Annotated in this window: 107 protein-coding genes and 1 tRNA gene (1 of these 108 running past the window's edge); 60 read left to right on the top strand and 48 right to left on the bottom strand. The window is 43.9% G+C overall.

Annotation, left to right across the window (positions count from 1 at the left end):
• Nucleotides 1-155 precede the first annotated feature (155 nt).
• From ACKI5J_RS12995 to ACKI5J_RS13015, 5 genes are all read right to left on the bottom strand, one after another.
• Nucleotides 156-947: a TIGR00266 family protein gene (locus tag ACKI5J_RS12995; RefSeq protein WP_407429912.1), complete on the bottom strand. Its 792-nt coding sequence runs from the start codon at nt 945-947 to the stop codon at nt 156-158.
• A gap of 146 nt (nt 948-1,093) precedes the next feature.
• The gene (locus ACKI5J_RS13000; RefSeq protein WP_407429913.1) at nt 1,094-1,393 is read right to left on the bottom strand and encodes a hypothetical protein; all 300 of its coding nucleotides are present in this window, start codon (nt 1,391-1,393) and stop codon (nt 1,094-1,096) included.
• 229 nt (nt 1,394-1,622) lie between these two features.
• Nucleotides 1,623-1,696 (bottom strand) — tRNA-Asp (locus ACKI5J_RS13005).
• Between the two features lie 116 nt (nt 1,697-1,812).
• Nucleotides 1,813-2,886: a peptide chain release factor 1 gene (gene prfA, locus ACKI5J_RS13010; protein WP_407429914.1), complete on the bottom strand. Its 1,074-nt coding sequence runs from the start codon at nt 2,884-2,886 to the stop codon at nt 1,813-1,815.
• A 135-nt stretch (nt 2,887-3,021) separates the two neighbouring features.
• A complete protein-coding gene (locus tag ACKI5J_RS13015; RefSeq protein WP_407429915.1) occupies nt 3,022-3,777 on the bottom strand; it encodes a UDP-2,3-diacylglucosamine diphosphatase in 756 nt (251 codons plus the stop codon).
• Between the two features lie 102 nt (nt 3,778-3,879).
• Between ACKI5J_RS13015 and ACKI5J_RS13020 the strand changes: the two genes are divergently transcribed.
• From ACKI5J_RS13020 to ACKI5J_RS13035, 4 genes are all read left to right on the top strand, one after another.
• On the top strand, nt 3,880-5,997 hold the full coding sequence (locus ACKI5J_RS13020; protein WP_407429916.1) for a prolyl oligopeptidase family serine peptidase: 2,118 nt from the start codon (nt 3,880-3,882) through the stop codon (nt 5,995-5,997).
• A 6-nt stretch (nt 5,998-6,003) separates the two neighbouring features.
• Entirely contained in the window at nt 6,004-7,242 is a 1,239-nt protein-coding gene (locus tag ACKI5J_RS13025; protein ID WP_407429917.1) for a sensor histidine kinase, read from the top strand.
• Between the two features lie 150 nt (nt 7,243-7,392).
• Nucleotides 7,393-8,388 (top strand): pyruvate dehydrogenase (acetyl-transferring) E1 component subunit alpha, encoded by a 996-nt coding sequence (pdhA, locus tag ACKI5J_RS13030; RefSeq protein ID WP_106292554.1) that lies wholly within the window; start codon nt 7,393-7,395, stop codon nt 8,386-8,388.
• 32 nt (nt 8,389-8,420) lie between these two features.
• On the top strand, nt 8,421-10,061 hold the full coding sequence (locus ACKI5J_RS13035) for a pyruvate dehydrogenase complex dihydrolipoamide acetyltransferase (protein ID WP_407429918.1): 1,641 nt from the start codon (nt 8,421-8,423) through the stop codon (nt 10,059-10,061).
• 70 nt (nt 10,062-10,131) lie between these two features.
• On the opposite strand, the gene ACKI5J_RS13040 is transcribed toward ACKI5J_RS13035, so the two are convergent.
• The 3 genes from ACKI5J_RS13040 to ACKI5J_RS13050 are packed head-to-tail and all read right to left on the bottom strand — an operon-like array spanning nt 10,132 to nt 12,046.
• A complete protein-coding gene (locus ACKI5J_RS13040) occupies nt 10,132-10,581 on the bottom strand; it encodes a pyridoxamine 5'-phosphate oxidase family protein (RefSeq protein WP_407429919.1) in 450 nt (149 codons plus the stop codon).
• A complete protein-coding gene (locus ACKI5J_RS13045) occupies nt 10,581-10,808 on the bottom strand; it encodes a ferredoxin (RefSeq protein WP_407429920.1) in 228 nt (75 codons plus the stop codon). Before ACKI5J_RS13045 ends, ACKI5J_RS13040 begins: the two co-directional genes overlap by 1 nt.
• A complete protein-coding gene (locus ACKI5J_RS13050; RefSeq protein ID WP_407429921.1) occupies nt 10,808-12,046 on the bottom strand; it encodes a peptidase U32 family protein in 1,239 nt (412 codons plus the stop codon). The genes ACKI5J_RS13045 and ACKI5J_RS13050 overlap by 1 nt, the downstream gene beginning before the upstream one ends.
• A 121-nt stretch (nt 12,047-12,167) precedes the next feature.
• Between ACKI5J_RS13050 and ACKI5J_RS13055 the strand changes: the two genes are divergently transcribed.
• Both ACKI5J_RS13055 and ACKI5J_RS13060 read left to right on the top strand, forming a co-directional pair.
• Complete coding sequence (locus ACKI5J_RS13055; RefSeq protein ID WP_407429922.1) at nt 12,168-12,941, top strand: threonine/serine exporter ThrE family protein; 774 nt, start codon at nt 12,168-12,170, stop codon at nt 12,939-12,941.
• Nucleotide 12,942: 1 nt separating this feature from the next.
• Nucleotides 12,943-13,434 (top strand): threonine/serine exporter family protein, encoded by a 492-nt coding sequence (locus ACKI5J_RS13060; protein WP_407429923.1) that lies wholly within the window; start codon nt 12,943-12,945, stop codon nt 13,432-13,434.
• Nucleotides 13,435-13,443: 9 nt separating this feature from the next.
• On the opposite strand, the gene glgP is transcribed toward ACKI5J_RS13060, so the two are convergent.
• The 5 genes from glgP to ACKI5J_RS13085 form a co-directional block, all read right to left on the bottom strand.
• A complete protein-coding gene (glgP, locus tag ACKI5J_RS13065) occupies nt 13,444-15,096 on the bottom strand; it encodes an alpha-glucan family phosphorylase (protein WP_407429924.1) in 1,653 nt (550 codons plus the stop codon).
• A 69-nt stretch (nt 15,097-15,165) separates the two neighbouring features.
• The gene (locus ACKI5J_RS13070; protein WP_407429925.1) at nt 15,166-16,467 is read right to left on the bottom strand and encodes a class II aldolase/adducin family protein; all 1,302 of its coding nucleotides are present in this window, start codon (nt 16,465-16,467) and stop codon (nt 15,166-15,168) included.
• An 88-nt stretch (nt 16,468-16,555) separates the two neighbouring features.
• Entirely contained in the window at nt 16,556-17,794 is a 1,239-nt protein-coding gene (locus ACKI5J_RS13075; protein ID WP_407429926.1) for an FAD-dependent oxidoreductase, read from the bottom strand.
• A gap of 289 nt (nt 17,795-18,083) precedes the next feature.
• Complete coding sequence (locus ACKI5J_RS13080) at nt 18,084-18,446, bottom strand: helix-turn-helix domain-containing protein (RefSeq protein WP_407429927.1); 363 nt, start codon at nt 18,444-18,446, stop codon at nt 18,084-18,086.
• A 210-nt stretch (nt 18,447-18,656) separates the two neighbouring features.
• On the bottom strand, nt 18,657-19,328 hold the full coding sequence (locus ACKI5J_RS13085; protein ID WP_407429928.1) for an OmpA family protein: 672 nt from the start codon (nt 19,326-19,328) through the stop codon (nt 18,657-18,659).
• Between the two features lie 256 nt (nt 19,329-19,584).
• Between ACKI5J_RS13085 and ACKI5J_RS13090 the strand changes: the two genes are divergently transcribed.
• Entirely contained in the window at nt 19,585-20,310 is a 726-nt protein-coding gene (locus ACKI5J_RS13090) for a CPBP family intramembrane glutamic endopeptidase (RefSeq protein WP_407429929.1), read from the top strand.
• Here the strand turns inward: ACKI5J_RS13090 and ACKI5J_RS13095 are convergent.
• From ACKI5J_RS13095 to ACKI5J_RS13110, 4 genes are read right to left on the bottom strand one after another with little or no spacing between them, the layout of a single operon-like run.
• Nucleotides 20,297-21,514 carry an AGE family epimerase/isomerase gene (locus ACKI5J_RS13095; protein WP_407429930.1) on the bottom strand — a complete coding sequence of 406 codons (1,218 nt, stop codon included), beginning with the start codon at nt 21,512-21,514 and terminating at the stop codon, nt 20,297-20,299. The genes ACKI5J_RS13090 and ACKI5J_RS13095 overlap by 14 nt on opposite strands.
• Entirely contained in the window at nt 21,489-22,685 is a 1,197-nt protein-coding gene (locus ACKI5J_RS13100; RefSeq protein ID WP_407429931.1) for a glycosidase, read from the bottom strand. Before ACKI5J_RS13100 ends, ACKI5J_RS13095 begins: the two co-directional genes overlap by 26 nt.
• A 23-nt stretch (nt 22,686-22,708) precedes the next feature.
• The gene (locus tag ACKI5J_RS13105) at nt 22,709-23,842 is read right to left on the bottom strand and encodes a glycoside hydrolase family 26 protein (RefSeq protein ID WP_407429932.1); all 1,134 of its coding nucleotides are present in this window, start codon (nt 23,840-23,842) and stop codon (nt 22,709-22,711) included.
• On the bottom strand, nt 23,839-25,245 hold the full coding sequence (locus ACKI5J_RS13110) for an MFS transporter (RefSeq protein WP_407429933.1): 1,407 nt from the start codon (nt 25,243-25,245) through the stop codon (nt 23,839-23,841). Before ACKI5J_RS13110 ends, ACKI5J_RS13105 begins: the two co-directional genes overlap by 4 nt.
• A 205-nt stretch (nt 25,246-25,450) precedes the next feature.
• Between ACKI5J_RS13110 and ACKI5J_RS13115 the strand changes: the two genes are divergently transcribed.
• Nucleotides 25,451-26,323, top strand: coding sequence for an AraC family transcriptional regulator (locus ACKI5J_RS13115; protein ID WP_407429934.1), 873 nt, complete (start codon nt 25,451-25,453; stop codon nt 26,321-26,323).
• Nucleotides 26,324-26,336: 13 nt separating this feature from the next.
• Here the strand turns inward: ACKI5J_RS13115 and ACKI5J_RS13120 are convergent, their stop codons facing one another.
• From ACKI5J_RS13120 to ACKI5J_RS13165, 10 genes are all read right to left on the bottom strand, one after another.
• Nucleotides 26,337-27,572: a glycoside hydrolase family 27 protein gene (locus tag ACKI5J_RS13120; RefSeq protein ID WP_407429935.1), complete on the bottom strand. Its 1,236-nt coding sequence runs from the start codon at nt 27,570-27,572 to the stop codon at nt 26,337-26,339.
• A 164-nt stretch (nt 27,573-27,736) separates the two neighbouring features.
• Nucleotides 27,737-29,872: a glycoside hydrolase family 3 N-terminal domain-containing protein gene (locus ACKI5J_RS13125; RefSeq protein ID WP_407429936.1), complete on the bottom strand. Its 2,136-nt coding sequence runs from the start codon at nt 29,870-29,872 to the stop codon at nt 27,737-27,739.
• Nucleotides 29,873-29,982: 110 nt separating this feature from the next.
• Nucleotides 29,983-31,299 carry a cellulase family glycosylhydrolase gene (locus tag ACKI5J_RS13130; RefSeq protein ID WP_407429937.1) on the bottom strand — a complete coding sequence of 439 codons (1,317 nt, stop codon included), beginning with the start codon at nt 31,297-31,299 and terminating at the stop codon, nt 29,983-29,985.
• Between the two features lie 53 nt (nt 31,300-31,352).
• The gene (locus tag ACKI5J_RS13135; RefSeq protein ID WP_407429938.1) at nt 31,353-32,420 is read right to left on the bottom strand and encodes a cell shape determination protein CcmA; all 1,068 of its coding nucleotides are present in this window, start codon (nt 32,418-32,420) and stop codon (nt 31,353-31,355) included.
• A gap of 30 nt (nt 32,421-32,450) precedes the next feature.
• Nucleotides 32,451-34,031, bottom strand: coding sequence for a RagB/SusD family nutrient uptake outer membrane protein (locus tag ACKI5J_RS13140; RefSeq protein ID WP_407429939.1), 1,581 nt, complete (start codon nt 34,029-34,031; stop codon nt 32,451-32,453).
• 17 nt (nt 34,032-34,048) lie between these two features.
• The gene (locus ACKI5J_RS13145) at nt 34,049-37,243 is read right to left on the bottom strand and encodes a SusC/RagA family TonB-linked outer membrane protein (RefSeq protein WP_407429940.1); all 3,195 of its coding nucleotides are present in this window, start codon (nt 37,241-37,243) and stop codon (nt 34,049-34,051) included.
• 150 nt (nt 37,244-37,393) lie between these two features.
• Nucleotides 37,394-38,125 (bottom strand): ABC transporter ATP-binding protein, encoded by a 732-nt coding sequence (locus tag ACKI5J_RS13150; RefSeq protein ID WP_407429941.1) that lies wholly within the window; start codon nt 38,123-38,125, stop codon nt 37,394-37,396.
• Between the two features lie 6 nt (nt 38,126-38,131).
• Nucleotides 38,132-39,610 carry a DUF5687 family protein gene (locus tag ACKI5J_RS13155; protein WP_407429942.1) on the bottom strand — a complete coding sequence of 493 codons (1,479 nt, stop codon included), beginning with the start codon at nt 39,608-39,610 and terminating at the stop codon, nt 38,132-38,134.
• A gap of 21 nt (nt 39,611-39,631) precedes the next feature.
• Nucleotides 39,632-40,912 carry a replication-associated recombination protein A gene (locus tag ACKI5J_RS13160; RefSeq protein WP_407429943.1) on the bottom strand — a complete coding sequence of 427 codons (1,281 nt, stop codon included), beginning with the start codon at nt 40,910-40,912 and terminating at the stop codon, nt 39,632-39,634.
• The gene (locus ACKI5J_RS13165) at nt 40,913-42,583 is read right to left on the bottom strand and encodes a glutamine--tRNA ligase/YqeY domain fusion protein (RefSeq protein ID WP_407429944.1); all 1,671 of its coding nucleotides are present in this window, start codon (nt 42,581-42,583) and stop codon (nt 40,913-40,915) included.
• A gap of 214 nt (nt 42,584-42,797) precedes the next feature.
• On the opposite strand from ACKI5J_RS13165, the gene ACKI5J_RS13170 reads away from it, so the two are divergent.
• The 11 genes from ACKI5J_RS13170 to ACKI5J_RS13220 all read left to right on the top strand — a co-directional run bounded on the left by ACKI5J_RS13170 (nt 42,798) and on the right by ACKI5J_RS13220 (nt 53,625).
• Nucleotides 42,798-44,198, top strand: coding sequence for a sigma-54-dependent transcriptional regulator (locus ACKI5J_RS13170; RefSeq protein WP_407429945.1), 1,401 nt, complete (start codon nt 42,798-42,800; stop codon nt 44,196-44,198).
• 171 nt (nt 44,199-44,369) lie between these two features.
• Nucleotides 44,370-45,362, top strand: coding sequence for a PAS domain S-box protein (locus ACKI5J_RS13175; protein ID WP_407429946.1), 993 nt, complete (start codon nt 44,370-44,372; stop codon nt 45,360-45,362).
• A gap of 76 nt (nt 45,363-45,438) precedes the next feature.
• Nucleotides 45,439-45,717, top strand: coding sequence for a YtxH domain-containing protein (locus ACKI5J_RS13180; RefSeq protein WP_407429947.1), 279 nt, complete (start codon nt 45,439-45,441; stop codon nt 45,715-45,717).
• A 30-nt stretch (nt 45,718-45,747) separates the two neighbouring features.
• Nucleotides 45,748-46,107 carry a phage holin family protein gene (locus ACKI5J_RS13185; RefSeq protein WP_407429948.1) on the top strand — a complete coding sequence of 120 codons (360 nt, stop codon included), beginning with the start codon at nt 45,748-45,750 and terminating at the stop codon, nt 46,105-46,107.
• The gene (locus tag ACKI5J_RS13190) at nt 46,107-46,547 is read left to right on the top strand and encodes a hypothetical protein (RefSeq protein ID WP_407429949.1); all 441 of its coding nucleotides are present in this window, start codon (nt 46,107-46,109) and stop codon (nt 46,545-46,547) included. Before ACKI5J_RS13185 ends, ACKI5J_RS13190 begins: the two co-directional genes overlap by 1 nt.
• A gap of 97 nt (nt 46,548-46,644) precedes the next feature.
• Nucleotides 46,645-47,295, top strand: coding sequence for a tRNA (guanosine(46)-N7)-methyltransferase TrmB (gene trmB, locus ACKI5J_RS13195; protein ID WP_407429950.1), 651 nt, complete (start codon nt 46,645-46,647; stop codon nt 47,293-47,295).
• Nucleotides 47,295-47,618 carry an MGMT family protein gene (locus ACKI5J_RS13200; RefSeq protein ID WP_407429951.1) on the top strand — a complete coding sequence of 108 codons (324 nt, stop codon included), beginning with the start codon at nt 47,295-47,297 and terminating at the stop codon, nt 47,616-47,618. Before trmB ends, ACKI5J_RS13200 begins: the two co-directional genes overlap by 1 nt.
• Before the next feature lie 5 nt (nt 47,619-47,623).
• Nucleotides 47,624-47,983, top strand: coding sequence for a carboxymuconolactone decarboxylase family protein (locus tag ACKI5J_RS13205; RefSeq protein ID WP_407429952.1), 360 nt, complete (start codon nt 47,624-47,626; stop codon nt 47,981-47,983).
• Nucleotides 47,984-50,782: a DNA polymerase I gene (polA, locus tag ACKI5J_RS13210; protein WP_407429953.1), complete on the top strand. Its 2,799-nt coding sequence runs from the start codon at nt 47,984-47,986 to the stop codon at nt 50,780-50,782.
• Nucleotides 50,783-50,943: 161 nt separating this feature from the next.
• A complete protein-coding gene (locus ACKI5J_RS13215) occupies nt 50,944-52,359 on the top strand; it encodes a glycogen synthase (RefSeq protein WP_407429954.1) in 1,416 nt (471 codons plus the stop codon).
• 3 nt (nt 52,360-52,362) lie between these two features.
• On the top strand, nt 52,363-53,625 hold the full coding sequence (locus ACKI5J_RS13220; RefSeq protein WP_407430038.1) for a glucose-1-phosphate adenylyltransferase: 1,263 nt from the start codon (nt 52,363-52,365) through the stop codon (nt 53,623-53,625).
• 57 nt (nt 53,626-53,682) lie between these two features.
• Here the strand turns inward: ACKI5J_RS13220 and ACKI5J_RS13225 are convergent, their stop codons facing one another.
• The 4 genes from ACKI5J_RS13225 to ACKI5J_RS13240 all read right to left on the bottom strand — a co-directional run bounded on the left by ACKI5J_RS13225 (nt 53,683) and on the right by ACKI5J_RS13240 (nt 56,413).
• On the bottom strand, nt 53,683-54,363 hold the full coding sequence (locus ACKI5J_RS13225; protein ID WP_407429955.1) for a metal-dependent hydrolase: 681 nt from the start codon (nt 54,361-54,363) through the stop codon (nt 53,683-53,685).
• 9 nt (nt 54,364-54,372) lie between these two features.
• Nucleotides 54,373-54,678, bottom strand: a complete 306-nt coding sequence (locus tag ACKI5J_RS13230; RefSeq protein ID WP_407429956.1) for a YbaB/EbfC family nucleoid-associated protein — start codon at nt 54,676-54,678, stop codon at nt 54,373-54,375.
• Nucleotides 54,679-54,722: 44 nt separating this feature from the next.
• Nucleotides 54,723-55,103: a response regulator gene (locus ACKI5J_RS13235; RefSeq protein ID WP_407429957.1), complete on the bottom strand. Its 381-nt coding sequence runs from the start codon at nt 55,101-55,103 to the stop codon at nt 54,723-54,725.
• Nucleotides 55,104-55,213: 110 nt separating this feature from the next.
• Nucleotides 55,214-56,413: a serine hydrolase domain-containing protein gene (locus tag ACKI5J_RS13240; RefSeq protein WP_407429958.1), complete on the bottom strand. Its 1,200-nt coding sequence runs from the start codon at nt 56,411-56,413 to the stop codon at nt 55,214-55,216.
• Between the two features lie 140 nt (nt 56,414-56,553).
• On the opposite strand from ACKI5J_RS13240, the gene fumC reads away from it, so the two are divergent.
• From fumC to ACKI5J_RS13265, 5 genes are all read left to right on the top strand, one after another.
• Nucleotides 56,554-57,951 (top strand): class II fumarate hydratase, encoded by a 1,398-nt coding sequence (gene fumC, locus ACKI5J_RS13245; RefSeq protein WP_407429959.1) that lies wholly within the window; start codon nt 56,554-56,556, stop codon nt 57,949-57,951.
• 46 nt (nt 57,952-57,997) lie between these two features.
• Complete coding sequence (locus tag ACKI5J_RS13250) at nt 57,998-58,501, top strand: fumarate hydratase (RefSeq protein WP_407429960.1); 504 nt, start codon at nt 57,998-58,000, stop codon at nt 58,499-58,501.
• A 2-nt stretch (nt 58,502-58,503) separates the two neighbouring features.
• Nucleotides 58,504-59,298, top strand: a complete 795-nt coding sequence (locus ACKI5J_RS13255) for a S1/P1 nuclease (RefSeq protein ID WP_407429961.1) — start codon at nt 58,504-58,506, stop codon at nt 59,296-59,298.
• Between the two features lie 110 nt (nt 59,299-59,408).
• A complete protein-coding gene (gene hisS / locus ACKI5J_RS13260; RefSeq protein WP_407429962.1) occupies nt 59,409-60,809 on the top strand; it encodes a histidine--tRNA ligase in 1,401 nt (466 codons plus the stop codon).
• A gap of 35 nt (nt 60,810-60,844) precedes the next feature.
• Nucleotides 60,845-61,123 (top strand): hypothetical protein, encoded by a 279-nt coding sequence (locus ACKI5J_RS13265; protein ID WP_407429963.1) that lies wholly within the window; start codon nt 60,845-60,847, stop codon nt 61,121-61,123.
• A gap of 53 nt (nt 61,124-61,176) precedes the next feature.
• Here ACKI5J_RS13265 and ACKI5J_RS13270 read toward each other — a convergent pair whose 3' ends face one another.
• Nucleotides 61,177-62,355 carry a class I SAM-dependent RNA methyltransferase gene (locus tag ACKI5J_RS13270; RefSeq protein WP_407429964.1) on the bottom strand — a complete coding sequence of 393 codons (1,179 nt, stop codon included), beginning with the start codon at nt 62,353-62,355 and terminating at the stop codon, nt 61,177-61,179.
• A gap of 67 nt (nt 62,356-62,422) precedes the next feature.
• Between ACKI5J_RS13270 and ACKI5J_RS13275 the strand changes: the two genes are divergently transcribed.
• The 9 genes from ACKI5J_RS13275 to ACKI5J_RS13315 all read left to right on the top strand — a co-directional run bounded on the left by ACKI5J_RS13275 (nt 62,423) and on the right by ACKI5J_RS13315 (nt 71,218).
• The gene (locus ACKI5J_RS13275) at nt 62,423-62,788 is read left to right on the top strand and encodes a DUF3127 domain-containing protein (RefSeq protein WP_407429965.1); all 366 of its coding nucleotides are present in this window, start codon (nt 62,423-62,425) and stop codon (nt 62,786-62,788) included.
• Nucleotides 62,789-63,016: 228 nt separating this feature from the next.
• Nucleotides 63,017-64,888: a sensor histidine kinase gene (locus ACKI5J_RS13280; RefSeq protein ID WP_407429966.1), complete on the top strand. Its 1,872-nt coding sequence runs from the start codon at nt 63,017-63,019 to the stop codon at nt 64,886-64,888.
• 58 nt (nt 64,889-64,946) lie between these two features.
• Complete coding sequence (locus ACKI5J_RS13285; protein ID WP_407429967.1) at nt 64,947-65,639, top strand: response regulator transcription factor; 693 nt, start codon at nt 64,947-64,949, stop codon at nt 65,637-65,639.
• 52 nt (nt 65,640-65,691) lie between these two features.
• Nucleotides 65,692-66,777, top strand: coding sequence for a polysaccharide deacetylase family protein (locus tag ACKI5J_RS13290; RefSeq protein WP_407429968.1), 1,086 nt, complete (start codon nt 65,692-65,694; stop codon nt 66,775-66,777).
• 1 nt (nt 66,778) lies between these two features.
• Nucleotides 66,779-67,756 carry an alpha/beta fold hydrolase gene (locus ACKI5J_RS13295; protein ID WP_407429969.1) on the top strand — a complete coding sequence of 326 codons (978 nt, stop codon included), beginning with the start codon at nt 66,779-66,781 and terminating at the stop codon, nt 67,754-67,756.
• 17 nt (nt 67,757-67,773) lie between these two features.
• A complete protein-coding gene (locus ACKI5J_RS13300; RefSeq protein ID WP_407429970.1) occupies nt 67,774-68,424 on the top strand; it encodes an HD domain-containing protein in 651 nt (216 codons plus the stop codon).
• 12 nt (nt 68,425-68,436) lie between these two features.
• A complete protein-coding gene (locus ACKI5J_RS13305) occupies nt 68,437-69,462 on the top strand; it encodes a sensor histidine kinase (RefSeq protein WP_407429971.1) in 1,026 nt (341 codons plus the stop codon).
• 80 nt (nt 69,463-69,542) lie between these two features.
• Nucleotides 69,543-70,190 (top strand): DUF47 domain-containing protein, encoded by a 648-nt coding sequence (locus tag ACKI5J_RS13310; RefSeq protein WP_407429972.1) that lies wholly within the window; start codon nt 69,543-69,545, stop codon nt 70,188-70,190.
• 17 nt (nt 70,191-70,207) lie between these two features.
• Complete coding sequence (locus ACKI5J_RS13315; RefSeq protein ID WP_407429973.1) at nt 70,208-71,218, top strand: inorganic phosphate transporter; 1,011 nt, start codon at nt 70,208-70,210, stop codon at nt 71,216-71,218.
• Here the strand turns inward: ACKI5J_RS13315 and ACKI5J_RS13320 are convergent.
• From ACKI5J_RS13320 to ACKI5J_RS13330, 3 genes are read right to left on the bottom strand one after another with little or no spacing between them, the layout of a single operon-like run.
• Nucleotides 71,215-73,068 (bottom strand): M1 family metallopeptidase, encoded by a 1,854-nt coding sequence (locus ACKI5J_RS13320; RefSeq protein WP_407429974.1) that lies wholly within the window; start codon nt 73,066-73,068, stop codon nt 71,215-71,217. The genes ACKI5J_RS13315 and ACKI5J_RS13320 overlap by 4 nt on opposite strands.
• 10 nt (nt 73,069-73,078) lie before the next feature.
• Nucleotides 73,079-74,173, bottom strand: a complete 1,095-nt coding sequence (locus tag ACKI5J_RS13325; RefSeq protein ID WP_407429975.1) for a hypothetical protein — start codon at nt 74,171-74,173, stop codon at nt 73,079-73,081.
• Nucleotides 74,157-74,738 carry an RNA polymerase sigma factor gene (locus ACKI5J_RS13330; RefSeq protein ID WP_407429976.1) on the bottom strand — a complete coding sequence of 194 codons (582 nt, stop codon included), beginning with the start codon at nt 74,736-74,738 and terminating at the stop codon, nt 74,157-74,159. Before ACKI5J_RS13330 ends, ACKI5J_RS13325 begins: the two co-directional genes overlap by 17 nt.
• An 85-nt stretch (nt 74,739-74,823) precedes the next feature.
• Between ACKI5J_RS13330 and ACKI5J_RS13335 the strand changes: the two genes are divergently transcribed.
• Together ACKI5J_RS13335 and ACKI5J_RS13340 are read left to right on the top strand one after the other, a co-directional pair.
• The gene (locus ACKI5J_RS13335; RefSeq protein WP_407429977.1) at nt 74,824-76,659 is read left to right on the top strand and encodes a von Willebrand factor type A domain-containing protein; all 1,836 of its coding nucleotides are present in this window, start codon (nt 74,824-74,826) and stop codon (nt 76,657-76,659) included.
• Between the two features lie 3 nt (nt 76,660-76,662).
• Nucleotides 76,663-77,388 (top strand): DUF4197 domain-containing protein, encoded by a 726-nt coding sequence (locus ACKI5J_RS13340; protein ID WP_407429978.1) that lies wholly within the window; start codon nt 76,663-76,665, stop codon nt 77,386-77,388.
• Between the two features lie 16 nt (nt 77,389-77,404).
• On the opposite strand, the gene ACKI5J_RS13345 is transcribed toward ACKI5J_RS13340, so the two are convergent.
• The 5 genes from ACKI5J_RS13345 to ACKI5J_RS13365 are packed head-to-tail and all read right to left on the bottom strand — an operon-like array spanning nt 77,405 to nt 83,522.
• Complete coding sequence (locus ACKI5J_RS13345) at nt 77,405-79,189, bottom strand: DUF885 domain-containing protein (RefSeq protein WP_407429979.1); 1,785 nt, start codon at nt 79,187-79,189, stop codon at nt 77,405-77,407.
• 49 nt (nt 79,190-79,238) lie between these two features.
• A complete protein-coding gene (locus ACKI5J_RS13350) occupies nt 79,239-80,216 on the bottom strand; it encodes a YihY/virulence factor BrkB family protein (RefSeq protein ID WP_407429980.1) in 978 nt (325 codons plus the stop codon).
• Between the two features lie 57 nt (nt 80,217-80,273).
• Complete coding sequence (locus ACKI5J_RS13355; RefSeq protein WP_407430039.1) at nt 80,274-81,485, bottom strand: alanine dehydrogenase; 1,212 nt, start codon at nt 81,483-81,485, stop codon at nt 80,274-80,276.
• 54 nt (nt 81,486-81,539) lie between these two features.
• A complete protein-coding gene (gene tsaE, locus ACKI5J_RS13360) occupies nt 81,540-81,965 on the bottom strand; it encodes a tRNA (adenosine(37)-N6)-threonylcarbamoyltransferase complex ATPase subunit type 1 TsaE (RefSeq protein ID WP_407429981.1) in 426 nt (141 codons plus the stop codon).
• A 3-nt stretch (nt 81,966-81,968) separates the two neighbouring features.
• On the bottom strand, nt 81,969-83,522 hold the full coding sequence (locus ACKI5J_RS13365; RefSeq protein ID WP_407429982.1) for a PglZ domain-containing protein: 1,554 nt from the start codon (nt 83,520-83,522) through the stop codon (nt 81,969-81,971).
• A 107-nt stretch (nt 83,523-83,629) separates the two neighbouring features.
• On the opposite strand from ACKI5J_RS13365, the gene ACKI5J_RS13370 reads away from it, so the two are divergent.
• From ACKI5J_RS13370 to ACKI5J_RS13400, 7 genes are all read left to right on the top strand, one after another.
• The gene (locus ACKI5J_RS13370; RefSeq protein WP_407430040.1) at nt 83,630-84,865 is read left to right on the top strand and encodes an HD domain-containing protein; all 1,236 of its coding nucleotides are present in this window, start codon (nt 83,630-83,632) and stop codon (nt 84,863-84,865) included.
• Nucleotides 84,866-84,937: 72 nt separating this feature from the next.
• A complete protein-coding gene (lpxD, locus tag ACKI5J_RS13375) occupies nt 84,938-85,972 on the top strand; it encodes a UDP-3-O-(3-hydroxymyristoyl)glucosamine N-acyltransferase (protein WP_407429983.1) in 1,035 nt (344 codons plus the stop codon).
• A 24-nt stretch (nt 85,973-85,996) separates the two neighbouring features.
• Nucleotides 85,997-87,406 (top strand): bifunctional UDP-3-O-[3-hydroxymyristoyl] N-acetylglucosamine deacetylase/3-hydroxyacyl-ACP dehydratase, encoded by a 1,410-nt coding sequence (locus ACKI5J_RS13380; protein ID WP_407429984.1) that lies wholly within the window; start codon nt 85,997-85,999, stop codon nt 87,404-87,406.
• Nucleotides 87,403-88,185 (top strand): acyl-ACP--UDP-N-acetylglucosamine O-acyltransferase, encoded by a 783-nt coding sequence (gene lpxA, locus ACKI5J_RS13385; protein ID WP_407429985.1) that lies wholly within the window; start codon nt 87,403-87,405, stop codon nt 88,183-88,185. Before ACKI5J_RS13380 ends, lpxA begins: the two co-directional genes overlap by 4 nt.
• A 25-nt stretch (nt 88,186-88,210) precedes the next feature.
• Complete coding sequence (locus ACKI5J_RS13390; protein ID WP_407429986.1) at nt 88,211-88,837, top strand: ATP-binding cassette domain-containing protein; 627 nt, start codon at nt 88,211-88,213, stop codon at nt 88,835-88,837.
• A gap of 80 nt (nt 88,838-88,917) precedes the next feature.
• A complete protein-coding gene (gene efp, locus ACKI5J_RS13395) occupies nt 88,918-89,478 on the top strand; it encodes an elongation factor P (RefSeq protein WP_407429987.1) in 561 nt (186 codons plus the stop codon).
• A 57-nt stretch (nt 89,479-89,535) separates the two neighbouring features.
• Nucleotides 89,536-90,150 (top strand): 5-formyltetrahydrofolate cyclo-ligase, encoded by a 615-nt coding sequence (locus tag ACKI5J_RS13400; protein ID WP_407429988.1) that lies wholly within the window; start codon nt 89,536-89,538, stop codon nt 90,148-90,150.
• On the opposite strand, the gene ACKI5J_RS13405 is transcribed toward ACKI5J_RS13400, so the two are convergent.
• Genes ACKI5J_RS13405 through ACKI5J_RS13415 form a run of 3 tightly spaced genes read right to left on the bottom strand, consistent with a single transcriptional unit; the run spans nt 90,104 to nt 92,000 of the window.
• Nucleotides 90,104-90,874 carry an exodeoxyribonuclease III gene (locus tag ACKI5J_RS13405; RefSeq protein WP_407429989.1) on the bottom strand — a complete coding sequence of 257 codons (771 nt, stop codon included), beginning with the start codon at nt 90,872-90,874 and terminating at the stop codon, nt 90,104-90,106. The two genes, ACKI5J_RS13400 and ACKI5J_RS13405, sit on opposite strands and share 47 nt — an antisense overlap.
• A gap of 2 nt (nt 90,875-90,876) precedes the next feature.
• Complete coding sequence (locus tag ACKI5J_RS13410; RefSeq protein WP_407429990.1) at nt 90,877-91,665, bottom strand: peptidylprolyl isomerase; 789 nt, start codon at nt 91,663-91,665, stop codon at nt 90,877-90,879.
• Nucleotides 91,665-92,000 carry a hypothetical protein gene (locus ACKI5J_RS13415; RefSeq protein WP_407429991.1) on the bottom strand — a complete coding sequence of 112 codons (336 nt, stop codon included), beginning with the start codon at nt 91,998-92,000 and terminating at the stop codon, nt 91,665-91,667. The genes ACKI5J_RS13410 and ACKI5J_RS13415 overlap by 1 nt, the downstream gene beginning before the upstream one ends.
• A gap of 337 nt (nt 92,001-92,337) precedes the next feature.
• Here ACKI5J_RS13415 and ACKI5J_RS13420 point away from each other — a divergent pair, with 337 nt between their 5' ends.
• The 6 genes from ACKI5J_RS13420 (at nt 92,338) to ACKI5J_RS13445 (ending at nt 97,855) form a co-directional block, all read left to right on the top strand.
• Nucleotides 92,338-93,741, top strand: coding sequence for a tetratricopeptide repeat protein (locus tag ACKI5J_RS13420; protein WP_407429992.1), 1,404 nt, complete (start codon nt 92,338-92,340; stop codon nt 93,739-93,741).
• 76 nt (nt 93,742-93,817) lie between these two features.
• Entirely contained in the window at nt 93,818-94,585 is a 768-nt protein-coding gene (locus tag ACKI5J_RS13425) for a phosphosulfolactate synthase (RefSeq protein WP_407429993.1), read from the top strand.
• 15 nt (nt 94,586-94,600) lie between these two features.
• Nucleotides 94,601-95,380 (top strand): shikimate dehydrogenase family protein, encoded by a 780-nt coding sequence (locus tag ACKI5J_RS13430; RefSeq protein WP_407429994.1) that lies wholly within the window; start codon nt 94,601-94,603, stop codon nt 95,378-95,380.
• Between the two features lies 1 nt (nt 95,381).
• A complete protein-coding gene (gene gldD, locus ACKI5J_RS13435) occupies nt 95,382-95,966 on the top strand; it encodes a gliding motility lipoprotein GldD (RefSeq protein WP_407429995.1) in 585 nt (194 codons plus the stop codon).
• Nucleotides 95,967-95,985: 19 nt separating this feature from the next.
• Complete coding sequence (locus tag ACKI5J_RS13440; protein WP_407429996.1) at nt 95,986-96,624, top strand: MBL fold metallo-hydrolase; 639 nt, start codon at nt 95,986-95,988, stop codon at nt 96,622-96,624.
• Nucleotides 96,625-96,628: 4 nt separating this feature from the next.
• Nucleotides 96,629-97,855, top strand: coding sequence for an FtsX-like permease family protein (locus ACKI5J_RS13445; RefSeq protein ID WP_407429997.1), 1,227 nt, complete (start codon nt 96,629-96,631; stop codon nt 97,853-97,855).
• Here the strand turns inward: ACKI5J_RS13445 and rfaD are convergent.
• Genes rfaD through mqnB form a run of 3 tightly spaced genes read right to left on the bottom strand, consistent with a single transcriptional unit; the run spans nt 97,850 to nt 100,309 of the window.
• Complete coding sequence (rfaD, locus tag ACKI5J_RS13450) at nt 97,850-98,815, bottom strand: ADP-glyceromanno-heptose 6-epimerase (RefSeq protein WP_407429998.1); 966 nt, start codon at nt 98,813-98,815, stop codon at nt 97,850-97,852. The two genes, ACKI5J_RS13445 and rfaD, sit on opposite strands and share 6 nt — an antisense overlap.
• 16 nt (nt 98,816-98,831) lie before the next feature.
• Nucleotides 98,832-99,668: a 1,4-dihydroxy-6-naphthoate synthase gene (locus ACKI5J_RS13455; protein ID WP_407429999.1), complete on the bottom strand. Its 837-nt coding sequence runs from the start codon at nt 99,666-99,668 to the stop codon at nt 98,832-98,834.
• Nucleotides 99,665-100,309, bottom strand: a complete 645-nt coding sequence (mqnB, locus tag ACKI5J_RS13460) for a futalosine hydrolase (protein ID WP_407430000.1) — start codon at nt 100,307-100,309, stop codon at nt 99,665-99,667. The genes ACKI5J_RS13455 and mqnB overlap by 4 nt, the downstream gene beginning before the upstream one ends.
• An 81-nt stretch (nt 100,310-100,390) precedes the next feature.
• Here mqnB and ACKI5J_RS13465 point away from each other — a divergent pair, with 81 nt between their 5' ends.
• The 4 genes from ACKI5J_RS13465 (at nt 100,391) to ACKI5J_RS13480 (ending at nt 106,164) form a co-directional block, all read left to right on the top strand.
• Nucleotides 100,391-100,804, top strand: coding sequence for a 6-pyruvoyl trahydropterin synthase family protein (locus tag ACKI5J_RS13465; protein WP_407430001.1), 414 nt, complete (start codon nt 100,391-100,393; stop codon nt 100,802-100,804).
• 15 nt (nt 100,805-100,819) lie between these two features.
• A complete protein-coding gene (gene folE, locus ACKI5J_RS13470; RefSeq protein WP_407430002.1) occupies nt 100,820-101,458 on the top strand; it encodes a GTP cyclohydrolase I FolE in 639 nt (212 codons plus the stop codon).
• A gap of 22 nt (nt 101,459-101,480) precedes the next feature.
• Entirely contained in the window at nt 101,481-102,359 is an 879-nt protein-coding gene (gene fabD, locus ACKI5J_RS13475; RefSeq protein WP_407430003.1) for an ACP S-malonyltransferase, read from the top strand.
• A 103-nt stretch (nt 102,360-102,462) separates the two neighbouring features.
• The gene (locus tag ACKI5J_RS13480; protein WP_407430004.1) at nt 102,463-106,164 is read left to right on the top strand and encodes an ATP-binding protein; all 3,702 of its coding nucleotides are present in this window, start codon (nt 102,463-102,465) and stop codon (nt 106,162-106,164) included.
• Between the two features lie 2 nt (nt 106,165-106,166).
• Here the strand turns inward: ACKI5J_RS13480 and ACKI5J_RS13485 are convergent, their stop codons facing one another.
• Nucleotides 106,167-107,090: a hypothetical protein gene (locus ACKI5J_RS13485; RefSeq protein ID WP_407430005.1), complete on the bottom strand. Its 924-nt coding sequence runs from the start codon at nt 107,088-107,090 to the stop codon at nt 106,167-106,169.
• A gap of 228 nt (nt 107,091-107,318) precedes the next feature.
• Here ACKI5J_RS13485 and ACKI5J_RS13490 point away from each other — a divergent pair, with 228 nt between their 5' ends.
• Together ACKI5J_RS13490 and ACKI5J_RS13495 are read left to right on the top strand one after the other, a co-directional pair.
• Entirely contained in the window at nt 107,319-108,869 is a 1,551-nt protein-coding gene (locus ACKI5J_RS13490) for a glycoside hydrolase family 10 protein (protein WP_407430006.1), read from the top strand.
• Nucleotides 108,870-108,875: 6 nt separating this feature from the next.
• On the top strand, nt 108,876-110,063 hold the full coding sequence (locus ACKI5J_RS13495) for an anhydro-N-acetylmuramic acid kinase (protein WP_407430007.1): 1,188 nt from the start codon (nt 108,876-108,878) through the stop codon (nt 110,061-110,063).
• Nucleotides 110,064-110,130: 67 nt separating this feature from the next.
• Here ACKI5J_RS13495 and ACKI5J_RS13500 read toward each other — a convergent pair whose 3' ends face one another.
• Nucleotides 110,131-110,727 (bottom strand): porin family protein, encoded by a 597-nt coding sequence (locus tag ACKI5J_RS13500; RefSeq protein WP_407430008.1) that lies wholly within the window; start codon nt 110,725-110,727, stop codon nt 110,131-110,133.
• Between the two features lie 124 nt (nt 110,728-110,851).
• Between ACKI5J_RS13500 and ACKI5J_RS13505 the strand changes: the two genes are divergently transcribed.
• From ACKI5J_RS13505 to ACKI5J_RS13530, 6 genes are all read left to right on the top strand, one after another.
• The gene (locus ACKI5J_RS13505; RefSeq protein WP_407430009.1) at nt 110,852-111,067 is read left to right on the top strand and encodes a hypothetical protein; all 216 of its coding nucleotides are present in this window, start codon (nt 110,852-110,854) and stop codon (nt 111,065-111,067) included.
• Between the two features lie 104 nt (nt 111,068-111,171).
• The gene (locus tag ACKI5J_RS13510; RefSeq protein ID WP_407430010.1) at nt 111,172-112,890 is read left to right on the top strand and encodes a S41 family peptidase; all 1,719 of its coding nucleotides are present in this window, start codon (nt 111,172-111,174) and stop codon (nt 112,888-112,890) included.
• A 7-nt stretch (nt 112,891-112,897) separates the two neighbouring features.
• Nucleotides 112,898-113,239, top strand: a complete 342-nt coding sequence (locus ACKI5J_RS13515) for an MmcQ/YjbR family DNA-binding protein (protein WP_407430041.1) — start codon at nt 112,898-112,900, stop codon at nt 113,237-113,239.
• A gap of 45 nt (nt 113,240-113,284) precedes the next feature.
• Nucleotides 113,285-113,821: a lipocalin family protein gene (locus tag ACKI5J_RS13520; protein WP_407430011.1), complete on the top strand. Its 537-nt coding sequence runs from the start codon at nt 113,285-113,287 to the stop codon at nt 113,819-113,821.
• A 36-nt stretch (nt 113,822-113,857) separates the two neighbouring features.
• On the top strand, nt 113,858-114,805 hold the full coding sequence (locus tag ACKI5J_RS13525) for a hypothetical protein (RefSeq protein WP_407430012.1): 948 nt from the start codon (nt 113,858-113,860) through the stop codon (nt 114,803-114,805).
• Nucleotides 114,806-114,981: 176 nt separating this feature from the next.
• On the top strand, nt 114,982-115,343 hold the 5' portion of the coding sequence (locus tag ACKI5J_RS13530; protein ID WP_407430013.1) for a C40 family peptidase. 172 nt of this gene lie beyond the right edge of the window; the window shows 362 of its 534 coding nt (coding positions 1-362); the start codon lies at nt 114,982-114,984; its stop codon lies beyond the right edge, outside the window.

The raw sequence follows: 115,343 nt of genomic DNA on the forward strand, positions 1-115,343 counted from the left end.
CTTTTTCCGTAAAAATCGGGTCCTGAGCCTTTCCTTTTGTCGGTTACAATGGGGGCTTATAGCGAAGCTGATGCACCCCATATCAATCTGACGCTCGAAGCGGAATGACCTAGGGGCAACAGGAAAATAAGAGGATAGCCGGAGGAAACGTTGCTTTAGCGGCCGTCGCCGTCAAGCAAGTTGCCCAGCCCACCGAGAATACTTCCCTCCTCCTTACGACCAGAATTGGCGAACTGCATGATGCGGCCTGCCAATCTGCTGATCGGAATGGTCTGGATCCATACCTTTCCGGGGCCTCTCAGGGTAGCAAAGAACACTCCTTCACCACCGAAGATGGTGTTTTTGATCCCGCCGACGAACTGAATATCATAGTTTACGCCAGACGTAAAGCCGACAAGGCAACCGGTATCCACCTTTAAAAGCTCTCCGGGCTGAAGGTTCCGCTCCAGAACATGTCCGCCGGCATGCATGAAAGCCATTCCATCACCTTCGATCTTTTGCATGATAAAGCCCTCGCCTCCAAAAAGACCTGTGCCTAATTTCCTCTGGAATTCAATGCCCACGCTGACGCCTTTAGCGGCACACAGGAAGGCATCCTTCTGACAGATGATACGGCCACCAAGCTGATAAAGATCGAGAGGAATAATCTTGCCCGGATAGGGAGATGCGAAACTTACCCTTTTCTTTCCGTAGGCGGTATTGGTGAATGCTGTCATAAAGAGACTCTCTCCGGTAAGGAGACGCTTTCCGGCGCTGAAGAGCTTCCCCATGAGGCCGCCCGACTGCTGACTTCCGTCGCCGAAGATGGTCTGCATCTGAATACCATCGTCCATCATCATAAAAGCTCCCGGTTCTGCGACGGCGGTTTCATTCGGGTCGAGTTCTACTTCGACATATTGCATTTCTTCTCCATAAATATGGTAGTCTATTTCGTGATTTCTGATCATATTGGATTTGGTTTAATCAGGGATTAAAATACGAATATTCTGTCTCAGATCGAAAATTCAGAATCGTTGGAAATCGAATCTGGAGCGCTTGGTCCATCGATAGCAAAACGACCATCTGCTCCGACACAAGCGAATCGGTTCCAAGCTTATGCGATGAAGTTGAGCGAAATCAGCAGGATAACAACCAGAATCCCCAGAAGGGAAAGCACAAAAAGATAATCGGCTATGGTCTCCAGTGTTCGCTCCCTTCCGGATCGGGTAGTTCGTATAGACGCAAAAGAAAACAGACAAGAGCAAGTCAGCAATATGGCAATCAGAGAGGTGAATTCATCGATCATGTGCGTCTCTGTCAGATTGGTTATATGCAGGGAGGTCATAACAAAAAGACAAAAGCCCAAAAGATTGGCGGCGGTATTTAGAATATGCTGAGAAGTGGTGTTTGCCATGTGATAAATCTATAGTCATCAAACAGGGAAATCTAATCAGAGCCAAAACTAAAATACGCTTATAATCAGGTAAAAGCAACAAACTTATTACCCGAATAGATTAAATTAGAGCAAGATTAACACTATAAATATAAGTGACGATAACCTGATAAGCAGAAGCAGAGCTGGAAATTTTGGGCATAAAAAAAGGAGGCTTTAAACCTCCTTTTTTATTTGACTTGCTTTTCAGCGGTCCGGACGGGACTCGAACCCGCGACCCCATGCGTGACAGGCATGTATTCTAACCAGCTGAACTACCGGACCATCTTTCCCGTTTGGGTGTGCAAATATAGCTCGAATCTCTAACTTTACAACATAAATTTACAATTATTTAAAAGAACACTGATAATCAGGGAAATAATTTTCAATTTAATTTTTCTTTAGGTTGTTGCTCCCTCTTTCATCTTCTCGGCGTTCTCTGCAAATTGTAGCGCATCGATGATTTCCTGAATGTCGCCATCCATAATTGCCGGAAGATTATACATCGTCAAACCTATCCTATGCTCCGTAACGCGCCCCTGAGGATAGTTATAGGTCCTGATCTTTGCAGATCGGTCGCCTGTAGATACCATAGTCTTTCTTTTAGCCGCGATATCTCCGGTCTGCTTCTGTACTTCAAGATCGTATAACCTGCTACGGAGCATTTCCATCGCGCGTTCGCGGTTACCTAGCTGAGAACGCTCGATCTGGCAGACAACTACCATACCTGAAGGCTTATGGGTTAACTGCACCTTTGTTTCCACCTTATTTACGTTCTGACCACCAGCACCACCCGAACGGGAGGTTTGCATTTCCACATCGGCCGGGTTCAGATAGAAATCGACCTCCTCCACTTCAGGCAAAACAGCTACTGACGCAGCAGAAGTATGTACCCTTCCCTGAGTTTCAGTATCAGGCACACGCTGCACCCGGTGAACACCCGACTCGTATTTCAGCTGCCCGTATACATCTTCGCCTGTAACTTTCAGAATAACCTCCTTATAGCCTCCGGCTGTTCCTTCGGTAACGTCCATCGTCTCTACGCGCCAACCTTTCTTCTCGAAGAAGCGTGTATACATTCTATAGAGATCACCGGCAAACAGAGCCGCCTCATCACCTCCCGTACCACCTCTGATTTCAATTACTGCGTTCTTAGCATCTTCCGGATCTTTAGGAATGAGCATGAGACGAATCTGGCTCTCCATCTCATCTTTCTTAACAAGAAGTTCATCAAGCTCCATCTTAGCCATCTCACGTAGCTCTTCATCCTTTTCGATTGCTAACATTTCGCGGTTTGCGTCGATGTTCGATACAACGTTCTTGTATATTTTATATTCGTCAACGATCTTTCCGAGATCTTTGTAATCCTTGTTTAGCTGAGCATAACGTTTCATGTCGCTCATGGTTGCCGGGTCACTCAATTCCCGTTCTACTTCTTCCCAGCGAAGTTTGATAGCTTCTAATTTATCTAGCATGATCTAATTTAAAAACAGCGTCAATTATGAATGAATAGGTGCTGTATATCGTATTTGGTAAACAACAGAACGATGTGCCTGTGTTTAATTTTCAAAAATAAGCCTTTTTAAATAAAAAAGTAAAACCGCCGCGGATTATGCATTTTTTTCAAAGTAACAGAGGGAAAGATCGTTACCATCGAACACTGCATAGGTATTATAGTTGATCCATTCTCCGAGATTGACGTAACGACTTGAAGGGCTCAATGTTATATCCAGAGGAAGATGACGGTGGCCGAACACAAAATAATCGAAGTGCCCTTTTTGAAGCATTTCCTTGCTATACTGCACCAGCCACTCATGCTGTTCATGAAGGAAAGTCTCCTTTTTAGAGCCGGCAATCCGACTGTGCCCCGACCAGGCTCTTGCTATGCCGATACCCAGATTGGGATGAATCCTGGCGAATAACCATTGACAGAGACCGCTCCTGAATATTTTCTTAAGCATCTTGTACTTGGCATCGCCGGGACCGAGACCATCTCCATGATGAATATAGAAACGTTTCCCGCTTCTGTTGATCACCAGTTCGTCGGATATGATTGTAACTCCGATCTCTTCCTGGAGATAGCCAAACATCCACATGTCGTGGTTGCCTTTGAACATGGTTATTTTAACTCCATTGTCTGAAAGCTCCGCCAGCTTGCCGAGAAACCGAATGTAGCCTCTCGGAACTGCATGTTTGTATTCGAACCAGAAGTCGAAAATGTCTCCTACGAGGTAGAGCTCAGCAGCGTCACCTTTTATAGAGTCAAGCCAGCGAACTATTCTATCCTCTCTATCCCTGCTTTGTGCGTAATTGGCGGTTCCAAGATGAAAATCAGAGGCGAAATAGATTTTACTGCGTAAAGACATGGGATAAAGGTAGTATTATGCCAAATAAGATCAATAGTTTCAATGAAAAGACTATTTCATACATTTGACGTTATAGTAATTTCCATACACAAAGAACGCTAGATGAAAAGGCTTTTCACATTAATCCTTGTTTCCGGGATTTCATATTCCGGATTCGCACAAAATACTCATCCTAAAATGCTCAACTACCCTAAGACCAAGAAAGACAATACAAAAGACACGTATTTCAATACTGTTGTTGAGGATCCTTACCGTTGGCTGGAAAATGACCGGGCAGACGATACGAAAGCCTGGGTAACTGAACAAAACAAGGTTACACAAGGATATTTGTCGAAGATTGACTTTAGAGACAAGATAAAAAGCAGGCTGGAGACACTCTGGAATTATGAACGGATAAGTGCGCCGACTAAAGAGGGTGACTATATCTATTTTTCAAAAAACGACGGACTTCAGAACCAGTCGGTAGTTTACCGCCAGAAAAAAGACGGAGTACCGGAAGTGTTTCTGGATCCAAATAAATTTTCGACAGATGGAACGACATCACTGGCAGGACTGGACTTCACTAAGGACGGCAGCCTTGCTGCGTATCAAGTCTCTGAAGGGGGCTCTGACTGGCGCAAGGTGATTGTGCTGAAAACCGCAGACAAAAGCATCATCGGCGATACACTGATTGACGTGAAGTTTAGCGGAATTGCATGGAAGGGTAATGATGGTTTTTATTACAGCAGCTACGAAAAACCCAAGGGAAGTGAGCTCTCGGCAATGACGCAGCATCATCGATTATATTACCATAAGCTCGGTACGCCGCAAAGTGAAGATGTGCTGGTTTTCGGAGGAGAAAATACACCGAGGAGATATATCGGTGCATCTATAACAGAAGACGAGCGGTTTTTGGTAATTTCGGCGGCGAACTCAACATCGGGTAACGAATTATACATTCAGGATCTGAAAAACCCTTCGGGAAAGATCGTTAATGTGGTCTCGGATATGACCAATGAACATCAGGTTCTGGACGCCATCGGCAACACGATTTATCTGGAAACGAACCTCAATGCACCAAATAACAAAGTTGTTAAGTTCGACTTCGCTGAGCCGTCTCCTAAAAACTGGATCGACGTAATTCCTGAAACGGAAAATGTGCTTAGTGTACGCACCGGCGGCGGCAAGCTGTTCGCAAACTACCTGAAGGATGCCACGTCTATGGTCATGCAGTATGACATGGAAGGAAACCTAGAACGTACTATTAACCTGCCTGGTGTGGGTACCGCTTCGGGATTTGGTAGTAAAAAGACAGAAACCGAGTTATACTTTACATTTACCTCGTATGTATATCCTGCGACTATATTCAAGTATACTATCGCTGATGGCAAGTCTGAGCTTTATAAAAAGTCGGGCGTTAAGTTCGACCCCTCGCTTTATGAATCAAAGCAGGTTTTCTACAACTCAAAGGATGGCACCAGAGTACCGATGATTATCACTTACAAAAAGGGGATTAAACTGGATGGTACCAACCCGACTATGCTATATGGTTATGGCGGTTTTAACATTAGCCTGACTCCTGCCTTCAGCACCTCTAACATTATTTTGCTGGAACAGGGGGGAATTTATGCTGTGGCGAATTTACGCGGCGGCGGGGAGTACGGTGAGAAGTGGCACATTGCCGGAACCAAACTGCAAAAGCAGAATGTATTTGACGATTTCCTGGCAGCTGCTCAATATTTGATTGACAATAAGTACACATCAAGTGCCCGCCTTGCTATTGCGGGTGGCTCCAACGGCGGACTTCTTGTGGGTGCGGCGATGACCCAACGCCCTGATTTATTCAAGGTGGCGTTCCCTGCAGTGGGAGTTCTCGACATGCTGCGTTACAACAAGTTTACGGCAGGTGCTGGCTGGGGATACGATTACGGAACTGCGGAGGATTCTAAAGAGATGTTTGAATATCTGCTGAACTATTCTCCTTATCATGCGCTGAAAACAGGTGTAGCTTATCCGGCGACACTCGTTACAACTGCTGATCATGATGACCGGGTTGTACCGGCGCATTCATTCAAGTTCGCCGCACGGCTTCAGGAGTATCATACTGGGACCAATCCGGTATTGATTAGAATCGAAACAAAAGCTGGTCACGGCGCCGGAAAGTCCACAGCTCAGGTAATTGCTGAACAAGCTGACAAATGGGCTTTCATGTTTTATAACATGGGTCTTACTGTAAAATAGCCCCTGATGAATCCGTACGAACAGAAACGACGCTGGAAATTCCTGCTGCTGGCTTTCGCGCTTGTTATCGCGTCGGCCTCGCTTTGGTATACCAATTACCTGGTGAAGAACATCGCCGTTTCGGAACGTACGCGTGCGGAGGTATGGGCGATGAGTTTTAAGAAAATCATCGAAATTGAGGACATCAACGACGAGTATCTTACCGTCATCTTTTCTATTCGCGACAGCTTGTCTATGCCGACTATCGTTACCGACGAACGGGACAGCATTATTTACTGGAGAAGTCTTGATAGCACGAAGACGAATTTCCAGGTGGAGGAAAACGGAAGAGAGTCGGCTATATTTACCAGAAAGATCCATGATCCGGGGTATTTCAAAGCGCAGTTAGCGGAAATGAAACGGCAGCATATTCCCATTGTTATCATAAAAGAGGATGGCGAAAAGTGGTTTGTGTACTATAAAGACTCCCAGTTATTGACCCAGCTGAAGGTTTTCCCTTATATTCAACTGATGGTTATTGGCCTGTTTCTAATGGTTGCCTATACTGTTTTCAGCTCTTCCAGGCGATCGGAGCAAAACCTGGTATGGGTAGGTATGGCCAAGGAAACGGCGCACCAGTTAGGTACACCTATATCTTCCCTCATGGCCTGGATTGAGCTGCTCAAATCAAAGTTTGATGCAGAAGAGGATCCGCTTATACTCGAAATGGAAAATGATGTTCATCGCCTGGAAATGGTTGCCGATCGTTTTTCAAAGATTGGCTCTACACCTAATTTACACAGCCATCCGGTTTTTGCGGCAATTAAGGAGTATGTTGATTATTTCCAGGTACGCACGAGCGACAAAATTAGGTTGAGCGTTACCGGCGACCATGAAGTAGAAGCACTAATGAATATTCCTCTCTTTGAATGGGTAATTGAGAATCTCCTGAAGAACGCAGTAAATGCTATTGAGGGCGAAGGTTCTATAGAGGTGAAAGTGATCGAAAACCTGGTTAAAGAGCAGGTGTTCATCGATGTGACCGATACCGGAAAAGGCATCCCGAGGCTGAAATTCGAAACGATTTTCCAACCGGGCTATACGACCAGAAGGAGAGGCTGGGGACTGGGGCTGTCGTTGACCAAACGGATAATTGAAAACTACCATAAGGGATTGATTTTTGTGAAAGATTCGGAACCTGGACATGGCACCACCATCCGGATTGTGCTAAAAAGCAGTACGCGGTACGAACCTGCCACCGATTAATCTGGCAGAACAAAATGTATTAATTTCAAAACAATAACAGAACATAAACTTTATTAAACGATATTTAGCGCAAACACGTAAATCGGCGATGCATCTTCTTTTTTTGGGAAACTATAATTAGATTTGCGTTCCAAAAAACACATTATAACAATGAGTTCAGTAGAAATTACTAAAGACACCTATCTGCACTGGTACGAATCGATGTTGCTTATGCGCAAATTCGAGGAGAAGACCGGACAATTATATGGACAGCAGAAAATCAGAGGTTTTTGTCATTTATATATCGGACAGGAAGCTGTTGTAGCAGGTACCATGTCTGTGTTAAAACCCGAAGATTCATTGATCACTGCATACAGGGATCACGCACACGCAATTGCTAAAGGGGTTTCTCCAAACGCTGTAATGGCCGAAATGTATGGAAAGGCTACCGGAAGCTCTAAAGGAAAAGGTGGATCTATGCATATTTTCAGCAAGGAACATAAATTTTTCGGCGGACACGGAATTGTCGGTGGCCAGATACCTTTAGGTGCAGGAATTGCTTTTGCTGAGCAATACAATGGCACTGATAGTGTTTGTGTTTGTTATATGGGAGATGGAGCTGTAAGGCAGGGTGCATTGAACGAAACCTTCAATATGGCGATGATCTGGAAGCTACCCGTAATCTTTGTTTGTGAGAACAATGGCTATGCGATGGGAACTTCAGTTGCGCGTACGACAAATATGGAAGATATCTACAAGATAGGACTTGGTTTTGATATGCCTTGTGCCCCTGTAGATGGAATGGATCCGGTAGCGATGCACAATGCCATGGACGAGGCTGTTCAGCGCGCCCGTGCAGGTGAAGGCCCTACTTTCCTCGAAGCCCGTACTTACCGTTATAAAGGTCACTCTATGTCTGACCCTGCAAAATACAGGACTAAAGAGGAGCTTGAAAACTACAAAGCTAAGGATCCTATCGGCGTTGTTAAATTAGCTATTGTTGAAAACGAATATGCTGATGATGCCTGGTTTGAAGAAATCGATAAAAAAATAAAAGCTATTGTTGAGGAATCGGTGAAGTTCGCTGAAGAGTCTCCTTGGCCTGATCCTTCTGAGACTTATACTGATGTATATGTTCAGGAAGATTATCCTTTTATCAGAAACTAGTTAATTGTCAGACAAACAAACCGTACGAAAACATGGCTGAAGTAGTTAAAATGCCTAAAATGAGCGACACCATGACTGAAGGTGTTATCGCTAAATGGCATAAAAAAGTTGGTGACAAAGTGAGCACAGGTGACCTGATTGCTGAGGTTGAAACCGACAAAGCAACAATGGATTTTGAATCCTATCAGGAAGGTACTCTTTTATATATCGGAGCTGAAGAAGGTTCAACGGTACCTGTTGATTCTGTAATTGCAGTATTGGGTGCAGAAGGCGAAGATTACAAATCTGCGTTGGAAGGAAGCTCAAATGGAGATACTACAAAAGCTGATTCAACTGCCGATGCAGGTGATAAACCTGAAAGTGACGATTCTGAGCCCGAAACAGCTTCTTCAGATGAGGGCGTAGACCCTGAGTCTGTGGGTGCGACAGTAATTCGCATGCCTTTGCTGAGCGATACGATGACCGAAGGTGTTATCGCCGAATGGCATAAAAAAGTTGGCGACGAAATTAAAAGTGATGATACTCTAGCTGATGTTGAAACCGATAAGGCCACAATGGAAGTTACTGCATATGCAGAAGGCACATTGCTTTACATCGGCGTTGAGAAAGGCCAGGCGGCTAAAGTAAATGATGTGATCGCTATCGTGGGTAAGGAAGGTACGGATGTACAATCTTTATTAAAGGGTGGCTCTAAACCTAAGGCTTCAGAAGCAAAAGCCGAAGAGCCTAAGGCTGAATCGAAGAAAGAGGAAGCTGCAGTTAGTTCATCAGCTGATGCTGACTCGAGAGTTAAGGCGTCTCCTCTGGCTAAAAAAATCGCCAAAGATAAAGGCATTGACCTGTCTCAGGTTAAGGGAAGCGCTGAAGGTGGTCGTATTGTAAAGAAAGACATTGAAAGCTTCAGTCCTGCTGCGAAAGCACCGGCTGCTGCTCAGGCTCCTGCTCAGGAATCTAAACCTGCTGCTCCTTCAATTCCTCAGTTCATAGGTGAGGAGAAATATACCGAGAAGCCGGTTACTCAAATGAGAAAGACTATCGGCAAGAGATTGTCTGACAGCCTTTTCACGGCTCCTCACTTCTACGTGACCATGTCTATAGATATGGATAGTGCTATCGCTGCACGTGCGAAGATGAATGAATTTGCCCCGGTTAAGATTTCCTTTAATGATATTGTGATCAAGGCTGTGGCTGTTGCGTTGAAGCAACATCCTAACTTGAACTCTTCATGGAGAGGTGACAAGATCCGCTATAATGAGCACGTAAATATCGGAGTTGCCGTTGCAGTGGATGAAGGTCTGCTGGTTCCTGTGGTTCGCTTTGCGGATGGAAAGTCCCTTTCTCATATCTCTGCTGAAGTAAAAGACTTTGCTCAGAAAGCGAAGAACAAAAAGCTTCAACCAGCAGATTGGGAAGGATCTACCTTCACGATCTCTAACCTGGGAATGTTTGGTGTAGATGAATTTACAGCTATCATCAATTCTCCAGATGCATGTATCCTCGCTATCGGTGGTATTGCGCAGGTTCCTGTGGTTAAAAATGGTGCGGTAGTTCCGGGTAATGTGATGAAGGTTACGCTTAGCTGCGATCACAGAGTGGTGGATGGTGCACAAGGCGCTGCATTCCTTCAGACACTTAAGGCTCTGATCGAAGAACCAGTAAGATTGTTAGTCTAATACGACGAGGTTTAGACAACCTCTCTATAATACCAAAAGAGCGATCATCAACTGATCGCTCTTTTTTGCGTTATGTACGTTCCCACTTTATCTTCTTCCCAAAGCCGAGTGTGTTATCGGTGAATTTTATCCAGCTGAGTTCGATAGTCCATATATCTCCGCTCATGGCAAGAGCGAACGGATATTTGGTGTAGTACGTCTTCTTTAAGTCTGAAAGACACTGATTTTCGGGTTCAACCAGTTTGCCTTTGAACTGGATACCTTTTATCTTGCCTGTCTGCAGCTTATCAGGTAACACCGAACCTCCTACGAGATTGTTCAAAAGAGCTTGCTGGATATGATCCGTCTGCGTGGATGACTTAAACACCAACATGTTATGTTCTTCGCTATACGCATAAAAGCAGGTGGAGCAGTGAGGCTGATCTCCTGAGCTTGTAGCCAGTGTGAAGACTGTTTGAGCTTTGAAAAAGCTGGCGATCAGTTGATCTGGTCTCTCGGACTTAGATGATGGTTGTTCCATTATATCAATTCTACTTTTATGCAATCTACAGGGCAATGTGCCGCTGCTCTCAAGTTATCATCCAACTCATCGGTCATTACCCGGATACTGAAGATACCTTTTTTCTCTACGCCCTGAACGAGCGTAACCTTTCCATCCTTTCTCGAAATGCGCCACCGGTACACTGCCGCTTCTACGCAGGCGTTGCAGCCAATGCACTTTGTACGATACTGCGTAATCCGTACCATCAGACTTCCTCCAGCTTATATAACTTATCTGAAGGCCTGACTTTCTTTTCCAATGGAATAGAGAAGATCTCTCCTCTTTTTACTGATTCTCTAGGCTCATTGTCTACTCTGATCTCCTCCACTGTTGACCATACGACTCCGGTGGACGGTCCTGTAATCATAATCCTTGATCCTGTTGTCAAAGAGTGGGCATCGAGCTGAAACTCGGCAACTGATGACTTTTCAAAGTATTTAAGTCCGCGACCGATATAGATCTTTTTTTGGGTAGCTTTGGAACCATATACGTTACTCCACTCACCTATTTTTCTACCCAGATAATAACCATCCCAGAACCCCCTGTTAAATACAGTTGATAAGCGGGACTTCCACCCGGTGAACATCGCAGGGCCGTAACTTCCGTTGCCGTAAGCATCAATTGCCTCACGGTAACAGGACACAACGGTATGAACATAATCTGCACTTCTACCCCGCCCTTCAATCTTCAGAACGGATATACCTGCATCAATGATTTTGTCAAGAAAATCAATGGTGCAAAGGTCTTTGGCAGACATAATATATTCATTATCTACTTCAAACTCTGTCCCATGTTCCTTTTCGGTGACGATATAACTTTTACGGCAGTTCTGAATGCAGGCTCCTCTATTTGCGGACGCATAGTCAGAGTGAAGGCTTAAATAGCATTTTCCGGAAACGGCCATACACAAGGCACCATGTGCAAAGACTTCTACCCGAACAAGCTCTCCGGATGGACCGGTGATCTGGTGACGCTCAATGTCGCGGGTTATACTCGCCACTTGCATAAGGCTCAATTCTCGCGCCATCACCATCACATCTGCATAGACTGCGTAAAATTCGACGGTGTCTATATTGGAGATGTTCGCCTGGGTGGAGATATGTACCGGAAAACCAATCTTCCTGGCATAATTAAGTACGGCGTGGTCTGTTGCGATGACTGCTGTTATGCCACTGATGTGAGCCGCATCAACAATCTTCCTCATCAGATTGATATCGTGATCATATAAGATCGTATTGAGCGTAATGTATGATTTTATTGCTGCTGACTGGCAGATTCCGGCGATTTTTGTGAGATCTTCCAGTGTAAAATTGCTACTGGAACGCGCGCGCATATTCAGTTGTTCAATTCCGAAATAAACAGAATCTGCCCCTGCCTGTATCGCTGCTGTTAAAGATTCGTATGACCCTGCAGGCGCCATCAACTCAATTTTCCCTCTGTGCATAAACCGGTATTTTGTATCCTGCAAAACTTCCCATTTTTTTCATATAAAAATATGACCGGCGTCAGGTATGCTTAAAAAAAAGAGTCCTAATTTTACATCGCAGTCAACAACTGCAATAGCCATGGCACACCCAACAGAACAGACTGACATTAAGCAACTGGGATCTACACTACTGAACATCGGGGCACTATTATTAAGTGCGGGAGCGAGTACCGACCGCACACGTAAAACGATTAACAGAGTCGCTGATTCGTTCGGTTACAGTACCGATCTCCTGATCTCTCATCGTACGATAATGCTTACGATCAGAGATGCGCAAAAAGACTACTTTTTTAACAATCTTAAGCGCTCATCTCCCCATGGTGTAAATTTCAAAGTGCTGACGGGTATAAGCAGACTTAGCTGGCAAGTAGTAGAAGATGGTCTTACCGTTCATCAGATCAACGATCAACTGGCCAGGATTGCCTCATTACCCCACTACCCACGATGGGCGATATTGCTCTTTGTAGGCCTGGCGGGGTCATCATTTTGCAGGCTCGCAGAGGGGGATGCCCTTGATATGCTGATTGTGTTTATAGCCACCGTCTCAGGCCTGTTTGTTCGCCAGGAGGCACACCGGCTTAAGTTCAACCCTTATATATGCATTTATTGCGCTGCGCTTACTTCTTCTTTTATTGCTGCTTCAGCGCTTAATTTCGGGAGCGGATACGTTCATGAACCTGCATTTTCAACGTCTGTCCTCTTCCTGATTCCCGGGGTTCCGCTTATTAACTCGTTTTCAGATATGATCGACGGAAACTTAAACAATGCACTCATCAGGGGTACTAACGGTTTCATTATTTCATTTGCAATTGGATTAGGACTGCTCACATCTATGTTTATTTACGGACTTTGATATGGAATATCTTATTTTATTAGAGAAGTGTATTTGGCTGGGAATGGCCGCAATCGGCTTCGCAGTATTGTTTAATGTTCCGTCAAGAGCTCTTGGCTATATAGGGATATTGGGAGCTTTGGGTGGCATTGTCAAAGTGCTGATGACGCAACAGGATGTAAGCGTCATTTTAGGTACACTTTTTGGCGCTATACTCATCGGTTTTTTGGGTATACCCTTTGCACATAAGACTAATTGTCCACCACCCGTTTTGGCTATACCAGCAGTGATCCCCATGATTCCTGGTAAATTTGCGTATAAGATGATGATTGGATTAATCAACTTGTCAGGGGATATCGATCAGGCGACCTATACACACGTCATGTCGGAGACGCTTAATAACGGGCTCAAAGTGATGTTTATTTTGATGAGCATCGCCGGCGGGGTAGGCATTCCCCTGCTGATCGCCAGAAGAGATACAGCTAAGGGAATGCACATAAAAAGAAGATTCTAGTTTATTCTGTTATGCACGATACATCAGTTCGTAGTATTGAGCAGCCATTCTTCCAGATTCGAATGCAGGGCTTACGTCCAGGGCTCCATTTTTCATAATTCTGGCCCATGAGGATGGATCATTGTAGTACATCGGCAGGATGACGTGCTCTATCTTGTCTAGAAGGCGTTCAGACTCAAGGCGATCTTTCTCTTCGGTTGAAAGGTGATCTTCAGCAGGCGGTATTATAAAGCTGTTCTCCATGTCTCTGGCAAATTCCGGAATCCATCCATCGGGAATAGAAAGATTGATACTGGCGTTTATAGCAGCCGTCATGCCGCTGGTACCGGATGCTTCCCTGAACATCCGGGGATTGTTCAGCCATACGTCTGACCCCTTCTTCAGAAGAGCAGAAAGCCCCAGTTCGTATCCGGTTAGCACAGCGCAATTTGCAAATGGCTTGATACGATCTATTATGCTGTTAAATAAGTCTATTGCTCCGTAATCTTCCGGATATGGCTTGCCCGCCCAAATAATTTGCACGGGCATGGTCGTATTTTGGATCAATCTGATAAACCGGAACCAGTCATTCATGATCATATCAGCACGTTTGTAACCGGCAAAGCGTCTTGCCCATACAATGGTTAGTATGTCATCGCTGAAGAGCTTACCTGTCTGATCCGCTACTACTTTGAAGAGCTCTGCTTTTAGCTCCTTTTTACGACTTACTAGTAAAGTATCGTCTTGGGACGCAAGGGCAGATTCCAGGATATCATCTTTCCAGTAAGTCTTATTCTGGGCATTCGTTATGGAGGTGATCTCGCATATGCCAGTATTGGATTTCCACATCTCCCGGGATACAACGCCATGCAATTTTGATACCGCATTGGCTTTTCTGGCAAACTTGAGGGCGGCAAGAGTATAGTTTAGATGGTCGCCGCCAAGTCCGAGCAGTGACTGCACTTCGTGATTCTGGAGCCCACAAAAAAATGACATGTCCTGAAGTATTGCATAACTATGCGATTCATTGCCTGCAGCCTCGGGAGTGTGCGTGGTGAAGACAACACGCTTTTTCACCTCTTCCAGGTTCTTGAGCTTTGAATACAAATGGAAATTTAATGATAAGGAATGTCCTTCATTCATATGATAGACTTCTGTATGTCTGCCGAGCTGCTCAAGCAAGATGGCGCCGCCGGTACCTAACAAGATTGACTGAGCAATGCGAGTCGCTTCATTTGAATCGTATAATCGGTTGGTGATACTTTTAGACATATCATCGTTTTCCGGAAGGTCAGTACTGAGGAGGAATAATGGCGCAGAGCCAAAAGTTTCAGGGTGAAGAAGCCAGGCTTTGACGTAAACAGGCGAATTATGGACGAGGATGGTGAATACAATTCCGGTATCTTCAAGAAATGAGTAGTTCTTTTCTACATAAGCGGGTTTCATTCTTGCGTTCGTATCTCGCTCCTGGTCATAGTATCCATATTTCCAGAGTATGCCGATACCAATCAAGTTCTGCTTGAGTTCGTAGGCGCTTCTTAAATGTGATCCGGCCAGGAAGCCCAGACCACCGCTGTATATTTTCAATGCCTGGTCTATGGCAAACTCCATAGAAAAATAGGCTACCGGCCTGGAGTATGCCGGGTCAAATTCGTAAGGGAAGATATTTTGTCCGTTAATCATAAAGCAAAATAAGGATTATATTAAAAATCCCATCTTTTCAGACGGGATCTTCAATGATAATGTGGATGATTATTCTTTTAGGAAGGCTTTACGCAGTTCTTCCACCTGCTCATTACTAATAGGAACCATGGAACCAAGAGACGAGCACATGACGAGCGATTTGGCGCTGAATTCAGCTACTTCAAGATAATCGAAAGTTTGCAGCAGCTGATTACCGGTAACTACTACGCAATCATTCTTCACTAAAACAGCAGGATTGCTTTTAGACACGATATCTGGAATCTCTTTTCTGCCGTTGAACTGAACACCGAAATCAAGCGTATGCACGTCTTGCAGGAAGATCCAGCTCTCCGGGATAGTTCTTACGTTGAACGACGCTCCTGTAACCGAAAATGCCATTAAGTAAGGTGACTGGGTAAGAATAATGGAATTAATTTCTGGGTGTTTCTCGTAAATATCCTGATGCAGGTAAGTAGATCGGCTAGGAACTTTTCCCTTTTCACGCCTGCCGTTCTTAATTTGGACTATGTCATCGGGGACCATATCCCAACGGGGCACATTAGTCGGTGTAATAAGGAAGGTGTCCTGATCTACACGCGTTGAGATGGTACCATAAGAGCTGATCATCAGGCCCTGGGTACAGGCCCTGTGGACAATCTTACATATCTCAGCACGCTTCTCTCGCTCTGCGGATGAGTGAACGGTCTCGTTCATTTCTGGAAGAAGCGCGGGAATCTGGTTTTCGAAGGCATTAATGTCATCGTCATTCAGATAAGCAGGTTTGCCAACAGAATTACCATAGAGAATAGTGCGTGCGGAAAACTCCAGGGTCTCGAACCGCTGGAATGTATCGACAAGATCTGCCCCTCCTACCACTGTTCCATGATTTTCCATGATCACGGCATTATATCCGCGGGTGAACTCTTTAGCTATCTTCGAACCGAGAGCCTCGCTTCCCGGAAGTTCATATTCTGCATAACCAATTGGCCCGCAAACGTGTTTAGCCTGAGAAATAATATTGGTGTTGGGTATAGTTCTCGCAATGCTAAAAGATACCAGCGCTGGAGGATGAGCATGAATAATTGCTTTAATATCTGGCCTTATCTGATAAATAGCGCGGTGAAAGGGATGTTCAGAAGATGGCTTATGGCGACCTACAATGGTTCCATCTTTTTTGATGCACACAATATCTGTCGGTTGTAGCGACCCCTTGTCAACAGCAGATGGTGATATCCAGATGTCTCCATTGTCATCGATAATGGAGATATTTCCTCCGGATGTTGTAGTTAATCCCCGTCTGTAAATTCGGGTCATCACCATCGTTATCTGGTCGCGGGGATGCATCAAACGGGTATCCAAAACTTCATTCATAGCTTATTTATTTATTTGTACAAAGAATAGAAATATAGAAATGTAAACAAGTGACCATTATCATTAAATATAACACTATTAGCTATTTCTACCGCTTAAGCCGCCCATTCAGGTCGACTGAAACATCGAAGGGCCGTAGGTAACTGTTAAAAAGCACCGCAAATTCTCTCCTTGTAACCGTCCGCTTCAAATCAAAACGATCGGGAAGCTTTAAGGATACCTTCCAACCTTTCTCGACTTCTCTATCCAGCTCTGCTCCTCGTTGGGCAGTAAACTTGATGAGACTTAACAATTGCTCCAGGGTCATCTTGTCTGATTTATTATCCAGAAACCATATTTGACTCCTCGAATAGTATTCTTTAACTGGGACTCGTATGTCTTCCGTTGATATAGATGAATCCGGCTGCAGGTATATTCCTCCATTTAATTGTTTTCCTTTAATAATCCCGGTAAGTGCCATCTGCTGGAATGCCTGTGCATTAGAGTCAACCATTGCGATATCGGCAAATTCAATCAGACGAGACTTGTATGTCATTAATTCGCTCTGGATTAAACGCACATTGACCTTATCGGTCGTAGTCTTAAAGAATGCGCAGTAAGCCGCAATAGCCCCGGCAGCCTGTCCGGCTGCATAAGTTTGCCATTTAACATCTGCATCGGGGCTGGCATAGATAAAGTTCTTAATCGTTGAGAGAAAGGCTTTCAAAGGAACAGTTGCAGGAACGGTCGTCGAAACGACAGGAATTGTAACACTTGTTCGATAAAGCTGGTGGGCATAAGTCAAAGAATCTGTTGGCTTTGACGTGCCTGTTAGTCCGACCAGGCCGGCTATCCTCCTTCCGCTCGTACCATCCACAAGAACATCAGCTTTGATTGTATTATTGCGAATTTGTATCTCCCAGTTCTTACCTGCCTTCTTCACAGATGAAATACCAGTATTTCTGATTACAGTAAGGTTCTTAACGGTATCAGTCCAGCCTTTAAAGATTGTCCCCAAATATTCCGGGGACAGTGTTTGGCTGCTCTTTACCGGATATTTCTGCAATGCTTCAATCTTGCTAAGAAGCTCCTTTGTAATTCCATAAGGATTTTCGCGCTCTTCCTGACTCAGTTCTATTGAAGCAATCGCACCTTCATCAATTAGTACGGTCTTGACACCTGAGTGGGCGGCCTGGATGGCAGCAGCAATTCCGGAGGGAGATGCGCCTACAACCAATACTCCTGGCTTGAGGGTTTGTGAATAAACGATGGCCTGAATAAACAGCAACAGCAGGATACTCAGACACTTCTTTTGTAAAGGCGTATGCATCATTTTGAGGGAAGTCATAGAACATGCAATATAACATCAAAAACTTTAAACTTGATGAACTAAAAAGATTGACGGTGAGCGACAATCGCCGTATCCGAAACAACTCTGAAGGCAATTAGTTCATTCAGAGTTGTTCGACTACGTTTATAGGTTATTGGCTGGTATTCATTCAAGTGTGGGCATATGGGAACGCCTCCTGGTGCAGTGATCTGAGAATCACAATGATTCTACCAGGCAGACAGGATTTTAATGAAAAGGAAACTCTTGCTTCTTAAAGTGTCTCCTGATAGATTCGGGTTAGGTGCCCCTACATCGCCATGAAAACCTGATCTTGTTTTAAAAGATTATAGCTTTTGAGTAATTCAGCGTACTTTTTTTTCCAATAATCGCCGTCTTTGGCAACCGGTTCTGCTTTTACGGGTTCCGATTGCTGAAGTTCTTGATTTTCAAATACGAAGTCTTCGCTTTTGAAAATATGAGGTAGCTCAATCGAAAAGTCATGTTTGGTTATAATTCCGATACGGTAAATTATTTCCGGCCGCAAATTCGGCTGATTGAACCAATTGTAAACAGATCGTCTGTTCACTTTCATTAATCGAGATATATCACTAATTGAGTGGCCGTCCCGTCTGATTACCTTTTCAACAACTTGTCCGTGATGATTTGCCATGATAGAACTATTTTGATCAAATTTACAGTTTGGAACTTTCCGTTAATATTCGGTAAACACCTATTTTTTCCAGATGTAATTACTTAGTTATCAAAACGTAATAAGGAGAAGGAAAGTTTTACAATGCAGTTATCGCGATGACTACATAACAAAAATCCCCTGTCCGGTAGCCGCACAGGGGATTTTTGTTATGTAAAAGTGAATTCAGACTTATTGACCGCTCTGACGAGCCTCATTCTTCAGTTGGTCGTTCGCAACAATCACGATCTCGACTCTTCTGTTTTGTGCCCTTCCTTCTTCCGTACTGTTATCTGCAATAGGTTCAGTCTTCCCTTTTCCGGAAATAGTAATACGAGATGCGCTTACTCCATTTGCAACAGCCAACGACTTAACTGACTGAGCGCGTTTCTCAGACAATGTATAGTTGTAAGAATCAGAACCTACGTTATCAGTGTGTCCTATCACCATAATGTTTGTTTCTGGATTATTCTTCATAGTTGCGGCAAGGCTTGCAACATTGGATACGCCAGCGCTTTTCAGGTCAGATTTATTAAAGTCGAAAAGAATTCCATCGGTAAACTTAACGATCAAGCCTTCTCCCGTTTTAATAACCTCGGCGCCAGGGACGTTTTGTTGAATTTCTTCTGCTTGGCGATCCATCTTCCTACCAATGAATGCACCTGCTGTGCCCCCTATAGCACCGCCGATAATAGCACCAACTGCAGTGTTACCGGCTTTTTTTCCGATTATAGCTCCCAAAGATCCGCCTGCTGCTGATCCAATAACCGTTCCTTTTTGTGTTTGAGTCATCTGACTACATCCAGATATTACAAATGACGCCGCAGCAATCATAACTGTGTAAGTAGCTAATTTAATATTCATAATCATTAATATGTGTTTCTTCTTACGTTCAAATATGGTGCCATTAAGCAACAATCGCCACTCAGGTGTTTCTACGCAGTTCCACCTGTATTTCTTCGCAATCCCCATGAGTATTCGGCCTGTTCTGTCTTAAATTCTGGACATATTTTGACACAAACATAAGTAATATACCGGGATCGAAACTTAATTTCATAAAATTTAACATGGTCGTCGATATAAATTTGAATTACCTTTGCCACTTGTATAACTCCTAGAAATGATTGCTTCATCATACCTGTTAAGCGCGTTGTTACAATTCATCATTGTCCTCCCCTTTTTATTCTTTGGTAAAGCAAAGTTCGAAAAAACCGAATATCGTTTCCTTGGCATTTTTGCACTGATGTTTCTTCTTTGGTCAGTATTAACCAATGGCTTTGGAAATATCATAGTAAATGAAAACCAGACATGGAACTGGTTGGGAAAAGTGGCGGGCCTGCTTTTAGGGGTGTTCTTTGTTTACAGAAATAAACTTATATCTAAAAGCGAGATTGGCTGGACAATTAAGCTCAAAAAGGGTACTGTAATGCCCGTCATTTATACTCTGCTATTGGTTCTTCTTGCTCGCCTGATCATCTACCTATCCTTCGAAAGAGTGAATCCTGACTTTGATTTGGAGACTTTGATATTTCAGGGTTCTCTTTCCGGCTTTTGCGATGAACTGATTTTCCGCGGAATTTTGCTAGCCTTATTGAACAAGGTTTTTGTAGCAAAAGAAGATGTTTTCGGGTATTCCCTGAGCTTCGGCATTCTGATTAGCTCACTACTCTACGGCATCAGCCAGGGCTTCATTCTTCAGGAAGGTTATCATTTACAGATTAACCTGATCAGAATATTCTTTGGTTTCCTTCTGGGACTAATTGCAGCCTTAGTAAAGGAACGGTCTGGAAGTCTTCTCCCTGCTGTGATCTTTCATAATGTTTGGATGCTGATTACGAACCACTAAAGTCGGCCAACCTCTTAATCATTTCAAGACAAGCGCGGCTGTTGTGATATGGACATTTCCACATACCCGCCTTATCCTCCGTTTTCATAACCTGACCATTTTCATCCCGCCCCCATACCCATTCTCCGTGTAATGGATCTAACAGGTATGCTTTTACATAATCCCAGACACGAAGTGATGCATGTAGAAACCGCTTATCACGCGATATCTGCCAAGCATTGAAGAAACCAATCATCGCTTCAGATTGCACCCACCAATGCTTCTCACCGAGCAAATGTCCACTCTTAGGGTCAAACTCATAAAACATTCCCCCATCTCTGTCGACTCCTTCTAATGAAGAGCAGGCCATATGCACAGCAATATCTATGACGGTCTGGATTACTTCTGGATCCTCTATAACTTCCGCTGCTTCCAGTAATAGCCATGATGCCTCAATATCATGTCCAAAAGAGATTGCTGAGGATTTTACGATCCAGTCTTCGTCCATGAACAAGTTAAGGTGATAGTTGTCCTGTCGAATAATATGTTCTAAGAAATTGTTAATCAGGTTTAAAATCTGTCTCCTCAAACCCTCATCCTTCCAGCTTTTATACAGATTTGTGTATGCTTCCAGAACATGAAGATGAGTATTCATCGTCTTCTTCTCATTTGCATCTTTTTCACTTAAGCGAAAATCAGCTATTTCCGACCAGTCCCGGTTAAATGCCTCGAAATATCCTTTCCTTTTCGAATCGAAGCTATGCTGCTCCAGATCACGATAGAGTTGTATGGCGAGCGCTTCGGCACCAATACTGCCGACAGCACGAGAATATTCGGCTAAAGCATAGATCATAAATGAAATGGCGTACACTTGCTTTCTCGTGTCCAAGGGGCGTCCAGCGGCGTCTACAGTCCAATAAACACCTCCAAAGTCCTTATCAATGAAGTGGTTGGAAATATAGTTAAAAGCCCTATCGGCCTGTTCCAGATACTCGTCATTTCCAAAGCTATTGTACCCCGCAGAGAACGACCATAATATACGGGCATTCAAGACCGCACCTTTAGGTGATTCGGGATAAATATTTTGATGATGATCTATCTTCCCTACAAAGCCGCCCTCAGGATCTACTGCCGAGTCGATCCACCAGGTGAGGATGTTAGCAAGCTCTTCTTTCAGCTCGAGACGGTAACGCGTAAAATCAATTTCGGACATCAGACTTTCCATGAACAAACTCCCTGTTTTTTTGAATAATACCGAGAACTGCTTGAACAGAGCTCGCTGAGCAATATCCATCTTCGGGCGTATTAACTACATAGTCGATCAACTGCCCGATAGTAGTGGTAGCAACGTGCATACGCGTATCCGAAGAGGCGTAATAAATAAAAACGTTTCCATTGTCTTCAGCAATCCATCCGTTGCAGAACAAAACGTTTGAAACATCTCCAATGCGCTCATCACCTTCGGGAGCGAGAAAATATCCTCCTGGACAGTGAATAACTTTGCCGATATCATTTAGATCGGTCATGAACATGTATAGGACGTATCGCAACCCCGCAGCAGTGTTCCTTACACCATGCGCAAGATGCAGCCAACCCACACTGGTTCGTATAGGCGCCGGCCCTGCCCCGTTCTTAGCCTCGTAAACGGTATGATATACTCTTTTGTGGATGATCACCTCATTTTCAATAACCGGATTTTCAATAGACTTTGAAAACCCAAGACCGATTCCCCCACCTGAACCTGCCTCAATAAAGCCATCCTGCGGTCTCGTATAAAAAGCGTACCAGCCATCTACCAACTCAGAATGAAGCACCACATTCCTTTGCTGGGGAGAAGGCGTCTTAAGATCTGGAAGGCGCTCCCAATTAATAAAGTCTTTCGTACGGGTTATACCACATGCGGCAACGGCCATCGACTGATCATGTTCCGAAGCCGATGGATCTTTCCGTTCTGTACAAAATAAGCCATATATCCACCCATCCTCATGCTGGGTGAGCCTCATATCATAGACATTTACATCTGGCTCATCTGTCTGGGGCAGAAACACCGGCTCTGGCCAGAAGATAAAGCCATCTGTACCATTTTTGCTCTCAGCGACAGCGAAAAATGACTTACGGTCTGCACCCTCCACCCTCGCAACCAGTATATATTTTCCTCTCCACTTAATAGCTCCCGCATTGAAAACTGCATTGATACCAAATCTTTCCATCAAATATGGATTTGTCTCCTCGCAAATATCGTATCGCCAGAAAATAGGTGTATGTGCTGCCGTAAGGACGGGATATTTATACCGATTGTACACACCGTTGCTGTGTACAAACTTTTCGTTCGGCCTGCTTATTAGCTTTAGGTAAGCGCCCTGCAGCTGCTCTAATCTTTCTTCAAAAGGATCCATTATCGGTGATTCTTAGTACAATATCATTTATAAAGACTTAGGGTGGTCACATCACCCTGGAGTGCCATTCGTTGGTTATTAACGAGCTTAAGAAAGTCAGGAGCTGAAGGGTGTCCTGGATAGGGGGCATAGTAATGATAATCGTTTTGATGTGGTCTGAAGCCCGCGTTACGCCACATCAAAACAAAAGAAACGGGTTCGTTACTAATGGCAGGGTAAAGAATTTCCGTCCACCATGTAGGATCAGGGATCGCTTCATAACCGGTCTCTGCCAGTGCGATCAGCTTACTTTTAGTCTTCGCCAGACCACTGATAATAGCCATCTTAGACTTTGTATGCGCTATATACGCCAACCCATTTTCTTTAGGTCCAAATTGATAGGCATCAAAACTCAGGATGTCTGCATAGTTATCTCCCGGATATCTTTCCAGGAACTCCTCCGGGGAGGCGAAGTCTGCAGTATTATAGACATAGATGAGATGGTGTACTTCACTTTTGGATCTTAAATAGTCAAACGTATAAATCCATAATTTTTTAAAGTCTTCCGGACTGCATTGCTTCTTTCCCCACCAAAACCAGCTTCCAGTTAATTCGTGAAACGGACGAAACAGAATCGGGACAGGTCTTCCATCTGAGCCCTTAAGATCCTTCATAAACACAGCAACCCTATCCAGCCACTCATTATAAATACTGTGTTTCTCTCCTCCAGGAAGGATTTTTTGCACAGCTCCGGGTACTGTATCCCAGGATGACTTGCCGGTAACCGGATTATCAAGATGCCAACTGATCGTATTGACGCCTCCTCTATCGTAAACCGCCCGGATATAATCTTTCATCTTACTAAACGGAACAGAGTCGATATTTACCGAAGAGCCATGCTCAATTCCACCAATATCCCAGCCATATAATGCCGGATGCTCACCCGTTATATCCTTTATATCGCTGCGACCATCCTCATACTTCCAGCCGTACCCATAAGCGAGTGCATCCTGATGTCCGAATAGTATCTTCGTATCCTTCAGTCGGAATAAATTTTTAAAAAGCCTTTGCGTTTCTATGCTAGCCGTACGGTCAGAGAGTTGCTGTGCCGACGCTTCCCGGCAAATACTAAGCGATAGCAAGGCTAAAATCAGCTTACCCATAATTGGTCGAATCATATTTCAAGCTCTATGTGACTGTTTCTTTTTTCCTCCAGCTCATTTTCTATGCGTTGTAGCTTGTCTTCGGTTAGCGGATAAAACGCAATAAATGCTACTGAAAGAAGAGTTCCTATGGCGGGCAAAAAACTGAGCATTAGTCGTATGCCTAACTGGGCCGATTCAGTTTGTTCTACATTGGCTTGAAAGCCGTAGTAACCTAAGAGCCAGCCGGTAGCTGCGCCACCTATAGTCCAGCCAAACTTTTGAGACATGGACGATGAAGAAAATATTAGTCCGGTTGCTCTTCTGCCATTCTTCCATTCTGAGTAATCAGCAATATCCGCATACATGGACCATAGCAATGGAAAAATACACCCGGCGCATACGCTGATAAGCAACTGGAATACCATGATCCACATCACATGTTCACTCGTAAACAGATAAAACAGCAAGCTCAGAACTGTAGCAATCGACATCACAAGCAAAAAGGTGTTTTTCTTCCCAATCCTGGCAGATATAGGAGTTGCCATTATCACGCCAATGATGTTAGCAGCCTGTCCCAATACAAGATATAAGGTTGTGAGAGACAGGTTTATCTGCGTAGTGCCAAACTCAAAATCGAAATTACTGTCCCGACCGATATAGTATTTAAAGTAGAAAGCTGCTCCCCCATCCCTTATAGAATTAAATATCAATGCAGAAATCCCCGCTCCGAGCAATATCCACCATGGCCTGTTCGAAAGCAAGTTCTTCATGTCCTCCTTCAAATCCTGACCATTTTCATTAACCGGTCGTACTCGTTCTTTTGTCCAGGAGAAGCACAACCAAAAGAAAACGGATGCAATGGCCGCAAATATCACGATTGAAAAAAACCAACCTTTTTGCGGGTTTGATTCTCCACCAAGCACATCGGTGAGAGGCTCTATAAGTGCCAGAGCGAGGAGGCTTCCTGCAAACGCAAACACCATGCGGTATGATGACAATGCTGTACGCTCCATTCGGTCAGAAGACATGACTCCCATTAACGAAGCATAAGGTACATTTATAAGCGAATAAATCATCATCATCAGGGAATAGGTTATATAAGCATAAATCAGCTTCCCTGACTCACTGATTGATGGTGTATAAAACGTAAAAACAGCAATCACCGCAAATGGGATTGCTACCCATAAAAGATAAGGCCTGAATTTGCCCCATTTGCTATTGGTTCGGTCTGCAATCACTCCTACGACAGGATCGCAAAATGAGTCCCAAATACGCGTTATCAGAAACATAGTACCGGCAGCAGCAGCGGAAATTCCAAATACGTCGGTATAAAAAATAAGCAGGTACATGCTGAATAGCTTCCAGAACATGGACGATGCCGCATCACCAAGACCATAACCGACTTTTTCTTTAAATGATATTTTTTTTGAGTTCATTAGCTTGGCTGCTCTTAATTGGTTATAAAATCAAATGTAAGGTGAGTGATACGCTTATACCAATACTTTTTTAGCTTATGAAAATGAATTCTTAGCCTATGATATATAAAATACCAATCTGCATTCAGAAAGGCGTTTAATAACGTGCCTATTATGTATCTTCGAGTTCAATACTATTTTATCAACTAACCTTATAAATGCTGGTATGAACGGGATAATGAAAGAAATTACTCCCCTGACTTCAAACGATTGTTTCACGATCTTTTCGCGTGTAAAAAAAGAGTTCAACTTCCCTCTTCATTTTCACGAAGAGTTCGAATTAAATCTGATATTAAATGCCAAAGGCGCAAAGCGAATTGTCGGCGATCATATCGATGTTATAGATGATATTGAGCTTGTACTCGTTGGATCAAACTTAAACCATGCCTGGTTTACCCATCAATGCGAAAGTGAAGAAATTACCGAAGTTACTATTCAATGGCACAAAGATCTTTTCGACGAAAAGCTCCTTAAGCGGAATCAGCTTCGCCTTATCAGGCAAATGCTCGAACGTTCAATGAAAGGAATCGCCTTCTCTGCCGACACAATTAAAAACATAAGCCCCCGGATATTATCCTTAAACCAAAAAAACGGATTTGATTCAGTGATGGAACTCATCAGCATACTACATGACCTTTCATCCTCGAGGAACATGCGTACGCTGTCTGATAGTTCGTTCAGCGATTTCCACCAGCCCAGCAATAGCCGAAGAGTCGAAAAAGCATTTGAATACCTGAACAACAATTACGACAAGCCGATCAGTCTGAAAGAGATCGCCAAGTTGGTAAACATGACTGAAGTATCCTTTAGTAGGTTCATTAAAAAAAGAACGGGAAGTACTTATATAGATACGCTGAATGAAATACGCCTGGGACATGCATCCAGGATGTTGATCGATACAACCCACTCCATCGCGGAGATCTCATTCAATTGCGGCTTCAACAACATTTCCAACTTCAATCGCCTGTTCAAGAAGAAAAAGAACTGCACTCCTAAAGAATTCAGAGAAAGCTTCTCAGGGAACAGAATCTTCATATAATCAGTGGCGGTTATCAGTTTGGGCTGAGACGAAGCATAAGCACGTCGTGCGACGGTACGGTTGTCTTTAGCGGCCTATTAGTTGTCCCTAGTTCTTTCTTCGTCCAGAGATTTCTGATTTTGTATCCGCCCAACTTTTTACCAAGATCCCTTTTAGCCAGCGAATCCTGAACAAGTTCTTTGGTCCAGTCGAAACTTACCTCCTGCGCGTTATCATTTCTGTTCAAAAAGCAAACCGCCCACTTTCCATCCTTCAAAGGCTTAAACCACGTTTCAAGCTTGTCTTTGACACTGTACTTAAATCCCTGCACTCCCAAGGAATCCTGATTAATAGCGATTACCTCCTTGTTCGTCAGGATACCGATAGTCTCCTTATTCATAGAACGAAGATCATTGCCTGCAATGAGTGGAGCGGCGATCATCGCCCACATACTGAAATGAGCCCTATCTTCATTCACCACCATACCATTACCCACTTCCAGCATGTCTGGATCGTTCCAATGACCGGGACCGGCATACTGTCGCAAACCCTTTTGTTTATCCAGGATTTGCATGACACCGAAAGACTTCCATGTGCCGTGATCTTCTATACAATCAAAGCAGTTAAAAATATCGCCTGTTGTACGCCAGAGATGGCCAACCGCCGGCCCCCATTTCCAAGGCTCATCATTACCCCATTCACAAATACTGAGCACCATTGGCCTACCGGCATTCTTAAGCGCTGCCGCAATTGTCTTATAGGCCCCCTCAGCCTTCAAGCCCTCCGTATTGCACCAGTCATATTTCAGGTAGTCCACGCCCCATTTGGCATAAGTTAACGCGTCCTGAAATTCGTACCCCCTACTTCCTGGTCTTCCTCCGCATGTCTGAGATCCGGCATCTGAGTAAAGCCCCATTTTCAGCCCTTTCGAATGAATATAGTCGGCAAGCGCTTTCATTCCTGATGGAAAACGCTCGGCGTCCGGTTGGATAAAACCAAGACTATCACGGTCTCCATGCCAACAATCGTCCAGATTAATGTACTCATAACCCGCATCACGCATGCCCGAGGACACCATGACGTCTGCGATTTCCCTTATCAGCGTTTCATTGATATTGCAGGCAAACTTGTTCCAGCTATTCCAGCCCATCGGGGGAGTCAGCGCAAGACCGTCGAATTTCGTATAATCCTGTATATAGTTATTTCCTTGTGCACCAGCTTCAAGAGCCGAAAGAACAACCAAACAGAGAGCAATAAAAAGCTTTTTCATCTTCATGATTTAAATGAATACATCTTAGGCATCTTGTACTAAAACAATACATATGGGTAATTTTTCAATTTCAGAAAGACACTCCCCCTTACGCTTTTTGCATGAACTGACTATTATAGCTACAGACATTAAAGTAATCATGCCAAAAATTCGGCCTGCAATCATTACTGGAAGTTAAACGAAGCGTTCAATCCTCCTACAGAAAGCTTAAAGGCTCCCGGCTCTGTTACGCGCTGCAAATCACTATTAATGAATGAGATATCCTCAGATGTTACATTAAAAGTAAGTTCCCTCGACTCGCCAGGTTTAAGGTCAACCTTTTTAAAGCCGCGGAGCCGCCTCACTTCCGGAGTAATGGAGGCTACCAGATCACTTACAAAAAGTAAGGCTGTTTCTTTCCCGGCAACCTTCCCGTTATTTGTCACAGTTACGCTGACACGAAGAGGGCTGCCAGCCTTCAGCTCTGAGGAATTAAGTTTCAGACCCGAATAGACAAAAGATGTGTAGCTTAACCCATGACCAAATTCCCATTGAGGATTATAACCTGCGGCAGGATCGAATTCTGAAGTCTCTGTATGCTTATGATAATAATTTGTCAGACTATTGGTATGCCGGGGGTATGTATAGGGAAGCCTTCCACTAGGATTAATCACACCGGCCAGAACATCAGCTACTACATTACCACCTTCATTTCCGAGAAGGTAAGTATGCAGCACCGCTTTACTGAATGGTTCTATCTCAGAGATTACCCGGGGCCTTCCTTCCGTAAGCACATAAACCACAGGCTTTCCAGTGGCGGCAAGTGCCTTAGCTAATTCTATTTGAGATGCAGATATAGTAAGCGCATCAATATTTCCGGGGGTTTCAGTATAGCTGTCCTCCCCGATACACAATACAATCACATCTGCTGATGACGCTTTGCCAACAGCGTCTTTTATACCGCTCGCTTCAGTGAACGTCGAGCCTCCAGAATAAGCTACATTTTCGGAACCAAATACCGATGCAATGGCCTCCAGGATAGTGTTCTTTCCTCTTTCCGTTTCATCGGAATTGGTTCCCTGCCAGTTACGCGCCCACCCGCCATTTAAAGCTCTCATACTGGCAGCTGAAGGGCCGGTAACCAGAATCTTCGTACCTTTTCTGAGCGGAAGCAGCTGAGCTTCGTTTTTCAAGAGTGTAATACATTCAGCCGCCAAGTCATAATTAAGGCGATTATGCTCGGTACTATTAAACAACGGATAGTCATTCGCATCTCCCACAGGCTGCTCAAACAAACCTGTCTCATATTTAACCTTCAATATTCGGCTCACGGCATCGTCTATACGGCTCATGCTTACCTTGCCTTCCCTTACCAGCGCAATCAGGTCATCACAGAAGGTGAAGTCTGTCGGAACCATGCTCATGTCTATTCCCGCATTAATGGCTATCATCACGGCTTCTTTGTTATCAGCCGCAACCTTGTGACGTTGATACAGGTACTGAATATCCTGCCAGTCGCTGACGGCAAACCCTTTGAAGCCGAGCTCGCCTTTCAAAATATCCGTCAATAGATGCTTACTGGCATGAACGGGCACACCATTGATTTCCCCACTGTTCACCATTACAGTCTTTGCCCCTTGCTTTATGGCAGCAGCAAACTGTGGTAGAAAATACTCCCGGAGTTCGCGTTCAGGTATCCATGCCGGGGTACGGTCATGCCCACTTAGTGGCATGCTATAACCCATATAATGCTTTAGACAGGAAGCAACATGATAGCGGTCAATAATCGCAGCGCTTCCTTCGTAGCCTTTAACGACCGCATTCCCCATTTCTTTTACCAGATAGGGATCTTCTCCGTAAGTTTCCCAGATACGCGGCCAGGCCGGATGCCTGCCCAAATCAAGAACCGGACTGAAATTCCACGGGATAAAGGCCGCCCTGGTTTCATAAGCTGCTATTTCTGCAGCCTTCGCCGCCATGGCCACATTAAATGATGCCGCCTGAGCGATTTGCTGAGGAAAAAGCACAGCTTCAAGAGTATAGTTATTTCCCCGTATAGCATCGATGCCATAAAGCACAGGAATTTTCAGCCGCTCCTGCAAAGCCAGCTTTTGGATAGTCTCAATCCTCTTCTGCCAAAGCGACAATGTTTGTGCATCTCCACCAACATTAAGCATGGAGCCTACCTTGTATTTCTGAATCGCAGTTTTCAATTTTGCCTCATCAAAGACATGCGGTTCAACAGGTACTCCATTAGCCGTTTTAAGAAACGCCTCAATGCTGATTTGCGTCATCTGCCCCACCTTTTCTTGGAGCGTCATTTTAGACAGTAGAGTATTTATGTTTCTATCTATTAATGCAGGAGACATAGTGCTTTGTGATTTTACTGTAACAACGACTGCAAACATGCAAGCTGTAAGGATGTGCTTCTTCATGAATTTTTTTGTAATAGTGTATCTGCAAACGATTTGATAAGACTCCATGTAGTGGCATCGCTATCGAATATGGAATTAAGTCCTTGCTCTTCCTGAGGCGGGTCTCCCATAAAGTCATCTCCTTCCTTCCAAAACAGCTGACCTTCCCTGGGCCTGGCCATGCCTCCGAAAGACCAGATATTGCAACCCGAGATAACATCTCCAGTCTCATGACTCCTACGTAGCACAGAAAAGACTGCTTTAAAGTATTGATCCCTGGCCGTAGTTGCGCCGGCAGGCGAAAACAAATGCTGATCCCTTGGTAATCCGAACTCTTCGATTACCATCGGCTTCCTAAGTGCGCGGGCTATACCCACATGCCGGGATATATATTCGTCTGATCTTTTGATGACTTCCTTAACCTGCGCATTTATATCGGTGCCCTTAAACCATTGCCAGTTTTTTGGCCAGATATGAACAGTCAGATAGTCTACCTGAGGCGGAGTATGGATCTCTCTAAACAGTTCAGCCGATTCATCAGTACCCATTATGCCCTCTGTTCCTATCGTAACGAGATGGTTTTTATCCTTGCTTTTAATATACGAAGCTACAGAAGATGTCCATCTTTTGTAGTCCTCAACAGCCGAGGTACGCATCGGACGTGGCTCGTTGGCCAGCTGCCATGCCATAATTGCCGGATCATGAATATAAGGGCGCCCAGTATACTTGTTTACGCGATTCATAATAAAGTCTACCTGCTTTAGATAAGCCTGCTTGCAGGGCTCACAACTGTAAAACATACTGGTGTTATCTCTTAGTCCGTCCCAGCTCATTTTACTCTGCATGGTAGAATCAGAAATTTTCTTGTTCCAATTAAGATATTGGAGAAATCCTCCACTCCATTCCCAATTATTGCTCAGATACAGTACAGCCACCATATCCCTCTTAGCCATTTCAGAAAGGAGATAGTCCAGTCCCCGCAGAATGTCCGGCTGAAATCTTCCTTGCTCCGGCTGCAAGCTGGGTCTAAGTCTCTCCACTCCGTTCACCAGTCCGTACCCCTCCGAACCAGCCAGCACCCGTAAATTATTCACACCCTGTGATTTCAAAAAATCCAATTCCTTTTTTACCCGCTCTTTTCCCTTAGTGCTATCCTTACCAATGGCAAGCATCCCTCCATACCAGTAGTTGACGCCAATAAAATAGTACGGCTTATTATTACGTATAAACTGATGACCTTGCCGGGATATGAACCCAACGTCCTTTGCTTCAATAGCGCAAAACGCAAATGCCATCATAACAATGAGTGAGAAAACCTTTCGTTTACAATGCATAGTACTAGTTTAGAGAAGTGACGCCTGGCTAACCTAACCAAGCGTTGGGGTCACTATTTAATGAAAATTACATCATCAAAGTATAAAACTTCATCCTGATTGTCGGGACCCGGTATCCAGAAACCAAGTTGCTTGAATGCTTCACCTTTCTTCCACAACTCCAGATCAGACAACTTAATCTTAAAATAGGTCCATTCATTAGCGGGCACAACAATTGGAGCCGTGCGGTCTGAATTTCCGTAGCCGCCTGCTCTTTGGTCGCCCGTGATATAGAACGTTTGTGTTTCCACCCCTCCTTTAACCCAGAACGACAAGAATTTATAATCGGGAGAGAAAGCAATTCCAGGATCCCAGTTAGCGAACCCATTAGCGCTCCAGTTACCTTTCACATAGGTAGCTTTGAAAGACTTAGTACCCGACTTCGCTACAGCGGATGACACATCTGCTGGCCCCCATGACCCGTTTACGAAGCCGTTTTGATAGTCTTCAGTAAATATCAGGAAAGCGTTCTCTACATTCACAAATTCCTGAGTAGTCGTAATCGTTCCAGCTTCATTTGTAATGTCAAGTTTCGACTGCGCAAGCACCGTTGCAGGCATCTTCAAAGTAAGAGAGGTCGCCGTTTTGGCAACAACCTCTACTTCCTGCTCCTGCCCCTGGAGCACCACCTTAGACACATCTGCCAGGTTTTTACCCATAACAATAATCTCTGTACCTGGAGTGTAGTTATAATTCGAAACTGTCTGCACGGTAGGTAATCCCAAGACATTAAACAAAGCTTTGAACTCAACTCCTTTACTGTTTTTGAAAATGATGTTCTGCTCGCCGGGAACCGCATCTACCGGTATCCGAAAAATAAGTGCGCTTTCCGTGTTAAAGTTAGGATTGAATGCCGCCGTAACACTGTCCGCTTCAAACATGATACTGGTTATTCCACCTATTCCACTACCTGTGATAGTAAGCACCTCATTTCCAGCCCCTTTTTCAGGAGCTATAACATCAACTCTTGGATTAGATGATGCCTTGCTACCAGCATTATCTTCCTTTTCGCATGATGACAGCGCCAGTAAAACAGGCAATATCAAAGTCACGGAAAAGCATGTTTTAAAGAAATTTTTCATAATCTGGTTATTAGCACATTTCGCGTATGGTTATTTATAATAGGGTACCGCCGGCTGTAGCAGCTGCGGATCCGACACGGTTTCCGACTGCGGAATTGGCAGAAATAGCTGGCTTTCAGAAGTTAGTTTAGCTGATGCGCTATTGATGCCGCTTCCGGTATAAGAACCTCTTTCCTGAGCTTCTATGATTTGTTTTGCTCTGGCAAATCCTTGTCTCTGAATATCGAACCAGTAATCACCTTCATAAGCAAACTCCGCCCTTCTTTCTTTTAGGATAACATCCTTTGTCAACACCGTTACCGGAACGTTATCAAAGTTACCGTTCCGGTTATGTACCTGATTAAACGCTGCAAGAGCAGATCCGTCAGTGGTTGATGCAGCATCGCCCAGCACTGCTTCGGCATAGATTAAAAGGACATCTGCATATCGGAGGATATACGTACATATATCTGATGAACCATTATCACTAAGCTTCTCGCCATTTGAACCCGTACCTACAACATATTTCAGTGAATTCGCCCTCGTTCCATTTCTCAATGTGGTGGTCGTCTCATACTCCGTACCGGTAGTATCATATTTAAAGCCGTTAGGGAAATTGACGTTTTTCCAGTCTGCTCTCGTAAAACCATGTTCCATATTCGACCACTGCCTTCTTTTATCATTGGGAGCATAGGAGTTCAATATGTCAATTGTAGGATACACAGATGAGTATCCGGTATTAAAATCCGGCTTTAAAAGTGTTGATGGGGCAGCATAAGCATTTACGGCATTAGCAAACCCATATCCACCTTCAGCTATCCATTGAAGTGCAAATAAAGACTCCTGATTATTGTTAGCGGTAGAACTGGTAAACATCTTTTCATAGTCGGGATACAAGCTATATTGGCCAGAAGCCATTACTTCACCGGCAAACTTCTTTGCATTCTCAAAATCCTTTTGATATAGATAAACCTTAGCCATCATACCGGCTGCAGAATTACTCGATACACGTCCAACCTGATAAGGTGCAGCTGGCAGATTGTCCTTCGCATATTGGAAGTCTTCCAGAACGAACCGAAGCACATCCGCTTGTAGGTAACGGGGAATGTTGTAGTCACCTGATCCAGCCAGCACGACGGGATCCTCAACAATTGGTACGTCTTTAAAGATTCTCGCGATATAAAAATAGGCCGCTCCACGAATAAAGCGACACTCCGCGATTGCCAGATCCAGATGGGGGGCATTCGGTGTGGCCGCCTTCTTTTGTTCGAAGGTCTTCAGCAACACTGTAGCAGTACCCGCCACTTTGTACAACGACCTCCAGGTACTGGCAACAAGACCGTCCGTACTTAGTACTGTAAAATTATTAAAGCTACCTCCATCATAGTTTACACCAGTTTCCGTTAGCATATTTCCGCTCAGCGCCTCCCCAATCGAGTGAAACGCTTTATCACTATAGTCATACCAGACCGAATTGTAAAGATATCCGGTCGCAGCGTAGACTTCCTCAGGAGTGTTGTAATAGGTCTCCAGGGTGGGATTATTTTCCGAAGGTTGATTCAAAAAATCCTTTTTACAGGATACCAAAACCACAAGGGTTAATACTATCAGGCTCAGTTTATATTTTTTCATTTCTCAGGTTTTAGTGGTTAGAACTGAACGTTTGCTCCGATTGTAAAAGTTCTTGGCGTGGGATAATGTCCGTTGTCCACATTCGGTGTCAGCACACTTTTGTTAAAAGAACCTATTTCAGGATCATACCCGCTATACTTGGTGAAGGTGTACACGTTCTGAGCAGAGAAATATACCCTTGCAGAAGACACCTTTGCTGGTTGCAGCCATTTAGATGGCAAATTGTAGCCCAGTGAAATATTCTGGATTCTGAGATAGGACCCGTCTTCTATATAACGGTCGGAGTTTCTTGTATTGTTGCTATGCCATCTGTTAACAAAACGTGGCATGTCAGAATCTGTATTACTCGCCGAATACCTGTTCAGCACTGAGGTCAGCTGATTCACGAACGGATCGTACAATGACTCTGAGTATTTGCGTGTCCAGTTATAAATCTTACCCCCCTGCACTCCTTGTAGAAAAAAGGAAAAGTCGAACCCTTTAAACTGAAACGTATTCGTTAAGCCATAGGTGAAGTCAGGGTTTGGATCCCCGATAACGGTCACATCCTCACTCCCAATCCTGCCGTCGGGCACACCATCCGGTCCACTGATGTCTTTATATCTGACATCACCTAACCACATCCCCGTAGGACCGACTGCGATCCCCCAGTCCGTTCCGTTGTTCAGCTCTGCCTCGCTGCGGAATAACCCGTCGGTTACATAGCCATAAAATGTACCGACAGCACCACCTGCCTGCGTAATATTCACTACAGACGCTGATGTAAAGTCCTGCTCTGCACCTCTCAATATTGCGCTCTGAGAATTCAGGCTAACCAGTTTATTTTTATACTTGCTAAAAATCAGGTTCGTCTTCCAACTGAAGCCCTTACTCTGAATATTGTAACTGGTTATCCCTATGTCTATACCGCTGTTGGTCATTTCGCCCGCATTTGTAACTGGCGGCTCGATGTCCTTATATGCGTTCGCCGGTGGATTTGGATCCAATCCCGCGAATACAGGTAAAGTCGTCGATAGGATCATATCTGTCGTCGTTTTCTTGTATATATCGACGGTAACTTCAACGTTTTTATTTAGAAAGCTAGCATCGATACCACCGTTTTGCGTGGTAACGGATTCCCAACTCAAATCAGGATTGCCCACGTTAGCCGGGATTCCTCCTCCGCCAAATGGCGAGATGCTGAACAACCGTATGTTCGTGGAATATGCATTTTGAACGGGCGAGTTTTGGTTCCCCACCGAGCCTACCCCTGCTCTGATTTTTAAATAATTAATAAATTTCCAATCTTTGGCGAAAGGCTCATTCGTTACTGTCCATGCAGCAGATCCTGCGGAGAAGTATCCTATTCGCTTATTAGGGCCAAAACTTGAAGCACCGTCCCTTCTTAAAGATCCGCTGATAGAATATCGTCCGTCAAAGGTGTAAGTCGCCCTTCCGAAATACGACTCCATACTCCAATTTCCCTTATTCCCATTTGTTCCGGAAGGAAGAATGGTTCCCGCGTTGATCGACATAAGATTCTGTTTCAAGTCTGTGGCTGAAACAAACTGATTATCGTAATGCGATGCCTGGGCTTCGTGACCGAGTACTGCGTTTACTGAATGCTTACCAAAGCTGTTATTAAAAGTCAGATAATTACGCAGAGCCCAGTAATAGCTGTTATTACGCTCCTCTCTTAATTTGCTGGGTGATAATATGGTTTGTCCAGTGGTACTGTTTGAAATCTTCGGTTGAAACGCATGGTTCTGTGACAACTGGAAATCATAGTTCACTTCACTTCTATATTTCAAAAATCTGGTAAATCCAACTTCAGCATAGACGTTTCCGAAACCTTTACTCTGAACCGCGCCGACATCACGCAACATAGCCGTCGCAATCGGATTACCGTTAGCATTTCCAAAAGTATTGTTGCCCAAAGAGCTTGTTGTAATGAATTGTCCGCTGGCGTCACGTATAGGAGTAGCGGGACTGTTATAAAGCACGATTGTTGTGGGTGTCTCTGTTCCGTCTGTCAGTGTAATCTTTTGGTCACTCCTCGAAAGGTTCGCACTTACACCAGCTTTAAGCCAGCTTTTTACCTGATGATCTACGGCAATTCGTGAAGATAGCCTTTCAAAGCCTGAGCCAAGTATTGTCCCTCCCTGGTCAAAATAGTTCAAAGAAAAGTAATGTGTCGTTTTATCATTACCTCCAGAGAACGACAGTTGATGGTTTTTAATCTTCCCTTCTTGAAAAAGCGCGTCCTGCCAGTCTGTACCAGCTCCAAGAAGTAAGGGATTTGCAAACTCACCGATCGCATTTAAAGTACTGCCAGGGGAGGCCGCCTCAATTTCCGGGATCAGTGAATTGTAATATTCTGCATACTGGCGCAAATTCATCACATCCAACTTTTGCGGTACGTTTTGAAGGCCGTAATATACGTCATAGCTAATCTTACCTTCGCCGCTCCTTCCTTTCTTGGTCGTAATTAAAATCACTCCATTGGCACCTAATGATCCATATATAGCTTGCGCGGAAGCATCTTTCAGTATGTCGACTGATTCAATGTCGTTCGGGTTCAATGTTGACAAAATGCTTTGGGAAGACTGGCCCGCCTTACCTCCCAACTGATCCTGGGCGATACTATTGCTGGATGTGAGAATGGGAATACCGTCCACCACATAAAGCGGCTCGACATTGTTAACAGAGGTAATGCCCCGGATCCGCACCGAGACGCCTCCTCCAGGCTGACCGCCATTGTTTGTAATGGTGACCCCAGACACTTTACCCTGCAATGCCTGATCAAGCCCTGCAACCGGAAGGTTTTTAATATCCTTCTCTCCGACAGAGGCAATAGAAGAGGTAACATCAGATCTTCTGATAGATCCGTAACCTACCACCACCACTTCGTTAAGGTTGGTATTACCGTCAGACAGCGTAATATTTACTGTCGTCCTACTTCCGATTCGCGCTTCTTGCGGGCTCATCCCTATGAAAGAAAAAATAAGGATCTGACCGCCTTCAGGTACAGTGATCGAATACTGGCCTTTACTATTTGTGGTAGTTGCTGCCCGAAAGTTCTTGACCGTTACGGACGCGCCCGGAAGAGTTGCTCCCACTTCGTCTGTAACAACGCCCTTTATAACCCGCGATGGGGGTTGTGCAAACGTGTTTAGACAGAAGCCTGAAATCACAAATAGTAGCGAAACCGCTCTTTGTATAACTTTTTTCATGGCAATCTATAATTAGTTAGTTTACCAAAAGTATATTCAAAGGCAATTAAAAGATAATATTATTTTAACTATAAATACCTCATTATTATCTATGTGTCACGCCTCAGCGAAATGAAGCATAAAAAAGAACTCATGCCACATGATACTATTTTAACTGGTCTCTGTACTTTTAAAACTCTCAGAGCGTTGCACCGAGAAGTACTTTTCTAACTCCCCGAGCGTGTTGCTGTCGGTTTGAATGTCCTTAATGATTTTTCCTTTCTCCATCAGCAAGATGCGCTGACTAACCTCTGTCACATGATTTAGGTCGTGGCTCGACACAACGGTAGTACATTTCGAATCCCGTTCTATCTGTTTAAGAATACTTTTTAATCTGATCTGAGTACTGGGGTCTATATTGGCAAAAGGTTCATCCAACAGGATAATTTCCGGTTGTTGAATAAGGCAAGCTACTACTCCCACCTTCGTCTGATTCCCTTTCGATAGGTCGCGGATATATTTCTTTTTCCCGAGAATTTCGTCATTAAAAAACTCCCTGTAAGCTTGAAGCTTTAAATCGATGTCACTTCTTGAGATCTGGTAAAGTGATCCTATATAATAAAAGTATTCTTCAGGAGTCAGGTAATCTATCAGAAACCCCTCATCCAGATACGATCCAGTATAATCTTTCCAATCATCCGTTTCAGATACGTTATAGTTTTTTGATATCACCTCGCCACTATCTTTGCGTATAAGATCCAGTATAATTCTGAATAAAGTGGTTTTGCCCGCCCCATTGTTGCCAACAAGGCCTATAGACTCTCCAGCTGCGATGCTTAAATATGGAATATCTACAACAGTTACACCGTTATATGTTTTCTTTAAATCTCTAATCTCAATCATGATTGGTTATTCGTTTCTAAAACCTTCTGCAATAGTATATCGCTTTTTATTAAACTCCTGTACCAGTAAACCTAGCCAGTAGTTGCGTGTGATCAGCAACGCAATACTGCTCAGAGCCAAAAGCAGTATTCCCCACATCTGCAGACCGAAAACACTAAAAGGCAGAAAAATCACATATGGCAGGAAAATCAGTGGAATGCTCAATATCCATTGAGACGCTCCAACGCCCTCCCAATTAAAAGAAGACCCCTTAGTCAAATCTATTCGCTTATAGTTACGGGTAGCAAAATATAACACTATTAGCGTATTCACACCGATATTCCAAAGAAACATCACCGAATGAATCAGTAAAACTTCCCAGCCAAAATACACATAAGGGATAGTCAGAATATAGGCAACAATAGAGAAGCAGTAAAAAAGAATAAATTTCGACCGAAAGAAATCAATCGCTTTCACCTTTTGTGCCATAATGCCGTCGAAATGACTTGACTGCCAGCCAAACATGAACTGACCATAGTTGATGATGAATATTCCCGTCATGAACATACCCACAAAAATTTTCCAGCCATACCCGCTACCGTATGCCGGATTCGTATAGATAAGCAACCCATAAAACATCATCAGTCCGCATATTTTAAGGGAAGCTCCTGGTCGTTTGTTTCTCATTATGAGCTTGAGCTCCGACGCGGCAAGCTCACCCGCTATCCCGAACCTGTTGAACAAAGCGATATCGGTGCTCGACTTCTCGCCCGAGCGATCAGAACGGAGCTCGTCCAAATAGAGGTTGTTCTTTAAAAAGCTGTAATTAATCAGGAACATAACCATTGCCAGGACTGCAGGCGCAACGCTCCATAAAGGCCTGGTGTAAATACAGCTAAAAAGATATCGGGATATATCTGAGAAGGATATTACTTCCCAGTGAAAGTCGAGCAGCGCAAGGACAACCACAATCACCACAAAGGCCAGAAGAAACCAACTGTTAATGTTCACCTTTCTCTTAAACCAAAGGCTGAAGAAATGATTGAATAAGGTGAGGGATATGATAGAAACCAAGTATCCTAAAAAAATCGCCGCTCCGTGATAGGGAAGCACCTGCTTCAGCAAAAACGGCAGCGTGAGCAACAGGGGCGCTATATTGAAAGGCGTCCATAGCGAACACACACTCAAGTAGTTAACTATTTGTCGCCTGGTCACTGGCAACGTCAGATAAGGCCTGACACTAAGAGTTGGCAGTTCCTGAAGTTGAAAGCGTGTGAGTATATCCATCAGGAAATAGTAGAGAAGAATTCCATTGAAGGCCGAAATAACTGTTTCAGACGGAAACAACTCATCCAGTATCTCATCCAGAAAAAAAGCTACGAAAATTATATTCAGGAAGAGGTAGAGAGTCAGAAAAGCCATTACCACTCTCACAGCAACACTCTTCCCAGTATTCTTTGATCGCCAGAACGCCTTCCACTGATGCTGGAAAAATGATAAGGTCATATCTACAAGGTTGGGAAACTTTTAGTAATTATACTTATTTTTCCACAGAGATTTAAGCTTTTCCCGCAATTTTTGTTCGCCCGGATTATCACCAGGATCGTATAGCTTCGTTCCGCTTAAAGACGGCGGAAAATATTCCTGCTCTCTGAAATTATTCTCATAAGAGTGAGAGTACTTATAATCCTTTCCGTAACCGATGTTCTTCATCAGTTTGGTAGGCGCATTTCGTATATGCAGGGGAACAGGAAGATCACCCGTCCTTGCAACGAGTTCCTGAGCTTTGCCAATCGCTTCGTAACTCGCATTACTTTTTGCCGATGATGCCAGGTAAGTAACAGTCTGCGAAAGAATAATCCGTGACTCTGGAGGACCTATGACATTTACAGCCTGGAAACAAGTGTTCGCCAGCAACAGTGCGTTAGGATTCGCATTTCCGATGTCTTCAGATGCCAAAATAAGCAGACGCCTTGCGATAAACGAGGGATCTTCACCCCCTGCGATCATCCTCGCCAGCCAGTACACTGCAGCATTTGGATCACTGCCCCGGATAGACTTAATGAATGCGGAGATAATGTCGTAATGATTCTCACCGGCCTTATCGTAAATCGCCATATTCTGCTGAACATGCTTCAGCACAAAATCATTGGTTATCTCCACTTCTTCAGTCCCTCCGGCATTCACAACCAGCTCGAGAACATTCAGCAAACGGCGTGCATCACCACCCGACAATCGTAAAAGCGCTTCATGCTCCCTGATGATGATTTTCTTCTTCGACAGATAGACATCTTCTTTAAGAGCCCGGCCGATCAGCTCAAGAAGGTCATCCTCTGTCAGGTGCTGGAGTATATATACCTGACTCCGGGACAAAAGGGCCGATATCACTTCAAATGAGGGATTCTCCGTAGTAGCACCGATAAGGGTCACCAGCCCACGCTCCACAGCCCCCAGAAGTGAATCCTGCTGAGACTTGGAGAACCGGTGAATCTCGTCGATGAACAACACCGGAAGATTGTCGTTGGTCTCTTTCAGCCGTGCTGCTTTCTCTATTACTTCACGAACGTCTTTTACTCCGGAATTAATTGCGCTCAAACTAAAGAAAGGCCTGTTCAAACGCTTGGATATGATATAGGCAAGAGTGGTTTTACCCACTCCCGGTGGTCCCCAGAGAATCATTGACGGCAAGTTTCCGCTCTCTATGGCCTTGCGCAGGATAGCACCCGGACCAACCAGGTGCTTCTGTCCCGAATAGTCATCCAGACCGGCCGGGCGCATGCGTTCTGCCAAAGGAGGTATTGTCGCCATTTATCCCTTCCTAATTTCTTTTGCCCAAGTGTCCTTAAGCGTAACCGTCCTGTTAAAAATAATATTGTCCCCAGTCGAGTCTTTATCCAATGTATAATATCCGTTTCTAAGGAACTGATACCCTCTACCCATTTCAGCATTAGCCAAATCAGGCTCAATATAAGCCTCAGGAATGATTTGCAGACTGTCCTGGTTAATAATTTCGACGAAGTCCCGACCATTTGCAACAGGGTCTTCATCATTGAAAAGCCGGTCGTACAACCTCACTTCTGCTCTGGCAGCATGAGCAGCGCTGACCCAATGAATTGTTCCCTTCACCTTAAGCCCAGATGTATCATTTCCCGACTTTGACTCAGGAATGTATGAACAATGCACTTCGGTTATATTTCCCGCCTCATCTTTTAGAAAACCGTCGCACTTGATAATGTAAGCACTTTTAAGGCGAACCATTAGGCCCGGCCCCAAACGAAAATACTTTTTGGATGGGTTTTCCATAAAATCGTCACGCTCAATCCAAAGTTCCCTGCTAAAAGGAATGTCACGTGAACCCTCTCCTCCTTCGACCTCAGGATTATTCTCACCTTCGAAAATTTCCACTTCACCTTCCGGGTAGTTGGTTACTACCAGCTTCAGAGGATCAAGTACAGCCATTCGTCTCCATGCCGATTTGTTGAGGTCTTCGCGAATACAAAACTCAAGCAAACTTACGTCAATTACATTTTCACGCTTGGCAACACCTATACGGTCGCAGAAGTCAAGGATTGATGCAGGCGTATATCCCCTTCTTCTAAGGCCGCTGATCGTCGGCATACGCGGATCATCCCAACCGCTAACGAAACCTTCGTTGACAAGCTGCAACAAACGGCGCTTGCTCATCACGGTATAGGTCATATTCAGGCGTGCAAATTCATATTGCCTGCTCGGAAAGATTTCCAACTCATCGATGAACCATTCGTAAAGTGGCCTGTGCGGAATAAATTCAAGTGTGCAGATAGAATGAGTAATTTCTTCAATGGAATCCGACTGCCCATGCGCAAAATCATACATGGGGTAAATACACCATGCATTTCCGGTACGGTGATGCTCTACATGCCTGATCCTGTACATAATCGGATCACGCATGTGCATATTCGGAGAGGCAAGGTCAATCTTAGCCCTGAGAACCATTGCACCGTCCTGATATTTACCTTCCTTCATTTCGGCAAAAAGACGGATATTTTCCTCAACGCTTCGGTGTCTGTATTCGTTAGCAACCCCGGGCTCCGTAGGTGTTCCCTTTTGCCTGGCGATCTCATCTGCCGTGCTTTCATCTACATAGGCCAGCCCTTTTTCAATAAGTCTGACAGCAAATGCGTAGAGCTGGTCAAAATAATTTGACGCGTATAATTCATTCTCCCATTCAAAGCCCAACCACTTGACGTCTTCCTTTATACTGTCAACGTATTCCGTGTCTTCAGTCTCAGGGTTCGTGTCGTCGAACCGTAAATTCGTTTTGCCATTGTACTTCCTGGCAAGCCCGAAATTCAGGCATATAGACTTAGCATGCCCGATATGCAGATACCCGTTTGGCTCCGGCGGGAAGCGCGTATGCACCCTTCCTCCGTGTTTACCATTTTGTATATCTTCTTCAATTATTTCTTCTATAAAATTTAGTGACCGTTCTTCGCTCATATACAGGTTAAAAAGACATCAAAAATACTAAACATTTCCTTATCGCACAGTGAGTAAGTTCAGGAACAATTTACTTACCGTTTTCGCTATATTTGCGAATTGATTGTTAAGAACCCAAAACAGGGGTTTTATAGGATATTTTTTTCATCACTTGTAGAAAACATTTCCCGTATAAAATATAAAATATACCTTTATTACTTGGGGCGAAATATATATGAAAAGAATTCTAATAGTTGACGATGAAGTAAATATCGGGATATTGTTATCAAAGTTTCTCACCAGAAACGGATACGAAGTAGCTACCGCCTTAAGTGGAGCCGCAGCACTGGACCTGCTCTCAAAAGAAAAGTTCCAGCTTGTGCTGTGCGACTTCCGGCTTGAGGATACTGATGGAAGAGAAATATTGAAAAAAGTAAAGGCACTCTATCCGCAAACCGGAGTAATCATCATCACTGGTTATTCCGACATTAAACTCGCCGTAGAGCTTATCAAGATGGGCGCCTATGACTATATAACTAAGCCTCTGTACCCTGATGAGATTCTGAACACCATTAGCAAAGCAATCGACCTCCAGGACACTATCTTTAAGTCTGACGGCAGTCCCACTCCTCAGCGAAAAGAAAAATCTGTCAAGGCCGGAGAATATCCGGAAGAGTTCGTCATTGGAGAGAGCGCCGCATCCAAAGAACTCATTAAACAGCTGGACCTGATTTCCCCAACCAACTATAGTGTAATCCTGACTGGCGAAAGTGGTACCGGAAAAGAATCCATTGCACATGCTATCCACCTGAAGAGTAATCGTAGAGACAAGCCTTTTATTGCGATGGATTGCGGTTCGCTCACAAAAGAGCTTGCAGGCAGCGAATTTTTCGGACATGAAAAAGGATCCTTTACCGGCGCGCTGTATACTAAAATAGGCCACTTCGAAATGGCCAACGGAGGAACACTTTTTCTTGACGAGGTAGGAAACCTGTCTTACGAAATCCAGGCTGCACTTCTACGAATTGTACAGGAACGGAAAGTGAAGCGGATAGGAAGTACAAAAGAAATAGACCTCGATGTGCGGATAATTATTGCTACAAACGAAAACTTGCAAGAGGCAATTCAAAAAGGACGCTTCCGCGAGGATCTCTACCACCGCTTCAATGAATTTTGTATCCACTTGCCTCCTTTGCGTGAACGCGATATCGACATCATGATATTCGCGGAGAAATTTCTCAAATTCACCAATAAGGAGCTTAGCAGAAACATAGAAGGCTTTTCCAGCGAAGTGATTAATTGCCTGATGAGCTACAACTGGCCTGGCAATGTAAGGGAACTGAAAAATGTTATCCGCCGCGCGACTCTCTTGTCTGAGACGCCCAAAGTTCAGCTGAAGGCCCTTCCCCTGGAAATCTCAAATTATACCAGGACTGCGGCTATAGAAACCGCTTTTGACGCCATTCATTCCCGCGAGCCCCGACGTGGTCTTAAAGATGCGGCGCTTGAAGCTGAATATGAAGCTATCCTAACGGTTTTGAAGGAAGTAAACTTTAACAAAACCAAAGCTGCACAGATTCTGAACATTGACAGGAAAACCCTGTACAATAAGATGAAGGCTATAAACCTGGGCTAACTTCGGCCAGTCGATTAAAGTTTCCGGCTTCACCGTTTGTAATGGCATTGGTTTTGAAGCTAATGGGCCGGAAGGCCTTCAACTTTTTACCGATCGCACACACACGATCATGAAAGAACTGACACGAAGCTAAGCTTTACTGTCTATCTTCCCGTTAGAATTTAGAACCACATGAACACCGTTAAAATACTGCTGGTTGCCGATGATGAGGATGATTACTTCCTCACACAAAAGCTATTAGCCTATGGGATTGATACCTGTAAATACAAATTGAGCTGGTGTTCCAGCTACTCTGATTCAATTAATGCCATGCTTAAAGATCGTTATGACCTTTATCTTGTAAATTACAAATTCAGAGATCGATCCGGAATCCACCTCCTCAGTGAAGCCGTTAAATCTAATTGCACCAAACCTATTATCATTCTAACAGGGAAAGACGACAAGGACATTGATGAAGAGGCGCTTAAAGCGGGAGCTGCCGATTATCTCCCGATAGACCAGATTAGCAGCGAAACTTTGGAACGGTCCATCCGGTATGTCACAAAACAATTCGAAATACTTGAAAAGCTCAAGAGAAACGAACATACCTTTCGTGTTCTTTTTGAACGTTCGAAAGACGCTATAGTGATCAGCAATCCATCCGGTCAAATACTCGATGCAAACAGTAGCGCCTTACGGTTTTTTGGCCTTGATCACTCCGAAATGGCCAACATTAACTGCGCTTTTTTTTACCAGCATCCGCGTGAGCGCCAGGCATTGGTCAAGATCCTCCAAAGAGATGGCGTTATAAATGAGATGCTGATTGAGCTCCTTACCTTGAAAGGAGACTCCCGGACGTGCTGCGTCACTTCTTTCATTGAAATACCACAACACGGTGAAACTGAGCTATTCTACACCTTCGTAAGAGATATTTCAGATTCCCGGCACCAATTTCTCTCCTCCGAAATGCTACCTCAGGCTTATGATCTGAGAACTCAGCTTCCACAGTCTGTAAAGGCGGTACGGACATCGCTCTCAAAGATAAATGAGGCGATAGAGACCAAGCTCAATCTGGAAACGTACTCACAGAATGCATCACTTTTTGATACGATTCGCATGAATGCTTCTTTTGCCGATCAGGCACTTCAAACCCTGGAGGAAGAGCACGAACGCTACAAGAGATAAAGACAAATTATCAAAACAGTTCCGACACTTCTTTTGTATTATAGGTAATATTACCTTATAACTTAAACTTTTAACCATGAATGACAATTCAAAAGTATTAGTGGCATTATTAGCGGGCGTAGCTGCAGGAGCAGCACTGGGTATCCTGTTCGCACCCGAGAGAGGAACGGAAACACGCGACCGACTAAACGACGCATTAAAAAACTTAGGAGATACAATCAAAGATCGGGCAGCCGAGGAAATTGACAATTTATCGTCATTAAAGGAGAAAATCGTCGAAAATTTAAAGACAACACTTGGTTCGGCCGAAGATACTCTCGACGATGTTAAAGCTCCGGCAACAGAGCCTGCTTAATTAAAGACCTGTTTCATTTACCTTATGACTATGCCCGAATCTCAAGACCAGAAACAAGCTCCAGACATTGTTTCTCTAATAAAAGAATATATCTCTACCAAAGTAGAATTAACAAGACTGACGGCCATTGATAAGCTTACCGTGCTCGTTTCTTCCATGATTACCGGTGCAGTGGTCGTCGTAGCGATGTTGCTTACATTCCTGTTTGCTTCTATTACACTTGCCCTTTTTCTCGGAGAAGTTCTGAATTCGTACGCAGCAGGCTTTGGTATTGTAGCACTGATCTATCTCGCACTTGCGGTAGTTACTAATTTGAGCAAAGAGAAGTATATCAACAAGTTCCTCCAGGACTTTATGGTTAAAAAGATATTTAATAAAGGGGAGAAATAATGGAAAAGAGCTTTAGTAGTCTGGCAGAATTGCAGGCAGAGATACAACTCCTTAAGGTTAAAGAGTTTCAGCAGAAAGAACTGGTTAAGGAACAGCTTAGCAGCCCTTCAGCGATCTTCCATGCTGTGAGCAGTCTGTTTAAAAGCGGCAATACGCATCAGCCTTTAGGTAAAAATTTGTTGAGCCAGGATATGGTAACCAACCTTGCCAGGGTGGGCATACCACTGATAATGAATGGATTCCTATTTAAAAGATCTGGATTTATAGCTAAAATGCTGATTACCTTCCTGTCTCAGAAGGCCGCTAAGAACGTCACATCGAATGCGGTGTCGGGGGCAATTGATAAGGTTCAGGGACTGATAAAGAATTTCATGGGGCAAAAGAAGAGGAGAGCACCTGTTCGTGATTACGGGATACCACCTGATAGCGAAAGTTTCTAATCATATAAAGGCATCGGATTACCGGTGCCTTTTTTGTATGTCCTTATCCATATCTTATCAAGTGATTTTTATCTAAGTTTGCAGCGAAAATAACGCAATGGGCAAAGATAAACTAAGACGGTTCGCAGAAATAGAAACTTTCTCGAATGTATTACAGCTGGATGAAGGCAAGCCTTTAAAAGGCCGCTGGAGTGCCGGCCACTTCAAGAACGACAAACCACTCATTCTTGAATTAGCTTGTGGAAAGGGAGAATATACCGTAAACCTGGCTAAATTATTTCCCGAAAAGAATTTCATTGGTATCGATTATAAGGGTAACCGCATTTGGCGAGGCGCCAAGACTGCCATTGAAGATGACATATCCAACGTCGCTTTTCTACGTATTCAGATCGAGAACATCCTTGACTATTTTGACGAAAACGAGGTATCGGAAATCTGGATAACATTTCCAGATCCGCAGCCACAGGTTAGCCGCGAAAAGAAGCGGCTTACTTCCCCACGATTTCTCGATAAGTACAAGATTATATTCAACAGTGAGGGGGTTCTGCACCTGAAGACCGACAATGATGCCCTTCATGCATATACGCTCGAAAAGATCGAAGAGCAGGGCTTAACGCTGCTCAGCCGGACTGAAGATTTATACAAATCTGACCTCGTAAACGATATTCTTTCCATCAAAACATACTACGAGAAAAAATATCTTTTACACGACAAGAACATCAACTATTTAAGCTGTAGCTTTAAGTAATGAATGATGAAAACTTCTTCGAAAAGGTCTACGCTATCGCCAGAGAGATTCCTCCCGGAAGGGTCACCACTTATGGTGCCATAGCAGAAGCCCTCGGAACCAAAGGATCAGCCAGGATGGTTGGATATGCCATGAATGGCTCAGCTGCCGCAACCCCTCCTGTTCCCGCTCACCGTGTAGTCAACCGCTCAGGCCTCCTCACCGGAAAGCGTGCCTTTCAAGGAGAAACGCTGATGGCCGAGTTGTTGCGAAATGAAGGAGTCGAAGTAATAAACGACCAGGTTGTGAATTTCCAGCACCTGTTCTGGAACCCCTTAAAATAATACATATGGGAAAGTTAGTAAACGAGTTTAATGATTACAGAACCCGCATGAACGACCGGGTAATGGAGACCGCCAATACCAATATCAAACGTTTTTTCGCACTCGATACCACCTCTTATGCCGAGGGAGCCTTGAGTGTCAAAACCAAAGAAATGCTCGGCCTGGTGGCCTCTATGGTCCTTCGTTGCGATGACTGTATCAAATATCACCTCGGCAAATGCTATGACGCCGGCGTTACTTCCGAAGAACTCAACGAAGTATTTATGATTGCGAACCTTGTCGGAGGTTCTATTGTTATTCCTCACTATCGGAGAGCAGTTGAATACTGGGACGAACTGTCGGCTTCTGATAAAACGATCCTATAAATGAAAAAATTATTTCTTTTAGACGGCATGGCTCTGATTTACAGAGCTCACTTCGCTCTGAGTAAAAACCCAAGATTTACTTCGTCGGGGCTCAACACTTCAGCGGTAATGGGATTCACAAACACGCTGCTCGAAATATTAAAAAAAGAGGCACCCACTCACCTTGCGGTCGTCTTTGACACAGAGGCTCCTACAGAACGACATATTGAATTTACCGATTACAAAGCCCACCGGCAAGCTATGCCGGAGGACCTCTCTGCTGCGCTTCCCTATGTCTTCAAGCTAATCCAGGGTTTCGGTATTCCCGTCATCACCTCTGATGGCTATGAGGCTGACGATATCATCGGAACTTTGGCAAAAAAAGCCGAACAAGCAGGATACACGGTATTTTGCATGACCCCCGATAAGGATTTTGCACAGTTGGTCTCTGACAACATATTTATATATAAGCCCGCGAGGATGGGCAATGACTTCGAAATCCTGGGAGTACCCGAAGTACTGGCCAAGTGGGAAGTGGAACATGTCCACCAGGTTATCGACATACTCGGAATGTGGGGCGACGCGGTCGACAACATTCCAGGTATCCCCGGCATAGGCGAAAAAACCGCCAAATCACTTATAAAGCAATTCGGCTCTGTTGAAGCCGTCATCGAAAACAGTCACCAGCTGAAAGGCAAGATGCGTGAGAATGTCGAGAAATATGCTGAACAAGGACTTATATCCAAAAAGCTTGCTACCATCATGCTCAACGCCCCTGTCGAACTGGACGAAGATGCTTTGCTAGTGACTGAACCAAGCAGGGAAATGCTTGAGCCGCTGTTCGCTGAGCTGGAGTTTAGGACAATCGGGCGCAGGGTCTTTGGTGAAGAACTGAAGGCTGAAGGTTCGAAACCTACAGGATTCGGCCAACAAATCGATCTTTTCGGACAGCCCGTAAACACACCCGCTCCCACATTTGCAGTAGCCGAAGAACCCCTTCAAGGCTCAAAGAATATAGAAAACACACCCCATACCTACCACCTGGCCGACACGCCCGGGAAAGTAGCTGAACTCATCGGCATCCTTGAATCCGTAAACAGCTTTTGCTTCGACAGCGAAACCACATGCATTGACGCGAACAACTGTGAGCTGGTCGGACTCTCGTTTTCCATCAAGACTGGCGATGCATGGTACGTTCCGTTCCCTGCGGATCAGGAGGAAGCGTTCCGCCTCGTTACCCTCTTTAAGCCGGTGTTCGAAAATGAAAAAATTGAGAAGAGCGGACAGAATCTGAAATACGACATTCTCGTACTCAACTGGTATGATATAAAAGTTCAAGGTCGATTATTCGATACCATGATCGCCCACTACCTGCTAGATCCCGACACACGGCATAATATGGATATTCTGGCGGAAAATTATCTTGGCTATAAACCCGTCGAGATCACTTCTCTGATTGGATCAAAGGGCAAGAACCAGGGTAACATGCGGGATGTGGAAATAGAAAAGATTAAGGAGTATGCCGCCGAAGATGCAGATATCACCCTGCAACTCAAAAAAGTATTTGAGCCGCGCCTGGTAGACGCAAATGCAGACAAGCTGTTCCGTGAAGTAGAGACGCCCCTGATTTATGTCCTGGCCGATATGGAGCGCGAGGGAGTACGTATAGACAAGGAGGCGCTGGACGAATATTCTTTACAGCTTAAAGTGGAGATAGAGCAGCTCGAAACAACCATTTATGATAAAGCCGGAGTTAAATTCAATATTGCCTCGCCAAAGCAGTTGGGAGAGGTATTGTTTGACAAGCTTCAGCTGGACCCCAAAGCAAAGAAGACCAAGACAGGTCAATACCAGACCGGCGAGGACGTGCTTAATGCGCTGGCCAGCAAAAGCGATATCGCCCGCGATATTCTGGATTTCCGTCAGCTCCAGAAACTCAAGTCTACTTATGTGGATGCCTTGCCAACATTGATCAACCAAAAGACTCAGCGACTTCATACCTCTTATAACCAGGCTGTAGCAGCTACCGGAAGGCTCAGTTCAACCAACCCCAATCTTCAGAATATCCCCATCCGTACAGAGCGGGGAAGAGAAGTAAGGAAGGCCTTTATCCCCAGGGATGAAAACCATATCCTGCTTTCAGCAGATTATTCCCAAATCGAACTCCGCCTTATCGCTGAAATAAGCCGCGATGAAAATATGATGGATGCATTTGCCAGCGGACTCGACATCCACACTGCAACCGCCGCAAAGGTTTATGGCATCTCTCTCGAAGAAGTCGATGACACTCGTCGGCGCAATGCAAAAGCGGTAAATTTTGGAATCATATACGGACAATCCGCCTTTGGCCTTTCTCAAAACCTCGGCATCCCACGCAAAGAAGCGGCCGCAATTATCGAAGAATACTTCAACCAGTACTCAGGCATTAAACGCTATATGAACGACACCATGAACTTCGCACGCGAAAATGGCTATGTTGAAACACTCATGGGGCGCCGCCGCTATCTGAGAGACATTAATTCAGCAAACGCAACAGTCAGAGGATTTGCTGAACGGAATGCCATAAATGCCCCTATCCAGGGCTCGGCGGCCGATCTCATCAAAGTTGCCATGATCAATATACACCGCGACTTCCGTGAACATAAACTCGTGTCAAAAATGACGATGCAGGTGCATGATGAGCTTGTGTTCGACGTTTTCACGCCTGAACTAGACAAAGTAAAGGACATTGTCAGTGAACGCATGAGAACCGCCCTCAAAACAACAGTTCCTATTCTTGTAGAGATGGGTACAGGATCCAACTGGCTGAAAGCGCACTAATTTACTTAATGCATGATTTTGTACACGCTGAGAAATTAAATAATTGATACATTTAAGTCGTCAACTTTTTTGATTATATAAAAGCAAATACGCTAAACCTTCGGACCTTTTGTAGGTTATTCGTATCAAATGAAGATATTAAACCTTATACTGACTAAATCATGGTTGTAATACATTTAAGTGCAGAATGCTACCCCTTAGCTAAAGTAGGAGGACTCGGAGATGTGGTAGGTGCCCTCCCTAAATACCAGCAGGAACTCGGAGTAACTGCTATAGTAGTTACCCCTTATTACGACAGGAAATTTGCTCGCGAAAATGAATTCGAAGTGGTCTACGAATCTGTCTTCCGAATGGGCGACAGAGACCTCCCTTTTCAGGTATTGAAAGAAACAACCGACAGACTGGGCTTTCACCTGCACATGATCCGGATACCCGGATTACTGGACAGATCAGAAATCTACTCTTACCCGGATGAAACGGAACAGTTCATTGCATTCCAGCTTGCTTTTCTGGAGTGGCTGCTAAAATTTAAAGACAACCCGGACATCATCCATTGCCATGACCATCACACTGCCCTTGTCCCCTACCTGATGTCGCATGCATTTAAGTACCGCTTTTTATCTACTATCCCTACCGTCTTGACTATTCATAATGGTCAGTACCAGGGCTGGTTCGGATGGGACAAGTTCCATTACCTTCCGGAGACAGATCCATGGACCAGAGGATTACTGGACTGGGGAGGCGCTATAAACCCTCTCGCAGCAGCGGTTAAGTCCTGCTGGAAGTTCACAACAGTATCACCAAGCTATCTTGCAGAACTGATGGAAAATTCAAAAGGATTGGAAACACTGTTTGTTCAGGAACAGAAGAAAGGATCCGGAATTTTAAATGGAATTGATACCGACGTATGGAACCCCGCTACCGATCCTCTTATAACATTTAACTATGGTCTTGATAACGTAACCAAGGGAAAGCAAGAAAATAAACGCGCACTTTGTAAAGAATTTGGCTTTACACTGTCCAAACCACTCATCGCTTTTATCGGCAGACTGGTAGACGAGAAAGGCGCTGACCTCCTTCCTGATGCCATAGCGCAAATACTTTCTGCAGCGAAAAGCAAAGCAAGCATCCTCGTTCTCGGTTCTGGAGACCCCGCTATTGAAGAAAAGTTGGCCCAATTAAAAGAAACGTATAAGAAGGACTACAATGTTTATATAGGATACGATGAGGCGCTGTCACACCGTATTTACTCAGGTTCAGACTTCCTTCTAATGCCTTCGAGAGTAGAGCCTTGCGGACTTAATCAACTTTACGCAATGAAATACGGAACGATTCCCATTGTGCGAAGCACTGGAGGACTTAAAGATTCTGTTATAGATGCTGCAGAGCCTGAAGGTTACGGAATTTGTTTTCCGGAAATGGATGTCGAATCCATAGTAGCGTCAATTGCACGTGCAGTAGATTTATATGCAAACACGAGCAACGTTCGATTGTTACGTAAGAGAATGATGTTGCTTGATTTTTCGTGGAATCGCTCGGCAAGCCAATATATTGATCTATATAACAGCCTTAAATAATATATTATGTCCAAAGTTATTGCAGTTATCCTGGGAGGCGGGCAGGGAACCCGGCTTCACCCCCTTACTGCCACCCGATCAAAACCGGCGGTTCCCATTGCAGGAAAATACCGACTGGTTGATATTCCCATCTCCAACTGTTTTAACTCAGGGATCGATCGGATCTTCGTCCTGACGCAATTTAACTCAGCTTCATTGAACAAGCACATTAAAAACACCTACCACTTTAATGTGTTCAGCAATGGTTTCGTAGATATACTTGCTGCCGAACAGACTCCCAACAACTCCGGATGGTATCAGGGAACCGCAGATGCTGTAAGACAGTGCCTGCACCATATCGCTCCATTTGAATTTGAATATGTGCTGATCCTATCCGGTGATCAACTATATCAAATGGATTTTAACGATATGATCGAAAAACATGCTGCCTTAAAAGCTGATATTTCTGTCGCTACGATCCCCGTAACGGCAAAAGACGCTTCTTCGTTTGGCATCATGAAGACCGATGAGAACTTTAATATCACCTCGTTTACCGAAAAACCTAAGACTGGTCTGGAAGACTGGACTTCAGAAGTTGGCGAAGACATGAAAGCTCAGGGAAGGATTTTCCAGGCTTCTATGGGTATTTACATCTTCAACAAGGATATTATTTTCGATACCCTTACAAATGACCCTCATACTGATTTTGGAAAAGAAATCATTCCGGAGGCTATAAACAAGAAAAAGGTAGTAGCTTACCAATATGACGGCTACTGGACAGATATTGGTACCATCCCTTCATTCTTTGAAGCGAATATCGGCCTGACAGACGATATTCCGCAGTTTAACCTCTTTGACAAGAAAAGCATCTTTTCCAGGGCACGCATGCTCCCGCCTTCTAAGATTATGGGAACAACCCTTGAAAAGACTGTCATATCTGATGGTTGCATCATTGATGCCAGCCGCATTGAGCGTTCAGTAATTGGAATCAGAACACGAATCGGCAAAGGATCTACAATTGAATGTACTTACATCATGGGATCCGACTATTATCAGACACTTGACCAACTCGAAGAAGCACGCCAAAGCGGCACCCCTATAATGGGCGTTGGCGAAAGGTGTTTCATTAACAATGCCATACTCGACAAAAACTGTCGGATAGGAAATGACGTACGTATTAACGGAGGCCCGCATCTCGAAGACGGTGATTACGAAAAATACACCGTGAGAGACGGAATAGTGGTGATAAAGAAATCAGCTGTTATTCCTAATGGCACAGTGATTTAAAAATGCTTTAACGAAAAAGAGCGGTACTAATATAATACCGCTCTTTTTTTGTCTTTATTATAGCTCAATAGCAGCTCCAATATCAATCAGCCGCAGATCGTTTCCGGCTGCCTTGAACCTTTCCACGGCATCATCCTTGTCGATCTTGATGTACCCGAATGTATCATAATGCATCCCTATGATTTGAGTGCAGTCAATATAGCGGGCGGCAATGATCGCATCGTCGATCCCCATGGTAAAATTGTCCCCAATGGGTAAGAATGCAATATCCGGTTTAAACAACTCCCCCGTAAGCTTCATTTCCTGGGTCAGAGCAGTGTCTCCTGAATAATATAGCGTCTTTCCGGATGTTTTGATGATAAAGCCTGCAGCCGTTCCTCCATAAGTTCCATCAGGAAGAGAGCTCGAATGAGCAGCAAAAACCATTTTCAGGTTACCGAAATCGAAGTTCCACTGTCCGCCCAGATTCATCGGGTGACAATTGGTTATACCTTTCTTTTCCAACCAGGCCGAAATTTCGAATGCGCAAACCACAACAGCATTTGTTCTTTTTGCGATCTGAACAAGATCTGCTGTATGGTCTTCATGACCGTGGGAAACCAGAATAAAATCCGCAGGAATCGAATCTATATCAATATGTTGGGCAAGCTCGTTGGGGCTGATGAAAGGATCAAACAATACATTAAAACCCTGTGTCTCCAGAAGGAAGCACGACTGTCCGTAATATGTCAGTTTCATAACCTAAGTTTATCCGTTGAAAAGATTCCCGAGGCCACCCAGCATATTGCTGCTAAGCGCCTGCATTTCCGTTTGATGAACATTCTCCGCCTGAACCAGCGCTTTGTTAACGGCCACAGCTATTAATTCTTCCAGTTCTTCCCGGTCTGCAGACTTAAAAAACTCATCATCTATCTGAATAGACGTGATGTTTTTATTCCCGGTGGAAGTAACACTGATCTTTCCGCCTTCTGCCTCACCTTTCACAGTTATAGAGTCTAACCTCTTCTTAATCTCTTCAGCCTGCTGCTGCACCTGCATTAATTTGTCGAACATATCCGTTTGTTTATTTTATTAATACAAAGATAGGAAGCAATAGTTTAATCAAGTTCCTTGAGGATTGCCGGCGATAACGGCTTAGAAACAAAACCTTTAACAGGGCTGTACGTTGCGGCGCGTGCTTTATCGTTTTCATCTACCGAAGAACTGACGATATAGATGTTGATCGCTTTGGCCAAATCTGATTCAAAGCTTTTAAAAACTTCCAGAAAATCCCATCCATCTATCACCGGCATATTTAGATCCAGCAGGATGACATCCGGAAGTTCCGCTACATTCTGCAGGTTCTCTTGCAGAAAAGCCAGTGCCTTTCCAGCTTCCGTATAGCTCGAGATGGAATCATATGTATGATGTTTTTCAATCATTATCTGAGCAATTCTCTGATGAATTACGTCATCATCAATGATAAAAACCTTTCTCATAGATTATTAACTAAAACAAGAACCATCTCTATATATATCATTTGAATATGGAGAACTTAGTCTACTTTTTAAACATACAAAAAGGAACGATCAAACTACAATTAAATTGATCATTCATCGGTAGAATCGCCGTTCCCTGAGTAAGCGGACTTGCGCACAACCGGCATACCGACCATTTTATATAACTCGTCTAATTGTAGAAGGCTGCCGTTAGTCAGGTTACTCAACAATACAATTGTCACATCTGATTTCAGATCACGAAGGTAGATATGCCTGAATCCATGCCACCAGCCGGTGTGGTAAACCACCTTGTCGTTCTTACCTTCAAAAGTTCTCCAGCCATAACCGTAATTGAAATGACCTCTGGCGATATCATTATGACCCGTATAGGCGGAGTCCTGCCATGCCTTGCCCAACAGCTTACCTTTCCGGAGCGCCTGGTCAAAAATAAACAGGTCCTGCACGGTACTGTAAATCCCCTTGTCGCCGACCGGTCCGTCAAGAAAATTTTGTACTACTGAATACCGCCATGTACGATCATGTCCTACTACATCAACAGGAATCTTTTCGTATTCTGCCTTGGAGTATACAGCAGTGTTATGCATTCCGGCAGGCTTAAAAACGTTCTCGCTCATAAACTGAGAGAAAGGCACTCCCGATACTTTTTCAACGATGGCGGCGAGAACCATATAATTGGAGTTATTATAATGGAACTTGACGTCCGGCCGCGTATATGGGGAAGGCTTCCGCTCAGCGATCAACTTCATCACATCCATATTGCTGATCCCGTTCCGCTCACTTCGTTTCTCCTTTTTGAAGACGCCGTCTACAAAATACACGTAGTTCATCATCCCCGAACGATGAGATAACAACATCCTTACAGTAATTCCCTCATATGGAAAATCCGGAAAAAAGTCCTTTACCGTCTGATCGAGCTTCAGCTTTCCCTGCTCGGCAAGCATCAGCACTGCAGTAGCCGTCATGGGTTTGGTAACCGATGCTAACTCAAATTTCGAATGGATATGCAAACTGTCGCGGTGAAGATAGTCAGCCCAACCAATGGCTTTCTGATAAATAATCTTTCCTTTTTTTGCCACGAGCACATTCCCATTGAACCCCCTCTTTTTGTGCAGGTTATGCATAAATTCATCAATCTGTTTATCGCCTTTTGCGGGATCATAAACCAGCATGAGGCTATCCGACTTGTCGTCTTCAGCAGTACGTTCGGTGGTTTTACTCTCGGATGAACAGGATGTAAACGAAAAGGAAGTACAAAAAATAAATACGATAAAGAGGCAGATCCGTGTCATAAAGGAATGAAGATAGCTGTTAATCAGCCACGAAAATCAGAAAATTATTACAATAACCAACGCCGAATCCATGTCTAAAACGCTTTTCCCTCTGATTATAAAGGATAAAAAAATTAAATTTGCTGACCAAACTTAAAATCATGAATTTCAGAATAGAACATGACACTATGGGCGAAGTGCAGGTCCCCGCTGACAAATACTGGGGAGCCCAAACGGAGCGCTCGCGAAATAACTTCAAAATAGGACCGGAAGCATCTATGCCTAAAGAGGTAATTGATGCGTTTGCGTACTTGAAGAAAGCAGCAGCCTATACCAATACAGACTGCGGAATACTTCCAGAAGAAAAGCGTGATTTGATTGCCCAAGTATGTGATGAGATATTGAACGGTGACCATTACAGCGAATTTCCGTTGGTTATCTGGCAAACCGGATCAGGCACCCAATCGAACATGAACGTAAATGAGGTTGTGGCCAACCGCGCACATGTCCTTCAGGGTAATACACTGGGCAGTGGTAAAACTTTTATTCATCCGAATGATGATGTTAACAAATCTCAATCCTCAAATGACACCTATCCTACTGCCATGCACATTGCGGCATATAAAATGGTGTTGCATACCACCATTCCCGGCGTTGAAAAATTAAGAGACACCCTAAAGCTAAAGTCAGAGGCCTTTAGAGATGTTGTGAAAATAGGCCGTACCCACCTCATGGATGCCACTCCACTAACACTTGGTCAGGAGTTTTCAGGCTATGTGTCTCAACTGGATCATTGCCTTAAAGCAATAAAAAACACCCTGTCTCACCTTTCTGAGTTAGCCCTCGGCGGAACAGCTGTAGGTACTGGTATCAACACCCCTAAGGGTTACGATGTAAAAGTCGCAGCGTATATCGCTCAGTTTACAGGCTTGCCCTTTATAACAGCTGAAAACAAGTTTGAAGCCCTGGCCGCTCATGACGCAATGGTGGAAAGCCATGGTGCATTGAAGCAGCTCGCCGTAGCATTAATGAAAATCGCAAACGATATTCGTATGATGGCCTCAGGCCCTCGTTCAGGTATCGGCGAAATATTCATTCCGGAAAACGAGCCGGGATCTTCTATTATGCCCGGAAAAGTTAACCCTACACAAAGTGAAGCACTAACCATGGTTGCTGCGCAAGTGATGGGAAATGACGTGACAATATCAATTGGAGGTTCAAACGGCCACTATGAGCTTAATGTGTTTAAGCCTGTAATAGCCGCTAACTTTCTACAGAGTGCACGACTGTTAGGCGACGCCTGTGTTTCTTTCAACGATCACTGCGCCGTTGGAATCGAGCCGAACTATGACGGCATTAAAAAGCATGTTAACAATTCTCTGATGCTTGTAACTGCATTAAACCCGCATATTGGTTACGAGAACGCAGCGAAGATTGCAAAAAAGGCGCACAAAGAAAACAAATCGCTCCGTGAAGTTGCTCTGGAGCTTGGTTTGCTTACTGAAGAACAATTCGACAACTGGGTACGCCCTGAAGACATGATTGGGGGCCTTAAATAGTTCTCCGTTAAATCCCTCTCCCTTAAGGAGAGGGAATTTTTATTCTATGACATACAGATCTCCGGCTTCCGCTTCATTATTTCTTATTTTATTTCTCTTTTCTGCATGCAGGTTCAATCCAAACATCCAGAAAAGCGGCTCACCGGCATTCCAAGGCGTTTGGGAGGAAGCTCCTTTGCCCTTCAAAGACAGCCTGCTGCTGAACGTAAAGCACACCTTTAAATTCACTTGCGACTCATTCTACGTCAACATTGAGAGCTTTTCAAAAGTGAACTATTATGCCGACAGTTGTTTCAAGGGCGGTCATTGGAAAGAATACGCAAAGGGGAATTATGTAATCAGAGAAGATACTCTTTACATGGTCGGTGCCTTTACGCATGCTAATTTCAAGCAAAAGCTAGCAGGATGCTACCGTACAGGCGTGTACAATCCTAAATTTTTGATCCGAAAGACCGATGCCGAAAAAATCGAACTGGTGAACATCCATCAGCATTTACCGATGTCGCTGATACTGAAAGAAAAAATCACCTGTAATCCACAACCACTGTAATAATGAAAACACTTTTTAAAATAGCGCTACTATCAGCGTTTATTTTGTATCTCCCTGCGCAGTCAAATGCCTGGGGACTTTTAGGTCATCGCATCGTTGGTGAGGTTGCCGAAAATCACATCAGCTCCAAAACCAGAAAGAAGATTAAAAAGATACTGGGCCACGAGAGTATAGCCATGAGCAGCACCTGGATGGATTTTATCAAATCGAATCCGCACTACCGATATATGAACAACTGGCACTTCGTGAACCTACCCGAAGGTCTCAATCTTGAACAGGCTAAAGTTGCTCTTGAACAGGATACCACCGCAAACGCTTTCAACAAAATTCGCTTTGTAACAGCAGAGCTAAAAAAGAAAGACCTTCCAATGGAAGAAAAACAACTCTACCTTCGCATTCTGATCCACCTGGTGGGTGATATCCACCAGCCTATGCATTGTGGCAGGGCCGCCGACAAAGGAGGAAATGATATCAAGGTAAAATGGTTCAACCGACCAGATAATCTGCACAGTATCTGGGATTCCAATATCATAGAATATCAGCAGCTGAGCTACACCGAGTATACAAACGCAGTTAACTCCGCTGATAGACAAGAGATTAAAAAATGGCAGAGGGATGATCTGACGATGTGGATCTACGAATCTTACCAAAAAAGCGAAGAGTTATATAAAGCCGCTGAAGAAAGCACCGACTACAGTTACCGCTATAATTATGACTGGATCGACACCACTAACCAGCAGTTGATAAAAGGGGGCATCAGACTGGCCGGTCTCCTGGACGAAATTTTCGGAAACTGACCCCCATAACCCCCACCCTTGCAGTCATCACCAGGCTGCAAGGATAATAACATACCCGATCATGGTCTCACCATGAGCAAATTAAGCCAGCAATTTGTATTTTTGCCGCCATGGCGAACATTAAACCGTCTGTTCCAAAAGGCACACGCGACTTCTCACCATCAGAAATGGTGAAACGTAACTACATATTCAATACCATCAGTACCGTTTTCCGGAAATATGGTTATCAGGAAATACAAACTCCTTCCATGGAGAACCTGAGTACACTGACCGGGAAATATGGGGAAGAAGGAGATAAGCTGATTTTCAAGATTTTGAACAGTGGCGATTTCTGGGGTGATGCGGATAAGAAGAAACAGAAAACTCCCGACTTCGATTATAGTTCCAAATCGCTCTTACCTATTATATCGGAAAAAGCGTTGCGGTACGACCTCACTGTACCCTTTGCCAGATATGTGGTCATGCACCAGAATGAAATCTCATTTCCATTCAAAAGGTTCCAGATACAGCCAGTATGGCGCGCTGACCGTCCGCAAAAAGGAAGATACAGGGAATTTTATCAGTGCGACGCAGATGTTGTAGGATCTGAAAGCCTGCTTAACGAAGCCGAGTTTGTCCTGATCTACAAAGAAGCCCTTTCCTTGCTTGGCTTGAAGGACTTCACCATTAAAATCAACAACCGGAAGATCCTTTCAGGAATAGCCGAAATTATAGGAAAGCCGGAGCTGATTGTGGATATGACCGTTGCCATTGACAAGCTGGATAAAATCGGAATTGATGGAGTAACGAAAGAACTGATCGGACGAGGCTTTACCTCCGGCGATATAGAGAAACTTAAACCTGTTATTTTGTTGGAAGGCAGCACGCTTCAAAAGCTTGAGCAACTGAAAGCTGTTCTGTCATCATCGGATACAGGGTTGAAAGGAATCAACGAAATTGAGTCGATCCTTAGCTATCTGGGAGGATTAACCCAACTATCCGCAGAAGAAATGTCTGCATTTCTGGAGTTGGATATCACACTTGCCCGCGGCCTCAATTATTATACAGGTGCAATCTTCGAAGTAAAAACCAATGAAGTGGCCATGGGAAGCATCGGAGGAGGAGGAAGATATGATGACCTTACGGGGATGTTCGGATTAAAAGGCCTTACTGGTGCCGGCATATCTTTTGGTGCTGACCGGATTTACGATGTCCTGGAAGAGTTGAATCTCTTTCCAGAGAGTGCTTCAGAAACGACTAAACTACTGATCACCAATTTTGACGCTGATGCAGAGACCTACGCTTTGCCGATCATACAAGCTTTGAGAGAGCACCATATTGCTGCAGAGCTGTACCCAGCAGCAACAAAGCTAAAGAAACAGCTATCTTATGCTGATGGAAAGAACATTCCCTTTGTTGCATTAATTGGAAGTGATGAAATGCAAACGGGCCAACTCACACTTAAAGACATGCAGGCTGGAACCCAGGAGAAGATCAGCCTGGAGGCTTTGATCGAAAAATTTAAAAGCTAAGTTTCCATAAACGCGAACCCATATGGGGCTGTATCATGAAAAAGGATGTTAACAGCATTTGTATGGCGCAAGGTAAGGGACTTCGCTTAGAACGCCTTGATATGAAGGGGATATTATCCAGTGATAAAGCCGTGATGAGTCCGACTTTACAGTCACCAGGTCGGACTCATCACGGGAGTAACAGCGGCTATTGTCGCCTGCATATAGTCGATGTCCCTATGAAGACAAGGGACGTTTACCTTCATTATTCCGGATATTGCTATCAATCAGTGACCCATTTCAAGGGACAAAAAAAAGAGGTGATCATTGATTAATGATACACCCCTTTTGGACTTTAACAGAATTCCCGGGTAAACCTATATAACGTTTAGGCTTTACGTTCCAGGGGTTCGCGCTTCGAACCATCGTACAGTTCATATTCGAACAAACGGCAATCAAGTCTGCCGTTGTAGAACTCGATCCTTCTAGCGGCACGAAGACCGATTTTCTTGGCAAGATCCGGATTGCCGGTAAACACATAGCCAAAATAACCTTTGCATTTCTGCTTAAGAAAATCGCCGATGCGCTTATAGGTGATTTCCAGCTGAGTATGTACCCCAAGGCGTTCACCATATTCAGGATTGAACATAACAACTCCCGCGCCTTCGGGCATTTCTGTTTCTTCAAAGTCGCACACCTGGAAGTCTATCAGCTGATCAACACCGGCAGTGCGGGCATTTTGACGTGCAATTTCTATTGCTTCTTCTGAAATATCGCTGGCGATGATCTGGACGTCCTGTTGCTTCAGAATTCTGTCCTTGAGCTTCCGGCGCTCCGCAAAGAACACCTGCTCATCATACCCCAGGATATGCATGAAACCATAATTCATACGAAATAAGCCCGGCCTCCTGTCTGTCGCAATTAATGCCGCTTCAATAGCCAGGGTTCCAGAACCGCACATTGGATTTACAAAAGGCGATTTCATATCCCACTTACTTGCCAGTATGGTTGAAGCAGCGAGTGCTTCGAGCATGGGTGCTTTTCCGGGCAATTTACGGTAACCATGCTTGGAAAGAACTTCTCCTGATGTATCAAGGAAGATCTCCGCAACGTTTTCTTTCCAGTAGAGGTGAACAACCGTCTTATCTATGGAAGGACCTGTATTAGGCCTTACATTTTTCTTTGATCGGATCCGGTCCACGATAGCATCCTTCACCTTTACATTGGCAAACAGTGGCGTGCGGATGTGTTCATTATCCACATTGGATGTGATGGAGAAATATCCGGCGAAGTCAATTATCTCCTCCCATGGAATCTCTACCAAGCCATCGTATAATTCTTTAGGACTCGGTGCGTCGAAACTTTTTATCGAATAAAGAACCTGACTCGCCGTCCGCAGGTTAAGATTGAGCGTGATACAGTCGTTAACCGTACCTTCGAGCTCCAGCCCTGTATTGAATTTGCGCTTAATGTCAAATCCCAGAGCCTCAACCTCATCGACAAGATAGGGACTAAGTCTGTTATTGCAGGTAACGATGATCCTGCTGTTAGTGTTGAAAACTTGCATAAAATATGTGCGAAGTTAATCAATTAAATTTGCCAGTTTTGATTAAGATTTTAAAAGAACAGACAGTATGGATATCAAGGGAAAAGTACATGAGATTTCTCCTATAATGAATGTAACGGAAACATTCAAGAAGAGAGAACTAGTGATAGAATATGCAGAGAATCCTTCATACCCCGAATACATTAAATTCGAAGCACTACAAGACAAGGTAAACTTGTTCGACAGTGTTAAGCCGGGAGATCAGGTGGAGGTATTTTTCAATCTTCGCGGTCGCCCATGGACTGACAGAAACGGGAAAACCGCTTACTTTAATACATTGGTTGTCTGGAGAATTAACACCCTGAGCGGTGCGGCTCCAGAGGCAAGTACTCCGGAATACGCTCCGCCGGCTGACTTCAATTCGTCGGCACAGGATGACGACCTGCCATTCTAGATAGAACTGGAATAGCCGTTTAATTTTTAATATAATAAGCAACAAAAGGCTCTTTACATTAGTAAGGGGCCTTTTGTTGCTTGGACGCTTTCCTGTTCATGACAAGTCGCCCTCTTACTCCCCAGACAAAACCTGTAAGGCTCGTCCACAAGCACCGGGTACGACATTCAGTGTTAAAAATTGTTAAAACATATTTAGTGCACAGGGTCTTATGTATTTTTGTATGGAATGAAGAAAAGAAGTATTAGCCTTATAATAGGATTGATGACTGCGGCGTTGCTGGGTGTTATGGCTATGCAGTATTATTTCATACGCGAGTCCTATTTACAAAAGTCGCAGCTCTTTGACCTTTCTGTGAACAGCGCCTTAAGCGAGGTGACCAACAAACTCGCCAAGCACGATGCGATGCACTTTGTCAAGCAAAAGGCAATGGCTGAGGAGTTGAAGAAAAGCAGGGAGGAGAAAAGAAGGGACCAGCAGATAGCGGAGCGCCAGGTGGAACGATTCGCAGAAAGGGTGAAGACACTCACAGCCAACATCGAAAGGGATTTCAAAGTGAGAGACAGTCTGCTGAGAAGCAAGTTTCCGCGGATCATGACAATAGACAACGACTTTTATGAAACCTATTTCCGGGATCCCGATCAGCTGAGCAAGGTTCATTTCAAAATCAAGATGCACCAGTCGGTTGATGACTTCGGACAAGTCTTTCAAAATGAGGTTCATGAGCTTTATGTAGAGAACGGAGATATCCAGAAGGTCAAGAAAGCCAGAGCCTCTGCCAAGGATACTGTTTTTTACCTGATTGAAGATCCACTTGCTGGATTGCGGGTCGTTTCTATTCCGCGTAAAAATCCTAAATTAAATCGTGAGCTATTAATTGCGAAACGACAAAGAGAATCTGAACTGAGGGACTTAGAGCTTCGCCGGCAGAAAGAAAGTGAAGTAAAGAGTGTGAACCACTTCTTTAAGACAGCCAAGCCGCGAAATCAAAAGGCAGCGATATTTGAAGATCTAGCCAACGACTATGAGCAGTTTAATATTCCCCTCCTGCATCGCGTAAACCCCCGTACGGTAGATACTTTGCTAAAAAGCGAACTACAGAACCGCGGTATCTCCCTGGGGTATCTCTATCAGATCTCGACAGCCAAATCTGATTCTCTACTGTTTACAAGTGCATCGGATATAGCAGCAAAGACTGCCAGTGACGATGTCTACACAACCAGCCTGTTTCCGAAAGGCATTATATCTGATAACGGACTGCTAACCGTTACCTTTCCGGGTAAAAACCAGTTTATGTTCCAGAACATGCATGCAGTGCTGGCTTCATCTGCAAGCCTGCTGCTGGTTTTGATCGGCTGCTTCTCGTATACCATCCTGACGATCTTCCGTCAAAAGAAGGTCTCGGAGATGAAGACCGACTTTATCAATAACATGACCCATGAGTTTAAGACTCCGGTGGCCACGATCATGATCGCCAGTGAGGCGCTAAAAGATCCTGAAATCACTGACGATAAGCAACGGGTGAACCGTCTTGCCGGAATTATCTATGACGAGAACATCAGATTAGGCAACCATATCGAGCGGGTACTGAATATCGCCAAGCTCGACAAGGGTGACCTGAAGCTTGATTTTAAGCAGGTGGAGGTCAATGATCTGATCAGTGCGATAGCTGACAGCATGCAGCTTCAATTCCAGAAAAAGAACGCTAAAATCAACCTCGAGCTGAAAGCGACTCTGGATACAATCAACGGCGACGAACATCACCTGAGCAATGTAATTTTCAACTTGATAGACAACGCATTGAAATATAGCAAAGCTGACCCCGAGATTTCTATATCTACTTTGAACATAGGTAAAAAGCTTATTTTAAGAGTATCCGACAATGGTATCGGTATGAGCAAGGATCATCTTTCCAAAATATTTGAGCAGTTTTACAGAATACCGACAGGCAACCTGCATGATGTTAAAGGATTTGGACTCGGCCTCAGCTACGTTCATGACATCGTAAACCGCCATAACGGTGAGATAAAAGTAAAGAGTGAAAAAGATAAGGGTTCAGAATTTGAAATTGTTTTACATACCCTTTCACAGAACGCATAAACATTAATAGTTAACCTGGTGAAGGTCATCTTTGGCTACACGACCCGAATATATTCAAATGAAGAAAATTTTATTGGTAGAAGACGATCCCAACCTCGGCATGTTACTGCAGGATTACCTCCAGCTGAAAGGTAAATATGATGTGCAGCTTGCACGTGATGGAGAAGAGGGTCTTGCTATGTTTCAGAAAGACAACTTTGACCTTTGTATTCTCGACGTTATGATGCCCAAAAAAGACGGCTTTTCTCTCGGGAAAGACATCCGGAAAAAGGATCCCGTGATACCGATAATATTTGCAACCGCCAAGGCAATGATTGAAGACAAGTCTGAAGCCTTTACTCTGGGTGGAGACGATTATATTACCAAGCCTTTCCGAATAGAAGAGCTGCTCCTGCGAATAAACGCGCTACTGAAGCGCGTAGCGAACCAGAGCAACGCAGGCGGCGAAACGCCTGATAAGTTTGAGATAGGTAAATACCATTTTGACTATACACTTCAGTCAATAAAGCACGAGGAGGCGGTTCAGAAGCTGTCGACCAAAGAAGCAGAACTGCTGCGACTTCTCTGTCTGAAGAAAAATCAGGTGCTTACCCGGGAAGAGGCTCTTCTAAGTATCTGGCATGACGATAATTATTTTAATGGCCGAAGTATGGATGTATTCCTTAGTAAGCTCCGGAAATATTTAAAAGACGATCCTTCGGTAGAGATCCTGAACGTACACGGTAAGGGCTACAAGCTGATTGTGAATTGAGCTTAGGATAATTTCGTTTATAGGCCTATCTTTATCGATCAGATATCCTTACATGAAATTACCGTTTTCTTCATTTCTGCTCAGTTCTGCAGTAGCCATTGCTTTAGCGAATGCTTGTTCACCAACAGCAAGCAACAGTCACTCCGACCAACGGGATTCCCTCAAAGAGGTTTCGACCGGGTTTCAAACCGCCGATACGACAACTGCTTCCATAAAAGATTTCAGTAAGGAAAGTTATACGCCCAATGAGTTAGGAAGGGTTATGGTTCTGGAGTATCACTTGATAGGCTATCCGGAAGATAGATGGAGACGAACTCCTGAAAACTTCCGAAAGGACCTTCAAATGCTTTACGACAATGACTTTTATCCGGTATCCGTTCATGCTATTGCGTCGGGAGAGCTGGATGTTCCTGCAGGAAAAACGCCGTTCGCTATGACATTTGACGACTCGAGCGCAGGCCAGTTCCGCTACATCGAAAAGAACGGAGAACTCATCATCGATCCCAACTGTGCTTTGGGAATAATGGAAGCATTCAAAAAGAAACATCAGGACTTCCCTATCACAGCTACGTTTTACGTACTACCGGCTATTAAGCCTACTCTTCGTCTGTTTGCCCAACCCGAATATAAGAAGCAAAAACTGGAATGGTTGCTGAACAATGGTTACGAAATAGGAAATCATACCTGGTATCATGCTCAGCTGTCGAAACTTAGTGATACAGAGGCGCAGAAGCACCTGGCCATGTTCGTAAAGGAGATCAGGGAATTTCTTCCTGATTATGAAGTAAAAAGCTTAGCTCTCCCCTTGGGTATGCATGCAAAGAACCGAGCTCTTGAAGAATCGGGAGAGTTTGAAGGCATACGTTATAAACACGAATCGGTGATGCTCGTAGGGTCAGCAACCTCCGTGTCTCCCTATTCCAAAAAGTTCAACCGGCTGGGTATTCAAAGGGTGCAGGCAGGAGAGCATACCGAGAATCCCGAAAACTTCATGAAAAGCCAGATCAAGCATAACACACGGTTCGTGAGTGATGGCGACGCTAAAACTATAAGCGCTCCGGAAGCGTTAAAAGAGGAGGTGAATCCAGAACTCAGCAAAAAATACCGGTTTAACTGGATAAAAACACCGTCTGTATAGTATGAAAGGAATAGTAGCGTTTCTCCTGCTTAGTATTAGCTTCTATGCCTCCGGGCAACAGGACACCTTGTCCATTACGCTTGAAAATGTAAAGTACGCTTACCCTATACAGCACCTTGCATTGAAAGTGGAAGGGCAGGATCTCCGCATGGCTTACATGGATATCAAGCCGACTAATCCTAATGGAAAGACGGTGATGCTGTTTCACGGAAAAAACTTTGCAGGCTATTACTGGACGAATGTTATTCAGGCACTAAGCACTCAGGGTTACCGGGTAGTTGTTCCAGACCAGATCGGCTTTGGAAAATCGTCCAAACCATTCATTCACTACAGCTTTCATCTTCTGGCGCGGTTCAACAAGCAATTGCTCGACACATTGGGCATCCAGAAAACTGCCATCCTCGGACACTCAATGGGGGGCATGCTGGCGACCAGATTTGCCTTGCTTTATCCGGAGCGGACTACGAGGCTTCTATTGGAGAATCCGATAGGTTTGGAGGATTACAGAATGATCATCCCCTATTTGACTACGGAAGAACAGTACATGAACGAGTTAAAGACGACCGCAGCAAGCGTAAAAAAGTATTATCAGTCGTCTTACTTTCCTGAGTGGAAAAGCGAATACGATTATCTGGTTGATATAGCCGCTGGGGTGACGAAAAGCGCTGACTTTCCCAGGTACGCCAGGGTGTCAGCATTGACCTTTACCATGATCTTTGAGCAACCGGTGGTGCACGAGTTCTCATCACTACAGGTACCAACCGTACTGTTCATAGGGACGGCAGACAAGACTATTGTTGGCAAAGGAACCCTATCTCCTGAGGACCAGAAAAAATATGGACAATATGCTGTCCTCGGTAAAGAAACTGCCCGGAAGATAAGAGGTTCTAAGCTCGTCGAGTTTAACGAAGTTGGTCATATCCCCCACCTCCAGATCCCTGAAGTTTTCTTAAAATCCCTTTTGGAAAATCTGAATTAACTATATACTTCAAAAGCATGCATTCGGACCTTATTGTTAAAACCGCTGCCTTTGTAAAAGAGTCGCTTGAGAATGCAGAAAGCGGGCATGACTGGTGGCATACCGAACGCGTTTGGAAAAATGCCAGGCTTCTTCTTCGGTCTGAGGATGCCAACCATCTCGTTGTTGAACTCGCAGCGCTTCTTCATGACATAGCTGATTCTAAATTTCATAACGGAGACGAGGAGATCGGACCGAAGACTGCACGAAAATTCCTCCAATCTACTGGAGTAGAAGAAGATGTGGTATTCCACGTGGAACAGATCATACGCCATATGTCTTATAAATCTGGTTTAGGTGAGGTCAGATATTCTTCCAGGGAAATGGAGATCGTCCAGGATGCAGACAGGCTGGATGCTATCGGCGCGATCGGGATTGCGAGGGCTTTCACCTATGGGGGTTATAAAAACAGAACACTTTACGATCCGTCCATTGAGCCAAAACCTCTGCAAAGTAAGGAAGAATATAAAAACAGCACCGCTCCAACAATCAACCATTTCTATGAAAAGCTTTTACTGCTTAAAGACAAAATGAACACATCGGCCGCACGTCGGATTGCTGCAGGGCGACATGAGTTTATGGAGCGCTACCTGGAAGAGTTTTTTGGTGAGTGGCAGGGGGAAAAATAGTATTATTGTAATATGAAGCTCAGGGTTTTAGTTCTAATCAATGCATTTGTTGTGGCTCTGACACTAGCCATTGTAAATTACTATTTTCAGAATAGCTGGTATCATACCGTGGTAACCTTTGTTATCACACTTGTTATATGCTACATTGTGTTTTATTACTTAATTGAGCGATTTGTATACAGTAAGATAAAGTTGATTTATAAGCTGATCCACAACCTGAAGCTGGGGCAAGAACTCAAAGATGCGTTAGGGGAATATGTTACCGATGATCCCATAAATGATGTAGAGACCGAGGTTAAAGAATGGGCCCGTGTAAAGAAAATTGAAATAGATGAGCTCAAAAAACAGGAACAATTTCGGAAGGAGTTTCTTGGAAATATCTCTCACGAGCTCAAAACACCTCTATTTGCAGTACAGGGATATATCGAGGCGCTGCAGGATGAAGGGCTCGAAGATACAGAGATGAACAGAAGCTTTCTAAATAAAGCCTCTAAGAACATTGATCGTTTAAGCTTGTTAATCAAAGACATAGACGCAATTTCCAAGCTTGAGAACGGAGAGATCCAAATAAGTTACAAAAAGTTTGACCTTTCAGCGTTGATCAAAGAAGTGTTTGAACAGATGGAACTGAAAGCGAGCAAACATAATATCCACCTCGTATTTAAGGAAAAGTATAATTTTCCGACCTGGATCTATGCAGATCGGGACAAGATACACCAGGTGTTGATCAACCTCGTCAGTAATTCTATTAAATATGGTAAAGCAGGCGGAACGACTAGTTTGAAAATATTTGAACTTCATGACCAGATACTTGTCGAAGTGACAGATGATGGAATAGGCATTGAGGAAAAGTATTTGCCGCGTGTATTTGAACGATTTTTCAGGACGGATAAGAGCCGCTCCAGACAGATAGGGGGTTCAGGCCTTGGCCTTGCCATCGTAAAACATATCCTGGAGGCTCACCAGCAAACAATCACTGTCCGGAGTACCGAGGGACTGGGTTCAACTTTTGCATTTACTGTTTCAAAAGCAAAGTAAAAAAGATGACCGACTAACAAAAACTTAACATTAGGTTAACATACGATCAGTAATTTTGCACATATTTTGAAAACAATCATATGTCATTAAATAGCATTATTCAGTACTTTGTTCCTAAAGACAGAAAGTTCTTTCCTCTATTCGAGAAGGCCAGTCGGAATTTAATTTCATTAGGAGAGGCTCTAAATGAGCTTGTTAACACCACAGATCTAGAGAGACGGAAGGAACTTACCAAGAAGATCGAAGACCTGGAACATGTTGGAGATGACATTACCCACCTGATATTTCTGGAAATGGGTAAAAATTTCATTACCCCCTTCGACCGTGAAGATATGCACGCTCTCGCATCTGCCCTGGATGATATCGCCGACTATATACACGGTTCAGCAGCGAGAATGGATCTTTACAAGATCACTGACATCACGCCTCCTATCAAGAAACTTGCTGAACTGATCTTACAGGGTTGTATAGATGTGAATAAGGCTGTCGAAGAGCTAAAAAACCTGAAGAACATCAGGCTGATTACTGACTCATGCGTACGCATTAACAGCATGGAAAACCAGGCTGACTATGTGTTTGACCGTGCAGTAGCCGATTTGTTTGAATTTGAAGATGACGCTAAAACGATCATCAAATACAAAGAGTTATTTGCAGCTATGGAAACAGCGACCGATAAATGTGAAGATGTGGCCAACGTTCTTGAAACGATCCTGGTTAAGAATGCTTAACTACTAAACAATACAAAATGGTTACTACACTATTGGTAATTGTCATCATTATGGCAATTGCTTTTGATTATATCAACGGTTTTCATGACGCGGCGAACTCCATCGCTACGGTTGTGTCAACAAAAGTTCTATCTCCTTTCCAGGCTGTTCTCTGGGCTGCAATCTTCAATTTTGCCGCATACTTCTATTTTGACGACCATAAGGTTGCTAATACAGTAGCAAAGACTGTAGTTGAAAATTACATTACGATACACGTCATTCTTGCCGGATTAATTGCAGCGATTACCTGGAACCTGTTTACCTGGTATTATGGTATTCCGTCCAGCTCTTCACATACACTAATAGGTGGATTTGCAGGAGCCGGAGTTACCTATGCCATGCTGAATGGTGCTTCGGCAGCCGACGCCCTTAACTTAGGATATGTCTTTAAAATTATATCCTTTATTGTGTTAGCGCCGGTTATAGGTATGATTATATCGATCATTATCACCCTCATTATCGTCAATCTGAGCCGATGGTCTAAGCCGGCAACTGCTGAAAAATGGTTTAAAGCGCTCCAGCTGTTATCATCTGCCGCATTGAGCTTTACTCACGGTGGTAACGACGCTCAGAAGGTTATGGGTATTATCTTCGTAGCTTTAGTTGCTAATAATGTAGTGAGTAGCAGTGATCCGATGCCTGAATGGATTCCTCTTGTATGTTACGGTGCTATTTCTCTGGGAACCATGAGCGGCGGCTGGAGAATTGTAAAGACGATGGGTTCTAAGATCACTAAAGTGACACCACTGGAAGGCGTTGCCGCAGAGACAGCAGGCGCAATCACGCTGGGCTTTACGGAACACTTTGCTATTCCGGTTTCTACCACTCATACCATTACCGGATCAATCATAGGTGTTGGGGTAACCAAACGTATGTCGGCAGTGAGGTGGGGAGTTACCATCAATCTGATCTGGGCATGGGTACTCACAATACCTGTATCAGCCCTTCTGGCAAGCGGTATTTATCTTCTGTTTAATTTGTTCCTCTAATTTTCAAGGAGATCATCTATAGTATTATACGAGACCGAATGATAGTTCGGTCTCGCTTGTTTATAGACCTTTTTTGCCCATCGTTTTCCTTCGTCCGTCCCGGCCATTTCCGTGTATAGCGGGATGATGAACTTGCGTCGTCCTACCCGGATCAAAAATTCTTCAATTGCAGGATTGGCCACCTGATACTGATTTCGAATGGCATGCAAGAACCAGGCAGCGTTCAGCTCGGCATTGCCCGACTGCGTAAAACCAAATTCTTGATCTATCTTCGTCATATCCGAGACACTCAGACTTTGCGGCAGGCGCTTAATAAGATAAAGCTGTTCGTTGGCAGATTTAAGGTGACTTTTTAGTCCTTCAGATCTTACTTCTTTCTTCCAGGCAATTACAACAGAATCAATAAGGCTAAACTGGTTCGAAACAGCAACCGGCATCCCGGCAGGTATACCAGGTTTGTAAATCCATTCCTCTACACTGATTTTTGCACGCAGAGCCTCGTCACCGTTTAACAAATGCTGGTCGAGGTATGTGACAAACTGTTCTGTTGTGAGCGATTGAAAAGCGTGCTTAGCAAAATATTCTTTGAGGAAAGCATCCATCCTTTCCCGGCCGACAGCATCTTCTAAAGCTCTCAAAAAGAAATATCCCTTTTCGTAGGCGATATCCGTCATCCCTTCATCAGGGTCGCGACCGGCCAGTTCGAGATGCAGACGGGTGTCTTCGTGTGAGTGGCCCAAGTCAGCCATTGTCTCTTTTAGAGCCTCGTGGCCAAGCACTTCCTGCATTTTTGATTCCTCCTCGCCGTACACATCTTCGACGATTCGTCTCTCAAAATATACCGTAAAACCTTCGTTTAACCAGAAGTCGTCCCATGTGGCATTCGTCACCAGATTACCGCTCCAACTGTGTGCGAGTTCGTGTGCGATTAAACTTACCAGAGAACGGTCCCCCGCGATAACTGTCGGTGTAACAAACGTCAGCATGGGGTTTTCCATTCCTCCGAAAGGAAAGCTTGGCGGCAACACTACCACATCATAGCGCCCCCATTGATAAGGGCCATAGAGTTTTTCGGCTGAATTGACCATTTTGCCCATATCGGCAAACTCCCATGCAGCTGCTTTCAGCGAAACAGGCTCAGCGTAGACACCGGTTCTGTCGTCGATAGCTTTAAATTCCAGGTCGCCAACTGCCAGCGCCATCAGATAAGAAGGAATCGCCTTCGGCTGTATGAATTGGTAAATGCCTGCCTCGTTCTTCTTGAGCGGATTTTCCGCACTCATAATAGCCAACAAGTCTTTAGGTACTGACACAGTAGCGTTGTATGTAAACCGGATTCCCGGAGAATCCTGGCAGGGTAGCCAGGTACGGGCGAGAATCGCCTGAGACTGGGTGAAAAGAAAAGGATGTTTTTTTCCTGCGGTCTGCTGCGGATTGAGCCACTGTACAGCCGCGGCATCAGGAGATGTGGAATACCAAACGGTTACTCTGTCTGTGTCTTTATTGATTTTTATCTTCAATGCCTTTCCAAGAAGTTTATCTTCTGGGCCTAAAACATACTCTGCATTTTCGGTACTGTCTGACAAGCTCACTCTCTCGATCTCCAGTCCCCTGGTGTCGAAAATGATGCTATCTGCCCCCGATAAGTTAGCGATCGTCCAGGATGCTTTGCCTGTTAGCAGTTTCTTATCAAAATCTACCTGTAAATTAAGATCAAGATGCTTCACCTGAACCTCTGAAGGTTTGGAAAAAGAATGGGGGTCATCACTGTACTGATTTACTTCTGCAAGACGTTTATTCTGACTACAAGATGTAAGTGCACAACAAAGTAATAGGAAAAAATACTTCATAAGGGGGTTATTACTTGAAATCTACCTGGATATAGCCAACGTGCTTACGACCGGTTTCATCGGCTTTCCATAAAGGTCCTTCCTTCAGTAGACGGATCGCCTCAGCATTATAGTTCTCGTCGATGCCCTTTTCGATGCGGTAGGTATTTGGCCTCCCCAGGGAGTCTGTCGTAAATACGATCGTTACGGTACCTGTTCCCTCAGCAGGTGCTGGCAAGCGCTTATTTTTGCTAACATATGCCTGGTAATTTTCCCAGCCCTCTAAAGGCTGAACGGCACCTTGGACTACGACAGTTTGGGGATCAGTAGAGTTAGCTGCGGACGAAGCTCTTTCATGAACTCTACCGCTGTCATGGGTAGACAATACTCTAGTGCCTCTCATCGCTATAACCTGTCCACGGGCGTAGGCAGGTGGCGCGTTTTGACCCGGCTCAGCAGAAGCTATGCTTGCAGAGGCGGTAAGACTTCCAGTCGCTCTAGTTTTGTCGGGTAGAAAACCCTCTACCTTTTCAGAAGGTGTGTCTGAAATTGCCGGAGCGGGACGGGTTCCGGCAGCATAACGCTGGGTTTCTTTATTCTTTTTGTCAGTTCCTGATGTGACAATTTTCGGTTGGATTTTCGTCTCGTTTCCTGGTGGCCGAAGAGCAGTAAGCGCTTCTACCTCTTCAGTCACCTCCTTATTCTGGGAGTACTTTTCAGCATCCTGACTTTCCTCACCCAATTTGTCGTTGGGTGTAAGCGTAACCTCGACATCTTTAGCGTTATCCGCCAGGCGGGATTCTGTATTTGTTCCTTTCATCCAGAAAAGAATGCTGGCAGATATAAAAAGAAGACTTGCAGCAGCAGCCACACTGATCCGTTGCCATGTAAAAAAGAACATATTCTTTTTTACGGCGTTATCTGCTATCCGTGCTTCGAGCTGACGCTGGAGGAGACTCAAATGTGGTTGTACCGAGCCTTCGAATGCCGAATAGCCTTCCAGCGCCTCGGCGAGGAATGGATCTTCAAGAGCTTCCTTTTCAAGCTCATGCATCCGTTCCGGATCCAGGCTACCATCCAGGTATTGCTGTATAAGATTGTACTTTTGTTTATTCGCTTCTGTCATTCCTCTCCATACAAATTTTTAAATTCCGCTTGCCGTTCTGGATATAGCTTTTGACCTTGTTCATGTCGAAGCCAGTTATATCCGCAACTTCCTTATAGCACTTCTGCTGAAGGTAGAACAGGTCTATTGCCCGACGCTGTTCGGTGGGGAGTGTCTCCATGCACTTCTCCATTGCGCTAAGCTGACTTTCGTTTGTACTGTCTATATCAAGATGCACAACTTCAGGTCTTTCCATATTCTCCATTTCAAGAGAGACGAATACATGCCTGGAGCTTGCTCTAAGCGCCATGAGACAGTAGTTACGGGCAAGTGTATACAACCAGCTCTTGAAATTGCTTACCTCATGCTGCCTGAGCTTAGCGATCAGCTGTTCGAAGATCTGCATTACTGCATCCTTACTGAGTTCTTCGTCCTTGAAATACTTGAGACATAGACCATATACAAGCGGCATGTATCCGCTGTAAAGCCTGCCCAACACTTCCAGGTCGCCCGTACGCCGATACTCCAGAAGCAGGTCTGCTTCAGAAACGTTCAAGTAACCAGATTTATTCTTAATGAACTTCAATCGTAAATTCTTTGATCAAGTATAAAAATTTTTTATCGATATATGGAAAGACGCAGCCCTTTTCATCCTGACTTAAACATTTGGCATGAAAAAGATTATCATCATCGTCCCTTTGCTGATTCTGGCGGTCCTCATGGGATCCGGTAGCAGACAACCTGAGATGCTCAGGGGAACAGTAGTCTGTGCGAGCCAGCTAAAACCATTAAAGGGCGTACTGATATCGGTGAAGAGCGAAGGTGAGGCTTCTGTTACTGACAAGGACGGGCACTATGCTATTCGCAGACCATCGCCAGGGGCCACAATAGAGTTTAGGCTTGGCGGATACCGGACGCAGCTGGTAAAGTATGAAGGTCAGCAGAGCCTGGACATTGAGCTTAACAAAGGTTTCGAAAGATTTGAAGCAAACGGCGCAGGTTATCTGCAGAAGAGCGCAAATGTGCTTCATGCACCTATGGGAAACGTTATGAGGCACCGACCATTACCGAGTGAATCATACGCGTCCTTTGCGGAGAACAGATTTGTTAGTCCGCAGTTAAATCCTCTTTCTACGTTTGGAATTGATGTAGACGCTGCCTCTTACAGTAATGTACGGCGCTTTATTAATCAGGGACAATTACCGCCTTCGGCCGCTGTGAGAATTGAAGAAATGATCAACTATTTCGAGTATGATTATCCGGCTCCCGAAAACGATGAACCTCTTTCAATCAGCACTGAGTTAAGCACCGCTCCATGGAACGCTGAGCACAAGCTGTTGAGGATTGGACTTCAGGCGAAAAAAATGGACATTTTCAAGATACCTCCATCGAATCTGGTTCTTCTTGTTGATGTATCCGGATCGATGAATGCATATAACAAACTGCCTTTAGTCAAGTCGTCTTTGAAGATGCTGGTCAATCAGCTCAGGCCATCAGATAATGTGTCGATAGTTAGCTATGCCGGCTCGGCAGACATCGCTCTTGAACCCACATCTGGAAAGAACAAGCGAATAATCCTGGATGCGATCAATCGGTTGCAGGCGGGCGGATCAACGGCTGGCGGTGCGGGGATCAAGCTGGCATATGACCTTGCGGCTTCCCGCTTCATCAAAAAAGGCAACAACAGAGTGATTATGGCTACGGACGGCGATTTCAATACGGGACAATCCAGCGATATGGATATGCAAAAATTGATTGAGGAGAAAAGGAAGACCGGCATCTTCTTATCCGTACTTGGTTTCGGGATGGGCAACTACAAGGATAGCAAAATGGAGCTTCTGGCTGATAAAGGCAATGGCAATTACGCTTACATCGACAATATCAGCGAAGGACGAAAAGTGCTTGTAACAGAATTCGGAGGAACGCTCTTCACCCTGGCAAAAGATGTGAAGCTGCAACTGGAATTTAATCCCTCAAGAGTTCAGGCTTACCGGCTTATCGGATATGAAAACCGCTCACTAAACGCTGAAGACTTTAACAATGACCTTAAAGATGCCGGAGATGTTGGTGCAGGACACTCGGTTACTGCATTATATGAGATAATTCCTCATGGAGTGAAGAGTCGCTTTGTTGGTTCGGTAGATGAACTTAAATACCAAAGAGACATACCTGCAGGATCAGATCATGCTGATGAGCTGGTAAGTGTGAGTCTGAGATACAAGGCACCAAACAGCAACACGAGCCGGCTGCTTAAAAAAACAGTGGGCAATGAGGGCGTACCTCTCCATAACAGCAGCAATGACTTCAGGTTCTCAGCAGCTGTTGCGGGTTATGGCATGCTGCTTAAAAAATCGGAGTTTGTGGAGCGATATACTTTTGAGATGGTAGCCGATCTGGCGAACAAGGCAATGAGCAAAGATGACGATGGTTTTAAATCTGAATTCGTACGTTTGGTGCGGGCATCTTCTCTGCTGGCAGAGGAGTTGCTTACACTAACGGAAAATTAATACATGAAAAGACCCTTATTCGTACTCCTCTTAAGCTCAGCTGTAGTACTAAGCAGCTGCGAAACATTGAACCAAACAGCGCAAGTGCTTAGCCAATCTATGGGTAATCCTACATCATCAGAGATCGCCTCCGGAATTAAGGAAGCGCTTCAGTTAGGAACCAGCGCCAGTGCCGAAAGACTGAATGCTCAAAATGGCTTTCTAGGCAACGCAGCTGTTAAACTACTGTTTCCGCCCGAGGCACAAAAGGTAGAGAAGGCACTCAGGTCACTGGGTCTCAATCAACTATGCGACAATGTAATTACCAGCCTTAACCGTGCGGCAGAAGACGCTGTGATAGAAGCTAAGCCCATATTTATCTCGGCTATCAAACAGATGACCATCAGCGATGCGAGCTCCATTCTTTTGGGCAAGCAGAGCGATGCTGCTACACAGTATTTTCAGCGGGTCACCAATGATCAGTTAAGTGCAAAGTTTAAGCCGATTATTCAGAGCAGCCTGGCTAAAGTAGGTGCTACGCGGAACTGGACTGAGGTGGTTTCCCGGTATAACCAGATTCCGCTGGTGACAGACATCAATCCAGACCTTACCGGTTACGTTACACAAAAGGCGATCGACGGTCTTTTTATGGAAATTGCAAAAGAAGAATTAAAAATCAGACAAAACGTATCTTCAAGAAACAGCATATTGCTGCAGAAGGTATTCGGTTATGCCGACAGGCAGAAATAACCGAACGGATGGGTTGCTACTTGTTAAAGCCGGCAACCCACCTGTTCATTTTACTTTCGAGAAGTGAAAGAGGGAGCACTCCGTCCCGGAGGAGCTCGTCATGAAATTCGGATATTCTGAAATCACCTTTGAGCTCCTGCTCACACATCTGGCGCAACTCACGAATCTTCATCTGTCCGACCTTGTAAGACACTGCCTGACCAGGTATGGCCATGTACCTTTCAATTTCGGCAGTAGCGGCATCTTTACCGATCGCCTCATTCTTCATCATGTAAGCGATCGCTTCTTCCCTCGACATACCTTTTAGATGGATTGCGACATCAACCACCAGGCGAATTGCGCGATGCATTTCATCACCCAATGCTCCCATGTATTGATAGGGGTCTGTATATAAACCAAGCTCCTTGCCTAACGATTCAGCGTATAAAGCCCAGCCTTCTCCAAACGCTCCATACCAGGCAAAGCGGCGGAATGCCGGTAAGCTAAGGTTTTCCTGCTGCAGGGATATCTGGTAGTGGTGGCCCGGAATGGCTTCATGGAGGAAGAGTGACTCCATGCCTGAAGTGATATTGAAAGATGAAGGGTCTGGAACCGGCACGTAGAATACGCCGGCGCGACTACCGTCTGCAGAGCCAGGAATATACTCTGCACTTGCAGATGCCTCTCTAAACGCTTCCGTCTGACGTATCTCAAATGGCGCGGCAGGCTTAGTGCCGAATAACTGATTTACATTAGGCTTGACCTTTTCATATATTCCGCGGAAGGCATTAATTACATCTTTGCTCGACTTAAAAGGCGTGAATCTTGGCGAAGTCTTCATAAATTCGAAGAAAGCCGGCAAGTCACCGCTAAAACCTACTTCATCCTTAACACGTTCCATTTCGGTACGTATACGCTCAACCTCCTTTAACCCGGTCTGGTAGATTTCTTCCGGAGTGATTTCAGTAGTTGTATAATACTTTATCAGGTAATTATACATGTCCTTGCCACCAGGAACGGCGGAAATACCGGATGTGGTTCTGGCCTTGGGCAGGTATTCCTTTTCAAGAAAGACAGCTAGTTTCCTATATGAGGGGATGATATCATTCGTTATGGCATCGATATATTTCTGAGTAAGTTCAGCCTTCTGCTGCTCGGTAAAAGAGGAAGGAAACTTATTTACCGGTCCGTAAAACAGACTTTTGGAGGGCTCATCAACAAGCATAGACTGCATCTGAGGTATCGTCTTTTTAACGAGGCTGGCCGGCAGCACAACACCTTTCCTTAAGCCTGTCTCGAAATTGTCAATTGCTGAATTTGTCCAGACAGTAAATGCTTTGATTCTGGATAGCCAGTTATCATAATCTTCAATAGTGTTAAACGGTTGAAAGCTGTCTCCGGAGCCAAGTTGAGCGATCACCAGAGGCATCCCCGTAAATTGCTGGAATGGAAGCATCCAGGTGTTATACTGCAATCCTTCAAGCTGAGTATGCAACTCATAGGCAAGTACATCATAACTTAGTTTATCATTTGCGGTCAGCGAATCGCGGTTAAATTTAGTCAGGGAATCTAAGGTAGCTGAATAGAAGCTCTTAAGCGAATCCCTAAAACCGGCAGTCTGGTCATTGGGCAGCAAGTGATTATACCGGTTATCACCTTGTTGCATGGCCTCCAGAGGGAAGAATCGGGATCGCTGCTCCCAGTAATTGCTAAACAACCGGGATACGTTATTCAGAGATGACGAGTTGGTACCCGCAGGCTTATTAACACATGAGCAGCAAAGACAAGTAACCAATACGACGGCCAGAAAGTTGAATTTCATAAAAATAATAATACGTATTTAAATCCGCGTTTTCAATCGTAATTATTCTTTAAGAGTTTTTAGCCGGAGTGACGGCGTCGTCCTCGCACATATTCTTCTTTGGTAATTCCTTGACCGCCACCTCTTCCTCCGTCTGAATCACATGGACAGCGTATTCTGCAGGCTGAATGCTCCCACCAAATTTCTCTGCGTAGACCTGTGTAAATTCTGCACCGAAATATAGGATTGCAGCCGTGTAATACACCCAGGTCAAAATAACAACGAGAGAGCCGGCAGCACCAAATGTTGAACCGGTGCCGGCCATTTGAAGGTAGAAACCTATAAGTACTCTTCCCAGCATAAACAATAACGCTGTTGCTATGGCTCCGACTCGAACGTCTTTCCACGAAATCTTTACGTCGGGAAGAAACTTAAATATGATAGCAAACAGCGTAGTAATAATAGAAAAGGTAAGGAAGATATTGAAAGCCTGAACCAAAAGAACGGTAATTTCCGGAAAAATGCTGCTTAATCGCTGACTTAATGCGGCCACTATGCCATTGACCACAAGAGATACGACAAGCAGAAAACCAAGGCTTATAATCATAGAAAACGATAGAACACGATTGATCAGCAACTTTTGAAAGCCCTTCTTCGGCTTGGGACGAACTCGCCAGATAATATTGAGTGTATCTTGTATCTCTGTGAAAATTGCTGTAGCGCCCACCATCAATACCACAATGCTGATGATCAGAGAAATTGTAGAGTCTCCAGACAGTGCACTCTTCTCGATCAGGATTTGAATCTGATTGGCGGCATCACTACCGACAAGCTGATTTATTTCAGAAAACAGCTTTCCCTGAATAGCGTCCTTTCCATAAAAGATGCTGGCAAGGGATATAATCAGCACCAAAAGAGGAGACAGCGCAAAAATGGTACTATAAGCAAGCGAAGCACTGTATTTCATTGCTCTATCTTGAGAAAAAGCATTTACAGAACCCAGAATCACCTTCCACAAATCTTTAAAATATTGTTTATTCAAATGCATAGTCAGAACTTTCCATTAAAAGATGAATTGCAGCGATTTGTTTTAATGGCTTCTTTCCTAGCGATGAGAGATGATCAGCAGATCCAGGTCTTTGGGAGGTATGTTAAAACGGTTGGCAAGATCCTGATTAGTAAGATGACCCTGATACAGATAAATGGCGTTCCTTATCCCCGGCTTCTCCCAGATAACATTTTTTATTCCACCCATTTCACCTATATCGACCAGAATGGGTGTAAATATATTGGTGAGAGCATAGGTTGCAGTACGAGCCACTCTGGACGCGATATTAGGAACACAGTAATGGATTACATCATACTTGCGAAAAACGGGATGTGTATGATTAGTGATGCGCGAGGTTTCAAAGCAGCCTCCCTGATCAATGCTCACGTCAATGATCACTGAATTTGGCTTCATCTTACTTACGGTCTCTTCCGAAACAACGCAAGGACTCCTGCCATGACTCGCACGGATAGCCCCGATCACTACGTCGCATGTAGTGATGGCTTTATTCAGTACGATAGGATGAAGCACAGACGTGAAGACGCGATTTCCGATGTTGTTCTGAAGCCTGCGCAGACGGTAGATGGATGTGTCAAAGACTTTCACTTCGGCACCCAGGGCTATGGCAGTACGGGCAGCGTATTCGGCAACAGAGCCTCCTCCAAGAATCACCATCTCTGTAGGCGGCACACCGGTTATTCCTCCGAGCATAAGGCCTTTTCCATCGAACACATTACTTAAGTACTCGGCAGCGATCAAAACCGAGGTAGCACCCACGATCTCGCTCATCGACCGGATCACCGAGAGAGAGCCCCCTTCATCCCGCAAATATTCATAGGAGAGCGCGGTTATTTTTTTCTTCATCATCGCTTCCAGGCTCTCTGCTTTAAGAGAGGCCATCTGAAGAGTGGAAAATAAAACCTGGCAAGGTTTCATCATTTCTATTTCTTCTGATGTAGGCGGACCGATTTTAATGATAATATCCGCTTTGAAAAGATCCTTCTTATTGTATTCTATGATAGCACCTTGCTCACTGTAATCATTATCGGAGAAGTTAGCACCGTTTCCGGCGCCGGATTCAATGACTACTTTATGTCCGTTATTTACAAGTACAGCCACCGAAAGCGGCGTAAGCGGAATCCGGTTCTCCTGAAATGAAGACTCTTTAGGTATTCCTATAAAAAGAGAATTCTTCCGGCTCCTGGTCTCCATCATTGCTTCCTGAGGTTGCATCATAGCCTGCTTCGCAATGTCAGACAGTTCAGTCATCATAAGATTGTTAAATTAAGCCTAATCTACAAATTCCCTGCTATAATCCTCTGATTATAGCAGGTTCTGTATTTCTGCAGTCAAACTTCGTTTATCGTCATCTGTCAGCTCCAGGTTCACTTTGACAACCCTTGGAGGTATCAGATCGGGAATCTTTTCCGGCCACTCGATCAGACAATACTGCCCCGAATACAGATAATCCTCATAACCGAGATCAAAGGCTTCACTTTGATCCTTAAGCCGGTAGAAGTCAAAGTGATAAACACTTCCTCCGGGTGACTCGTATTCGTTAACGATCGAGAATGTAGGACTCGAGACGGTATCCGTGACGCCCAGCTGCAGGCACAACGCCTTGATAAAAGTCGTTTTGCCTGCACCCATTTCACCATAAAATATAAATACACGTTCTTCATTTGCGAAAGAAAGAAGTTCTCCTGCCACCCCGGGAAGCTCATCAATCGCAGAAATTAGTTGATTCATAACCTATCTAGGACTATAAGTAATGTATGGAACAATCATTTCCTCCAGGGATATGCCCCCGTGCTGAAATGTCTCGTTATAATAGTTAACGAAGTGATTATAGTTATTTGGATATACAAAGTAACTATCTTCTTTTGTAAAGATGAAGCTGGAACTTACGTGGAGTTTCGGCAGCTGCGCATCGTGTGGGTTCTTGATATGGAATACTTCTTTTGCATTGAAGTTGAGATTCTTTCCCTGCTTATATCGTAAGTTGGTATTGGTATTACGATCACCAATAACCTTGCTCGGGTGTTTTACGCGGATCGTTCCATGATCGGTAGTGATGACCAACTTGACGTTTTTCTGCGAAATTTTCTTCAACAATTCAAGCAATGGCGAATGCTCGAACCAGGAGAGTGTGAGTGAACGGTAGGCGGCTTCATCGTTTGCAAGCTCCCTGATCATTGCCATGTCAGTACGGGCGTGGGAAAGCATATCAACAAAATTGAATACAATGGCATTCAATTCATTTCCCATTAAGTTGTTGAAATTCTCAACGAGGTCTTTGCCCTGCTCGAACGTGAGCACTTTGGTATAAGAGTGCTTAACGTCGCGTCTGAGCACCCTCTGGAGCTGATCTTTCAGGAACTGGTCTTCAAAGAGGTTCTTACCTCCCTCGTCTTCATCATTTTGCCACATGGACGGAAACCGCTTTTCCATTTCAATGGGCATCAAGCCTGAGAATATCGCGTTACGGGCATACTGCGTGGCTGTAGGAAGGATGCTGAAGTAGGTCTCTTCTTCGTCTAACCTGAAGTGCTCAGTGATGATCGAATTGATCATCTTCCATTGGTCGTAACGAAGGTTATCAATCAGTATGAAGAAGGTAGGCTTTGAAGCCTCCAACTGAGGAAAAAGCTTTTTCTTGAGGAGCTGATTGGAGGTGACGGGGCCACTGTCAGGATCTTTCAGCCAGCCAAGATAATTCTTCTCAATAAACTTGCAGAATTGTGCGTTTGCTTCTGCTTTTTGAAGGGTGAGAATTTCATGCATTCCCGCATCTTCTAATTTCTCCAATGAAAGTTCCCAGAAAACAAGTTTCTTATAAACATCTGCCCATTCGGTGTAACTAAGATTATCGTTCAGGGTCATACCGAGGTTTCTGAAGTCCTGCTGGTAAGCCATGGATGTTTTCTCGCTAACAAGGCGTTTATTATCGATAAGTCTTTTGATGGTAAGCTGAATCTGCTTAGGATTGACGGGTTTAATGAGATAGTCGTCGATCTTGGAGCCGATAGCATCTTCCATCAAATGCTCCTCTTCATTCTTGGTAATCAGTACAACCGGAACATCAGGATTGATATTTTTAATTTCTGCGAGCGTTTCAAGACCGGTAAGTCCAGGCATATTCTCATCTAAAAAAACGATGTCGTAATATCCGTTTCTAAAAGCATCAAGGGCATCATTCCCGTTGGTAGCGGTCTTAACGGTGTAGCCTTTATCGTTAAGGAACATGATATGGGGTTTTAACAAATCAATCTCATCATCAGCCCATAGTATCGTGGTTTCCTGCATATTATCTGTGTAAAGTATTTTTTATATTTATTCAAAAAGAATATAACAATAAAAGTGGTTTTTTGTATTCAGGAAAATTAACAATTTTTGCAGAGGGAACATTTATATTGAATAAGAAAAAAATAATAAACGATCCGGTATACGGTTTTATAACGATCCCGTCTGAGTTGGTCTATGACCTGATTGACCACCCCTATTTTCAGCGACTGAGAAATATCAAGCAACTTGGAATGACCCATCTTGTCTATCCCGGTGCCGTTCATACACGCTTTCACCATGCCTTGGGTGCCATGCATCTAATGAGCATGGCGATTGAAACTTTAAAAGGAAAAGGGCATAACATTACGGAGGAAGAGGAAGAGGCCGTGACCATTGCAATTCTGCTTCATGACGTAGGGCATGGTCCCTACTCTCATGCATTGGAGAACACGATTGTGAGCGGTATCTCACACGAGGATATTTCCATCTTGCTGATGGATAGTTTGAACCAAAAGTTTGACAACAGGCTTGACCTGGCCATACAGATATTCAAAGGATCGTATAGTAAACCTTTTCTTCATCAGCTTGTGTCAGGGCAGTTAGATACTGATCGGATGGATTACCTGAACAGAGACAGCTTTTTCACCGGTGTATCTGAAGGAATTATTGGATTTGACAGAATCATTAAAATGCTCAATGTATACAACGGGCACCTTGTGGTAGAGGAAAAGGGCATCTATTCCATCGAAAAGTTTCTCGTAGCCCGACGTATTATGTACTGGCAGGTTTACCTGCACAAAACGGCTGTAGCCGCTGAGCATCTTCTTGTTAATATCTTACGAAGGGCAAAGGAACTGGTGAACAAGGGAGAGCAGCTGTTTGCTACTCCAAGTTTCAACCATTTTCTGACTAACACCATCACCAAGGAAGAGTTCATAAACGACCCGATACATATCCAAAACTTTACTTGTTTGGATGATCATGATATTTTCACATCGGTAAAAGTATGGGCGACGGGAAAGGACCAAATACTTTCGCATCTTTGCAGGTATCTGTTAAGCCGTTCTCTATATAAAATAAAAGTAAGTACAGAGCCTTTTGACGCGGAACATGTAGAAGAGCTCGGGAAGAGAGCTGCCGACCTGTTAAATATCGACACCCAAGACATTAGATACTTTGTTTTTACAGATACCATAACCAACCACGCTTATAAGGTAAACGATGAGAGCATTAATATTCTGATGAAGACCGGTACGACTAGAGACATTACGCTGGCATCGGACAACTCGATACTTGAAGGGCTCTCCAAGACTGTGAAAAAGCACATCCTCTGCTACACAAAAGAGTTAAATAAGCTTAAATAATGCGCTATAATTCTTTTTTGAGGGGATAATTTTCAAATTTGATCATAAATTAATAAGATATAACTTTGCCCGATGCAATTTACTGCCCAACAGATTGGAATATTACTTGATGGAAGTGTGGATGGAAATCCAGAAGACACAGTAAATCAGCTCGCTAAGATAGAAGACGCTCAGAGTGGGTCGTTATCTTTCCTCGCAAATCCGAAATACGAACACTTTATCTACCAGACGAATGCCTCTATTGTTATAGTCAACAAGGACTTTGTCGCATCTGCTCCCATAAAACCGACGCTGATCAGGGTCGAAAACGCCTATACTGCATTTTCGCTGCTGCTTCAACAATATAATTCCATCAAGCTGAATAAAAAAGGAATTGAGGAACCCTGCTTTATCCATCCAAGTGCCAAGATTGGAAAAGATGTTTATATAGGAGCTTTCGCATATATCGGAGCAGACGTTGTTCTGGGTGATCATTCAAAGATCTACCCTCATGTATATTTAGGGGACAATGCATCTGTCGGATCTGGGTGCACGCTTTTTTCAGGAGTAAAAATATATCACGATTGCAAGATCGGTTCGAATGTGATTATACATTCTGGATCGGTTATCGGAAGCGATGGCTTCGGTTTTGCACCTCTGGAAGATGGCAGTTACAGCAAAATCAGCCAGATCGGAAATGTTGTGATAGAAGACGATGTAGAAATTGGCTCGAATACCTCTATAGACAGAGCCACAATGGGTTCCACCATCATCAAAAAAGGTGTTAAGCTGGATAATCTTATCCAGATTGCACATAATGTGGAGATAGGAGCGAACACCGTGATCGCATCGCAGGCAGGAGTTTCGGGAAGCACGAAAGTCGGACCACAGTCGGTTGTAGGTGGACAAGTTGGAATTGTAGGACATATTATCATCGCTAAAGGCTCTCAGATACAGGCACAGTCGGGAATCAACCGGGCCATTGTGGAGGAAGACAAGAAGTGGGCCGGATCACCAGCTACATCGTTTAATAATCAGATGCGAGCGCAGGTGATATTTAACCGTCTTCCGGAAATGCAGAGAAAGATTGACGAGTTAGAAAGAAAACTTAAAGAATTTACCAAATAAACACTGATACACATGCATCAGGCCATGAACGTTAAACAAAGAACAATTAAGACCGCAGTTACTGTTTCCGGGACGGGATTGCACACTGGACAACCCGTAAACATGACTTTTAATCCTGCGCCTGAAAACCATGGATATAAATTCAGAAGGATTGACATTGATGGAAAACCTATCATTGATGCAGATGTAGATAATGTGACTGATACTTCCAGAGGCACAACGATCTCGCAAAACGGAGCGAGCGTAAGCACGGTTGAGCATGTCCTGGCAGCACTCGTAGGCCTTGAAGTTGATAATGTTTTAATTGATCTGGACGGACCAGAGACTCCGATCATGGATGGGAGTTCAATCCATTTTATCGATTCGCTGGAAGAAGCGGGATTTGTTGAACAGAGTGCTGAGCGGGAATATTATCATATACCTTATAATATACATTATACGGAACCCGACCGAAAGGTTGAAATGGTAGCGATGCCTGTTGATGACGATTACAGGTTAACTTGTATGATCGACTATAACTCACCGATCCTTGGAAGTCAGCATGCTGCTATCACCAGTATATCGGAATTTAAAAAAGAGATTAGTTCCAGCAGGACTTTTTGTTTCCTGCACGAGCTTGAGGCTCTTCTTGATCATAATCTGATCAAGGGCGGCGATTTGAACAATGCGATCGTTGTCGTTGATAAAGAAGTAAGTAAGGAAGAACTTAAGCATCTGGCTAAGTTATTCAACCGCGAAGATATCGACGTGGCCAGAGAAGGGATTTTGAACAACATTGAGCTGAGACACCAGAACGAGCCTGCCAGACATAAGCTGCTTGATATGATAGGAGACCTTGCGTTGGTTGGCGTTCCCTTAAGAGGTCACATCATGGCCGCAAGACCGGGACATGCTGCTAACATCGCGTTCGGCAAGAAGATAAAGGCTCAAATTAAAAAGGAGCGCAAAAAAGCTCAGTATAAGCCTTACGACCCGGGAGCAACACCTTTGTATGACACTGTTGAGATCATGAAAATTCTGCCACACAGACAGCCTATGCTGATGATTGACAGGATCATGGAATTGACTAAAACGTATGTTGTTGGGGTAAAGAATGTAACCATGAACGAGGATATCTTCAGAGGTCATTTCCCAGGCAGTCCGCTGTTTCCAGGTGTACTACAGATAGAAGCAATGGCTCAGACCGGAGGGATTCTTGTTCTTAGTACTGTTCCTGACCCTCAGAACTGGTTGACACTGTTCCTGAAGATCGAAAATGCCCGGTTCAAAGCACCGGTAACTCCAGGAGACGTGATCGTATTCAGATGCGATCTGATGAGTCCTATAAGACGGGGTATAGCGCAAATGAGGGGAGTAGGATTAGTGGGTGAGAAAGTTGTAGTAGAGGCCGAACTCATGGCACAGATTGTAAAAGTTAAAAACGAAGAAGAATGATCCAACCGTTAGCATATATACATCCCCAGGCAATAATTGCAGATAATGTTGTTATAGAACCATTTGTCACGATCCATAAGAATGTGGTCATTGGAGAAGGTACCTGGATAGGTCCGAACGTAACCATTATGGATGGCGCAAGAATCGGTAAAAACTGCCGCATTTTTCCCGGAGCCGTTATTTCTGCAATACCGCAGGACCTTAAATATAATGGGGAAGACACTACGGTTGAGATAGGAGATAATACAACCATCCGTGAATGTGTGACCATTAACAAAGGCACTAAGGACAAATGGAAGACCGTAATCGGAAAGAATTGTCTTATTCAGGCCTATTGTCACATCGCTCACGATTGCGTGGTAGGTGATAACTGCATCTTTTCAAACAGCACCACGCTGGCTGGTCACATTACTATAGGCGACTATGTTGTTCTTGCAGGTCTCGTCGCTATACATCAATTTTGTAAAGTGGGCTCACATGCCTTTATCACAGGCGGCTCGTTAGTTAGAAAAGACGTTCCTCCCTATGTAAAAGCCGCCAGAGAGCCGCTTTCATACGTAGGTATCAACTCTGTTGGATTGCGCAGAAGGGGGTATTCTTCTGAACAGATAAATGAAATACAGGATATTTACAGAACGCTGTTCGTGAAAAAGTACAATATCGCTTCGGCTCTCGACATTATCGAAGCAGAGCACCAGCCGACAGAAATCAGAGACGAAATATTAGACTTCATCCGGAATTCAAACCGCGGGATAATGAAAGGTTTCACCGGAGCGTAATGCCAAAAAAGCCGGTCTTATTATAATGGACGTTAAACTGGATAATATTGGCCGGCGCTTTAACCGTGAATGGATATTCGAAGGAATTGATTACACATTCAAAACTGGCAGCTCTTATGCTATACTTGGACATAATGGGTCAGGTAAGTCTACCCTTTTACAGGTAATTGCAGGAAGCTTAAGTCCGTCTTCCGGGACGATTGCATACCTGCAGGGCGATAAAACGATTGATATGGACACTGTTTATCAAAGCGTTGCAGTCGCGGCCCCGTATCTGGAATTGATTGAGGAATTCAGTCTTCGCGAACTGCTCGACTTCCATTTTCGTTTTAAGCGTCCGTTGAATCAGTTAACGACGAAGCAAATCATAGCCTTGCTGGGTCTTGAGAAATCGGCGTCAAAGCCTTTAAAGTATTTTTCATCTGGAATGAAGCAGCGCACCAAGCTTGCCCTCGCGTTATGTTCGGATACATCACTTACTCTCCTTGACGAACCGGCATCGAATCTGGATCTTGCTGGCATTGCGTGGTACAAAGACATGGTTGCCCAATTCGGTGGAGACCGAACCCTTATTGTATGTTCTAATCAGGATTTCGAATACGACTTCTGTAGTCACCAATTGCAGCTTACCGACTATAAAAAAATCCAGTAAACCAATCTTCTTTCCAATCGTACTGCAGGTATTTGTAATTTCTGAAAATCTATATCTTTGTCGCTTAACAAAAGACTACTATGGCAAAGGCTTCTGATATCAAAAATGGCAATATTTTACGCTTCAATGGTGAACTGATTGCAGTGGAGGAACTGATTCACCGGACACCTGGAAATTTACGTGCATTTTACCAGGCCAGAATGAGGAATGTTAAAACCGGAAAGTTAGTGGAGTATCGCTTCCGTACAGACGAAGAGGTCGAAATATGCCGCGTTGAGACTAGTAATTATCAATATCTCTATTCTGACGGCGACTTCTTCGTTGTGATGGATAATAACACTTTCGAACAACATAACATCCCCAAAGTCCTATTTGGCGATGCTGCTAAATTCCTCAAAGAGGGGATGAACGTCATCGTAGCCTTTGAAAGTGATGAACCTATCATGGGCCAGGCACCCACCAGTGTAGAATTGGAGATCACCTATACCGAGCCAGCCGTCAAGGGCGACACATCGACTAATGCATTGAAATATGCAACCGTCGAAACAGGTGTTGAAATCAAGGTTCCTCTTTTCATCAATCAAGGAGAGAAGGTTAGAGTTGATACACGGACCGGGGAGTACATTGAACGTGTTAAGTAAGGAATTCGCATGTAAAAACAAGGGCTTTACGATGTAAGGCTCTTTTTGTTTGTAGGTATGGAAGATAAGAAAGCGCTTAGAAGCGCCTACATAAAGAAGCGGAAGGAACTCCATCCGGAGGAGCTTGAAGTACTCAGTGAGCGGATCGCAGCTAATTTTTTTTCTCTTTCCCTGGGACATGTTCGTTACTTACATATCTATTATCCTATCCCCGGCAAGCAAGAGATAGACAGCTTATTCATCGGCGAGCGTATAAGGCGTGATTTTAAGCCAATAAAACTCGTACTACCTAAAAGCGATCTACGTTCTTGTACGCTGAAGCATATCCTCTGGGAGGATTCTACACCTTTGGCGATGAATGCCTGGGGAATAACAGAACCTCTCTCCGGAGAGGAGGTTTCTGCCGAGACATTAGACCTTATCATCATCCCCCTACTCGCCTGCGACTCGGAGGGCAACCGGCTCGGCTATGGCAAAGGGTTTTATGACCGGTTTCTGGCTACCTGTCGTCAGGATGCATTGAAAGTGGGACTCTCTTATTTTGAGCCTCAGGGAGAGGTCATTCCGCATGAGAATCACGATATACCACTGGACCTGTGCGTTACGCCGGAAAGGATACACTACTTTAAACCTCCAGCTCAACGAGAACGGGGCAATGATCGGAGTGGGTAGCCATGTTTAAAATGGATGAATGCCGAAGAGCTCCTCTAAGACCCTCGCTAACAAGATTGTAGTCGATGCGCCATCCCAGGTTCTTAGCGCGTGCACCGGACCTGAAACTCCACCAGGTATAATGATGTGGATCCTCATTGAAATGCCTGAATGAATCGATAAATCCAGAATTGATGAAGTTCTCCATCCACTCCCTCTCTGCCGGCAGAAATCCTGATGACTTAGCATTTGACTTGGGGTTATGTATATCGATGGGCCTGTGGCAAATATTGTAATCTCCCGATATTATCAGGTTTGGATGATCTTGCTTGATTTTATTTATGTAAATCTGGAAATCGTCAAGAAAACGATATTTGAAGGCCTGTCTCAAGTCACCACTGGAACCTGATGGAAAGTAGGAGCTCATTACCGAAAAGCCGTCGAAGTCCGCACGAAGAATTCTACCTTCAAAGTCGTAATCACATTCCCCGCACCCATACTCGACATGTTTCGGACTAATCCTGGTTAATATAGCAGTTCCGCTATAACCCTTCTTCTGAGCAGGATACCAGTAATGTTCGTAGCCTAACGCCTCAACTGCTGTAAGGATAGACGAAAGCTGATCTGGAGAAGCTTTAATTTCTTGCAAGCAAACGATGTCGGGGCTGGAAGCATACAGCCAGTCAACCCAGTTTTTGTTAACAGCCGACCGAATGCCATTAACATTATATGTGATGAGTTTCATTCTTATTTCATGATCAGCTTGTTTCGGAAAGCATCTTGTTTCAGTTGCTTCTCAAGCTTTTTTACGTCTCTTTTTTTCAAAATAGTGACCTGCATGGAGATGTTCTCGAGAGGCCGGTCGTTCTGATCTCTGGGAGCACCAGCGACTGCATCAACCATCTCATAGCCTCTGACAACTTCACCGAAAACGGTATAGTTTTGATCGAGGAAGGGCGCCCCCCCTATTGTTTTATATATGATCCTATGTTTTTGCGGGAGCTTTCTGCCTTTCAAGCGAATGGTTTCTACCCGATCAAGCTCGTCATCCGTATAGGTCTTTCCCTGGACAATATAGAACTGTGAACCGCTGGATGCTTTAGCCGGATTATCGTCTCTTGCAGCAGCCAGTGCTCCCTTTTTATGAAAAAGGCTATCATTAAATTCCGCTGGGATTGTATAATCCGGACCTCCATTACCAAGCATTTGGCCTGGAGCAGCATTTCTTGAATCAGGATCTCCGCCCTGAATCATGAACGAGGGTATGACCCGATGGAAAAGTGTACCGTTAAAGTAGCCGCTTTTGCTCAATTTAAGGAAGTTATCCCGGTGGAGCGGCGTCTCATTATACAGCCTAACAATTGCTTCACCTTTTTCGGTTTTAATGCTCACGTATTTGGCTTTTGAACTGCTGCCAAAGAGCTTTTCAATTATGTCAATTCCGGCATGGTCACCACCGGAACTAGTATTAGCTCCGGAAGCGACAGAAGAACTAAGTATTGCTGATACAATAGCGATAAAAAAAAAGTGCTTCATTATTGATCAAAATAGTTAACGATGAGTGACTTTAATAGCATATCCTGCTCAAGGAGCGTATACCGTGGAATTTCTTTAACCAACTTCCAGTGTGGCCATCCATCCTGATCGAGCCCCTCCAGTTCGTAAAAGCCAAGCTCACTGAAAAGCCTGCAATTTGCAATATGCATTAATTCCTCCTTTTGTCTTTTAGAAAACTTTCTAGGTCCCTTACCCAGCTCCTGTACGCCGATAAGAAAAAGCATAACTTTAATATCAGGTTTCTCGGTATCAAAGTCAGAAGCAATTCTTTCCTGCAGTTCCGCCCATTTTTTATTTACCTCAGCAGGTTTCATGATAATTATCGAATTAGATACGAAGCAAACATAATAAAGTTGAAGCCATCAAACGTGCGTTGTACAGATAAAACATGTACGAATTAAACAATATTGCAATAAGATTATGTTATTGAAATTTAACAACCGATCGTACACATTGAGCAGGAAGATTTTATCCACAGGATAATGCTTTACTTCATTGTTTATTAATGTTTTATTGAAATTAAGCAATCGTTGTGGATAAGTCAGTCTCTGCTTTCTTCATTTAGTTTCGTTATTTTAAACATAACAAGGCAGTGTAGATCATAAATTATACTTTAAGTTGATTGCAGACGTTCTTTAAACATAGATATTTATGGAAGAAGATTTTGAATTTGAATTCTCTGAGGATCCTAAGTTTTCAGTAGAGCGTTATGAAGAGATGATCAGGAATGAAGATCAGCTTTTTTTCGACTCAAGGGCGTTTGAAAATATCATCCAATATTATATTTCACATAATGACCCGATAAAAGCGTTGCAGGTTGTGGAATATGCAATAAATCAACACCCCTTCGCAGCGGTGTTTTTGCTGAAGCAGTGCCAACTGTACATGGCTACAAATGAGCCTGAAAAAGCTTTTAGGGCGCTTGAAAAAGCGGAAATACTGGAACCATCAGATCCTGACATCTACTTGCTGAGAGGAAATATTTATGAATCTCAGGATCGCCATCATGAGGCACTCGAGAATTATGAAAAAGCCTGTGCCCTCGCTGAAAGTACCGATGAAATTTTGCTTCAGATCGCTCTGGTTTACCAGAATCTCAACGATTATGAAAGTGCCATCGTAAATCTCAAGCTGGCTCTCGAGCAGAATATGGAAAATCAGGATGCACTTTATGAACTTGCGTTTTGTTATGATGTAACCAACCGGCAGGATGAGTGCATAGACTTTTATAAACAGTATATCGATAACGACCCATACTCCTATCCTGCCTGGTATAATCTAGGCAATGCTTATCATAAGCTGGGCCTTTACGAAAAAGCCGTTGATGCCTATGATTATTCGATATTGATCAAAGAAGATTTCTCCTCTGCTTATTATAACAAGGGAAATTCTCTGATTCACCTGGAAAAACACGAAGAGGCTATAGAAGTTTTCAAGCAGTCTTTGAGTTATGAGCAACCGAATGCAGACACGTTGTGTTCCCTTGGTGAGTGTTATGAGAAACTTGAACAGATGGAAGAAGCCAGGTCTTACTATAAGAAGGCAGTGAAGATAAATCCTGACCTTGGAGATGCCTGGTATGGAATAGGCGTGACTCTTGATGCGGAGGGCAGGATCTTTGAATCCCTTCACTATTTTAAGAAGGCACGCGACTCCGACGACTCATTTCCTGACTATTGGTTTGGGATTGCTGACGCCAATTACAAGCTTGGCAATCTTGAGGCATCGGAACAGGCATATCAAAAAGTTGTTGAACTCGATCCTCTTGATCCTGATGCATGGTTAGATTTCTCCTCTGTTTTGTATGAATTAAACGATCTGGAACGGGCTACTGAGACTATTCTCGAGGGTATTAAAAATAATCCTGATGCTGCTGAATTGTATTACAGGATGGTAGCTTACATATTAGCCACCGGTAAATTTAATGAGGCACTGGAAGCACTGGAAACAGCTCTGAAGATTGACCCGACAAAACATGAAATATTGTTTGAGTACTTGCCTCAGTTACAGTCGAATAAAGTAATAATTGAAATAATCAATAAGTACTTAATTTAGCCGTTTTAAACATAATTTTATATTAATCCAATACCTTTAACCTCAGTATTGGATTTTTTTTTGAGATTTGTAGCGTATGTTAAATTTTAGTTTAAAGAACGTTCCGCTTAGAACTCTTAAGCCGCGTGATCATGGTTTGACCATGGTTATGGATAAAGGCTTAAGCATAAGGGAGATTGAAAACTTACTGGAAGTAGCTGGCCCCCATATAGATATCGTCAAATTAGGATGGACAACTTCTTATGTTACTCCGAATCTGGATACGAAACTAAAGGTCTATCAGGACGCAGGGATTCCCGTATATTTCGGAGGCACACTCTTTGAAGCGTTCGTAATAAGGAATCAGTTTGAGGATTATCAGCGAGTGCTGGATAAGTATGGGATGAACTATGCTGAAGTTTCGGACGGCTCGATAGAGATCCCTCATGACGAGAAATGTAACTATATACGCAAGCTGAGTGAGCAAGTGACAGTTATATCTGAAGTTGGGTCAAAAGATGCACAGAAGATATTTGCCCCTTACAAATGGATCAAACTTATGAAGGCTGAACTGGAAGCGGGATCTTGGAAACTGATTGCGGAGTCGCGTGAAGGAGGAAATGTGGGCATTTACCGAGAATCCGGAGAGGTTAGAGAAGGTTTGATTGACGAGATCCTGACCGAAATACCAAAAGACAAAATCATTTGGGAAGCACCTCAAAAGGATCAGCAAGTGTGGTTTATAAAGCTTATAGGTGCTAACGTTAATCTTGGGAACATCGCGCCTGCGGAGGTTATTCCATTGGAGACTATCCGTTTGGGGCTAAGAGGTGATACATTCAATCACTTTTTGAATTCTTTATAATTACAAGGGATACATATGAAAAGATTTGGGTTGATAGGGTATCCCCTGGGGCATTCGTTTTCCAAGCTTTACTTCACCAAAAAATTTGAAGAAGAAGGCCTTAAGGACCACGTATACGAGCTCTATCCGATAGAGCAATTAAGTGATTTCGAAAATCTTATTAATTCTAACCAGGATCTCTGCGGATTAAACGTAACTATTCCACACAAGATAGGCATCATGTTTTATCTTGATAAAGTGGATGCCGATGCCAAGGCTATTGATGCTGTGAATTGTATCAAAGTAATAAAAAGCAGACCACTTGAATCTTTCTTTACAGGTGAAGTTTCGTCGATGAAGATGCGACTGGAGGGTTATAATACAGATTGCTATGGCTTCGAACTGTCACTAAAGCCGCTTTTACGAAAACATCATACAAAAGCCCTGGTTCTCGGCAGTGGCGGCTCGTCCAGAGCTGTAACGTATGTACTGGGGAAGCTGGGCATCGATTATCAGATCGTTTCCAGAAAGAGATCCAGAAAACAGATACTTTATTCGGATATCACTGCTGAATTACTTGCGGAATATACGTTGATCGTTAATACCACACCTGTAGGCATGGCGCCTAATGTCGACTCTTTTCCGGATATTCCCTACGAGCATCTGACAGACAGGCACCTGCTGTACGATTTGGTTTACAACCCGCCTGAAACGATGTTTTTGAAGAAAGGGCAAGAACAGGGTGCCGTAACCAAGAATGGAGAAGAAATGCTCCATTTGCAGGCCGAAAGGTCGTGGGAAATATGGAATAGCTGATATGAAATTAAGGGTCATCACTTACCTTAGTCTTGCTGTGGCGATATTGCTAAGTGTCTCTTGTAACGAAACCTACGCACCCAAGCCGAGAGGGTTCTTTCGGATAGACCTTCCAGAGAAATCCTACCAGCGATATAATGGCCCTTGTCCGTTTTCTTTCGAATATCCCTCATACGCAGTAATAAGTCCTGACAGCTCTGCTAACAAACAGCGGTGCTGGCAAAACATCGATCTTCCTCAATTCAACGCTACCATTCATCTTAGCTATCATCCGATAAATTCTGAAAAGACATTGAATGAGCTGTCTGAAGATTCGCGAACCTTTGCGTTCAAACATACCTCTAAGGCCACGTCTATTAATGAGGCGCGGATATATAACCCTAGGGAGCAAAAATTCGGAGTCTATTATACCATAGAAGGAAATACAGCCTCGTTTGCACAATTTTATTTAACTGATAGTACGCGACACTATCTGAGGGCCGCATTGTATTTTAACGAAGAACCTCGGGCCGATTCTATTCAACCGGTTTTATCCTTCATAAAGAAGGATATCGATGTATTGATTAAATCATTCCATTGGAAGTAATCAACTAAGAATATAAATTATGATACAAGTCAAATACTTCGTTTGTAATCCTTTCCAGGAAAACACTTATCTTTTATATGATGAGACCGGGGAGTGCGTTATCATTGACCCCGGCATGTACACTGGCGCCGAGCAAAATATGATCACTCAGTTTATATCAGAAAATAAGCTAACACCTAGGCATTTACTTAATACGCATTGTCATATAGACCATGTTCTAGGTAACAAGTTTATATTTGACACTTATGGCTTACTGCCTCAATTTCACGAGGGGGAATTACCCGTTATTACATCTGTTCCGGCTTATTCAGCAGCCATGGGTATACAGTATGAGGTATCTCCCCTGCCTGCCAACTTTCTAGGCGAATCAGGATCGTTGGGTTTCGGAAACAGTACCCTGGATATAGTATTCGCACCCGGCCATTCGCCTGCGCATATCTGTTTTTATAGTGGAGAGGACGGCTTCCTGATCGGTGGAGATGTTTTATTTTATAGAAGCATCGGACGCACAGACTTGCCGGGAGGTAACCATAATCAACTTTTAACAAGTATAAGAGAAAATATCTTCAAACTGCCAGACACCTGCACCGTATATCCGGGACATGGTCCGGAGACAACGATCGGCTTTGAGAAGCAGTATAATCCCTTTCTAAGCTAATGAAATGAATACGCCTTACTTTATCGCAAAGCGCTACCTTTTCTCGAAGAAGTCGGTTAATGCCATTAACTTCATCTCCGGAATATCCATGCTGGGCGTGTTCGTCGGTAGCGCAGCACTGGTAATTATCCTATCTGTCTTCAACGGATTTGAGAATGTTGTTCTTTCCATGTACAACACATTCACACCTGAAATCATTATAGAGCCTGCTAAAGGCAAGAGTTTTGATCCAAAGACTCAAATTTTCCTTTCTTTAAAAAAAGACGATCGGATCTATAACTATACGGAAGTTCTTCAGGAAAAAGCGTTGTTAAGGTACGGAGACAGGCAGCATATTGCGTTGGTAAAGGGAGTAAGTGACGACTTTCTTAAGCGGAAGCAACTAGACAGTACCTTGCTGGAAGGCTCTTTCACTCTCCGCGAAGGGAAAACAAATTATGCTGTAGTTGGATCTCTTGTGCAGCTATATCTTACGCTGAACATTCATAATGATTTTGAGCCATTAAATATTTATTCGCCACGTAAAGGTGCCGGAAACTCCATAAATCCAGCGGACGAGATTACGTTGAAATCAGTCCAACCGTCGGGCGTCTTCCAGATTCAACCGCAGTTTGATGAAACAGTGATCGTTTCTCTTGACTTTGTAAGGGAATTACTGGAAGAAGAAACGAATATTTCGGCGATAGAGCTCTATTTGCAACCAGGCGTATCTATTGAAAATTTTCAAAAGGAGATCTCAGACAAACTGGGGGAAGGCTATATTGTGAAGAACAGGATTCAGCAAAACGAGCTTCTCTACAAAATCCTGAACTCTGAAAAATGGGCGATATTCGTTATTCTTACCTTTGTATTAATTATTGCGGTTTTTAATATCGTTGGCTCGCTAACCATGCTTGTTATCGACAAGAAAAAAGATATCGTGATATTAAATAGTATAGGAGCAAGCAACTCGCTGATTCAACAGATATTTTTCATGGAAGGTATGATGATCTCGCTGATAGGCTGTATATCTGGCATGGCTGCCGGACTCGCTTTTTGTCTGGCACAGCAGCATTATGGATTTATCACCATGGCAGATGTTAGCTTTGAATCAGATGCCTATCCCATAGGCCTCAAATTAACAGATTTTATTTTGGTCTTCCTGACTGTCACAGTGATTTCTGTGATAACTTCTGGAATTTCATCACGGCTAAGCGTTAAAACACTTAGCCAGATGAAAGAACAATTATAAGTAGCTACCGGAAACGAGATAGTTCGTCACGTAATCAGTAACTCCTTCCTCTAAAGTATGAAAGGGTTTGGTGTATCCTATCGACCGAAGCTTGTTCATGTTTGCCTCTGTAAAGTATTGATATTTATCCCGTATATCTTCAGGTGTAGGTATAAAAGTAATCTGTGGCTCCCTTCCAAGCGCTCTGAAGGTATTATTCGCCAGATCAAGGAACGTTCTGGCCTCCCCGGAACCGAGGTTATAAATCCCAGAGTCTTTCCGATGATGCATGAAGAAGTATAAAACCTCTGTAACGTCTTTCACATAGACAAAATCACGCATTTGTTCGCCGTCTTTGAAACGGGCATTATGAGATTGAAACAACTTCATTCCGCCAGTTTCCTTTATCTGATTAAAGGTATGAAAAACGACAGAGGCCATTCTTTTTTTATGGTATTCGTTGGGACCATAAACGTTGAAGAATTTAAGACCTGTCCAAAAGTAAGGGCTTCGATCTTGTTGCAGTGCCCATATATCAAATTCATTCTTCGACTCTCCATACGGATTTAGAGGCTTCAGATCAGGTAGCGCAGATTCCTCATCATCATACCCCTTTTCACCAAGCCCATATGTTGCTGCGGAAGACGCATATACGAGTGGAAGACCAAACTCAACACAGGCGTTCCAAACCTTTTTGGAATATTCGAGATTAAGCTCATCAAGCAGCGCACGGTCAAACTCGGTGGTATCTGTTCTCGCTCCAAGATGAAATATGAACTGAATATGAAGATGGTTTTGATGGATCCAATCGAAAAAAATATTCCGGTCTACAAGCTGGGAATACCGCTTATCCTCGAAATTTTTATTCTGTTCAGGTCTTGAAAAGTCATCTACTAAAACAAGATCATAGAAACCTTCACTGTTTAGCTTTTGAATAAGGCAGCTGCCTATAAAGCCTGCTGCTCCTGTAATTACTATCATTATGGGGAAAGCTTAATTAAGAGAGAAATAAGTGTTCTTTTACATGAGGAATGATGCCGGCACCTACAGCTTTAGAGAACATCAGCTCAATTGCATGGCGGCCTTCCTGCCCCAAATCTACAGAATATTTATTTACGTAAAGCTCGATATGCTTATACATAACCTCATCGTCCATTGCCTGCGCATGGCTGCGAATAAATTCAATACCCGACTGAGGATTTTCAAATGCATACTCTACGCTTCTTCGGATAACCCGGTTTACCCGATGCTTGATATCATCATTAAGACTCCTCTTGATAACAATGCCACCCAACGGAATTGCACAGCCGGTTTTCTCTTCCCAAAATGCTCCCAGATCTATAACTTTATGCAGGCCCTTTTGCTGATAAGTAAACCTGTTTTCGTGGATAATGAGTCCCAGGTCCACATCTCCATTAAGGACTGCGTCTTCAATAGCGGAGAATACCATCTCTACCTTGTCCTTCACCTGAGGGAAGGCAAGTCCAAATAAAAAACTCGCCGTGGTGAACTTGCCGGGAATGGCTACTGTTGTGTTGATTCCAATGTTGCCGAAACTTTCGTTCGGTGACTTAGAGATAACCAAGGGCCCAACTCCATATCCTAATGCACTACCTGAGTCAAGTAGCACATAGTTATTTACGCAATAAGCATACGCATGAAAACTCAGCTTGGTGATATCGAGGTCCTGACTGAAAGACTTCTGGTTCAAGGTCTCAACATCATCGTAGAAGACTTCAAACTCCAGACCTTCTGTATCTATTTTATGATGTATCATAGCGTCAAAAATGAAAGTATCATTCGGACATGGTGAGAACCCTAGTTTAAGTTTCATCTTATTGCGGTATATAAATTTATTAAACGTTCATTAAGTGTTTCAATTGCAAGTGGAATATTCCATTTGGATTTATCCCGCCGCTCAACGTAGTTAGATATGGACCTCACCTGACCTGAAGGAAGGCCAACCTGATTACATGCGTAAAAAAATGCGGCTCCCTCCATTGTTTCAACATCCGGACATAGCCTTTCCTTTATCAATGAAATTTCCTGATCACTGCCATGCACACAATTAACCGTAATTCCCTTCATCTTCTTTTCAAGTGAGAGTAATCCATCCAAGGTCTTACTACGAAGCGGAGCCACCATAGCATTTCCAAAGCCGAGCTCGTCGATCGAAATAAACAACGGACCATCCATAGCCCCCAGCTCAGCAAAACAATCATCGGTCACCTGAACGACCTCCCCTAAAGCTAGCCTTTCATTGAAGCTTCCGGCTATCCCGACGTTAAGCGCAAAATCAAATGAGTTTTTTGCAAGCACATACCCCATAGAGAATCCTGTTGCCACCATTCCCACTCCGGTAATGAGAACAACAACCTGATTTCCATTTAAATAGTTGGAACCATTTTTGAAGCTAAAGTGAGAAAGAAAAGGTGCTATTTCAGATTCTGTAGCTGAAACTATCAGTGATTTCATTGCACGAATATACAGAAAGCATCATCCTGGCAAATCATATAGACATCAGTTTTGCCTATATTCGCAACTTAAGATTGATAAATGATATACATCACCCGACGAGAACAGTTCAATGCTGCCCATAAACTTTTCAGGGAGGAATGGAGTGCAGAGAAAAATCTGGAGGTTTTCGGCAAATGTGCTAATCCTAACTGGCATGGCCACAACTACGAGCTCTTTGTCACTGTGAAAGGCGAAATAAATCCCGAAACAGGTTATGTACTTGACTTGAAGACCCTTAAAGATATCGTAAAAAAATATGTTGTCGACAAGTTAGACCACAAAAACGTTAACCTTGATGTAGACTTCATGTTTGGTAAGATGGCATCCACTGAGGTCATCTGTATGGAAATTTTCAATCAGCTGGAGCCCCATATTAAAGATGCAGGAGTGGTGCTTCACCGAGTAAAGCTCGTGGAAACAGAAAACAACTACGTAGAGTATTATGGCCGATAGGCACTATTATAAAAGATGAAAGAACACGATTTAAATCATTCAGGAGAAGAGAACGAAATAGGTTATGTGAAGGTTGATCGGTATGACCCCTTGAAGATTGAGCGCATAGCCTCTCACTATTCAGAAATACTGTCTGACCTTGGCGAAGACCCGCAGCGGGAAGGACTCCTTAAAACGCCGGAGCGCGTAGCAAAAGCTTTGCAATTCCTGACCCATGGATACGACCTCAAACCGGAAGAAATTTTAAAGAGTGCCATGTTCAAAGAGGAATACAGCCAAATGGTAGTCGTAAAAGACATTGAGGTATACTCCATGTGCGAGCATCACCTTCTTCCCTTTCTTGGCAAAGCTCACATCGCATACATTCCCAACGGGCATATTGTGGGACTAAGTAAGATCCCAAGAGTTGTTGATGCGTTTGCGAGAAGGCTTCAGGTGCAGGAACGCTTAACAAACGAAATAAGAGATTGTATACAGAGCACCCTTGCACCGCTTGGAGTGGCGGTCGTGATCGAATGCAAGCATCTCTGCATGTCTATGAGAGGTATTCAAAAACAAAACTCCGTCACCACAACCTCTGCATTTACCGGCGCCTTCGCCAACGAAAGAACACGTTCAGAATTTTTAACTTTGATAACAGCCAGTCTCGACTAGTCGGGCCACGAACACTTAACACATGAAAGCATACATATTTCCGGGCCAGGGCGCTCAATTTACCGGAATGGGTAAAGACCTGTACGAACAAGAGTCAGCGAAGCTGCTTTTTGAACAAGCAAACACGATCTTAGGATTTCGTATCACCGATATCATGTTTGAAGGGACCGAGGAAGAGCTGAAAAAAACCAACGTCACTCAACCCGCAATATTCCTCCATTCGGTAATTTTAGCTAAATCTTTGGGATCATCCTTTACTCCCGATATGGTTGCGGGGCACTCATTAGGAGAATTTTCCGCTTTGGTCGCTGCCGGAGCAATGAAGTTTGAGGATGGACTCAGGCTGGTTGCAGCAAGAGCTAATGCGATGCAAAAAGCCTGCGAAATACAACCTTCAACTATGGCCGCTATTCTCGGATTAGACGATTACACCGTTGAGGAGGTCTGTGAAATGGTTAGTGAAATTGTCGTTCCTGCAAATTACAACTGCCCGGGGCAGCTGGTTATTTCGGGGAGTATAGAGGGAGTTGATAAGGCATGCGCGTTTCTTCTGGAGAGAGGAGCAAAAAGAGCGCTAAAGCTAAACGTCAGCGGCGCCTTCCACTCACCTCTAATGGAGGCTGCACGCGCCGAACTGGCAAGTGCTATTGAATCCACAAGTATCGTATCCCCCGTATGTCCGGTTTACCAGAACATTGACGCTAAGCCATATACCGATCCAAAAGATATCAAACATAACCTCATAGCGCAGCTAACCGGTCCGGTGAGATGGACGCAGACTGTACAACGCATGCTCGAAGATGGAGCAACATCATTTACCGAAGTCGGTCCGGGGAATGTGCTTCAGGGGCTTGTCAAAAAAGTAAACCGCACCATACCAACATCCAGCGCCTCGCTTTAGCATTTGAATAAAGCTCGTTAATTTCACATTAATTGGACGCATAAAGCCATATCTTGTTTATTTAATCAAAACATTATATGGCTTTATGTTTTAAATACGTATCGTGAGTGCAACTTTCAAAATCCGGCTTCTTCTATTTCTGTTAACCCTTAGCTGCGCTGTCACTGCATTGACAATAAACCTGACATTCAGTAAAAACGAATTGTTGGAGTTTGAGGCCAGTACGCTGGAAAAACGGTTACATAAAAAAGAGAAGTTTGTACGGGACTACCTCAGCGATACATCGAACATAAACACGCTCAAGCAAGCGCACACCAATTCGCAGGTAGGCCTGGACATTATAAAGAACTTTCGTGATAACAAGAGAATTTATGTTTTTACCTACGAAGATAATAATCTCATCTTCTGGGGCGGAAACCGGATTTGTCCCAATTCAGATGCGGGATTAAAAGTAGGAAGCAACCGAATTAAAACCCAAAACGGCTGGTACGAAGCCATAAAGTATCAGTCAGGATCATTTTCGGTCGTGATGGCAATTCCAATCAAATCCGAGTTTAAGTTCCAGAACGCCTATTTAAAAAACGTATTTGATGAGGATCTTATCAGTGATAACAATCTTGAAATAGCCGGACTTAATGATAAAAAAACATATAACGTCAAAAATCTTGATGGTGATTTTATCATATCCGTTAAGCTTAAACCATCCCTAACAAATACCTTGTACTCGGCTTTAGAGCTCTGTATGTGGTTACTTACGGCGCTATTCGCCACGTTGTTTGTCAACTTTTTATGCATATCCGTCGCAAAGAAGGGGCATATCAAAACGGCTATCAGCCTCTTCTTTGTCTATTTTCTTACATTCAGGCTCCTCACCTTATACTTCCCTTTCCTCGATACAGAGTTCAACCTGAGCTTGTTTTCTGAAAGACATTTCAATGATGGATTCTTTCTGCCCTCCCTCGGCGACTTTCTCATCAATTCCATTATCGTAAGCTGGTTCCTCGCCTTTATCTATAGCTACAGGAAAGAACTGAATATTATCGATCACCCGATAAGTAAGGGCGCAGGAGTAATTATATTCACACTACTTGGACTCATCGTATACTTTGTAGCCAGTCAGCTTAGTGACTTGTTCTATGCATTGATTATTAAGTCAAACATCAATTTCGACCTTACAAACATTCTTAATCTTACCGTTCACAGCTGGATATCGATCTTGATCTTATATATATCTGCATTCAATCTGTACCTTCTGCTGGAAATAATTCTCTCCATCGGAGAGAAGCTGCCGATCTCCAATAAGCTGCGTCTCAAGATATTTATTAACGGCGTAGTGATCCTGCTTCTGATTCACTTGCTTGTCGGAGAAGTGAATGCCTACATACCCTTGTTTTGTACGATATTATTTATTCGGGGCTATTCATTTTACACCAAAAACTCAAATTACCGGCTGGTAATATTCTTATTTTGCGTACTTATCTTCTCCATCATCGCCTCCATCAAGCTCTCTTCCTTTCAGTTTGAGAAAGAACGGGAGCAACGAAAAGTTGTAGCTTACAAGCTGGAGTCAGCCGATGACCCCAATGCTGTTCTTCTTTTTATGTCTCTTGAGCAGGAAATCAGCAATGACGACATGATAAAAGAATATTTTCGAACGGATAACGCATCGAAAAACAAACTGGACGAAAACCTGAAAAAGCTCTATTTCGATGGCTATCTCTCGAGATATGAATTTGAAACCTATACCTTTTATCCCGGAAGAGAATATAGCTCTGCCGACAGCAGCCAAATTCGCGGATACAAAGACCTGGTCATGGCCGGCTCAATTAAAGTGTCTGAAAACTTCTATCGTGTAAACAATACCTTCGGATTTCAAAACTACTTTGCCATCCTCCCGGTAACCGACAAGGGCGATCACATCGGTACAATCATTCTTACCCTTACATCCAAAACCTTCAAGAATCCGGGGACGCTACCTGAGGTTTTAATTGACAGCAAGATGAATACGGATAAGGAGCTCAGCAATTATTCTTTTGCGTTTTACCTTGACGGACACCTCCTGAATCAAAATGGAAGCTATACTTATAATTTGGTAAACAACGACTTTCCCGGCAAGATCAACCAATTCATTTTTATCGAAAAAAACGACTACAGCCATGTCATCTATCAATCTAACAGCAAAAAATTAATAGTTGTAAGTCGCCCCATTACAACCCTGATCATGAAGCTGGCCTCTGTATCTTTCATGTTTCTGGTTATGATCATCCTCACCATGTTTATAACGGTCATATATCAACTATGGGTAACTTTTCACGACGAACGATTTATTACCGAACATAACGGATGGAGCGCCCTTCTTTCCAGACATAAAATTCTTTATAAAACCAGAATACAGGCATCGCTGGTCGCAGCGATCGTGTTCACTTTACTTATTGTAAGTATCATAACCTATTTCAGTATTAGCAGCCAATTTAAAAAAGAGCTCGAATCTGATGTCATCCACCAAGCTAACCAAGTCAACCAGGGCCTGGAGAAAAATAAAATATTTAAGAATGGAAAACTTCTTGAAAATGAAGACATTCTGCGCACATTTTCTGATGTTAACGCAACAGACCTCGCGCTCTTTGATGTAAATGGCAAATTGCTTTTCACAACGCAATACAAGATATACGATAATGGATTTATAGAACCACGTATGAACGCGGTAGCCTTCCTATACCTCAAAGGCCTTCAGCGATCGGAGCTACTCAATCAGGAGAGGATCGGACAACTGGATTTTATAACAGCTTATCGCCCCCTGCGCAATGCCAGAAATGAAACAATAGCTTATCTCGGCATTCCCAAGTTTTCTTTCGAACATGATTACGACATGCGAATCGGGCAGTATCTTAATACGCTGATCAATGTTTACGCCCTTGTATTAATAGTTATCGCACTATTTGCCATATTCCTGGCCAATCAGATAACGTTCCCGCTAACGCTGGTAAGTAAGAGTCTAAGCGAGATCAGCATTGACGGCAAAAATGAACCAATTAAATGGAAGAGTAATGATGAAATAGGCAGTCTCATAAAAGAGTACAACAATATGATCCTGGCACTGGAAGAAAGTGCCCAGAAGCTGGCACGCTCAGAGAGAGAATCAGCCTGGCGTGAAATGGCGAAACAGGTAGCTCACGAAATAAAAAATCCGCTAACACCCTTAAAACTGGGTGTTCAGCTTCTGGAGAAATCCTGGCGCGAAGAAGATCCAAACTTCAGTAAAAAGTTCGAGCGCTTCAGCAAGTCGTTCATTGAACAAATCGAGAGCCTAGCCCTGATTGCCTCTGAGTTCTCCAACTTTGCTAAACTTCCTGACACGCCATTCTCCCGCATTGATCTTGTTGAAATAATCAGAAGGTCCATAGAAATTTATGACAACTCTGAAGATCTTACCATCACTTTTAAGTATAGCAATCCGCAAGTAATCGTTAATGGAAGTAAAGACCATCTGTTGCGTATTTTCAACAACCTGCTAAAGAATGCACTTGAGGCTATTCCAGCTGAATCAGAAGGGAAAATTGAGGTTACACTGGAAGTTCAGGACCAGGTCGTACTGGTCATGCTTTCCGACAATGGGAAAGGAATACCGGAGGACCTGAAGGATAAAATTTTCAATCCCAACTTCACAACCAAAAGCTCAGGCACCGGCCTTGGCCTTGCTTTTGTGAAACAGGCGGTAGAAAACATGCTGGGTACAATAAGCTTCACAACGGAGCAGGAGAAAGGAACCACATTCTTTATTCGCATGCCGCTAGCTGCTGAATAATATTATCTTAGGCTGAACGTGGCCTTCCCCATCGTATAACCATCGGCATACAATACCACTGTATACTCTCCTTTTCTAAATGGTTGAACAGGGTCCCAATCTATGCTATAGAGTTTTCCGAACGAGTTGTCGAATAGAATATTAGTCTTATACGTGAATTGTAACTGATCACCATCTGCGTCAAAAAGATCACTTCCATCAGTCGTAATCAAATTTCCGTCAGGGTCAATGATACGGATGAATACTTGATGCTCTCCCTGCTGAGCCAGGGCATTTTCTGCAACAGTAAACCTGATCTTTAAACGTTTTGCTGTACTTGCCCGCGTAACCTCCGATTCCTTACCGTTATTTCTGATCCTGACTGCAGACACTGCAATGTTCGCCACTTTGATCGCAGCAGCAACTTTCACCTTATTATTCAGATCAGTATTAGCCTTCTCAAGCATCGAGGCCCTTTCATTAATATTAGCGACCGTTGTCTGTAAGCTATCCCTCTGTTCAGTAAGTTTCACATTTTTCTTTTCTAAAACAACAATGTCAGCGGTATACCTTGACACAAAAGAACGAAGGTCCCTGATTTCCTTTTGCGCTCTGGCTAACTCCCCTTCCGTCAGCTTGCCCTGTCTTAATTGCTCGCGTAGCTCACTAATCTTCACCCTCGCAAGCTCCTGCCCCTCTTTAAGTTCTGCCGAAAGGTTAATATTTGCACTCTTCGACCGGTCGAGTTCAGCTTCTATCCTGTCAATCTCAATCTCCATACGGGATTTTTCATCCGTCAGCGTCACGACCTTATCTTCAGATTTCTTGTCTTTCAAAAACACATAAGCATTGGTTCCCAAAAGAGCAACAATTACCAGGATTAGAAAATACACCTTATTGGAATCTTTTGAAGGAGATGGGGCCTGTTCAGGGACGTCGTTTTTCATAATTATATAATTAATCCCGCAATTCAAGGAAAAAATAAACTTAAAGTAACAAAGACGAAACTAATAACATCTTTCAACACGTTCAACAAAAAAAATATATAAATTCTCAAAAAACTTCCCTTTAGTGCATCGCAAAACCCTTAACCATTAAATTTAAAGGAGCTATCTTTGTTTTTTTCAGCGGGTCCTGTAAATCAGGACCTGTCTTACTATATAAAATTAACAATAATGAACGTTTTGAAGTCCTCTCTATTCACGATAATATTTCTTTGTTCCTTAAACCACACTTTTTCGCAGGATCCTTATTACTCGCTGGCAAATCCCAAAAGAGAATTTCGGGGTGTATGGATAGCAACAGTCGCCAACATCGACTGGCCATCAAAGCCAGGCCTCTCCACTGACGTTCAGAAGAAGGAAATGATACGCATCTTTGATGAACATCAAAAGAGCGGTATCAACGCGATAATTTTGCAGGTAAGACCAGCCGCAGACGCGCTTTACGGCCAAAGCACCGAGCCCTGGAGCCGGTTCCTCACAGGAAGGCAGGGACGTGCTCCATCTCCCTTTTATGATCCACTTGCGTTTGCAATTGATGAGGCGCATAAAAGAGGTATGGAGCTTCATGCGTGGTTCAACCCCTATAGAGCTTCAACCACGTTGTCGCCGACTGAATTAAGCGAGGACCATATTTCGAAAAGAAACCCGCATTGGTTTTTTAACTACGGAGGAAAGAAGCTTTTCAATCCAGGCCTACCCGAAGTGCGCGATTATATCGTTCAAACAATTATGAGCGTTGTAAGGAATTACGACATTGATGGAGTCCACTTCGACGATTATTTCTATCCTTATCCCGAAAAAGGGCAGGTAATCAGAGATTCTGAAGAATTCGCCAGATACGGAAAGAATTTCAAAAATATAGGTGACTGGAGGCGCCACAACGTCGACACGTTAATTAAGACCTTGTCAGAAAGCATCCGTAAAGAAAAGAACTTTATCAAATTTGGCATCAGCCCCTTCGGCATTTGGAGAAACCGGTCACAAGATGCCTTGGGTTCCGAAAGCAATGGCTTAGACGGCTATGGCGCATTATACGCTGACGCCAGAAAATGGGTACAGAACGGTTGGATAGACTACATCAACCCGCAGATCTATTTCCCTTTTCATAATCGTGCTGCTGCGTTTGAAAAGCTCACCGACTGGTGGAGTGACAATGCTTTTGGCAAGCATGTGTATATAGGTCAGGCTGCCTACAGAGCTACAGAAAGACGGCAGGGATGGATGAACTGGTCTCAAATACCCGATCAGATTCGCTACTTGCGCAACAACAACAGAATTCAGGGAAGTGTTTATTTTAGTTCTAAGTCACTTACTGGAAATTACGCCGGACTGCAAGATTCCTTGCGCCAAAACTTTTATCGCAGCCCTTCTCTTCCCCCTCAAATGCTGTGGCGTGACGACACACCTCCGCAGGCACCGATCAATTTAATTGCCATGGCTTCTGCCAATGACAAGATATTGCTTAATTGGAATGAACCATTGATATCGAGAGACGGAGAAAAAGCATATGGTTATGTGGTCTACCGTTTCAGCCATTCCGAGAATATAGATATCCAAAACCCCGAGAAGATCGTCAATATCAGCTATGAAAACAAAACAACGTTTGTCGATTCTCACAACGTCCCGGGAACTTACTTGTATGTCGTCACGGCGCTTGACAGGCTAAAGAACGAGAGCTTGCCTTCAAATAACGCAATAGTGTCCATCGGTGAACCTAATTAGCCAGCCATGAATTCTGCTATCCAAAAACTTCTTGACGCCGCAAATAAGCCTTCAAGAATCATTATAGGTTTAATGTCCGGTACCTCTATGGACGGCCTTGATGTAGCAGTCACCAAGATAACAGGTAAAGGCTTGAATACGTCTGTTGAGGTTCTCAATTTCGAGACAGTACCGTACCAACCCTCATACCAGGCAGAACTTCAAGCAATATTTTGTAAAGAAACCGTCAGCCTGCAACGCCTTACCCTTCTTAACGCCATTACAGCTCAAGTCCACGCTGAGATTGTTCTTAGCTGCTTACAGAAGTGGAATATTCGAGCTGAAGAGATAGACTGTATTGCAAGCCATGGTCAAACGGTATATCATGCTCCCAAAAGCCTGCACGGCCTTGCCGACTATCCCAACGCTACTTTGCAGATCGGTGATGGGGATCATCTCGCCGTCAGCACAGGAATAACCACCATAAGCGACTTTCGCCAGAAGCACATCGCCGCGGGAGGAGAAGGCGCTCCTCTCGCCTTGTATGGTGATCGAATCTTGTTTACTTCTAAAAGCGAAAACCGGATTCTGCTCAATATCGGAGGTATCTCCAATTTTACATATTTACCAGCAGGTGAAGACGCCTCACCTTCCATACTATGCACAGACTGCGGTCCCGGGAACACCCTTTCGGATCTTCTAACCAAAGAGTATTACTCCCAACCATTTGATAGAGGCGGGGAGATAGCCCTCAGCGGCGAGGTAAATCCCGTTTTGCTGAATACCCTGATTGAACACCCATTCTTTAGCAGAGTGCTGCCAAAGACAACCGGCCAGGAGCTCTTTAACATGAAATTTCTTGAAACGGCTCTTGAAAAAGCCGGTATCAGTGATATTAAGCCAAATGACCTGATAGCGACAGTTGCTGAACTGACCGCCTCATCAATTGCGATATGTATTGAGAAGGCAACGGAAGGCAAACCCTACAGCTGCTACGTAAGCGGAGGGGGCAATCACAACAAATACCTGATGGAAAGTCTGAAAAGAAAAGCTTATCCCAATACAGTCAGCAACATGGAAGACTTGGGAATTGATGCGGATGCAAAGGAATCTGTCTTGTTTGCCTTACTGGCTAACGAAACAATCTGCGGATCAACGGTTAATAATGGAGGAGCTCCCAGAGTGATGATGGGTAAAATCTCACTCCCTTACTGACGTAGATTCTCCAACAGAGTAGCAATATCAGACCCGCCATTAACACTGCCAGGTCTGATAAAATGACTTAAAGTATTTTAAACCCAAGGCTCAAATGCCACAGGTTTTGTTTTTTAAGCACATCGTTATGACTAACATCGGTCAGTCCTGCTTCGTACCTGAGATCTATCGCCACACTGGAGATATCCACCCCCGCTCCAACCTGTGCGCCCCAATTCTGATCCTTATAGGTGTCACGCTGGTAAGCAGCAAGAACGTCGTTGCCAGACAGATCTTTGTCCAATACAAAAGACACAACAGGACCCGCCATGAAGCGCACATTGACAGGGCCCAATCCTACTTTTGTCCCCAGCAACACCGGCACGTCAAGAGTGGTAAACCGAACCTTACCTTCAGCCTCTATTCCACTTCCAAGGGTTTCCGACTTAAATTCTCCTCCCTTGCCCGCAAGATAAGCTTCAGGCTGAACATAAAACCCGGCTACCCCAACCCGCGCCCAGGCGCCTGCCTGGTAACCGAGGCGATTCTCATCATTGGCAAAATTCGACTCCAGCTTAGCAAAATTAAGCCCGGCCTTCAAACCGAGGTTAAAAGAAGGCAACTGGGCAAATGCACTACTTCCCAGCCCCATCAGCACCATTCCAAATAATAAAGTCCTTTTCATATTTTATTCTTAGCGTTTAATTTACAATAACAATCGGCACCACATATAGTTTAGTCGCCAAATGTACGAGTCATTCGCATTTTTTTAACACGTAATATTTCCTAATTTTACCGCAAAGAAAATCATGGCGGAAATAACTATCAGCACAGCAGACTGGGAAAGACTTAAACTTAAGGTCAGAAGAAAATACAGGGAACTATCTGAAGAAGATCTCGCGTATCAGGCCGGCCAGGAAGAAGAGTTAATCCAACGGTTGATGACAAGACTAAAAAGGAACCGTGAATACGTTGTCTTTACTTTAAAGAAAGGCCTCGTCAATATCGACAACAACCGGCTGTAGCCCGTTCATCCTAATATTCCGATAAAGACGTAAAATCTCATCTTCAAATGGTATATTTATAATCCTGCACTTTCATCTACTACCATGTGCAATAAGAATGGATTATGTTGAGCCTGAAGAAATATTCAAAGACACTTAGAATCTCCGCATTTTCGGGGATTGCATTACTTTCTCTTGCCTTCAGCGATGACTACTTCGAAGCATCTAAGAACCTGGAGATATTTAATTCTTTATACAAGGAAATCAATATCAACTACGTAGACGATATTAATTCTTCCGAAATGATTGAGACGGGCATTGAAGCCATGCTTCAGAGCATGGATCCCTATACGGAATATGTCCCCGAATCAAATATGGAAGACTATCGCATGAGGTATGTGAGCACACAATACGGCGGTATCGGAACAAGCATCTATCAGCGCAGCGGTAAGTTCCTTGTAGCAGAAGCCTTCGAGGGTTTTCCGGCACAGAAAAGCGACTTGCGCGCAGGAGATGAGATAACCGCCATAAACGACCTTCCCCTGAAAGGAAAGCCATACGAGTCCGTAAGCGCCATGCTGAAGGGACCTAAGGGCACTAGCTTAAAACTCACTGTCCTGAGACCCGGCGAAAAAGAACCATTGCAAAAGAAGCTCGTCAGAGATGAAATAACCCAGCCCAACGTTAGCTATTCGGGATTGATCAACGATAACATAGGTTATATTAAATTAGATAAGTTTCTTGAGAAGTCTGCTTCGGAAGTCGAAAGCGCATTAACAGCTCTATTAAAGCAGAAACCCGAAGGACTTATTCTTGACCTCCGTTCCAACGGAGGAGGTATCCTGCAGGAGGCCGTAAAAATTGTCAATTTATTTGTCGAGCCCAATACCATCGTAGTCACACAAAGGGGCAAAACAAAGGAGAAATCATTCACTTACAAGACTTACAACAAGCCGCTTGCCCCGAAACTGCCTCTAGCGATTCTCGTAAACGGCCGCTCTGCTTCTGCATCCGAAATCGTAGCGGGAGCACTTCAAGATCTCGATCGCGCAGTTATCATAGGTCAGCGTAGCTACGGAAAAGGTCTCGTTCAGCAAAGCTTTAACCTGCCCTACAACAGCCTGGTGAAGGTAACCGTTGCCAAGTACTACACGCCTTCCGGCAGATGCATTCAGTCGCTTGACTATGCACACAAAAAAGAAAACGGCCAGGTAGTCAAAGTTGCCGACTCCCTTATAAGTGCATATAAAACCAAAGGCGGACGTACCGTATACGATGGCAGTGGTGTTTATCCTGACAGATTCGTCCAGCCCACGAAATACAGCCCGATAGCAGTAACCTTGCTGACCAAACGTTTTATCTTTGACTATGCTACCCTTTTCCGCAATACTCATCCCGAAATCCCTAAGCCCGGAATTTTTACGTTGAGCGATGAAGAGTACAATAAGTTCACCAGCTACATGTCTGATAAAGATTATAACTACCTTACTAAAACGGAAAAGCTGCTCGATGACTTAAAAACCGAAGCCGAGAAGGAAAAGAAAATATCAGAGATACAGAGCGAATACAACGCCTTGAAAACGAAAGTATCTTTCAGCAAAAAAAATGATTTGGCACAATTCAAACCTGAGATCAAACTTCTGCTTGAAAACGAAATCATTTCGCGTTATTACTTCCAGAACGGACGTACCGAAAACAGCTTCAACTCAGATAAGGATATCCAATCCGCTAAAGAGGTTCTTTCAAGCAAAGTCATGCTAACTTCAATCCTCAAAGGAAATGGAACTTATGGCTCCATCGGAAAACCAGCTCATGACTTTACAGCGAGCCTATCAGACGATTAAAACAGCTATGAACATCGAAGATTACCGCGAATTTTGCCTGAGCCTCAAGGGCGCCACTGAGGGCTTCCCCTTCGGCGATGATACCCTGGTTTTTAAAGTTAAAAACAAAGTATTTACGTTAGCTTCTTTAGAGCCTTTCTCGTTTAACGTAAAATGTGATCCTGAAAAAGCCATTGAACTTAGGGAGTCGTATCCGGATGTCCTTCCAGGTTACCACATGAATAAACGACACTGGAATACAATAAAGATCAGCGGAGCCGTATCGGACGACAAACTCAGGCAGTGGATTCGCGATTCCTACGATCTCGTCGTCGCTAGCTTGCCAGCAAAATTACGCCTGGACTTATGAAAGTTTAGCAACTAAACCTTCCTGATGGTTCTTTGTTAAATGATCATGAAGAAAACAACACCTGAAATAGCCCTCGGCGCAATTCTCCTGGGCTCTGCCGCCTTAGTCATTCGAAAATTACTTCAAAGACCCCTCGATACTGTCCCATATGTCGAACTAGAAAAATACCTGGGCAAATGGTATGAAATCGCTTCTTTCCCACAAAAGTTCCAAAGAGGATGCACCTATACGTCTGCTCATTACACACTCAACCCAGACCATACCATATCAGTAAAAAACTCCTGCATAGCAAACGGCGAAGAAAAAATCGCTACGGGAACGGCAAAAATAACCGACAAAAAGACCAATGCGAAGCTAAATGTGCAGTTTCAATGGCCATTTAAAGGAAAGTATTGGATTCTTGAGCTTGCTCCTGACTATAGTTACGCCATGGTTGGACACCCCAACCGGAAGTACCTGTGGATATTAAGCCGTAAGCCTTGGATGGAAATGGACGTATATAAGAAGCTTCTTATGTCTGCAGACAGGAAGGGATTTGACATTTCCAAACTCCGGATTACCCCCCAGAAATCAACTGACTGATTTTTCAAATGCCAAACTTCACGTATATTTAGCTGCATGACGATTAAATACAGCTGCATAAATAATACAACCCTTAACGCCATCCTTTTCGTCCTCTTCACAGCACTAATTCTTACATCTTGTGCCAGAAATGATAAGAAAGATGAGCGGCCTTCCTTCAAACCGGTACTGGGCATGCAGTTTATTGAAGTCCGCAGGGCATTTGACAATGGCCTTGCTTTCAACGAATATGGCTTTCAGCAAGAACCTGCCTGGAAGCTATATTTCTTGTCAGAAGACTCCGTGATGATCTACAGTCCTTTTGAAAAGAAGTATTATCACTATCCTATCTACCATGATCATGACTCCGTCTTCAATATCGCAAGAGAATGGTTACGGCTCAAACAACTCACCAAAGACAGTCTGACATTTCAGCTACTATCTGTCGACAGAAAAGAAGTGTCCAGAGAGCGGTCCAATGTCGCCATGAAATTCTACTCACACCGGTATCTTACAGAAGTACTGAAAAAAGACCCTGTACTGCTTAGAAGACCTAACCGAAAAGACACCCTTTTTGTCAAATCCCTGGTTTCCAGAGCCAACAGAAACCCAACAAATCCCGACAGCGCTTTTGCCGCCCGCCAGCCCGTGCAACTCATCAGTACAATCAATGAGATAGAGGTAATCAAAGAAGGATTGCAGTATGATCCGCACAACCTGTTAAACATCAGCTCTGCCGATACTTATCTGAAACCCGAGTACTCTATCAACATAAAGAAGGCGTATAAAGACTTCTCCCATACTTTCACCGCCCTGGTAGATCAACACGGAAAGTTGCAGGTCGACACATTCTGGACAAGCCCGGAGTTCACTGCCTCCCGCCGTAAGGTACTCGAAGGGATAGTCGACGTCTATCTGCAACGTTTTATCAAGGTCATCCCCGGACAAACGCTCGGCTTTCCGCACACCAGTCAAATCACGCTGTACGTCAAAGGCAAAAAGTAACTTTTCGATCCCAATTGTATCATAATCAGGACAATTGAAATGTTAAATTTGGAAAATTAGGACACTTATCGCTTGCGCCTTTGGATAATTTGACTAGATTTGCAATGCTCGTGTCAGATCTTATGACACAAGAGGGCGTTTAAAAGTATTGTTGTTTAACTTTAAACGAAGTTTAAATGGGGAAAAAAATGATTATAGCGGTGTTAATCGCTATTATGTACGTGTCTAATACCCAGGCGCAAACTAAAAAAACTGTAGAGGATCCTGACAATCTTGCCAAGGATTACTTTTCCCAAATCATGGGAATTGCCGTATCAGCTACATCAAACGTTAAGCTTTACCAATTTGTTTATGACTGGATTGGAACTCCCTACCGCTTAGGTGGAGATACCAAAAGAGGAATAGACTGCTCAGGTTTCGCTTTCCAGCTGTACGATAAGGTGTTCAATACAGTTATCGGAAACAATTCCAGAAACATCTTCACCATGGTGAATCCTGTAAGCAAGGATGATCTTAAAGAAGGTGACCTGGTATTCTT

The organism is Arcticibacter sp., from assembly GCF_045629565.1.
In the GTDB taxonomy this organism is placed as follows: Bacteria; Bacteroidota; Bacteroidia; order Sphingobacteriales; family Sphingobacteriaceae; genus Arcticibacter.

Excerpts from the sequence above, each read along its gene's own strand:
- ACKI5J_RS12995 (WP_407429912.1), bottom strand. The coding sequence starts at position 947 with ATGATCAGAAATCACGAAATAGACTACCATATTTATGGAGAAGAAATG.
- ACKI5J_RS13000 (WP_407429913.1), bottom strand. The coding sequence starts at position 1,393 with ATGGCAAACACCACTTCTCAGCATATTCTAAATACCGCCGCCAATCTT.
- prfA (WP_407429914.1), bottom strand. The coding sequence starts at position 2,886 with ATGCTAGATAAATTAGAAGCTATCAAACTTCGCTGGGAAGAAGTAGAA.
- ACKI5J_RS13015 (WP_407429915.1), bottom strand. The coding sequence starts at position 3,777 with ATGTCTTTACGCAGTAAAATCTATTTCGCCTCTGATTTTCATCTTGGA.
- ACKI5J_RS13020 (WP_407429916.1), top strand. The coding sequence starts at position 3,880 with ATGAAAAGGCTTTTCACATTAATCCTTGTTTCCGGGATTTCATATTCC.
- ACKI5J_RS13025 (WP_407429917.1), top strand. The coding sequence starts at position 6,004 with ATGAATCCGTACGAACAGAAACGACGCTGGAAATTCCTGCTGCTGGCT.
- pdhA (WP_106292554.1), top strand. The coding sequence starts at position 7,393 with ATGAGTTCAGTAGAAATTACTAAAGACACCTATCTGCACTGGTACGAA.
- ACKI5J_RS13035 (WP_407429918.1), top strand. The coding sequence starts at position 8,421 with ATGGCTGAAGTAGTTAAAATGCCTAAAATGAGCGACACCATGACTGAA.
- ACKI5J_RS13040 (WP_407429919.1), bottom strand. The coding sequence starts at position 10,581 with ATGGAACAACCATCATCTAAGTCCGAGAGACCAGATCAACTGATCGCC.
- ACKI5J_RS13045 (WP_407429920.1), bottom strand. The coding sequence starts at position 10,808 with ATGGTACGGATTACGCAGTATCGTACAAAGTGCATTGGCTGCAACGCC.
- ACKI5J_RS13050 (WP_407429921.1), bottom strand. The coding sequence starts at position 12,046 with ATGCACAGAGGGAAAATTGAGTTGATGGCGCCTGCAGGGTCATACGAA.
- ACKI5J_RS13055 (WP_407429922.1), top strand. The coding sequence starts at position 12,168 with ATGGCACACCCAACAGAACAGACTGACATTAAGCAACTGGGATCTACA.
- ACKI5J_RS13060 (WP_407429923.1), top strand. The coding sequence starts at position 12,943 with ATGGAATATCTTATTTTATTAGAGAAGTGTATTTGGCTGGGAATGGCC.
- glgP (WP_407429924.1), bottom strand. The coding sequence starts at position 15,096 with ATGATTAACGGACAAAATATCTTCCCTTACGAATTTGACCCGGCATAC.
- ACKI5J_RS13070 (WP_407429925.1), bottom strand. The coding sequence starts at position 16,467 with ATGAATGAAGTTTTGGATACCCGTTTGATGCATCCCCGCGACCAGATA.
- ACKI5J_RS13075 (WP_407429926.1), bottom strand. The coding sequence starts at position 17,794 with ATGACTTCCCTCAAAATGATGCATACGCCTTTACAAAAGAAGTGTCTG.
- ACKI5J_RS13080 (WP_407429927.1), bottom strand. The coding sequence starts at position 18,446 with ATGGCAAATCATCACGGACAAGTTGTTGAAAAGGTAATCAGACGGGAC.
- ACKI5J_RS13085 (WP_407429928.1), bottom strand. The coding sequence starts at position 19,328 with ATGAATATTAAATTAGCTACTTACACAGTTATGATTGCTGCGGCGTCA.
- ACKI5J_RS13090 (WP_407429929.1), top strand. The coding sequence starts at position 19,585 with ATGATTGCTTCATCATACCTGTTAAGCGCGTTGTTACAATTCATCATT.
- ACKI5J_RS13095 (WP_407429930.1), bottom strand. The coding sequence starts at position 21,514 with ATGGAAAGTCTGATGTCCGAAATTGATTTTACGCGTTACCGTCTCGAG.
- ACKI5J_RS13100 (WP_407429931.1), bottom strand. The coding sequence starts at position 22,685 with ATGGATCCTTTTGAAGAAAGATTAGAGCAGCTGCAGGGCGCTTACCTA.
- ACKI5J_RS13105 (WP_407429932.1), bottom strand. The coding sequence starts at position 23,842 with ATGATTCGACCAATTATGGGTAAGCTGATTTTAGCCTTGCTATCGCTT.
- ACKI5J_RS13110 (WP_407429933.1), bottom strand. The coding sequence starts at position 25,245 with ATGAACTCAAAAAAAATATCATTTAAAGAAAAAGTCGGTTATGGTCTT.
- ACKI5J_RS13115 (WP_407429934.1), top strand. The coding sequence starts at position 25,451 with ATGAACGGGATAATGAAAGAAATTACTCCCCTGACTTCAAACGATTGT.
- ACKI5J_RS13120 (WP_407429935.1), bottom strand. The coding sequence starts at position 27,572 with ATGAAAAAGCTTTTTATTGCTCTCTGTTTGGTTGTTCTTTCGGCTCTT.
- ACKI5J_RS13125 (WP_407429936.1), bottom strand. The coding sequence starts at position 29,872 with ATGACGCTCCAAGAAAAGGTGGGGCAGATGACGCAAATCAGCATTGAG.
- ACKI5J_RS13130 (WP_407429937.1), bottom strand. The coding sequence starts at position 31,299 with ATGCATTGTAAACGAAAGGTTTTCTCACTCATTGTTATGATGGCATTT.
- ACKI5J_RS13135 (WP_407429938.1), bottom strand. The coding sequence starts at position 32,420 with ATGAAAAATTTCTTTAAAACATGCTTTTCCGTGACTTTGATATTGCCT.
- ACKI5J_RS13140 (WP_407429939.1), bottom strand. The coding sequence starts at position 34,031 with ATGAAAAAATATAAACTGAGCCTGATAGTATTAACCCTTGTGGTTTTG.
- ACKI5J_RS13145 (WP_407429940.1), bottom strand. The coding sequence starts at position 37,243 with ATGAAAAAAGTTATACAAAGAGCGGTTTCGCTACTATTTGTGATTTCA.
- ACKI5J_RS13150 (WP_407429941.1), bottom strand. The coding sequence starts at position 38,125 with ATGATTGAGATTAGAGATTTAAAGAAAACATATAACGGTGTAACTGTT.
- ACKI5J_RS13155 (WP_407429942.1), bottom strand. The coding sequence starts at position 39,610 with ATGACCTTATCATTTTTCCAGCATCAGTGGAAGGCGTTCTGGCGATCA.
- ACKI5J_RS13160 (WP_407429943.1), bottom strand. The coding sequence starts at position 40,912 with ATGGCGACAATACCTCCTTTGGCAGAACGCATGCGCCCGGCCGGTCTG.
- ACKI5J_RS13165 (WP_407429944.1), bottom strand. The coding sequence starts at position 42,583 with ATGAGCGAAGAACGGTCACTAAATTTTATAGAAGAAATAATTGAAGAA.
- ACKI5J_RS13170 (WP_407429945.1), top strand. The coding sequence starts at position 42,798 with ATGAAAAGAATTCTAATAGTTGACGATGAAGTAAATATCGGGATATTG.
- ACKI5J_RS13175 (WP_407429946.1), top strand. The coding sequence starts at position 44,370 with ATGAACACCGTTAAAATACTGCTGGTTGCCGATGATGAGGATGATTAC.
- ACKI5J_RS13180 (WP_407429947.1), top strand. The coding sequence starts at position 45,439 with ATGAATGACAATTCAAAAGTATTAGTGGCATTATTAGCGGGCGTAGCT.
- ACKI5J_RS13185 (WP_407429948.1), top strand. The coding sequence starts at position 45,748 with ATGCCCGAATCTCAAGACCAGAAACAAGCTCCAGACATTGTTTCTCTA.
- ACKI5J_RS13190 (WP_407429949.1), top strand. The coding sequence starts at position 46,107 with ATGGAAAAGAGCTTTAGTAGTCTGGCAGAATTGCAGGCAGAGATACAA.
- trmB (WP_407429950.1), top strand. The coding sequence starts at position 46,645 with ATGGGCAAAGATAAACTAAGACGGTTCGCAGAAATAGAAACTTTCTCG.
- ACKI5J_RS13200 (WP_407429951.1), top strand. The coding sequence starts at position 47,295 with ATGAATGATGAAAACTTCTTCGAAAAGGTCTACGCTATCGCCAGAGAG.
- ACKI5J_RS13205 (WP_407429952.1), top strand. The coding sequence starts at position 47,624 with ATGGGAAAGTTAGTAAACGAGTTTAATGATTACAGAACCCGCATGAAC.
- polA (WP_407429953.1), top strand. The coding sequence starts at position 47,984 with ATGAAAAAATTATTTCTTTTAGACGGCATGGCTCTGATTTACAGAGCT.
- ACKI5J_RS13215 (WP_407429954.1), top strand. The coding sequence starts at position 50,944 with ATGGTTGTAATACATTTAAGTGCAGAATGCTACCCCTTAGCTAAAGTA.
- ACKI5J_RS13225 (WP_407429955.1), bottom strand. The coding sequence starts at position 54,363 with ATGAAACTGACATATTACGGACAGTCGTGCTTCCTTCTGGAGACACAG.
- ACKI5J_RS13230 (WP_407429956.1), bottom strand. The coding sequence starts at position 54,678 with ATGTTCGACAAATTAATGCAGGTGCAGCAGCAGGCTGAAGAGATTAAG.
- ACKI5J_RS13235 (WP_407429957.1), bottom strand. The coding sequence starts at position 55,103 with ATGAGAAAGGTTTTTATCATTGATGATGACGTAATTCATCAGAGAATT.
- ACKI5J_RS13240 (WP_407429958.1), bottom strand. The coding sequence starts at position 56,413 with ATGACACGGATCTGCCTCTTTATCGTATTTATTTTTTGTACTTCCTTT.
- fumC (WP_407429959.1), top strand. The coding sequence starts at position 56,554 with ATGAATTTCAGAATAGAACATGACACTATGGGCGAAGTGCAGGTCCCC.
- ACKI5J_RS13250 (WP_407429960.1), top strand. The coding sequence starts at position 57,998 with ATGACATACAGATCTCCGGCTTCCGCTTCATTATTTCTTATTTTATTT.
- ACKI5J_RS13255 (WP_407429961.1), top strand. The coding sequence starts at position 58,504 with ATGAAAACACTTTTTAAAATAGCGCTACTATCAGCGTTTATTTTGTAT.
- hisS (WP_407429962.1), top strand. The coding sequence starts at position 59,409 with ATGGCGAACATTAAACCGTCTGTTCCAAAAGGCACACGCGACTTCTCA.
- ACKI5J_RS13265 (WP_407429963.1), top strand. The coding sequence starts at position 60,845 with ATGAAAAAGGATGTTAACAGCATTTGTATGGCGCAAGGTAAGGGACTT.
- ACKI5J_RS13270 (WP_407429964.1), bottom strand. The coding sequence starts at position 62,355 with ATGCAAGTTTTCAACACTAACAGCAGGATCATCGTTACCTGCAATAAC.
- ACKI5J_RS13275 (WP_407429965.1), top strand. The coding sequence starts at position 62,423 with ATGGATATCAAGGGAAAAGTACATGAGATTTCTCCTATAATGAATGTA.
- ACKI5J_RS13280 (WP_407429966.1), top strand. The coding sequence starts at position 63,017 with ATGAAGAAAAGAAGTATTAGCCTTATAATAGGATTGATGACTGCGGCG.
- ACKI5J_RS13285 (WP_407429967.1), top strand. The coding sequence starts at position 64,947 with ATGAAGAAAATTTTATTGGTAGAAGACGATCCCAACCTCGGCATGTTA.
- ACKI5J_RS13290 (WP_407429968.1), top strand. The coding sequence starts at position 65,692 with ATGAAATTACCGTTTTCTTCATTTCTGCTCAGTTCTGCAGTAGCCATT.
- ACKI5J_RS13295 (WP_407429969.1), top strand. The coding sequence starts at position 66,779 with ATGAAAGGAATAGTAGCGTTTCTCCTGCTTAGTATTAGCTTCTATGCC.
- ACKI5J_RS13300 (WP_407429970.1), top strand. The coding sequence starts at position 67,774 with ATGCATTCGGACCTTATTGTTAAAACCGCTGCCTTTGTAAAAGAGTCG.
- ACKI5J_RS13305 (WP_407429971.1), top strand. The coding sequence starts at position 68,437 with ATGAAGCTCAGGGTTTTAGTTCTAATCAATGCATTTGTTGTGGCTCTG.
- ACKI5J_RS13310 (WP_407429972.1), top strand. The coding sequence starts at position 69,543 with ATGTCATTAAATAGCATTATTCAGTACTTTGTTCCTAAAGACAGAAAG.
- ACKI5J_RS13315 (WP_407429973.1), top strand. The coding sequence starts at position 70,208 with ATGGTTACTACACTATTGGTAATTGTCATCATTATGGCAATTGCTTTT.
- ACKI5J_RS13320 (WP_407429974.1), bottom strand. The coding sequence starts at position 73,068 with ATGAAGTATTTTTTCCTATTACTTTGTTGTGCACTTACATCTTGTAGT.
- ACKI5J_RS13325 (WP_407429975.1), bottom strand. The coding sequence starts at position 74,173 with ATGACAGAAGCGAATAAACAAAAGTACAATCTTATACAGCAATACCTG.
- ACKI5J_RS13335 (WP_407429977.1), top strand. The coding sequence starts at position 74,824 with ATGAAAAAGATTATCATCATCGTCCCTTTGCTGATTCTGGCGGTCCTC.
- ACKI5J_RS13340 (WP_407429978.1), top strand. The coding sequence starts at position 76,663 with ATGAAAAGACCCTTATTCGTACTCCTCTTAAGCTCAGCTGTAGTACTA.
- ACKI5J_RS13345 (WP_407429979.1), bottom strand. The coding sequence starts at position 79,189 with ATGAAATTCAACTTTCTGGCCGTCGTATTGGTTACTTGTCTTTGCTGC.
- ACKI5J_RS13350 (WP_407429980.1), bottom strand. The coding sequence starts at position 80,216 with ATGCATTTGAATAAACAATATTTTAAAGATTTGTGGAAGGTGATTCTG.
- ACKI5J_RS13355 (WP_407430039.1), bottom strand. The coding sequence starts at position 81,485 with ATGACTGAACTGTCTGACATTGCGAAGCAGGCTATGATGCAACCTCAG.
- tsaE (WP_407429981.1), bottom strand. The coding sequence starts at position 81,965 with ATGAATCAACTAATTTCTGCGATTGATGAGCTTCCCGGGGTGGCAGGA.
- ACKI5J_RS13365 (WP_407429982.1), bottom strand. The coding sequence starts at position 83,522 with ATGCAGGAAACCACGATACTATGGGCTGATGATGAGATTGATTTGTTA.
- lpxD (WP_407429983.1), top strand. The coding sequence starts at position 84,938 with ATGCAATTTACTGCCCAACAGATTGGAATATTACTTGATGGAAGTGTG.
- ACKI5J_RS13380 (WP_407429984.1), top strand. The coding sequence starts at position 85,997 with ATGAACGTTAAACAAAGAACAATTAAGACCGCAGTTACTGTTTCCGGG.
- lpxA (WP_407429985.1), top strand. The coding sequence starts at position 87,403 with ATGATCCAACCGTTAGCATATATACATCCCCAGGCAATAATTGCAGAT.
- ACKI5J_RS13390 (WP_407429986.1), top strand. The coding sequence starts at position 88,211 with ATGGACGTTAAACTGGATAATATTGGCCGGCGCTTTAACCGTGAATGG.
- efp (WP_407429987.1), top strand. The coding sequence starts at position 88,918 with ATGGCAAAGGCTTCTGATATCAAAAATGGCAATATTTTACGCTTCAAT.
- ACKI5J_RS13400 (WP_407429988.1), top strand. The coding sequence starts at position 89,536 with ATGGAAGATAAGAAAGCGCTTAGAAGCGCCTACATAAAGAAGCGGAAG.
- ACKI5J_RS13405 (WP_407429989.1), bottom strand. The coding sequence starts at position 90,874 with ATGAAACTCATCACATATAATGTTAATGGCATTCGGTCGGCTGTTAAC.
- ACKI5J_RS13410 (WP_407429990.1), bottom strand. The coding sequence starts at position 91,665 with ATGAAGCACTTTTTTTTTATCGCTATTGTATCAGCAATACTTAGTTCT.
- ACKI5J_RS13415 (WP_407429991.1), bottom strand. The coding sequence starts at position 92,000 with ATGAAACCTGCTGAGGTAAATAAAAAATGGGCGGAACTGCAGGAAAGA.
- ACKI5J_RS13420 (WP_407429992.1), top strand. The coding sequence starts at position 92,338 with ATGGAAGAAGATTTTGAATTTGAATTCTCTGAGGATCCTAAGTTTTCA.
- ACKI5J_RS13425 (WP_407429993.1), top strand. The coding sequence starts at position 93,818 with ATGTTAAATTTTAGTTTAAAGAACGTTCCGCTTAGAACTCTTAAGCCG.
- ACKI5J_RS13430 (WP_407429994.1), top strand. The coding sequence starts at position 94,601 with ATGAAAAGATTTGGGTTGATAGGGTATCCCCTGGGGCATTCGTTTTCC.
- gldD (WP_407429995.1), top strand. The coding sequence starts at position 95,382 with ATGAAATTAAGGGTCATCACTTACCTTAGTCTTGCTGTGGCGATATTG.
- ACKI5J_RS13440 (WP_407429996.1), top strand. The coding sequence starts at position 95,986 with ATGATACAAGTCAAATACTTCGTTTGTAATCCTTTCCAGGAAAACACT.
- ACKI5J_RS13445 (WP_407429997.1), top strand. The coding sequence starts at position 96,629 with ATGAATACGCCTTACTTTATCGCAAAGCGCTACCTTTTCTCGAAGAAG.
- rfaD (WP_407429998.1), bottom strand. The coding sequence starts at position 98,815 with ATGATAGTAATTACAGGAGCAGCAGGCTTTATAGGCAGCTGCCTTATT.
- ACKI5J_RS13455 (WP_407429999.1), bottom strand. The coding sequence starts at position 99,668 with ATGAAACTTAAACTAGGGTTCTCACCATGTCCGAATGATACTTTCATT.
- mqnB (WP_407430000.1), bottom strand. The coding sequence starts at position 100,309 with ATGAAATCACTGATAGTTTCAGCTACAGAATCTGAAATAGCACCTTTT.
- ACKI5J_RS13465 (WP_407430001.1), top strand. The coding sequence starts at position 100,391 with ATGATATACATCACCCGACGAGAACAGTTCAATGCTGCCCATAAACTT.
- folE (WP_407430002.1), top strand. The coding sequence starts at position 100,820 with ATGAAAGAACACGATTTAAATCATTCAGGAGAAGAGAACGAAATAGGT.
- fabD (WP_407430003.1), top strand. The coding sequence starts at position 101,481 with ATGAAAGCATACATATTTCCGGGCCAGGGCGCTCAATTTACCGGAATG.
- ACKI5J_RS13485 (WP_407430005.1), bottom strand. The coding sequence starts at position 107,090 with ATGAAAAACGACGTCCCTGAACAGGCCCCATCTCCTTCAAAAGATTCC.
- ACKI5J_RS13490 (WP_407430006.1), top strand. The coding sequence starts at position 107,319 with ATGAACGTTTTGAAGTCCTCTCTATTCACGATAATATTTCTTTGTTCC.
- ACKI5J_RS13495 (WP_407430007.1), top strand. The coding sequence starts at position 108,876 with ATGAATTCTGCTATCCAAAAACTTCTTGACGCCGCAAATAAGCCTTCA.
- ACKI5J_RS13500 (WP_407430008.1), bottom strand. The coding sequence starts at position 110,727 with ATGAAAAGGACTTTATTATTTGGAATGGTGCTGATGGGGCTGGGAAGT.
- ACKI5J_RS13505 (WP_407430009.1), top strand. The coding sequence starts at position 110,852 with ATGGCGGAAATAACTATCAGCACAGCAGACTGGGAAAGACTTAAACTT.
- ACKI5J_RS13510 (WP_407430010.1), top strand. The coding sequence starts at position 111,172 with ATGTTGAGCCTGAAGAAATATTCAAAGACACTTAGAATCTCCGCATTT.
- ACKI5J_RS13515 (WP_407430041.1), top strand. The coding sequence starts at position 112,898 with ATGAACATCGAAGATTACCGCGAATTTTGCCTGAGCCTCAAGGGCGCC.
- ACKI5J_RS13520 (WP_407430011.1), top strand. The coding sequence starts at position 113,285 with ATGAAGAAAACAACACCTGAAATAGCCCTCGGCGCAATTCTCCTGGGC.
- ACKI5J_RS13525 (WP_407430012.1), top strand. The coding sequence starts at position 113,858 with ATGACGATTAAATACAGCTGCATAAATAATACAACCCTTAACGCCATC.